This window comes from Goodfellowiella coeruleoviolacea (genome assembly GCF_024171785.1).
In the GTDB taxonomy this organism is placed as follows: domain Bacteria; phylum Actinomycetota; class Actinomycetes; order Mycobacteriales; family Pseudonocardiaceae; genus Goodfellowiella; species Goodfellowiella coeruleoviolacea.
On the sequence record NZ_JAMTCK010000018.1, the window covers coordinates 115343 to 215578 of the forward strand.

The 100236-nt window shown below is 72.9% G+C and carries 91 protein-coding genes (1 of these 91 running past the window's edge); 37 read left to right on the top strand and 54 right to left on the bottom strand.

Features of this window, described 5'->3' with window-relative positions; genetic code table 11:
• The 5 genes from LX83_RS31900 to LX83_RS31910 form a co-directional block, all read left to right on the top strand.
• Nucleotides 1–406 carry the 3' portion of a LamB/YcsF family protein gene (locus tag LX83_RS31900; protein ID WP_253778163.1) on the top strand. 374 nt of this gene lie to the left of the window's left edge, so only the last 406 of its 780 coding nucleotides appear in the window; its start codon lies off the left edge, out of view; it ends in the stop codon at nt 404–406.
• A gap of 336 nt (nt 407–742) precedes the next feature.
• Nucleotides 743–1069, top strand: a complete 327-nt coding sequence (locus tag LX83_RS38565; protein WP_407649707.1) for an FAD-dependent oxidoreductase — start codon at nt 743–745, stop codon at nt 1067–1069.
• Between the two features lie 9 nt (nt 1070–1078).
• Nucleotides 1079–1612, top strand: a complete 534-nt coding sequence (locus LX83_RS38570) for an NAD(P)/FAD-dependent oxidoreductase (RefSeq protein WP_308204090.1) — start codon at nt 1079–1081, stop codon at nt 1610–1612.
• Nucleotides 1613–1615: 3 nt separating this feature from the next.
• Nucleotides 1616–1840, top strand: a complete 225-nt coding sequence (locus LX83_RS38575) for an FAD-dependent oxidoreductase (protein WP_308204091.1) — start codon at nt 1616–1618, stop codon at nt 1838–1840.
• Between the two features lie 282 nt (nt 1841–2122).
• Entirely contained in the window at nt 2123–2890 is a 768-nt protein-coding gene (locus LX83_RS31910; RefSeq protein ID WP_253778165.1) for a dienelactone hydrolase family protein, read from the top strand.
• Here LX83_RS31910 and efeB read toward each other — a convergent pair whose 3' ends face one another.
• The 3 genes from efeB to efeU all read right to left on the bottom strand — a co-directional run bounded on the left by efeB (nt 2891) and on the right by efeU (nt 6240).
• Nucleotides 2891–4195, bottom strand: a complete 1305-nt coding sequence (gene efeB / locus LX83_RS31915; RefSeq protein WP_253778166.1) for an iron uptake transporter deferrochelatase/peroxidase subunit — start codon at nt 4193–4195, stop codon at nt 2891–2893. It lies immediately after the preceding gene.
• Nucleotides 4192–5292, bottom strand: coding sequence for an iron uptake system protein EfeO (efeO, locus tag LX83_RS31920; protein ID WP_253778329.1), 1101 nt, complete (start codon nt 5290–5292; stop codon nt 4192–4194). Before efeO ends, efeB begins: the two co-directional genes overlap by 4 nt.
• Nucleotides 5293–5403: 111 nt before the next feature.
• A complete protein-coding gene (gene efeU / locus LX83_RS31925) occupies nt 5404–6240 on the bottom strand; it encodes an iron uptake transporter permease EfeU (RefSeq protein ID WP_253778168.1) in 837 nt (278 codons plus the stop codon).
• Nucleotides 6241–6468: 228 nt separating this feature from the next.
• Here efeU and LX83_RS31930 point away from each other — a divergent pair, with 228 nt between their 5' ends.
• The 3 genes from LX83_RS31930 (at nt 6469) to LX83_RS31940 (ending at nt 9145) form a co-directional block, all read left to right on the top strand.
• A complete protein-coding gene (locus tag LX83_RS31930; RefSeq protein ID WP_253778170.1) occupies nt 6469–7215 on the top strand; it encodes an ABC transporter permease in 747 nt (248 codons plus the stop codon).
• A 182-nt stretch (nt 7216–7397) separates the two neighbouring features.
• Nucleotides 7398–7820 carry a YciI family protein gene (locus LX83_RS31935; RefSeq protein ID WP_253778172.1) on the top strand — a complete coding sequence of 141 codons (423 nt, stop codon included), beginning with the start codon at nt 7398–7400 and terminating at the stop codon, nt 7818–7820.
• Between the two features lie 56 nt (nt 7821–7876).
• Nucleotides 7877–9145, top strand: coding sequence for an RNA polymerase sigma factor (locus LX83_RS31940; RefSeq protein ID WP_253778174.1), 1269 nt, complete (start codon nt 7877–7879; stop codon nt 9143–9145).
• Nucleotides 9146–9291: 146 nt separating this feature from the next.
• Here the strand turns inward: LX83_RS31940 and LX83_RS31945 are convergent, their stop codons facing one another.
• Complete coding sequence (locus tag LX83_RS31945) at nt 9292–9555, bottom strand: hypothetical protein (protein WP_253778176.1); 264 nt, start codon at nt 9553–9555, stop codon at nt 9292–9294.
• 145 nt (nt 9556–9700) lie between these two features.
• Here LX83_RS31945 and LX83_RS31950 point away from each other — a divergent pair, with 145 nt between their 5' ends.
• Nucleotides 9701–11371: an NAD-dependent malic enzyme gene (locus tag LX83_RS31950; protein ID WP_253778178.1), complete on the top strand. Its 1671-nt coding sequence runs from the start codon at nt 9701–9703 to the stop codon at nt 11369–11371.
• Nucleotides 11372–11592: 221 nt separating this feature from the next.
• Here LX83_RS31950 and LX83_RS31955 read toward each other — a convergent pair whose 3' ends face one another.
• Nucleotides 11593–12924 (bottom strand): SGNH/GDSL hydrolase family protein, encoded by a 1332-nt coding sequence (locus LX83_RS31955; protein WP_253778180.1) that lies wholly within the window; start codon nt 12922–12924, stop codon nt 11593–11595.
• Nucleotides 12925–13225: 301 nt separating this feature from the next.
• Here LX83_RS31955 and LX83_RS31960 point away from each other — a divergent pair, with 301 nt between their 5' ends.
• On the top strand, nt 13226–13936 hold the full coding sequence (locus LX83_RS31960) for a DUF2238 domain-containing protein (RefSeq protein WP_253778181.1): 711 nt from the start codon (nt 13226–13228) through the stop codon (nt 13934–13936).
• Here the strand turns inward: LX83_RS31960 and LX83_RS31965 are convergent.
• The 4 genes from LX83_RS31965 to LX83_RS31980 are packed head-to-tail and all read right to left on the bottom strand — an operon-like array spanning nt 13908 to nt 19484.
• Nucleotides 13908–16391 (bottom strand): glycoside hydrolase family 2 protein, encoded by a 2484-nt coding sequence (locus LX83_RS31965; RefSeq protein WP_253778182.1) that lies wholly within the window; start codon nt 16389–16391, stop codon nt 13908–13910. The genes LX83_RS31960 and LX83_RS31965 overlap by 29 nt on opposite strands.
• 33 nt (nt 16392–16424) lie before the next feature.
• A complete protein-coding gene (locus LX83_RS31970) occupies nt 16425–17267 on the bottom strand; it encodes a carbohydrate ABC transporter permease (protein WP_253778183.1) in 843 nt (280 codons plus the stop codon).
• Nucleotides 17260–18204: a carbohydrate ABC transporter permease gene (locus LX83_RS31975; RefSeq protein ID WP_253778184.1), complete on the bottom strand. Its 945-nt coding sequence runs from the start codon at nt 18202–18204 to the stop codon at nt 17260–17262. The genes LX83_RS31970 and LX83_RS31975 overlap by 8 nt, the downstream gene beginning before the upstream one ends.
• The gene (locus tag LX83_RS31980) at nt 18201–19484 is read right to left on the bottom strand and encodes an ABC transporter substrate-binding protein (RefSeq protein ID WP_253778185.1); all 1284 of its coding nucleotides are present in this window, start codon (nt 19482–19484) and stop codon (nt 18201–18203) included. The genes LX83_RS31975 and LX83_RS31980 overlap by 4 nt, the downstream gene beginning before the upstream one ends.
• Before the next feature lie 231 nt (nt 19485–19715).
• Here LX83_RS31980 and LX83_RS31985 point away from each other — a divergent pair, with 231 nt between their 5' ends.
• From LX83_RS31985 to LX83_RS32005, 5 genes are all read left to right on the top strand, one after another.
• Nucleotides 19716–20408, top strand: a complete 693-nt coding sequence (locus LX83_RS31985) for a VOC family protein (protein ID WP_253778186.1) — start codon at nt 19716–19718, stop codon at nt 20406–20408.
• A 204-nt stretch (nt 20409–20612) separates the two neighbouring features.
• Entirely contained in the window at nt 20613–21407 is a 795-nt protein-coding gene (locus tag LX83_RS31990; protein WP_253778187.1) for a hypothetical protein, read from the top strand.
• The gene (locus tag LX83_RS31995) at nt 21391–22566 is read left to right on the top strand and encodes an ImmA/IrrE family metallo-endopeptidase (RefSeq protein WP_253778188.1); all 1176 of its coding nucleotides are present in this window, start codon (nt 21391–21393) and stop codon (nt 22564–22566) included. The genes LX83_RS31990 and LX83_RS31995 overlap by 17 nt, the downstream gene beginning before the upstream one ends.
• 654 nt (nt 22567–23220) lie before the next feature.
• Nucleotides 23221–23448, top strand: coding sequence for a DUF397 domain-containing protein (locus LX83_RS32000; protein ID WP_253778189.1), 228 nt, complete (start codon nt 23221–23223; stop codon nt 23446–23448).
• A gap of 243 nt (nt 23449–23691) precedes the next feature.
• A complete protein-coding gene (locus LX83_RS32005; protein WP_253778190.1) occupies nt 23692–24471 on the top strand; it encodes a S1 family peptidase in 780 nt (259 codons plus the stop codon).
• A gap of 119 nt (nt 24472–24590) precedes the next feature.
• Here LX83_RS32005 and LX83_RS32010 read toward each other — a convergent pair whose 3' ends face one another.
• Nucleotides 24591–25358, bottom strand: coding sequence for an EI24 domain-containing protein (locus LX83_RS32010; RefSeq protein ID WP_253778191.1), 768 nt, complete (start codon nt 25356–25358; stop codon nt 24591–24593).
• Between the two features lie 299 nt (nt 25359–25657).
• Between LX83_RS32010 and LX83_RS32015 the strand changes: the two genes are divergently transcribed.
• Entirely contained in the window at nt 25658–26818 is a 1161-nt protein-coding gene (locus tag LX83_RS32015) for a M20 family metallopeptidase (RefSeq protein WP_253778192.1), read from the top strand.
• A gap of 107 nt (nt 26819–26925) precedes the next feature.
• Here the strand turns inward: LX83_RS32015 and LX83_RS38580 are convergent, their stop codons facing one another.
• Both LX83_RS38580 and LX83_RS32025 read right to left on the bottom strand, forming a co-directional pair.
• Complete coding sequence (locus tag LX83_RS38580; RefSeq protein WP_253778193.1) at nt 26926–27753, bottom strand: HD domain-containing protein; 828 nt, start codon at nt 27751–27753, stop codon at nt 26926–26928.
• A gap of 203 nt (nt 27754–27956) precedes the next feature.
• Nucleotides 27957–28961 (bottom strand): NADP-dependent oxidoreductase, encoded by a 1005-nt coding sequence (locus tag LX83_RS32025; protein ID WP_253778195.1) that lies wholly within the window; start codon nt 28959–28961, stop codon nt 27957–27959.
• 110 nt (nt 28962–29071) lie between these two features.
• Between LX83_RS32025 and LX83_RS32030 the strand changes: the two genes are divergently transcribed.
• A complete protein-coding gene (locus LX83_RS32030) occupies nt 29072–32239 on the top strand; it encodes a BTAD domain-containing putative transcriptional regulator (protein WP_253778197.1) in 3168 nt (1055 codons plus the stop codon).
• Between the two features lie 536 nt (nt 32240–32775).
• On the opposite strand, the gene LX83_RS32035 is transcribed toward LX83_RS32030, so the two are convergent.
• The 8 genes from LX83_RS32035 to LX83_RS32070 form a co-directional block, all read right to left on the bottom strand.
• Complete coding sequence (locus tag LX83_RS32035) at nt 32776–33777, bottom strand: alpha/beta fold hydrolase (protein WP_253778198.1); 1002 nt, start codon at nt 33775–33777, stop codon at nt 32776–32778.
• Between the two features lie 181 nt (nt 33778–33958).
• On the bottom strand, nt 33959–35332 hold the full coding sequence (locus LX83_RS32040; protein WP_253778200.1) for a phenylacetate--CoA ligase family protein: 1374 nt from the start codon (nt 35330–35332) through the stop codon (nt 33959–33961).
• A gap of 128 nt (nt 35333–35460) precedes the next feature.
• Nucleotides 35461–36096 (bottom strand): TetR family transcriptional regulator, encoded by a 636-nt coding sequence (locus LX83_RS32045; protein WP_253778202.1) that lies wholly within the window; start codon nt 36094–36096, stop codon nt 35461–35463.
• Nucleotides 36097–36170: 74 nt separating this feature from the next.
• Nucleotides 36171–36377, bottom strand: coding sequence for a hypothetical protein (locus LX83_RS32050; RefSeq protein ID WP_253778204.1), 207 nt, complete (start codon nt 36375–36377; stop codon nt 36171–36173).
• A 13-nt stretch (nt 36378–36390) separates the two neighbouring features.
• On the bottom strand, nt 36391–36825 hold the full coding sequence (locus LX83_RS32055; protein WP_253778206.1) for a helix-turn-helix domain-containing protein: 435 nt from the start codon (nt 36823–36825) through the stop codon (nt 36391–36393).
• A gap of 198 nt (nt 36826–37023) precedes the next feature.
• Nucleotides 37024–38562 carry an alkaline phosphatase D family protein gene (locus tag LX83_RS32060; RefSeq protein WP_253778208.1) on the bottom strand — a complete coding sequence of 513 codons (1539 nt, stop codon included), beginning with the start codon at nt 38560–38562 and terminating at the stop codon, nt 37024–37026.
• A 65-nt stretch (nt 38563–38627) separates the two neighbouring features.
• On the bottom strand, nt 38628–39290 hold the full coding sequence (locus LX83_RS32065) for a hypothetical protein (RefSeq protein WP_253778210.1): 663 nt from the start codon (nt 39288–39290) through the stop codon (nt 38628–38630).
• Nucleotides 39291–39397: 107 nt separating this feature from the next.
• A complete protein-coding gene (locus tag LX83_RS32070; protein ID WP_253778212.1) occupies nt 39398–39817 on the bottom strand; it encodes a hypothetical protein in 420 nt (139 codons plus the stop codon).
• A 217-nt stretch (nt 39818–40034) separates the two neighbouring features.
• On the opposite strand from LX83_RS32070, the gene LX83_RS32075 reads away from it, so the two are divergent.
• Nucleotides 40035–43007, top strand: coding sequence for an AfsR/SARP family transcriptional regulator (locus tag LX83_RS32075; RefSeq protein ID WP_253778214.1), 2973 nt, complete (start codon nt 40035–40037; stop codon nt 43005–43007).
• 32 nt (nt 43008–43039) lie between these two features.
• On the opposite strand, the gene LX83_RS32080 is transcribed toward LX83_RS32075, so the two are convergent.
• The 5 genes from LX83_RS32080 to LX83_RS32100 form a co-directional block, all read right to left on the bottom strand.
• A complete protein-coding gene (locus LX83_RS32080; protein ID WP_253778216.1) occupies nt 43040–43549 on the bottom strand; it encodes a DinB family protein in 510 nt (169 codons plus the stop codon).
• Nucleotides 43550–43606: 57 nt separating this feature from the next.
• Nucleotides 43607–44233 carry a TetR/AcrR family transcriptional regulator gene (locus LX83_RS32085; protein ID WP_253778218.1) on the bottom strand — a complete coding sequence of 209 codons (627 nt, stop codon included), beginning with the start codon at nt 44231–44233 and terminating at the stop codon, nt 43607–43609.
• A gap of 3 nt (nt 44234–44236) precedes the next feature.
• Nucleotides 44237–45262, bottom strand: coding sequence for an LLM class F420-dependent oxidoreductase (locus tag LX83_RS32090; RefSeq protein ID WP_253778219.1), 1026 nt, complete (start codon nt 45260–45262; stop codon nt 44237–44239).
• 226 nt (nt 45263–45488) lie between these two features.
• Nucleotides 45489–46373: a M23 family metallopeptidase gene (locus LX83_RS38815; RefSeq protein WP_407649713.1), complete on the bottom strand. Its 885-nt coding sequence runs from the start codon at nt 46371–46373 to the stop codon at nt 45489–45491.
• 736 nt (nt 46374–47109) lie between these two features.
• Nucleotides 47110–49266, bottom strand: a complete 2157-nt coding sequence (locus LX83_RS32100; RefSeq protein WP_253778221.1) for a transglycosylase domain-containing protein — start codon at nt 49264–49266, stop codon at nt 47110–47112.
• A 469-nt stretch (nt 49267–49735) separates the two neighbouring features.
• On the opposite strand from LX83_RS32100, the gene LX83_RS32105 reads away from it, so the two are divergent.
• From LX83_RS32105 to LX83_RS32115, 3 genes are all read left to right on the top strand, one after another.
• Nucleotides 49736–50239, top strand: coding sequence for a MarR family winged helix-turn-helix transcriptional regulator (locus tag LX83_RS32105; protein WP_253778224.1), 504 nt, complete (start codon nt 49736–49738; stop codon nt 50237–50239).
• Between the two features lie 227 nt (nt 50240–50466).
• Nucleotides 50467–51402 carry an NADP-dependent oxidoreductase gene (locus LX83_RS32110; RefSeq protein WP_253778226.1) on the top strand — a complete coding sequence of 312 codons (936 nt, stop codon included), beginning with the start codon at nt 50467–50469 and terminating at the stop codon, nt 51400–51402.
• Nucleotides 51403–51506: 104 nt separating this feature from the next.
• Nucleotides 51507–52097 (top strand): SMI1/KNR4 family protein, encoded by a 591-nt coding sequence (locus LX83_RS32115; protein ID WP_253778228.1) that lies wholly within the window; start codon nt 51507–51509, stop codon nt 52095–52097.
• A 275-nt stretch (nt 52098–52372) separates the two neighbouring features.
• Here the strand turns inward: LX83_RS32115 and LX83_RS32120 are convergent, their stop codons facing one another.
• Entirely contained in the window at nt 52373–53416 is a 1044-nt protein-coding gene (locus LX83_RS32120; protein WP_253778331.1) for a PfkB family carbohydrate kinase, read from the bottom strand.
• A 169-nt stretch (nt 53417–53585) separates the two neighbouring features.
• Between LX83_RS32120 and LX83_RS32125 the strand changes: the two genes are divergently transcribed.
• From LX83_RS32125 to LX83_RS32145, 5 genes are all read left to right on the top strand, one after another.
• Nucleotides 53586–54437, top strand: a complete 852-nt coding sequence (locus LX83_RS32125; protein ID WP_253778230.1) for an alpha/beta fold hydrolase — start codon at nt 53586–53588, stop codon at nt 54435–54437.
• A 94-nt stretch (nt 54438–54531) separates the two neighbouring features.
• Nucleotides 54532–55344, top strand: a complete 813-nt coding sequence (locus tag LX83_RS32130; protein WP_407649709.1) for an MgtC/SapB family protein — start codon at nt 54532–54534, stop codon at nt 55342–55344.
• A gap of 273 nt (nt 55345–55617) precedes the next feature.
• Nucleotides 55618–56805 (top strand): glycoside hydrolase family 88/105 protein, encoded by a 1188-nt coding sequence (locus LX83_RS32135; RefSeq protein ID WP_253778232.1) that lies wholly within the window; start codon nt 55618–55620, stop codon nt 56803–56805.
• 144 nt (nt 56806–56949) lie between these two features.
• Nucleotides 56950–57510, top strand: a complete 561-nt coding sequence (locus LX83_RS32140) for a nucleotidyltransferase family protein (RefSeq protein ID WP_407649714.1) — start codon at nt 56950–56952, stop codon at nt 57508–57510.
• Between the two features lie 67 nt (nt 57511–57577).
• The gene (locus LX83_RS32145; RefSeq protein WP_301329231.1) at nt 57578–57790 is read left to right on the top strand and encodes an SDR family oxidoreductase; all 213 of its coding nucleotides are present in this window, start codon (nt 57578–57580) and stop codon (nt 57788–57790) included.
• Between the two features lie 59 nt (nt 57791–57849).
• Here LX83_RS32145 and LX83_RS32150 read toward each other — a convergent pair whose 3' ends face one another.
• Entirely contained in the window at nt 57850–58581 is a 732-nt protein-coding gene (locus tag LX83_RS32150) for a DeoR/GlpR family DNA-binding transcription regulator (RefSeq protein ID WP_253778234.1), read from the bottom strand.
• Nucleotides 58582–58737: 156 nt separating this feature from the next.
• Here LX83_RS32150 and LX83_RS32155 point away from each other — a divergent pair, with 156 nt between their 5' ends.
• Nucleotides 58738–59478: a sugar isomerase domain-containing protein gene (locus LX83_RS32155; RefSeq protein WP_253778236.1), complete on the top strand. Its 741-nt coding sequence runs from the start codon at nt 58738–58740 to the stop codon at nt 59476–59478.
• 42 nt (nt 59479–59520) lie between these two features.
• Here LX83_RS32155 and LX83_RS32160 read toward each other — a convergent pair whose 3' ends face one another.
• Nucleotides 59521–61521 carry an ABC transporter ATP-binding protein gene (locus LX83_RS32160; RefSeq protein ID WP_253778238.1) on the bottom strand — a complete coding sequence of 667 codons (2001 nt, stop codon included), beginning with the start codon at nt 61519–61521 and terminating at the stop codon, nt 59521–59523.
• Between the two features lie 296 nt (nt 61522–61817).
• Here LX83_RS32160 and LX83_RS32165 point away from each other — a divergent pair, with 296 nt between their 5' ends.
• Entirely contained in the window at nt 61818–62594 is a 777-nt protein-coding gene (locus LX83_RS32165; protein ID WP_253778240.1) for an SDR family NAD(P)-dependent oxidoreductase, read from the top strand.
• A gap of 26 nt (nt 62595–62620) precedes the next feature.
• Here LX83_RS32165 and LX83_RS32170 read toward each other — a convergent pair whose 3' ends face one another.
• Genes LX83_RS32170 through LX83_RS32185 form a run of 4 tightly spaced genes read right to left on the bottom strand, consistent with a single transcriptional unit; the run spans nt 62621 to nt 70313 of the window.
• A complete protein-coding gene (locus LX83_RS32170; protein ID WP_253778242.1) occupies nt 62621–65197 on the bottom strand; it encodes a hypothetical protein in 2577 nt (858 codons plus the stop codon).
• The gene (locus tag LX83_RS32175; protein ID WP_253778243.1) at nt 65194–67092 is read right to left on the bottom strand and encodes a MoxR family ATPase; all 1899 of its coding nucleotides are present in this window, start codon (nt 67090–67092) and stop codon (nt 65194–65196) included. Before LX83_RS32175 ends, LX83_RS32170 begins: the two co-directional genes overlap by 4 nt.
• Nucleotides 67093–67152: 60 nt before the next feature.
• Nucleotides 67153–68673 carry a DUF2201 family putative metallopeptidase gene (locus LX83_RS32180; RefSeq protein ID WP_253778245.1) on the bottom strand — a complete coding sequence of 507 codons (1521 nt, stop codon included), beginning with the start codon at nt 68671–68673 and terminating at the stop codon, nt 67153–67155.
• Nucleotides 68670–70313: a hypothetical protein gene (locus LX83_RS32185; protein WP_253778247.1), complete on the bottom strand. Its 1644-nt coding sequence runs from the start codon at nt 70311–70313 to the stop codon at nt 68670–68672. Before LX83_RS32185 ends, LX83_RS32180 begins: the two co-directional genes overlap by 4 nt.
• Nucleotides 70314–70449: 136 nt before the next feature.
• On the opposite strand from LX83_RS32185, the gene LX83_RS32190 reads away from it, so the two are divergent.
• Nucleotides 70450–70839 (top strand): MerR family transcriptional regulator, encoded by a 390-nt coding sequence (locus LX83_RS32190; protein ID WP_253778249.1) that lies wholly within the window; start codon nt 70450–70452, stop codon nt 70837–70839.
• Nucleotides 70836–72068: a leucine-rich repeat domain-containing protein gene (locus tag LX83_RS32195; protein ID WP_253778251.1), complete on the top strand. Its 1233-nt coding sequence runs from the start codon at nt 70836–70838 to the stop codon at nt 72066–72068. Before LX83_RS32190 ends, LX83_RS32195 begins: the two co-directional genes overlap by 4 nt.
• 314 nt (nt 72069–72382) lie before the next feature.
• Here the strand turns inward: LX83_RS32195 and LX83_RS32200 are convergent, their stop codons facing one another.
• From LX83_RS32200 to LX83_RS32210, 3 genes are all read right to left on the bottom strand, one after another.
• The gene (locus LX83_RS32200; RefSeq protein WP_253778253.1) at nt 72383–73204 is read right to left on the bottom strand and encodes an enoyl-CoA hydratase/isomerase family protein; all 822 of its coding nucleotides are present in this window, start codon (nt 73202–73204) and stop codon (nt 72383–72385) included.
• Nucleotides 73205–73263: 59 nt separating this feature from the next.
• On the bottom strand, nt 73264–73473 hold the full coding sequence (locus LX83_RS32205; RefSeq protein ID WP_253778255.1) for a helix-turn-helix domain-containing protein: 210 nt from the start codon (nt 73471–73473) through the stop codon (nt 73264–73266).
• A gap of 175 nt (nt 73474–73648) precedes the next feature.
• Nucleotides 73649–75277 (bottom strand): ABC-F family ATP-binding cassette domain-containing protein, encoded by a 1629-nt coding sequence (locus LX83_RS32210; protein ID WP_253778257.1) that lies wholly within the window; start codon nt 75275–75277, stop codon nt 73649–73651.
• Between the two features lie 205 nt (nt 75278–75482).
• Between LX83_RS32210 and LX83_RS32215 the strand changes: the two genes are divergently transcribed.
• The gene (locus LX83_RS32215) at nt 75483–76304 is read left to right on the top strand and encodes an SDR family oxidoreductase (RefSeq protein WP_253778260.1); all 822 of its coding nucleotides are present in this window, start codon (nt 75483–75485) and stop codon (nt 76302–76304) included.
• Between the two features lie 72 nt (nt 76305–76376).
• Here LX83_RS32215 and LX83_RS32220 read toward each other — a convergent pair whose 3' ends face one another.
• The 5 genes from LX83_RS32220 to LX83_RS32240 all read right to left on the bottom strand — a co-directional run bounded on the left by LX83_RS32220 (nt 76377) and on the right by LX83_RS32240 (nt 79598).
• Nucleotides 76377–76895 carry a hypothetical protein gene (locus LX83_RS32220; RefSeq protein ID WP_253778262.1) on the bottom strand — a complete coding sequence of 173 codons (519 nt, stop codon included), beginning with the start codon at nt 76893–76895 and terminating at the stop codon, nt 76377–76379.
• Between the two features lie 5 nt (nt 76896–76900).
• Nucleotides 76901–77458, bottom strand: a complete 558-nt coding sequence (locus LX83_RS32225; protein WP_253778264.1) for a SigE family RNA polymerase sigma factor — start codon at nt 77456–77458, stop codon at nt 76901–76903.
• Between the two features lie 50 nt (nt 77459–77508).
• Complete coding sequence (locus tag LX83_RS32230) at nt 77509–77919, bottom strand: hypothetical protein (protein ID WP_253778342.1); 411 nt, start codon at nt 77917–77919, stop codon at nt 77509–77511.
• A gap of 138 nt (nt 77920–78057) precedes the next feature.
• Nucleotides 78058–78765 carry an acVLRF1 family peptidyl-tRNA hydrolase gene (locus tag LX83_RS32235; protein ID WP_253778266.1) on the bottom strand — a complete coding sequence of 236 codons (708 nt, stop codon included), beginning with the start codon at nt 78763–78765 and terminating at the stop codon, nt 78058–78060.
• A 92-nt stretch (nt 78766–78857) separates the two neighbouring features.
• The gene (locus tag LX83_RS32240; protein ID WP_253778268.1) at nt 78858–79598 is read right to left on the bottom strand and encodes a hypothetical protein; all 741 of its coding nucleotides are present in this window, start codon (nt 79596–79598) and stop codon (nt 78858–78860) included.
• Between the two features lie 221 nt (nt 79599–79819).
• Here LX83_RS32240 and LX83_RS32245 point away from each other — a divergent pair, with 221 nt between their 5' ends.
• Nucleotides 79820–80812: a helix-turn-helix domain-containing protein gene (locus tag LX83_RS32245; protein ID WP_253778270.1), complete on the top strand. Its 993-nt coding sequence runs from the start codon at nt 79820–79822 to the stop codon at nt 80810–80812.
• Between the two features lie 88 nt (nt 80813–80900).
• Here LX83_RS32245 and LX83_RS32250 read toward each other — a convergent pair whose 3' ends face one another.
• Nucleotides 80901–82472, bottom strand: coding sequence for a deoxyguanosinetriphosphate triphosphohydrolase family protein (locus tag LX83_RS32250; protein ID WP_253778271.1), 1572 nt, complete (start codon nt 82470–82472; stop codon nt 80901–80903).
• A gap of 48 nt (nt 82473–82520) precedes the next feature.
• On the opposite strand from LX83_RS32250, the gene LX83_RS32255 reads away from it, so the two are divergent.
• Together LX83_RS32255 and LX83_RS32260 are read left to right on the top strand one after the other, a co-directional pair.
• Nucleotides 82521–83678 carry a lycopene cyclase family protein gene (locus LX83_RS32255; RefSeq protein ID WP_253778273.1) on the top strand — a complete coding sequence of 386 codons (1158 nt, stop codon included), beginning with the start codon at nt 82521–82523 and terminating at the stop codon, nt 83676–83678.
• A gap of 420 nt (nt 83679–84098) precedes the next feature.
• Nucleotides 84099–85265 (top strand): carboxylate-amine ligase, encoded by a 1167-nt coding sequence (locus tag LX83_RS32260; RefSeq protein ID WP_253778275.1) that lies wholly within the window; start codon nt 84099–84101, stop codon nt 85263–85265.
• A 31-nt stretch (nt 85266–85296) separates the two neighbouring features.
• Here LX83_RS32260 and LX83_RS32265 read toward each other — a convergent pair whose 3' ends face one another.
• The 5 genes from LX83_RS32265 to LX83_RS32285 are packed head-to-tail and all read right to left on the bottom strand — an operon-like array spanning nt 85297 to nt 89087.
• Complete coding sequence (locus LX83_RS32265) at nt 85297–86034, bottom strand: ABC transporter permease (RefSeq protein WP_253778277.1); 738 nt, start codon at nt 86032–86034, stop codon at nt 85297–85299.
• A gap of 11 nt (nt 86035–86045) precedes the next feature.
• Complete coding sequence (locus LX83_RS32270; protein ID WP_253778336.1) at nt 86046–87011, bottom strand: ABC transporter ATP-binding protein; 966 nt, start codon at nt 87009–87011, stop codon at nt 86046–86048.
• 38 nt (nt 87012–87049) lie between these two features.
• The gene (locus LX83_RS32275; RefSeq protein WP_253778279.1) at nt 87050–87847 is read right to left on the bottom strand and encodes a hypothetical protein; all 798 of its coding nucleotides are present in this window, start codon (nt 87845–87847) and stop codon (nt 87050–87052) included.
• A complete protein-coding gene (locus tag LX83_RS32280; RefSeq protein ID WP_253778281.1) occupies nt 87844–88725 on the bottom strand; it encodes an ABC transporter ATP-binding protein in 882 nt (293 codons plus the stop codon). The genes LX83_RS32275 and LX83_RS32280 overlap by 4 nt, the downstream gene beginning before the upstream one ends.
• Complete coding sequence (locus LX83_RS32285) at nt 88722–89087, bottom strand: GntR family transcriptional regulator (protein ID WP_253778282.1); 366 nt, start codon at nt 89085–89087, stop codon at nt 88722–88724. The genes LX83_RS32280 and LX83_RS32285 overlap by 4 nt, the downstream gene beginning before the upstream one ends.
• 194 nt (nt 89088–89281) lie before the next feature.
• Here LX83_RS32285 and LX83_RS32290 point away from each other — a divergent pair, with 194 nt between their 5' ends.
• Together LX83_RS32290 and LX83_RS32295 are read left to right on the top strand one after the other, a co-directional pair.
• Complete coding sequence (locus tag LX83_RS32290; protein WP_253778284.1) at nt 89282–89605, top strand: YciI family protein; 324 nt, start codon at nt 89282–89284, stop codon at nt 89603–89605.
• Nucleotides 89602–90861, top strand: a complete 1260-nt coding sequence (locus LX83_RS32295) for an RNA polymerase sigma factor (protein ID WP_253778286.1) — start codon at nt 89602–89604, stop codon at nt 90859–90861. The genes LX83_RS32290 and LX83_RS32295 overlap by 4 nt, the downstream gene beginning before the upstream one ends.
• A gap of 98 nt (nt 90862–90959) precedes the next feature.
• Here LX83_RS32295 and LX83_RS32300 read toward each other — a convergent pair whose 3' ends face one another.
• Genes LX83_RS32300 through LX83_RS32335 form a run of 8 tightly spaced genes read right to left on the bottom strand, consistent with a single transcriptional unit; the run spans nt 90960 to nt 97892 of the window.
• Nucleotides 90960–91376: a metal-sulfur cluster assembly factor gene (locus LX83_RS32300; protein WP_253778289.1), complete on the bottom strand. Its 417-nt coding sequence runs from the start codon at nt 91374–91376 to the stop codon at nt 90960–90962.
• Nucleotides 91373–91873: a Fe-S cluster assembly sulfur transfer protein SufU gene (gene sufU, locus LX83_RS32305; protein WP_253778291.1), complete on the bottom strand. Its 501-nt coding sequence runs from the start codon at nt 91871–91873 to the stop codon at nt 91373–91375. The genes LX83_RS32300 and sufU overlap by 4 nt, the downstream gene beginning before the upstream one ends.
• 5 nt (nt 91874–91878) lie before the next feature.
• Nucleotides 91879–93177 carry a cysteine desulfurase gene (locus LX83_RS32310; protein ID WP_253778293.1) on the bottom strand — a complete coding sequence of 433 codons (1299 nt, stop codon included), beginning with the start codon at nt 93175–93177 and terminating at the stop codon, nt 91879–91881.
• On the bottom strand, nt 93174–93947 hold the full coding sequence (sufC, locus tag LX83_RS32315; protein ID WP_253778295.1) for a Fe-S cluster assembly ATPase SufC: 774 nt from the start codon (nt 93945–93947) through the stop codon (nt 93174–93176). The genes LX83_RS32310 and sufC overlap by 4 nt, the downstream gene beginning before the upstream one ends.
• A gap of 31 nt (nt 93948–93978) precedes the next feature.
• Entirely contained in the window at nt 93979–94338 is a 360-nt protein-coding gene (locus LX83_RS32320) for a non-heme iron oxygenase ferredoxin subunit (RefSeq protein ID WP_253778298.1), read from the bottom strand.
• Complete coding sequence (gene sufD, locus LX83_RS32325) at nt 94335–95492, bottom strand: Fe-S cluster assembly protein SufD (RefSeq protein ID WP_253778338.1); 1158 nt, start codon at nt 95490–95492, stop codon at nt 94335–94337. Before sufD ends, LX83_RS32320 begins: the two co-directional genes overlap by 4 nt.
• Nucleotides 95493–95514: 22 nt before the next feature.
• Entirely contained in the window at nt 95515–96981 is a 1467-nt protein-coding gene (gene sufB / locus LX83_RS32330; RefSeq protein ID WP_253778300.1) for a Fe-S cluster assembly protein SufB, read from the bottom strand.
• Nucleotides 96978–97892, bottom strand: a complete 915-nt coding sequence (locus LX83_RS32335) for a helix-turn-helix transcriptional regulator (RefSeq protein ID WP_407649711.1) — start codon at nt 97890–97892, stop codon at nt 96978–96980. Before LX83_RS32335 ends, sufB begins: the two co-directional genes overlap by 4 nt.
• 244 nt (nt 97893–98136) lie before the next feature.
• Here LX83_RS32335 and mptB point away from each other — a divergent pair, with 244 nt between their 5' ends.
• The gene (mptB, locus tag LX83_RS32340) at nt 98137–99876 is read left to right on the top strand and encodes a polyprenol phosphomannose-dependent alpha 1,6 mannosyltransferase MptB (RefSeq protein WP_253778302.1); all 1740 of its coding nucleotides are present in this window, start codon (nt 98137–98139) and stop codon (nt 99874–99876) included.
• The last annotated feature ends 360 nt before the right edge of the window (nt 99877–100236 follow it).

The following is a 100236-nucleotide window of genomic DNA, read 5'->3' on the forward strand; positions in this document are numbered from 1 at the left end:
GATTGTCACCCACGCTGAGCAGGCGGCCGCCGTGGTGGAGGCAGTCCGGCGTTACGACCCCGACCTGCCTGTTCTCGGGCTGCCCAACTCGGAATGGCTGCGGCAGGCCGAAGCCGCCGGGCTGCGGCCGGTGACCGAGGCCTTTGCCGACCGTGCCTACACGGCGGAAGGCACGCTGGTCTCCCGTCGCCTACCCGGTGCTGTCGTGCACGATTCCGCCGAGGTGGTGCGACGCAGTGTGCGCATGGCCACCGAGGGCACCGTGCAAGCGGTCGACGGCAGCACGATCTCGGTTCACCCACGGTCACTGTGCGTGCATGGTGACACACCGGGCGCGGTTGAGATCGCCCGTCAGGTGCGGGCCGGCCTCCTGGCGGCAGGGGTCTCTGTCCGCGCGTTCGCCTAGGTTCCACCTCCGCTCGGCCCGTTTTCGTCCCGGGTTCTGCCGGGTGTGGCACTCTCCTGGGAGAGTGTGTCGGGGGTGTGGGCCGTGGTGGCGTAGCGGCGCCGGGGCAGGATGCCGTGGCAGCGGGGCGGCGGGGTCGACAACAGTGGTTGGGTGAGGTGTTCCGCGTTCGGGGATCGCGCGGGTGTGTCAGCGGTGGCACACGGGCTGCTGGTGACCCTGTCACGCGTCTGCGGTCGGCGCGGGCCGGTGCGTCGTGATTCGCCGGCCTGGATCGGGTGGGCGAGCGCGGGCATCGACCAACAAACTCGATAGGGTGAATATCAGGGAGCGCACATGACTGTCCGCGACTATCGCTTCCCGAACAGTGTGACTGTGGTGGGAGCGGGCGTCGTCGGACTGTCCGTGGCGTGGTTTCTCCAGTCACGGGGCGTTGATGTCACCGTGCTGGAGCGGCGGCGCGTGGCTGCCGGTGCCTCGTGGGGCAACGCCGGCTGGTTGGCGCCGACCCTCGCCGTCCCGTTGCCCGAACCCGCGACCCTGCGGGCTGGGCTGGCGGGCTTCCTGACGCCGACCGCACCGCTGTACGTGCCGTTGCGCGTCGACCCGGTGCTGGTGCGCTTCCTGTGGTCGCTGGCCCGGAACAGGACGGCGCGGCGCTGACGGACGGGCATGGCCGCGCTGGCCCCGATGAACGTCCGGGCACTGGCCGCCCACGACGCGCTCATCGCCGGAGGGGTGAACGCGGTCACCCTGTCGGCGGATCCGTTGCTGATCGCCATGCGAACCGAGGGTGAGCGCCGCGCGGTGGTCGACGAGTTGGAGCGGGTGCGCGCCGCCGGGCAGGACGTCGACTACGACCTGCTCGGCGGGGACCAGGTGGCGGTGGCCGAGCCGGCGCTCACCCCCGCGATCGGTGCCGGGCTGCGGCTGCGGGGCCAGCGTTGCGTGTCTCCTGGTGGTTATGTCAGCGCGCTCGCCGCTGCCGTGCGCGGCCGGGGCGGCCGGGTCGAGGAGGGGGGTGACGGTCACGGGCTGCACGACCGCGGCGATGGGGTCGCGGTGCGCGTGCGGGACGTCGCGGGCCGGGCCGACAGCGTGCGCACTGACGCCGTGGTGATCGCCAACGGCGCCTGGTTGAGTCGCCTGGCTCGCCGGTTCGGGGTTCGTCAACCGGTGCAGGCCGGCCGGGGCTACAGCTACTGAGGGGTGTTGACTGGACGTCCCGTACAGCCCGAATGGGTGGGCGCACGGCCCTGCACGGCGGACGGTCTTCCCCTGGTCGGCCCCACCCGGTCACCGCGGGTGTTCGTCGCGGGCGGGCACGGCATGTGGGGCATGATCAACGGCCCGCTGACCGGCCAACTCCTCGCCGAGGCGGTCGTCATCGGCCGACCGGTTGCGGAGCTGGCCGCCCTGCACCCGTTGCGGTGAGCCGGATCAGGGGTGCGGCGAACTGGCCGCTGCCCCGGATTCCGCGACGGCGGCACACGTATTCCGAAAGCGGCGCCGAGCGAAAACCACGGGATTCGGTCGACGCCGTGCGCGTGATCAACTGTTTATCTGTTCAGTCTCGCGAAATTTTTGTTTTTGTGCTATAATCCAAGTTTGTCGATATAGCATTCAGAACGAATTAACCCCGCCATTCCGCATTGAAAGGCTGTTTCGTTCGTGTGCTATGACGCTGATGCCGTGCCGCCGCGCTACGGGCCTCCGGTGACCAACCACACCAGCCACCCCCGCACGCTGGTCTCCGCCGACGGCACCCGATTCGCCGCGTTCGCCGCCGTGCCCGAACGGTCCACCGGCGCGGGCGTGCTGGTGCTGCCCGACAACCGCGGCCTGTCCGGCTTCTACGAGCAGTTCTGCTGCCGGCTGGCCGAACAGGGGCATCCCGCGGTGGCCGTCGACTACTACGGCCGCACCGCGGGGACCGACCACCGGGGGCGCGGGCCGGACTTCGGTGAGCTGGACCAGCTCATGTCCCACCTGCGGGCGCTGACCCGACCCGGGCTGGACGCCGACTTCACCGCGGCGATCGACTGGCTGCGCTCCCCCACCGGCGGGGCCTGTCAGCGGGTGCTGTCCGTGGGGTTCTGCCTGGGCGGGCGCTTCGCGTTCACCACGGCCGCACCCCGGTTCGGGCTGGCCGGCGTGATCGGCTTCTACGGCGCGGTCCAGCCGCTGTTCGGCGCGCCCGGCCCGACCCAGTTGGCCGCCGAGTTCCGCGCGCCGGTCCTGGGCCTGTTCGGCGGCGCCGACGAGGGCATCCCGGCCGGTGAGGTGGCGGCCTTCGCCGACGCGCTGACCGAGGCGGGCGTGTCGCACGAGATCGTCACCTACCCGGGTGCCCCGCACGGCTTCTTCGAACTCGGCCGCGCCGACCTGGCCGCGGCCTGTGCCGACGCCTGGCAGCGCGTGCTGGCCATGCTGGCCGAGCCGGAGGGGCTGGGCCGGCCGGACCGTGCGGGGCGGCCCGGTTGATCAGGACGCGAAGAGCGCCTGGCCCCAGAACTCGCCCTGCCGCACCCCGGGTGGGCAGGCGAACAGCCCGGAGCCGTTGTGCTGGATGTACTCCATCATGGCGTCCTGGCTGGACAGGGCCTGCTGCATGGGTATGAACTGGGTGCGCGGGTCGCGGTTGAAGCAGACGAAGAACAGCCCGGCGTCCAGGTGGCCCAGGCCGTCGGAGCCGTCGGTGAAGTTGTAGCCGCGGCGCAGGATGCGCACCCCGCCCAGGGATTCGGCGGCGGCCAGCCGGACGTGTGCGTTCGCGGCGATCAGCGGTGCGCCACCGGCGCCCCCGACGTGCAGGTCGACCGGATCGAACTCGTCGACCTGGCCGAGTGGAGCGCCGCTGCCCTTCTTGCGGCCCACGATGGCCTCCTGTTCGGACAGGGGTGCCCGGTCCCAGGTCTCGATGTGCATCCTGATCCGGCGCGCCACCAGGTAGGTGCCGCCCGTCATCCAGTCCGGTCCGTCACCCGGCCGCACCCACACGTGCTCGCGCAGCGCGTCGGTGTCCTCGGCCTTGATGTTGTTGGTGCCGTCCTTGAAACCGAACATGTTGCGGGGCGTCACCTGACTGGTCGAGGTGGAGGAGGTGCGCCCGAAGCCCAGTTGGGACCAGCGGACCGAGACAGTGCCGAAGCCGATGCGGGCGAGGTTGCGGATGGCGTGCACGGCCACCTGCGGGTCGTTGGCGCACGCCTGCACGCACAGGTCACCGCCGCACCGGGCCGGGTCCAGGTCGTCCTTGGGGAAGCTGGGCAGGTCGACCAGTGCGGCGGGGCGGGCGCCCGCCAGTCCGAACCTGTCGTCGAACAGGCTGGGGCCGAAGCCGACGGTGAGGGTGAGCGCGGCGGCCGACAGGTCCAGTGCCTCGCCGGTGTCACCGGGTGGCGCGGCGGCCGGGCCGTTGACCGCGCCGTCCTCGGTGGCGGGCAGGCCCCTGGTCATCCGCTCGGCCGCGGCGGTCCACCGGCGCAGCAGGTCCACCAGGTCCTCGCGGCGCTTGGTGGTGACGTCGAAGGCCACGAAGTGCAGCCGGTCCTGAGCCGGGGTGGTGATCCCGGCCTGGTGCTCGCCCCAGAACGGCACCGTGTCCGCCTGGCTCGCCGGCTGGGCCACCGCGCTGGTCAGCGCGTGGTCGGCGATGACCCCGGCGGCGGCACCCGCCCCGGCCAGGGCCGCGCCCGCGCCGGCCAGACCGAACAGCCGGCGCCGGGACATCCGGCCGTTGGCCGGGCTCGACTGGTCCTGGGGCTGGTCGGCGGCGGCCTCGCTCATCGGGCCACCACTGCCGCGACCTGGCTCAGCGGCTCGCTGAGCGCGTCGACCGCGGCGGCCAGGTCCTTGACCTGGTCCGGGGTCAACTCGGTGTAGAGCGCGAAGGTGTCGCCGGAGCGGTGGCTGTCCAGCAGTTCCTGCACCGCGGCGAACTTGCTGTCCAGGGTGGTCCCCAGGGTCGCGTCACGGGCGTCGATGGCCGGCCGCAGTGCCGCGATCGCGGCGCGCGAGCCGTCCACGTTGGCCTGGAAGTCGGACAAGTCGGTGTGCGAGTAGCTCTCCTCCTCGCCGGTGACCTTGCCGGTGGCGACCTCGTCGAGCAGGGACTTGGCGCCGTTGGCCAGGTCCAGCGCGGTCAACTCCAGCGCGGTGGCCTTGGTGTGCAGGTCCTTGACGTCGGTGAGCAGCTTGTCGGCGATGGCGCCGCTGTCGGCCTGCAGGCCCGTGCTCCACAGGTCCTTCTCCAACCGGTGGAAGCCGGTGAACTGCTCGCCGGGTGCCAGGTCGGGTTCGCGGGCGTCGATGGCCGGGTCGAGGTCGCCGAACTTCTCGGCGACCGGCTCGATGCGCTCGTAGTAGACGCGGGTGGTCGAGTACCGGGTCTTGGCCTCGTCCACCCGGCCGGCCTTGACAGCGTCGACGAACAGGGCGGTCTGCTGTTCCAGCGCCTCGGTCTGGTTGGCCACGTACTGCTGGTAGCCGCGGGTCGCTTCGGCCAGTTGGCTGTCGGCGTCCGCTGCCTTGCTGGCCCCGCCGGTCACGGTGAAGTCGCCGCGGATGCCGTTGCCGACCATGCCGGGCTTGCAGGCGGTCTGGAACGTGCCGGCCTCGGTCACCTCCACGATCAGCCGCCTGGTCAGGCCGGGGCCGATGTTCTCCACCTCGCCGAGGATGCGGTCGCCGGCGGCGTAGAGGTAGAACTCGGTGACCTTGGTGCCCTTGTTGGTGACCTCGAAGGTCAGGTTGCCGGCCGGCGCGGTGGTGCGCGAGACGCCGCAGGCGTCGTCACTGGCGGTCACCGCGATCGGGCCGCTGTCACCCGACTGGGGCTGGGTGGCACCGCCGCCACCGCAGGCGGCCAGCGCGGTCAGCGACATGACCCCCACGGCACCGAGCACGGCGGTGGCCCAGTTTCTGGACGGCAGCGGGTTCCAGGACACGGGTTCTCCTTTGAGAACGGGGTGCGGGGTGATCGGGTGGTGATCGGGTCAGGCGGTGGCCGCGGCGGGCTGGGCCTGTTGGCGGCGCGGGCGGCGCAGGAACAGCGGCAGCACCACGGCCACGTAGGCCACCCAGGCGACCGCCTGCAGCACGGTGGTCTGCTGTGAGTAGTTGAAGATGCCCTTGAGCAGGGTGCCCAGCCAGGAGGTCTCCGGGATGGGGCCGCTGAGGTCGAAGGCCAGGGTGTGCAGGCCGGGCAGGATGGCGGCTTCCTGCAGGTCGTGCAGTCCGTAGGCGAGCACGCCCGCGGCCACGAACACCAGCAGCGCGCCGGTGACGGTGAAGAAGCGGCCGAGGTCGACGCGCACGGCGCCCCGGTAGAGCAGGTAGGCCAGGCCGACGGCGACCGCGATGCCGGCCAGGAAACCGATCAGCGGCTGGGTGGTGCCGCCGCCGGCGGACTCCACGCTGGAGTAGAAGAACACCGCGGTCTCCAGGCCCTCGCGGCCCACCGAGAAGAACGACACCACCACCACGGCGGCCGGGCCGACGTTGAGGGCCTGGTCCAGTTTGCCGCGCAGTTCCGCGGACAGGGTGCGGGCGGTGCCGCGCATCCAGAAGATCATCGCGGTGACGAAGGCGACCGCGACGATGGACATGCCGCCGCCGAACATCTCCTGCTGTTCGAAGCTCATGCTGTTGGTGGTGTAGGTGATCAGCGCGCCGGCCGCCACGGACAGCGCCACGGCGATCCCCACCCCGAGCCAGACGAACGGCAGTGCCGCGCGGCGGTCGGTCTTGACCAGGAACGCCACCAGGATGCTCACCACCAGGGCGGCTTCCAGGCCTTCCCGCAGCCCGATGAGCCCGTTGCTGACGACCATCAGTTTCTCTCCGCTCACTGGCCGGCACGCCTACCGTCGGCTCAAATTAGGTGAGCCTGACCTACTTTGTCCAGCGGGTGTGAGCCAGAAGCACGCCGGCTGACCTGCGATGATCACAGGGCGAAAGCGGACGAACACGACATTGCGTACCGACGTCACGGACAAGCCGGCGAGAATCACCAGGCACCGCCGCCCCCGGGCGGCCACGCGAGCGAGGAGGCCAGCGCCGTGCGCACGATCACCCTCACCACCGGTCCGCTGCTGCTGGCGGTGCTGCTCGTCCTCGCCGGGGCCGCCGCCGCACTGGTCCGGTGGGGCGCGCTGGGCGGCGGGCGAGCGGTGCTCACCGCGGCGCTGCGGGCCGTGGTGCAGCTCACTGCGGTGTCGGCGCTGATCACCGTCGTGCTGCGGCACGTCGGCGCGACAGCGGCGTTCATCCTGGTCATGGTGGTGGTGGCCACGCTCACCGCAGGACGGCGGATCACCGGCGGCGGACACCGGGCGGGCTGGTGGGCCGCGGTGCCGATCGTCGCCGGGGTCGCCCCGGTGCTGGCGCTGATCCTGGGCAGCACCCTGGTGCCGGCCACGCCCGTGGCGGTGCTGCCCGTCGCCGGCATCCTCATCGGCGGCGCCATGACCGCCACGTCCCTGGCCGGCCGGCGCGCCCTGGACGAACTGCACACGCGGCGCGGCGAGCACGAGGCCGCCCTGTCCCTGGGGCTGCTGCCGCGCGAGGCCGCGCTGGAGATCTGCCGGCCGGCCTCGGCGCTGGCCCTGGTGCCCGCCCTGGACCAGACCCGCACGGTCGGCCTGGTCACCCTGCCCGGCGCGTTCGTCGGGGTGCTGCTCGGCGGGGCCGGTCCGGTGCAGGCCGGTGCCACCCAACTGCTGGTGCTGGTCGCCCTGCTCGCGGTCGAGGCGACCGCCGTGCTGGTCACCGTGGAACTCGTCGCGACGGCCCGCCTGCACCGGTGAGCCCTGATACGGCCCCGCCGGTGCGACGAACGTCGGAAGGCGAGCGCGGAAGGGATGCGCGGAAGGGATGCGGAAAAAAATCTTGGAAGAATTTCCGGCCGGCGTGTCGATTCCCGTCCGCCCCGTTCGACGCGTGGGTGACGGGCCGGGACGGACCCGGCCGGGACGGACAGGAGACAGACGTGCGGTTCATGATCCTGATGAAGGCCAGCGAGCAGTCCGAGGCCGGTGTGCTGCCCACCGAGGAGCAGCTGGCCGAGATGGGCCGGTACAACGAGGAGCTGGTCAAGGCGGGTGTGGTGCTCGCGGGTGAGGGGCTGCTGCCCAGCGCGCGGGGCGCGCGCGTGCGGTTCTCCGGTGGCCGGAGCACCGTGATCGACGGGCCGTTCACCGAGGCCAAGGAGTTGATCGCGGGCTTCTGGCTGATCCAGGTGCGGTCCAGGGAGGAGGCCGTCGAGTGGGTCAGGCGCTGCCCGGTCCAGGACGGTGAGGTCGAGATCCGGCAGGTGGCCGAGGCGGAGGACTTCGGCGAGGAGTTCACCCCGGAGCTGCGCGCGGCCGAGGAGCGGCTGCGCGAGCAGGTGCAGACCCGGCAGCAGCGGTAGTCGGAGCGGCGCCGGGTGGGCGGCGGTGTCGGTGGCGCGTGCTGTAATCGGCACTTGTGACGGCCACCGAGACCCACCGCGCGATCGACGCGGTGTGGCGGATCGAATCGGCGCGGGTGGTCGCCGGTGTCGCGCGGATCGTGCGCGACGTCGGCCTCGCCGAGGAACTCGCGCAGGACGCGTTGGTCGCCGCGTTGGAGCAGTGGCCGGAGTCGGGCGTGCCGGCCAACCCGGGCGCCTGGCTCATGGCCGCCGCCAAGCACCGGGCGATCGACCTGATCCGCCGGCACGAGCGCTACCAGCGCAAACTCGCCGAACTGGGCCGCGACCTGACCGCCGGGGACGCGGCCGAGAACCGCGAGTTCGACGCTGTTCTCGACCAGGGCGACGACATCGACGACGACCTGCTGCGCCTGGTGTTCACCGCCTGTCACCCGGTGCTGTCCTCGGACGCCCGGGTGGCCCTCACCCTGCGCCTGCTCGGCGGTCTGACCACTGCCGAGATCGCCAAGGCCTACCTGGTTCCGGAGGCCACCGTGGCGCAGCGCATCGTCCGCGCCAAGCGCACCCTGGCCAAGGCCAACGTGCCGTTCGCCGTGCCGGGGCGGGCAGAACTGGCCGACCGGCTCTCGTCCGTGCTGGAGGTTATCTACCTGGTGTTCAACGAGGGCTACACGGCCAGCGCCGGGTCCGACTGGACCCGGCCCGCCCTGTGCGAGGAGGCGCTGCGGCTGGGCCGGGTGCTGGCCGAACTGGTCCCGGCCGAACCGGAGGCGCACGGCCTGGTCGCCCTGCTGGAGATCCAGGCGTCGCGGCTGCGGGCCCGGCTCGGCCCGTCCGGTGAACCGGTGCTGCTGGCCGACCAGGACCGCGCCCGCTGGGACCAGGTGCTCATCCACCGGGGTCTGGCCGCGCTGGAGCGCGCCGCGAGCCTGGGCGGCCCGCCGGGTCCCTACGTGTTGCAGGCCGAGATCGCCGCCTGTCACGCGCGGGCCCGCACGGTGGACGACACGGACTGGATCCGCATCGCCGCGCTCTACCACGCGCTGGCGCTGCGCGCGCCGTCCCCGGTGGTGGAACTGAACCGGGCGGTGGCGGTGGGCATGGCGTTCGGCCCGGGCATGGGGCTGGCCCTGGTGGACGAGGTGGCCGAGGAGCCGTCCCTGCGTGACTACCACCTGTTGCCGAGTGTGCGCGGGGACCTGCTGGCTCGACTGGGTCGGCACGCCGAGGCGCGCGCGGAGTTCGAGCGCGCGGCGGCGCTGACCCACAACGACCGCGAGCGCGACCTGCTGCTGGCGCGCGCCGCCGCGTGCGTGGGCTGAGCCGGTCGGGCCGCCGCGCGGCGGGGGCCGCACCAGGTCGTGGTGGGCCGGGGCGGCCGCCGCGAGCGGTGGTGGGACGGGCCGGGTCGGCTGGGGCGCGCGGGCTGCTCCTTGCGGGCTGCCCCGAGCGGGCTGCTCTGAGCGGGCTACTCGCCGAGCGGTGGCCGCTCGGTGGGTGTGCTGAGCGCGTCCAGGGCGGCCAGTGCGCCGGCCGCGCCCTCCTCACCGGCTTCGGCGTGGTCGACCAGGGCGTCGCGGAAGTGCGCCGTGGCCTGGTCGAGGGTGTCCCAGTGCTCGCGGTCCAGGCTGCCGAACCCGGTCTCGACGACCGTGTCGTAACCGCCCTCGGCGCCGGGTTCGATGGCGTAGCGCACGCCCTCTCCCCAGTTCCACAACCAGATCGCGGTCACCACAGCAGCATGGCAGCAATCCGCGCGGTGCGCGATCGGCGTGCGCCCGGCGCCATCCCCTGCGGGTGATGCCGGCCGGCGGTAGCGTCGCGGCAAGGGGTACCGGGCGTCTCCCGGGAGACCGCGCCGATCGGGGAAGGCTCGGATGACTGGGCACAGTGGACAGCCGAGGGGTCGGGCGCTGCTGAGCGATCCGCTGCGCAACAAGGGGGTCGCGTTCACCCAGGCGGAACGGGAGCGCCACGGGCTGGTCGGCATGCTGCCGCCGGCCGTGCTGACCCTGGACCAGCAGGCCAGCCGCGCCTACGCGCAGGTGCGCGGGCAGCCCGACGACCTGGCCAGGAACACCTATCTGGAGCAGTTGCACGACCGCAACGAGGTGCTGTACTACCGGCTGCTCGCCGACCACCTGGCCGAACTGCTGCCGGTGGTCTACGACCCGACGGTCAGCCAGGCGATCAAGCGGTACAGCCACGAGTACCGCTGGCCGCGCGGTGTGTTCCTGTGCATCGACCGGCCGGCGGAGATCCGCCCGGCGTTCGAGGCGCTGAAGCTGGGCGCCGACGACGTGGACCTGGTGGTGGCCACCGACGCCGAGCAGATCCTGGGCATCGGCGACTGGGGTGTCGGCGGGGTGCGGATCTCCGTGGGCAAACTCGCGGTGTACACGGCCGCGGCAGGCATTCACCCGGCCAGGGGTATTCCGGTGGTGCTCGACGTCGGCACCGACAACCAGGAGTTGCTCAACGACCCGCTCTACGTCGGCCACCGGCACGCCCGGGTGCGCGGGGCCGCCTACGACGAGTTCGTCGCCGCCTACGTCGACGCGGTCAGCGAGTTGTTCCCGAGGGCCCTGCTGCACTGGGAGGACTTCGGCCCCGGCAACGCCCGGCGCATCCTGCGGACCTACGGCGACCGGGTGTGCACGTTCAACGACGACATGCAGGGCACCGGCGCGATCACCCTCGCGGCTGTCCTGAGTGGACTGCGAGTGACCGGGGCCGCCCTGCGGGAGCAGCGGGTGCTGGTGTTCGGCGCCGGCACCGCCGGGGTGGGCATCGCCGACCAGCTGCGGGACGCCATGGTGCGCGACGGTCTCGACCAGGACGCCGCCACCCGCCGGATCTGGTGCGTGGACCGACAGGGCCTGCTCGTGGACAGCATGTCGGACCTGCGTGACTACCAGGTGCCGTATGCCCGACCGGCGCGGGAGGTGTCCGAGTGGGACGGCGCGCTGACCGACCTGGCCGCCGTGGTGGACCGGGTGCGCCCCACCGTTCTGGTCGGGACCTCCACCAGCGCCGGCGCGTTCACCGAGCAGGTGGTGACGGGGATGGCCCGGCACGTGGAGCGGCCGATCGTGCTGCCGCTGTCCAACCCCACCGAGAAGATCGAGGCGATGCCGGCCGACGTGCTGTCCTGGACCGGGGGGCGGGCGCTGGTCGCGGCCGGCATCCCGGTGCCGCCGGTCACCCTCGACGGCACCACCCACGTCATCGGCCAGGCCAACAACGCGCTGGTGTACCCGGGGCTCGGGCTGGGCACGGTCGTGGCGCGGGCGAGTCGGGTGACCGACGGGATGCTGCAGGCCGCGGCCGAGGCGATCACCGGGCTGGCGGACGTGTCCGCGCCGGGCGCGCCGCTGCTGCCGGAGGTGGCCAACCTGCGGGTCTCCTCGGCGACGGTGGCGGTGGCCGTGGCCGAGCGGGCGGCCCGCGACGGGGTGGCCCGCGCCGACGTGGACAACCTGGTGCAGCGGGTGCACGACGCCATGTGGCAGCCGGTGTACCCGGACGAGTCGGACGGGACCGGCTGACCCTCGACTCGGACCGGCTGACCCTCGACTCCCCCTCGGGTCCGACCGGTCCGGCGACCCGAGCCTGGAAACTTTCGGTCACCACGCCGATACACAACCTGCCCGATCGTTCCGACGGCATCGCGGGGGTGGCGGGCGGTCGAGCGGGGTGCCGTGGTCCGCGCACCGGGCCAGGCGCGCGGCAGCTGGCCCGGTGCGCGGTGGTCGGCGGGTGCCGCTGGTCAGCGGGTGAACAGCCGGGTCGGGACGGCCTCGGCCAGCGCCCGGTAACCGGTGGGGTTGAGGTGCAGGTGGTCGCCGACGTCGTAGGCGGCCGCGAGGCGCCGGGGGTCGGCCGCGTCGCGCAGCGCCTGGTCGAAGTCGATCACCTCGTCGAACCGCCGACTGGTGCGGATCCAGTCGTTGACCGCCTGCCTGGCGGCTTCCCGGTGGCCGGCCGGGTCGTCGTAGTCGTGGCCGCCGAACGGCAGCAGGGTCGCGCCGTAGACCCGGATGCCCTGGGCGTGGGCGCGGACGACGATCTGTTCGTAGGCGGCGATGAGGTCGTCGGCGACCTGCTTCTGGGCGGCGTCGGTGGCCTCGGCGGTGCCGATGTCGTTGACGCCTTCGAAGACCACCAGCCAGGCCACCCCGCTCTGCGCGAGCACGTCGCGGTCCAGCCGGGCCAGCGCGCTCGGCCCGAGGCCGTCGTTGAGCACCCGGTTGCCGCCCGCGCCCTGGTTGAGCACGGCCACGTCCGCGGTGGCCGGGTGGGACCGCAGCCGGGTCAGCAGCTGGTCGGGCCAGCGGTCGTTGCCGTTGGTGGTGGAGCCCCGGCCGTCGGTCAGCGAGTCGCCCAGCACCACCGCGGCCGACGTGCGGGAGCTGGCCCGCACCTCCACGCCGCTGAGGAAGTACCAGTGGTCGACCGGGGTGGCGCCCGGCAGGTCCTGGGCGCTCACGTGGTTGCCGGCCAGCAGGTGGGAGGTGGTGCGGGAGCCGGGGTGGGAGGTGATGTCGGTGGAGGCCTGACCCTGGGCCAGGTAGGTGGTGACGGTGAGGTTGCTCTGGGCGGCCACGGTGAAGTCGATCGGGTCGGACACCACCTGGGCGCCCACCGGCACGACCGTGGCGGGCCTGCCGTGGAAGGTGACCGGCCGGATGGTGCCCGGCTGGACCCCGCTGACCCCGGCCCGTCCGTCCCGGGGCAGCGCCACCGACACCGCGGTGATCGGCAGCGGCGCGCCGCCGAACGCGTTGGAGAACCGCAGCCGCAACTGCTGGCCACCGACCGAGACGTGCACGGTCTGGCGCAGCGTGGTGTCCGCCAGCACCCGGCCGACCTGGGTGAACGGCGGGGGCGGCATGTTGCCCGGCTCGGTGAGCTGCGGCATGGACACCCAGGTGTGCACCCAGCGTCCGCCCGGCCCGGACCCGGCGCCGTCCGCGGCGTTGGCCTCGGGGGTTTCGGGGGTGTTGGGGGTGTTGGTGGCGCGCCCCGGGTCGATCGCCGGCACGGCCAGCACGGCGGCCGCGGCCAGGGCCAGGACGGTGAACGACGACGTCTTGCTCATGGGACGCACACCCTCGGTGGTTCTGCGGGATCTGGAACTAGCACGAACATCCGGGTTGGGTGGACAGGCCCGCCGGCACGATCACCACGCGTGATCGCCATCGGCGGTGGGGCTCATCCCGTTGACCCGGTGGTGTCGAAACATTCGAGGCAGTCTCCGTAAATTTCGAGTGAAAGTAGCGAACCGCCGCTGGACACGTCAAGGACATCTGCCGAGTGGTTGTGCTACGCAGGGTAGTGAACAGGTGGCGGTGAATCGCCGATCGGGTGTGATCGGTGCCGCCGCTGGGTATCAGCCCGGCATGGCCGCCACCGCGAACCCCACCGCAGCCACCCGCCGACGCGAACCCGCCGCGCTGCTGGTTCTGGTGCTACTGGCGGTGGCCGTCTCCGCGATCCGACCGCACGACTACGCCACCTGGGTGTTGGAGGTGGCGCCGATCCTGGTGGCGATCCCCCTGCTGGTGGTGACCTTCGCGCGGCACCGGTTGACCCCGATCGCCTACCGGGTGATGGCCGGCGCCGCACTGCTGATGAGCGTCGGCGCCCACTACACCTACGCCGAGGTGCCGTTCGGGGACTGGATGCGCGACTGGTTCGGCTTCGCCCGCAACCACTACGACCGGATCGGCCACGTGGCCCAGGGGCTGGTGGCCGCGGTCATCACCCGGGAGCTGCTGGTGCGGCGCACGCCGCTGCGCCCCGGCGGGTGGCTGGCCGTGGTGGTGACCGCGATGTGCCTGGGCATCAGCGCGACCTTCGAACTGGTCGAAGTGGTGGCCGGGCTGATCGGCGGCGGCGTGGGCGACGCCTACCTGGGCACCCAGGGTGACCCGGTGGACGCCCAGTGGGACATGGCCATGGCGCTGCTGGGTGCGCTGCTCGCCCAACTGCTGCTGGGCCGGGCGCACAACCGCCAGCTGGGGTGGACCGGCGCGGCTGCCCCCGCCCACCCCGCGCCCGCGACGCCGGCCCCGCCGCCGCTCAGCCGCGCGCGGCGGCCGGCCGCGTGACCAGCTGGTTGGCGTTGCGCAGCACCTCCGGGGCGGTGAACTCGGCCGGGTCGACCCGGGCGGTGGTGCGCACCGCGAAGGTCACCGACTCCCCCGGCAGCAACGTGACCAGCATGTCGTCCACGGTCGCGTTGGCGCTGACCCGGTCGGCCAGCAGCGCCAGGTCCCGGACCAGCGCGCCGGCCGTGACGTGCACCCGGTAGCCGTCGGGTGCGGCGACCGCGCTGACCGCGAGGTCCGGGACGGGCAGCGCCAGGTCGGTGTCGGGCGCGAAGAACCACAGCGCCCGGTCTACCCCCTCGGCGGTGCCGTCGGCCACCAGCAGTTCGGTGCTGGCCGTGCCGGGCGTGGCCAGGTGGGGCGGGACCGGCGCGGTGTGGCTGGCACGCGCCGGCACGGACACGGCCACCTCGGCCGCGGCGAGCACCGCGCCGGTGAACGAGCGCCGGGTGAGCTGGAGCGTGTCGGTGAGCGGCTGGTCGGTGTCGTTGACCACGACCACGGCCAGCCCGGCGGCGCGCGGCTGGATGGTGACCAGCCGGTCGGCGTAGCCGCGGCGCAGCGCGTACCAGGCGGGCTTGCGCCGGGCGTCCCCGTCGACCACGGCCCAGGAGACCACCGGCCAGCAGTCGTTGAGCTGCCACCAGATGGTGCCAGCGCACCGGGGCTGCCAGGACCGGAAGTGGGTGATGCCGAGGCTGACCGCGCGGGCCTGGTTGAGCTGGGTGGCCCAGAACCAGTCGTCGGTGCCGGCCGGCTCGGGGAAGTGCCCGGCCAGGCCGCGGGCCAGCTTGCCCATGCCGTCGGCGGCCTTCTGGTGCACCAGCAGCCCCGGGCTGTCCGGGGTGAGCGGCTTGTCGGACACGGCCCTGGTCAGCGTGGACCAGGTGGGCGGGCCCTGGAAGCCGAACTCGGCCACGAACCGGGGCACGTAGTCGCGGTAGGCGGTGTAGTCGCGCTCGTTCCACACGTCCCACACGTGCACGCAGCCGTGGTCGGGGTCGTTGGGGTGGATGTCGGCGGACAGCGACCAGGGGCTGCTGGGCAGGTAGGGCCGGGTCGGGTCGAGTTCGGCGACGAGGCCGGGCAGCACGTCCAGGTAGTAGCCCAGCCCCCAACTGGCCTCGCCGAGCCGCTCCGGCCAGCCCCAGTCGTGCCAGCCCCAGATGTTCTCGTTGCTGCCGTTCCACAGCACCAGGCTGGGGTGCGGGGCCAGCCGGGTGACGGCCTCCCGGGCCTCGGCGACCACCTCCCCGCGCAGCGGCTCCTCCTCGGGGTAGGCGGCGCAGGCGAACAGGAAGTCCTGCCAGGTCAACAGGCCCAGCTGGTCGCAGAGCCGGTAGAAGTCCTCGCTCTCGTAGATGCCGCCGCCCCACACCCGCAGCAGGTTCGCGCCGGCGTCCTTGGCCTGGGCCAGTCGACTGGCGTAGCGGTCGTGGTCGACGCGGTGCGGGAAGCAGTCGTCGGGGATCCAGTTGACGCCGCGCACGAACACCGGCCTGCCGTTGATGACGAACCGGAACGGGGTGCCGTGCTCGTCGGGGGTGGTGTCCAGGACCACCGTGCGGAACCCGGTCTGACCGTCCCAGCTGTCCACTGTGGACCCTTCGGCGGTGAGGTCGACGCGCACCGGGTACAGCGGCTGGTCGCCGTACCCGGTGGGCCACCACAGCGCGGGGTCGGGCACGCTCACCTCGACCACGGCCGTGTCCGCGCCCGGCGCCAGTTCCGCGCTCGCGGTGTGCTCCCCCACGGTCGCGCGCACCAGCAGCGGTCGGTCCGCGCCGGCGGCGGTCCGCTCGACCGTGACGTGCACGGCCACCCGTCCCCGTCCGTCGGACACGGTGGCCAGCGGCCGGACCTCGGCCAGCCGGGCGGTGGACCAGGCGTGCAGCCAGATCGGCCGCCAGATGCCGGCGGTGACCAGTTCCGGCCCCCAGTCCCAGCCGAAGTTGCAGGCCATCTTGCGGACGAAGTTGAACGGGAACCGGTTGGTGTGCGGCCGGGCGCCGAGCTGGTCGCGCAGCTGTTCGGCGTGGGTGAGCGCGGAGGTGAAGCGCACGGCGAGGTCGTTGCCGCCGGCGCGCAGCACGTCGGTGACGTCGAACCGGTACGACCGGTGCATGTTGCGGGTCCGGCCGAGTTCCACGCCGTTGAGGTCGACGCGGGCGACGGTGTCCAGTCCGGCGCAGACCAGGTCCACCCGCTCGTGCCCGCCCGGTCGCCAGTCCACTGTGGTCTGGTAGTGCCAGTCGGTGCGGCCGATCCAGGCCAGTGCGGCCTCGTTGTCGTCCAGGTAGGGGTCGGGGATGAGGCCGGCGGCCAGCAGGTCGGTGTGCACGCAGCCGGGCACGCTCGCCGGCACCACGGCGTCGGCGACCGGTGCGGGGATCTCCACGGCGGTGGACGTGTCGGCCACGCGCAGGGTCCAGCCCTGGTGCAGATGTGTCTTCACGGTGCTCCTTGGACGTGGGTGGGCGCTGGCGGGTCAGGACTTGACCGCGCCGGCGGTCAGCCCCTGGACCAGGGCCCGTTGCAGCAGCAGGAAACCGAGCAGCACGGGCACGCTGACCACCAGGGAGGCGGCCATCACCTGGTTCCAGTACACATTGGACTGGGTGGCGTAGGCGCGCAGGCCGACCGCGAGGGTGCGGGTCTCGCTGGTGGTCAGCACGGACGCGAACAGCACCTCGGTCCAGGCGGTCATGAAGCTGTACACGGCGACCGCGGCCACTCCGGGCAGCGCGGCCGGCAGCAGCACCCGGAACAGCGCGCCAAGCGGTCCGGTGCCGTCCACCAGCGCGGCCTCGTCCAGCTCGCGCGGGATGGCGTCGAAGTAGCCGGCCAGCAGCCAGATCGAGAACGGCAGGGCGAAGGTGAGGTAGGTGATGACCATGCCGACGCGGCTGCCGAACAGCTCCAGCCCGAAGCCGCGGTCCAGGTTGACGAAGATCAGGAACAGCGGCAGCAGGAACAGGATTCCGGGGAACATCTGGGTGGCCAGCGCCGAGGTGAGGAACGTGCCCCGGCCGCGGAAGCGGAACCGGCTGACCGCGTAGGCGGCCAGGATCGCGATGACCATGGAGCACACCATGGCGCCCAGCGCGATCACCGCGCTGTTGACGAAGTAGCGGGCCAGCGGCACGGTCCGCCACATGTCCACGAACGGCTGCAGGGTGATGGTGGAGGGGACGGCGGTGAACGGCCCCTGCACGTCCCGCAGCGGCTTGACCGAGGAGCTGACCATCACGTACAGCGGCACCAGGGTGAACACGGCCAGGGCGGTGATCACCGCCCGCCTGATCCAGCGGGCCCAGCCCGACTCAGCCATTGTCGCGCCTCCGGTTCACCACGGCCAGGTAGCCGACCGTCACCACCAGCAGGAACAGCAGCATCAGCACGGACATGGCCGAGCCGAGGCCGAAGTTCCAGGTGACGAACGAGGACTGGTAGATGTGCAGTGAGATCAGGCCGGCCTCGGCCGGGGCGGCCTGGCCGAACAGCAGGTAGGGCGTGTTGAAGTCGTTGAAGCTCCACAGGAACAGCACCAGCAGCAGCACGGTGTTGACCGGCCGCAGCATCGGCAGGGTGATCGAGAACAGCCGCCGCCACGGACCGGCACCGTCCACATTGGCCGCTTCGTACAGTTCGGTGGGGATGCTCTGCAGGCCGGCGGTGATGGTCAGGAACGCGAACGGCCAGGTGCGCCAGACCGCGACCACCACCAGGCTGACGAAGCTGTTCTGGCCGACCAGCCAGAACGGGCGTTCGTCGGTGAGGCCGAGCCAGTCGACCAGCACGGTGTTCACCAGGCCGGTGTCCCGCTGCAGCATGAACATCCAGGTGATCACCGAGGAGAACATCGGCAGCGCGAAGGGCACCAGGAACAGCGTGCGCAGCACGGCCCGGCCGCGGAAGGGCCGGTGCAGCGCCACGGCCGCGGCCAGGCCGAGCAGGAACTCGCCGAGCACGGCCAGCACGCTGAACAGCACGGTGACGCCGAACGAGCGCAGCAGGCCGGCGGCCACGCTGGAGTCCAGGGTGGCCACCGAGACGTAGTTGTCCAGCCCGACGAACGGGGCGTTGACCCAGTCGCGGATGGAGAACTGGTTGAGCCGCAGCGTGCTCATGAACACCCCGACCAGCATCGGGACGATGTGCACGGCCAGTTCGGCGACCAGGGCCGGCGCCAGGATCAGGTACGGCAGTGCCCGCGCCGACCAGCGCCGCCGGGCAGGCCGGGGCCCCACGTCCGCGGCCGTGCTCATCCGGCGCTCTTCATCTGCTCGTTGGCGGTGGCGAGCTTGTCGTGGATGGTGGCGTCGTCCACCGGCTGCCCGCTGGCCGCCCGGGCGAGCAGGTCCTTGAGGGCCGCGCCGATCAGCGTCTCGAACTGGGCTTCCTGCGGGATCATCGGCAGGGGTTCGGCGGTGTCGGCCAGCACCGAGCGGAACGTCTCGATGGTGGGCGTCTGGAACGCCGGGTCGGTGTAGGCGTCGGGCACCACGGGCAGCGTGCCGAACGCGTGGTTGAGGATCTTCTGCTCCTCGGGGCTGGTCAGGAACTCCACGAACGTCATTGCGCCCCCGGGGTTGTCGCTGTTGGCGAACACCCCGAGGTTGACGCCGGCGACGTGGCTGTTCACCCGCTTGCCGCCGGCGGGAAGCGGGTCGGTCATGGGGATGGGCACCACGCCGTAGTCGGCCTCGGGCATGCCGATGGTGCGCAGGTTGGCCACGGCGTTGTTCTGGATCATCACCATGGCGGTCTTGCCGGCGGCGAAGTCGGAGAGGATCTGCACGTCGTTGAGGTATTCGGCGTTGCTGGGGTTGACCACCTCGTGGGTGGCCAGCAGGTCCACGTACTGGCGCACCGCCGCGACCATCTGCGGTGAGTCGAACCGGGGCGTGTCGCCGTCGAACAGTTCGGCGCCGTGCTGGCGGCCCAGCAGGTAGGCGAAGTGCGCGTTCTCGGTGTAGCTGGAGCCGAGGATGCCCAGGCCCCACCGCTGCTGGTCCGGTTTGGTCAGTGCGGTGGCCACGGTCACCAGCTCGTCCCATGTGGACGGTGGCGCGGTGATGCCGGCCTCGGCGAAGAGCTTCTTGTTGTAGAACAGGCCGTAGGACAGCCCGTAGACCGGCACCGAGGCGGGTGGCTGGCCGACCGCGCCGGTGGAGGCGAGGCTGCTGGCCAGGAAGCGGTCCCGGCCGCCGACCTTGGCCAGGGTGGCGTCGTCGAAGGCGGTGAACGCGCCGGTGGCCTGCAGCGAGGCCGACCAGGTGTTGCCGATGTTGACCACGTCCGGCCCCTCGCCGCTGGAGGTGGCCGCCAGGATCCGGTTGAGCAGGTCGGACCAGGGGATGACCTCCACCTCGACCGTGATCCCGGTCCGCTGCCGGAACTTGTCCAGTTCGGGCTGGAGGATCTGCTTGTCCTGCTCCTGGCTGGCCGCCTGGTTGCTGGCCCAGTAGGTCAGGGTGGTGGTCTGGTCCGCGCCGCCACCCGACCCGCAACCGGCCAGCCCCAGGGACAGGCCCAGTCCAGCCACGAGCGCCGCTACACCCTTCCTCGATCGCACAGTCGCTCCTTTGAGACTTGGGTGGGCTCAGAGGAGACGCAGGGACGCAATTCGGGTCACCCCTGAGAAGTACGTCACAGCGATAGAAGCAATTAACCGGTTAAGTGTCAAGGAAGCGCGGACCGGGCCCCGGCCGCCACGGGACGCGCGAGGCCGCCGTGGCAGGCTGCGCACCAACCTGATCCGACACGGGAACGCGGGGTGGACAGCGTGCAGCGGTGGAGTCGACAGCAGATCTCGGCCGCGGTCAGCGACCTGGGGTGGCGGTACGTCCTGGGTGCGCTGTGCACGTCGGTCCGGACCGCCTCCCTGGCCCAGGCCGCCGAGCTGGCCGGTCACCTGACCCGGGCCCTCGGCCAGGACGCCGAGGGCCGCCTGCGGCTGGACCTGCGCCCGGACCGGGTGCTGCTCACGGTGCCGCCACCGACCGCCGAGGGCCCGACACCCGACGAGGTGGATCTCGCCAGGCGGATCGCCGCGCTCGCGGCCGACCGGGGAACACGGCTCGACCCCGGGGTCGGCACCGACACCCGGGCCGTCCAACTCGTCGAGATCGCGGTGGACGCCCTGGACATCGCCCGCATCCGGCCGTTCTGGAAAGCGGTGCTCGGTTACGTCGACGAGGCCGGCGCGTCCGGGCCGGAGGACCCGCTCATCGATCCGCTCGGTCAGCACCCGGCGGTCTGGTTCCAGCAGATGACCGAGCCGCGCCCGCAGCGCAACCGGATTCACCTGGACGTGTCCGTCCCGCACGACGAGGCCGAGCAGCGCGTCGCGGCGGCACTGGCCGCCGGTGGGACGCTGCGCTCCGCCGACCGCGCGCCCGCCTTCTGGGTGCTCGCCGACGCCGAGGGCAACGAGGTCTGCGTGACCACCTGGCAGGGCCGCGACTGAGCGCGGCCCGCGGATGCCCTCGGCAGCGGCTCCAGGAGCGGGGCCCGCGACCGGCAGGTCGCCCCGAACGTGACCCTGCCGCCGGCAGGTCGCGGAACGGGTTTCGGCTGCGATCAACTAAAGTGTCGCCGTGCTTTCCGGCAAAGCCGATGAAGTGATCCACTCGGACCACCGGCGCTCGCCGGAAGCGGAGGGGAGCGGGTCATGGCTCTGGCGATACCGGCTTCGACCTGGGCGCGACGCACGTTCGGCGCGGCCGCGGACGACCTCGGGCAGGCGGTTCCCGCCGCCCTCGACCGCGCGCACCAGCTCGCCCGTGCCGCCCACGACATCGCGGCGATGACGAACCTGCGCACCTACGGCACCACGCTGTGGGCCAAGCAGTACGACGAACTGTTCGCGGCGATCAGCGCGCTGGGTGAGGCGCGCATGGCCCAGTTGCAGGGCTACGCGCTGGTGGTGTTCGGCCGCCACGCCTTCTTCCCGCTGCGCTACACCGACCGGGTCGACGTCCCGGTGACCCGGGCCCGGCTGCCGCAGCCGGTGTCCCCGCAGCGCGCCCAGCTCTACGGGGCGCACGCGCCGTCGGTCGCCGACCCGCAGCCGCCGCTGCCCGGCTGGGACGACCCGGTCCCCGCGGACCGGCCGCGCCCGCTGCCCGAACTCGGCGCGGACATCCAGCTCATCACCATCGCCTACGCGTGCAACCCGGAGGCCGGGCTGCTGCGGGTGGAGTGGGGCGAGGCCGACCACGTCGGTGACGGCGCGCTGCGCTGGGGCCACCACGAACCGCTGCCGCTGCCCAGCGCCGAGCCGGAGCTGGCGCGCCGGCTGCGCGTGGTGGGTGCGGCCGAGCGGACCGCCCGGTTCGGCCACGGCCACCAGCCGGACATCGGCCTCGACGTGCGCGCCGCACACCTGCGCGAACTGGGTGTTCCCCCGGACACCGAGCACACCCCCGACCAACCGACCACACAGGACAATGGACGACAGCACTGACCAACCCCGCCTGCGCCTGCTGCGGGCGGCGGCGCCCGCCCCGGCCGGCGTGGCGAGCGCGTTCGACCCGGCCCGGCTGACCCAGGCCCGCCACCTGGCCGGGATGACCAAGAAGGACATCGCCGAGGGGCTGGGGGTGACGCCGGCCGCGGTGGGCCAGTACGAGGCCGGGGTCACCCGGCCGCGGCCGGAGGTGCTGCCGCGCCTGGCCGAACTGCTCGACGTGCCACTGGCCTTCTTCGCGGCCGGCCGCCCGCACGCCAAGCTGGACGTGTCCGTCACCCACTTCCGCAGCCTGCGCTCGACCCGCGCCTACCAGCGGGACCGGGCGGTCGCCTTCGCCTCGCAGGTCTGGGAACTCACCCACGCACTGGAGAAGCGGGTCCAGATGCCCCCGGTGGACCTGCCCGGGTTCGCCGGCGGCGAGGTGCTGCCCACCGACGAGGTGCCGGCCGACCCGGCGGGTGCGGCGCGCGCGGTGCGCCGGCGCTGGGGTCTGGCCGACGGGCCCGTGGCGCACCTGGTGCGGCTGTTGGAGTCCCGCGGCATCGTGGTGACCATGCTGCCGCTGGACAGCGCCGAGGCCGCGCGCATCGACGCGTTCTCCACCTCCCGGCTGCCCCGGCCGCTGATCGTGCTCACCCCGGACCGCGCCGACGACGTCCACCGGCACCGGTTCACCGCCGCGCACGAACTGGGCCACCTGGTGCTGCACGGCGACACCGCGCCCGGGGACGTGCAGCACGAGCGGGAGGCGGACACCTTCGCCGCGGAGTTCCTCACGCCCAGGGCCAGCATCGCCCCGCACCTGCCGGCCAGGGCCGACTTCACCGCGCTGGCCCGGTTGCGCGACACCTGGGGCGTGTCGATCAAGTCGCTGCTCTACCGGTGCCGTGAGCTGGGCCTGCTGTCCGGGTCCTCGGCCAGCCGCGCCTACCAGCGGCTCAACGTGCTGCGCGGCCAGGGCGTGTTCGCCGACGAGCCGGTCACCGGTTTCCCCGGCGAGCAGCCCGTGCTGCTCACCCGGGCGTTCGAGCTGGCCGCCCAGCACGGGCTGACCGTGGACAACCTGGCCGCGGAGCTGTGCTGGCACCCCCGGCGGGTGCGCGAGCTGCTCAACCTCCCGGACACCCGGCCACCGCTGCGCCTGGTCCCCTGACCCGCGCGGCGCGCGGGGTGGGGCTCCCGGCAGCCGCGATCAGCGGCCGGTGGCCGGTGAGGGTGCCGCCGAACAGGACCAGGCGGCCGCCGACGTGGTCGAGGTCCTGGCGGCGCGGCGGCTCGTCGGAGCGCAGCCGCTCGCGGAAGGCGGCGAGCACGCGTGGCCACCCGGTCGGCGCGGGCGCGGATCCACTGTCGGTGATCACCGCGCCGCCCGGGGGTTCGACAGGCTCCGGCAGTCGGGTGATGGCCGCGGCCTGCACACAGGGCAGACCCGCACGGCCGGTGGTTTCCCGGATCCCCTTGGTCGACGGCGATGACGAGCCGGCAGTCCCCGATCGCCTGGTGGGTGCCGCCCGGGGGCGTTGCGCTGGTCGTGGGGGAAGGCGCGGCACAGGCCGTCGTCCCTCGGGTCGGTCCACCACGCCACGTTCATCGGCACGGCTACCGTCCCGCGCGGGGGATCTCGACCTGGCTGAGGTGGACGTGGTTCCTGGCCCCGTCGTGGCGAACCACCGGCGAGATCCACCTGGACGAACCGGCCCATGTGGACCACCAGGTCCTGGTCTGCCGGCAGGTCAGTGCGTCCGCGTTGGGCGATGCGCGGTCCGGTGGGGTGTCCGCCGGTATCGCGAGGAACCGGGGGCGAGTCATGGGTGAACACCAGTCGGCCTGGCGGAAGTCCAGCTACCGCAACGGCAGTGCCGGTAGCTGCGTTGAGTTGGCGCATCGACCAGGCGTGGTTCCCCTGCGGGACAGCAAGAATCCGGGCGGGACGGCACTGGCCTTCCCCGGCGCGAGCTGGCCGGCTTTCTCACCGCGGCCAAGGGCGGGCGGTGTTGACGCGGGTCGCGCCGGCATGGCCGGGCGATCTGGTTGACCGGGGCGGGCCAGCCGGCGGCGACTGGGGGACTGTCACCCGTTTGGGCCTGCGTGAAGTGTCAACTCGGGGGGTTTGCAAAGCCAACTCGCGGGTGGGGGTGTTACCTCCGGTGAACGCGGGGGTCGGCTCTTTGTTACGTCGGCGTCCGCTACGCCGAACGGCCGCTTGTGCGCTGTGTCATCGTTCTGTTGCTCTTTGTTTGCCCCGCAACCGGGGCACTGAGTGAAAAGAGGAACAACGATGGCGGAAACCCTGCACCGCCTGCGGCGGATGGTCGGCGCGCTCGTCGTCGCCGTCCTGCTGCCCCTGATGGGCGCGAGCGTGGCCATGGCCGACGGGCAGATCGTCGGCGGCACCCGGGCCAGCATCAGCACCTACCCCTGGACGGTCTACCTGGCGACCACCAGCGGCTTCCAGTACTGCGGCGGCACCCTGGTCGCCCCCAACAAGGTCGTCACCGCGGCCCACTGCACCGAGGGCGACAGCCCGTCCGCGGTGCGCGTGGTGGCCGGCCGCGAGGACAAGCAGAGCAGCGCCGGCGTGGTCGCGAACGTGACCAAGATCTGGATCCACCCGAACTACGTGGACGCCACGATCGGCTCGGACGTGTCCGTGCTGACCCTGGACCGCAACCTGTCCTACGCCACCCTGCCGATCGCCACCTCGGCCGACAGCGCCCTGTACGCGGCCGGCACCTCGGCCAGGATCCTGGGCTGGGGCACCACGTCCTCGGGCGGCTCGGCCTCGCGGTACCTGCTCACCGCGACCGTCCCGCTCACCAGCAACGCCACCTGCTCGTCCGCCTACGACGAGTACAGCAGCACCGCCATGGTGTGCGCCGGCTACACCCAGGGCGGCACCGACACCTGCCAGGGCGACTCCGGTGGCCCGCTGGTGGCCGGCGGCAAGCTGATCGGCATCACCTCCTGGGGCAACGGCTGCGCGCTGGCCGGCTACCCGGGCGTCTACACCCGGGTGTCCACCTACAGCTCGCTGATCACCCAGCAGATCAACTCCTGATCGCGCGGCTGACCCGGTAGCACGACCAGCACGACCCGGCCGCGGTGGCTCCCCCACCGCGGCCGGTGGCTTGTCCGGACCAGCGGGTCAGCCCCGCGGCACCGCCCGGGGTGCCGCGCTCACGCCCGCGCCGGCTCGGGCGCGGTGAGCACGCGGTGCGCCAGCAGGGTGCCGCCGGCCATGGCGCCGGGCATCACCACCAGCGCGGCGAACGGCACCAGGCACAGCAGGTAGGCCGGCAGGGCGAAGCCCAGGGTCAGCGCGCGCCGCCGGCGCAGCGCCCGCCGCCGGTCGGCCAGGGCCAGGCCGCGCCGGGCGAACGGGATGGCGGTCAGCTCCAGCCCGAGCAGCCAGGCGTTGACGCACACCCCGAGCACCGGCACCACGGTCTGTCCGGCGACCGGGATGAACCCGGCGGCGAACAGCACGATCCCCACCAGCGCGGCCACCACGACCAGGGTGATGCCGTCGCGCAGCCCGATCCACCAGCCGCGCCACCAGGACAGCGACTCGGCCTCGGCCACCCCGCCCAGCTCGTCCTCCACCCGCTCGGCGATGGCCTCGTAGAACGGCCCGCCCACGGCCAGCGCCAGTGCCGCGAACGCCAGCACCGCCAGCGCGGTGGCGCCCAGCACCAGCGACACCCCGGCGGCCAGCCGGACGGTGGCGCGGGTGACCTCGTTCCAGTCGTCGGCGAACGGCGTCGCCCAGGTCACCAGGTCGTCGGCCCACACCGCCAGCGCCACCAGCCCGCCGAGCAGCAGTACGGCGGTGAGCAGGGCGGGCAGTGCGCCGAGCAGCACCAGTCGGGGCGACCGGAACACCAGTCCCAGACCGCGGAAGAACGTGCCCACACCCTGGGCGAAATCGCGCGCTGCAGTGATCACAGGGCCGAAGGATAGAGAAACCCGGGTCAACGCCGGGTCAACCCGGCTTTACCGATGACAAGCCCCGGCACGGGGGCACCAGCGAGTTCCCCCGCGGCCAGGCGGGTGGTCCCTGGTCCGACGGGGCTGCCCGCGCCACCACCACCGGCTGGTCGTCGAGGCCGCCACCACACCCGGGCCGGAACCGCCGCTGCGCGTGAGATGCTCGCGGTACCGGCCACAGTGGAGTCCGGGCAGGTCGCCATGTCCGAGGACCACCCGGCCGGTCTGGAACACGAGCTGCCCCGGGAGGCCAACTGATGAGTCCCACCGTCGACGTCCCCGCCCTGCTGGACTGGGTGGGCCAGCACCGCGAGGACATGCTCGCCGACCTGGCCAAGTACGTGGAGATCGAGACGCCCAGCGACGACAGGGCGTGCCTGGTGGCCGGATTGTCCTATCTGGACGGATGGGTGCGCGAGCGGCTCGGTGACCCCGCGGCGGTGCGGGAGTACGACGGCGGCCAGCACGGCGACATCCGGGTGTACGACTTCCCGGGCGAGGGCGACCAGCCGTTGCTGCTGCTGTGCCACTACGACACGGTGTGGCCCAGGGGAACCCTGGCCGAGTGGCCGTTCACTGTGGACGGTGACACGGTGACCGGGCCCGGGGTGTTCGACATGAAGTCCGGTCTGGTGCAGGCGGTGTGGGCGCTGCGCGCACTGGCCGAGGCCGGCCTGCCCCGGCCGCCGATCCGCCTGGTGCTCAACGGCGACGAGGAGATCGGCAGCCCGGCCTCCCGCCCGGTCATCGAGGCCGAGGCCGCCGGCACCCGCGCCGCCCTGGTGTTCGAGGCCAGCGCGGACGGCGCGATCAAGACCGCGCGCAAGGGCGTGGGCCTGTTCCAGATCACCGTCGAGGGCGTGGCCGCGCACGCCGGGCTGGATCCCACCAAGGGTGTGAGCGCCATCGACGAGTTGGCCCGCGCGGTCCTTGCCCTGCACGCGCTGACCGACCTGGACGCCGGCACCAGCGTCAACGTCGGCGTCGTCACCGGCGGCACCCGCTCCAACGTCACCGCCGCCACCGCACACGGCAACATCGACATCCGCGTCCGCAGCGCCAGCGAACTCGCCCGCGTCAACGCCGCACTGGCCGCCCTGCGCCCCCACAACCCCCGCGCCACCCTCACCATCACCGGCGACTGGAACCGCCCGGTCATGGAACGCTCCCCCGGCACCGTCGACCTCTACCACCAGGCCAGGAGGCTGGCCACCCAGATCAACCTCGACCTGCGCGACTGCGCCGTCGGCGGCGCCAGCGACGGCAACTTCGTCGCCGCGCTCGGCCTACCCGTGCTCGACGGCTTCGGCGCCGTCGGCGACGGCGCCGAAGCCCGCCACGAACACATCAGCATCCGCGGCATGCTCGAACGCACCGCGCTGGCCGCCGCCCTCATCACCACCCAGACCATCCGCTGACCGTCCACAACCGACACCGCGGTGGGCCGGTGCGCCGGCCCACCGCCGCACCCGGTCCCGCCCGGCCCCCTGCTCGGGATCCGGGCGGGCGGGGCGCTGCCGGGTCGTCACTCGTCGAACGGTGCCGCGAGCAGCATGTCCTCCACGGTGGGCACCGGGAAGCCGGCGATGTGCCTGCGGCCGACCTCGGCGAAGGGGTGCATGAGTTCCCCCATCGGCTTGGTGCGGCACAGCGCGAGCATCCTGTCCATCGCCTCCCGCTTGAAGCCCTTGCGGGGGAAGACGGTGAGCACCTCGTCGAGCGCGTCGGCCGGGAGCTGCTTGAGTTCGTTACCGGTGAAGTCCATTCCGGAGCCGACCGAGATCAGGGCGATCTCCGGCCGCTTCCTGGTCGCGATGCCGACGCTGGTGTGCAGCGCGATCGCGTCCCAGATCAGCTCCACGCGGTCCGCTGGCACGCGCTGTTCCCGCAGGAACCGCCGGGCGGCGTCAGCGCCGTCGACCTCGAACCGCTCGGTCGGGGTTTGGAACGCGTCGAGCAGTCCGAGGTCGTGCAGCAGTGCCGCGACGAACACGACTTCCCGGTCGTAGCGAACGCCCTGGTGGTCGAACACCAGCGAACCGAAGAGATAGGTCCGCATGAGGTGGTTGAACAGCGTCTCCGAGCTGACGCCGCGCGCGAACGCCGCGGTGCGACGTGCCAGGGCGCTGTCCGGGATGCGGACTCCAGCCACGCTCGACGGCAGGGCGGGGGCACCCGGGTTCGCCGTGGTGTCACCGGATTCCGACGACGTCGTGGGGTCGGCGGCGGCGGTGGGAGTGGACACCACCGCGGCGAACGCGGCGGACACCGCGCCGGCCGCGGCCAGGCCGGCGGTGCGGTGCAGGGCGGTGCGCCGGCTGACGGTCTTCGCTTCGTCGTGCTTGTCGGTCACGTGGGCATCTCTCTCGTGCGTGGTTGGTGACGAGAGAGTAGGAACCGGATCACCGGGTCGGACAGGGGTGAAGAAGCCAGGATCCGCCCGGTTCTCGCCAGGCGGTCCGACCGCGTGGTGGTGAGCCGGTGCCGGTCCACCACCACGATCGTCCACAGTAGACAGCCTGCCCCGCGGTCACGGCTGGCCGGGCGGGCACGGGTTCAGGCGCCCAGGCGGACGAGCATCTTGCCGGTGTTGGCGCCGCGGAGCACGCCGAGGAACGCCTCCGGCGCCCGCTCCAGGCCGTCGACCACGGTCTCCTCGGTGCGCAGCGAGCCGTCGGCCAGCCACGCCGCCGCCCGCGCGATGTAGTCGGGGAACCGGTCGAGGTGGTCGGTCACCAGCACGCCGCGCAGGGTCAGCCGCTTGGTGACCGCCGAGTAGATGTTGCTGGGGCCGGGCAGGCGACCGGTGGCGTTGTAGCGGCTGATCATGCCCACCAGCGCGGCCTTGCCGTGCACCTTCAGCGCGTCGATCGCGGCTTCCAGGTGGTCGCCGCCGACGTTGTCGAGGTAGACGTCGATGCCGTCGGGCGCGGCGGCGGCCAGCTGCTCGGCGACCGACCCGGCCCGGTAGTCGAGGGCGGCGTCGAAGCCGAAGGTCTCGACCAGCCGGCGGCACTTGTCCGGCCCGCCGGCCGAGCCGATCACCCGGGCCGCGCCGAGCTTGCGGGCGAGCTGCCCGGCGACACTGCCCACCGCGCCCGCCGCGGCCGACACGAAGACCACGTCGCCCGGCGTGACCGGGGCGGTCTCGGTGAGGGCGAGGTAGGCGGTCAGCCCGGTCGCGCCGAGCGCGCCGAGGTAGTCCTGCGGCCGCGCGATCGCGGTGTCCACCACCCTCACCTCGTCGGCGTTGAGCAGCGCGTGCTCCCGCCAGCCGCGAAAGTGCGACACGGTCGCGCCGACCGGCACGTCCGCCGCGTTCGAGGCGATCACCTCGCCGATGGCGTCGCCCTCCAGCGGGCCGCCCAGCTCGAACTTGGCGATGTAGGACTCGGCGTCGTTCATCCGGCCGCGCATGTAGGGGTCCACCGACATCCAGGTGTTGCGCACCAGGACCTGGCCGGGGCCCGGCTCGGGCAGTTCGGTCTCGACCAGTGCGAAGTTCTCCGGCCCTGGCTCGCCGACGGGACGGGAGGCCAGCCGGAACTCACGGTTGATCATGGGTTTCTCGCTCGTTTCGGGTCGCTCGCGGTTGTCGCCACCACCCTGCGCGCCGCGCCTTCTGGTTCGCTTGAGGTTGGCTGCGGGTGCGCCTCAAGTAGCCTGCGACCATGCGTTTCGGGGTGCTCGGCCCGCTGGCCGTGTGGACGGCCGAGGGCCAGCCGGTCCGGGTCCCCGACCTGAAGGTCCGCGCGCTGCTGGCCGACCTGCTGGTCCACGAGGGCCGCCCGGTGTCGGCGGAGCGCCTGATCGAGGACGTGTGGGGCGACCGGCTGCCCCGCAACCCCACCAACACCCTGCACACCCGGGTGTCCCAGCTGCGCCGGGCGCTGGCCGGGGCCGAGCCGGGCGGCCGGGACCTGGTGGTCTCCCAGCCGGCCGGCTACCTGCTGCGGGTGCCGGCGGAGGCGGTGGACGCGGGCCGGTTCCGGGCGCTGGTCGCCCGGGCGGGCACCACCCGCGACCCGAGGGCGCGCGCGGACCTGCTGGCCGACGCGCTGGCGCTGTGGCGCGGCCCGGCCTACGCCGACTTCGCCGACGCGGAGTTCGTCCGGCCGAGCGCGGCGCGGCTGGCGGAAGAGCGGCTGGCCGCACTGGAGCAGCACGTCGAGGCGCGGCTGGAACTCGGTGAGCACGCCGCGCTGGCCGGTGAACTCGCCGACCTGGTGGCCCGCCACCCGCTGCGGGAACGGCTGCGCGCCGCGCACCTGCTCGCCCTGTACCGGGCCGGCCGGCAGGGCGAGGCGCTGTCCGGTTACGCCGAGGTGCGCGCGCACCTCGCCGACGCCCTCGGCGTGGATCCGGGGCCGCGGCTGCGGGCCCTGCACGCGGCCATGCTCCGGCAGGACCCGGCACTCGACGCCCCGGCGGGCGCGGGGCGGCCGCGCGGCAACCTCCCGGCGGCCGTGACCGACCTGGTGGGCCGGGCGGACGCGGTCGAGCAGGTGCGCGGGCTGGTCGGGTCGGCGCGGCTGGTGACGTTGACCGGGCCGGGTGGGGTGGGCAAGACGCAGCTCGCGCTGGACGTGGCCAGGGCGGTGGCCGGGGGCTTCCCGGACGGCGCCTGGCTGGTGGAGCTGGCCGGTCTGGACCGGGCCTCCGGTGCCGCCACCTCGGCCGTGGCCGACGTGGTGGCCGCGGTGCTCGACATCCGCGACGACGTCGGCCCGACGCCCGGTTGTGATCCGCTGAGCCGGCTGGCCGGTGCGCTGCGCGCCAAGCACCTGCTGCTGGTGCTGGACAACTGCGAGCACGTCATCGAGCCGGTCGCCGCGCTGGTCGAGGCGCTGCTGCGGGCCGCGCCGGGCCTGCGCGTGCTGGCCACCGGCCAGGCGCCGCTGGCGATCCCGGGTGAGCGGGTGTGGCTGGTCCCACCGCTGGCGCTGCCCGATCCGGCGGCCGGGCCGGAGGACGTGTCGCGCGCCAGCGCGGTGGCCCTGTTCGTGGCCCGCGCCGCGGCGGCGGCCCCCGGGTTCGCGCTGGACCGGGACAACGCCGCCGCCGTGGCCGCGATCTGCCGGCGGCTGGACGGCATCCCGCTCGCGCTGGAGCTGGCCGCCACCCGGGTGCGCGGGCTGGGCGTGCGCGAGCTGGCCGCCCGCCTCGACGACCGGTTCCGGGTGCTCACCTCGGGCTGGCGCGGTGCCCCGGCCCGGCAGCGGACCCTGCGGGCGATGATCGACTACAGCTGGGAGCTGCTGTCTCAGCCCGAACGCGTGGTGCTGCGCCGCCTGGCGGTGCACGCGGACGGGTGCCCCCTGGCCGCGGCCGAACAGGTCGGCGCCCAGCCCGGGGTCGACGTGCTCGACCTGCTGGTCCGGCTGGTCGACCGGTCGCTCGTGCTCGTGGTGGACGGCCCGGACGGCCCCCGCTACCGGCTGTTGGAGTCGGTTCGGGACTACTGCCTGGAGCGGCTGCGGGAGGCCGGCGAGCACGACGAGGTGCACCGCCGCCACCTCCACTGCTACCTGGAGTTCGCCGAGCGCGCCCAACCGCACCTGCACGGCCACGAGCAGCGCCGGTGGCTGCGCCGCCTCGACGACGAGTGGGCCAACCTGCGCACCGCGCTGGAGACGGCCGTGCGGCTGGCCGACGGTGGCGCCGCCACCCGGCTGGTCAGCGCGCTGGGGTGGTACTGGGTGCTGCGCGGCCGGCTGGCCGAGGCCCGCCGCTGCCTGGACCTGGCGCTGGGGCTCGGCGCGGACGCGCTGGCCGCCAGCTGGCGGGCGGCGGTCGCGCTGCTGCTCAGCAACGGCGCCGAGCCCGACGGCGCGTCGGCCGCGGACCACTGCGACCGGATCACCGACCCCCGCGCCAGGGCGCGGGCCCGGTGGTTGGTGAGCTACGCCCAGCGCGGCTTCGCCGGGCTGGCCACCACCGCCAGCCTGCTCGACCAGGCCCTTGCCGCGTTCCGCGAGCTGGACGACCGGTGGGGGGTGGCCGCGGCGCTGAGCGTGCGCGCCACGATCAGCCGGGCCCGCGGTGAACTCGCCTCGGCCGAACGGGACGCGCTGGACAGCGCCGGGCTGTTCCACCAACTCGGTGACCAGTGGGGCCAGGTGAAGGCGACGAACACCCTCGCCGAGATCGCCGAGATCCGGGGTGACTACCCGAGGGCCTCGGCGCTGCACCGGGAGGGTCTGCGCATGGCCGAGGACCTGGGGCTGTGGAGCGACGCCTCGCTGCGGCTGTCCGGTCTGGGCCGGATCGCGCTGCTGGAAGGGGACTTCGCGGCCGCCGACCAGTTCCACCGGCGGGCCCTGGACCTCGCGGTGAGCCAGTTCAACCGGGTCGCCGAGCACTTCGCCGAGGCCGGGCTGGCGCTGAGCGCCCGCCGGCAGGGCAGGTACGCGGCAGCCCGCGACCACCTGGAGAAGTGGGTGGACTGGTTGCGCGGTGTCGAGGGCGAGCCCGGGCTGGCGCTGGCGCTGACCGAGTTGGGGTTCGCCGCCGAACAGCTCGGCGAGGCCGAGACCGCGCTGCGGCTGCACCGCGAGAGCCTGCGCGCGGCCCGCGCGGTCGGCGACCCGCGCGCGGTCGCCCTGTCGTTCGAGGGCCTGGCCGGGGCGCACCGGCTCGCCGGCCAGGCCGCCACGGCGGCGCGGCTGCTCGGCGCCGCGGCCGCGCTGCGCCAGGCGGTGGGCGCGCCGCTGCCGCCGGCCGAGCGCGCCGACGTGGACCGCCTCACCCGGGCGCTGCGGGACGACCTCGGGCCGGACGCTTTCGACGCGGAGTTCCAGCACGGCACGCGCATGCCGCCGGAGAGCGTCCCCGCGTAGCGCTCACCCGCCTGTTCGGCCGGGAGCTGTCCACTGTGTACAGACCACAGTGGACACGCCATTGTGGACAGTCGGTCAGCGCTACTGGGGTGGGTGGCAGTACTCGACGTGGATCTCCCTGGCGTTGCCCAGGGTGCCGTCCGTGGTGTGGAACTCGGTGCACTAGTGGCCTTCCCCTGGCCAGGTCACGGCGAAGCGGGGCCGTGGCGGGCCACGCCCAGGAGCGGCAGGCGGTGTCGCGGAAGACCTTGGCGCTGCCGGTCATGAACAGCGTCTCGGCGTGCAGGTGCTGGTGGAAGCGGTCCCGGTACCCCCGGTGGTGGCGGGTCTCGTCGATCCGCCACTGCTGTGCCAGGACCAGGTCCAGGTGTGCTCCGGGGCGGTCACCCGGCGCCCACCCCGGGGTCGGCCGGGTGTTCGCGTGCAGCGGCAGGTGGATCAGGGTCAGCGGCGCGGCCGGCCGGCCGGATCACCCGGTACTCGGTGCCGCGCAGGCGGGCGTGGGGCACGGTGACGCGCAGCTTCCCGGCCACCGGTCACCGGTCCCGGCCGACCGGCGCATCCGAGTCCGCCCGGGGCCGGCAGTGGCGCGCGGTGAAGGTGCGGATGTGCCGGGCGATCTCGTCCGGCCGTTCCAGGTGCATGGCGTGGGCGGCGTCGACGACCTCGACGGTGATGTGGGGATGGGTGGCCGCCAGCTCGGTCAGGTCCCGGTCGAGTCCCCGGGCGTAGGCGGCCCACAGCTCGTCGACCCAGGGCAGGCCGGGTGTCGACGGGTTCGCGCGGCCGGCACGGCAGACCAGCACGGGTGTGCGGGTGCTGCGGTAGAGCGGGAACACGTCGAGTTCGTGCACGACCGCCTGCATCTGCGCCGCGGGCTCCGGCTCCGGCCGCAGGCACAGGTGCCCGTCCGGGCGCTGGGCCAGCGCGCGCCGCAGCCCCGCCGCCAGCAGCTCCCCGGGGATGCCCAGGGCCTGTCCGGTGGCGGTCTGCTGGGCGAGCAGCGCGTCCACGTCCGCCGGCCGCAGCAGTCGTCCGGCCGCCCGCTCCGCCATGGCCCTGATCTCGGCGAGCCGGCCCGTCACGTAGTCGGCGTCCAGCCCCGCGTACTGCTCGGGGCGGCCCATGCCGTGGCCGTCGAGGTTGACCACGGCGGGCGTGCCCGGGTGGTCCGCGGCGTACTGGACGGCGACCATCCCGCCCAGCGAGTGCCCGACGAGCACCGCGTGCGTGGCGCCGAGGGCGGCCAGCACCGCCTCGACGTCGCCGACGACCGCGGGCAGCGTCCAGGGCCCGGAGCCGGAACGGCCGTGGGCGCGCAGATCCATGGCGAGGACCCGGTGCTGCGGGGTCAGCAGTGGCGCCACCGCGGCCCAGTCGGCCAGGGTGCGCCCGGCACCGTGCAGCAGGAGCACGGGTGGGCCGTCACCGCCGTGGTCTCGCACGGCCAGTTCGACGCCGTCGTGGTCGACGAGGTGTTCGGTGGGGACGCGGGCAGGCACGTGCTGGCTCTCCTTCTGCTGGTGGGGTGTGTCCACGGGAGGGAGTGCGCCTCCGGCCGGACATCATCTCAGCCAGCGGGCACGGCTGTCCCGGAAGCGGGAGCGCGGCACCGCGGTGCCGCTGCGCCAGGACAGCCGTGCGCCAGGACAGCCGTGGGCCGGGGAAGGGCCGGGAGACCGGCGAACCCGCCAGCCCGGACCGCGGCGGCTCGGGTGGTCAGGACGTGCTCAGCGGGATGATCCTGCGGAACTTGCCGCCGGGTGACTGCTGCGGGGCTTCCTCGGCGCGCTCCAGGGTGACGTGGTCGACCCGGTGCTCGGCGAGCAGGTGGGTGATCTCGGCGCGCACCGTCTGCCACACCTGGTCGGCATCGGCGCCGGACACCGGGCGCAGCCGCACCCGCAGCGTGCTGGGCGCGGTCTGGACGAGCTGGTACTGCGTGAGGCCCGGGGCGCGGTCCAGCAGCGTGCCGAACAGCATCGGGGAGATGCTGACCGGCTCGCCGCCGGCGGCGGGGAAGGTGAGCACGTCGGCCACCCGGCCGCGCACCCGGATCGCCGGCAGCGGGCTGCCGCACTCGCACGGGTCGGGCCGCAGCAGCACGCTGTCGCCGAGGTCGTAGCGCAGGATCGGCTGGACCTGGTTGGCGAGGTTGCTGATCAGCACGGTGTGCGACCACTGCCCCGGCGGCACGGGCCGGTGCTCGGCGTCGACCGGCTCGACCACCGCCCAGTCGCTGTTGACGTGGTACCAGCCCTGGTCGCAGCTGAAGCTGAGGAAGCCGCACTCGGTGGCGGCGTAGGCGGTGCGCACCCGGGTGTGGAACGCGGTGGCCAGCCGCCGCACGACCTCGGGCGTGGCGGTCTCGCCGCCGGCGATGACCAGTGCCGGGCGGATGCGCAGGCGGCCGGCCTCCTGCTCGCCGGCCAGCAGCACGAGCATGCTCAGGAAGCCGCTGAGGATGGCGGGGTTGTGGCGGGTGAGCTGGGCGGCCAGCTCCGGCAGCGGCTGGTCCACCGGGAAGATCCGGGTCAGCCGGCCGAACCTCGGGTGGTCCAGCGCGAACCGGACCGTGGAGGTGACGGTGAAGAAGTGGCCGTGCGGCGCGGACACGACCGCGGTGCGGCCGCCGCGGACGGCGAGGCGGACCACGTCGGCGACGCCCATCCCGCCGCTGCTGCGTGCGCCGAGCGAGGTGTGCACGGCCAGGGCGTGCTCGTCGATCACGAACAGGCCGCGCACGCCGCTGGTGCCGGAGGTGGTGGCCACCAGGTACCGCCCCTGGAAGCGCTGGCCCACCCGGCCGGGGTCGGCCACGAACTCCTGGACCCGCTCCAGGGTGACCGCCCGGTCGGTCGCCCAGTCGTCGAAGCGCGCCATCAGCAGCTTCTTGTCGGTGACCGGCAGCAGCGCCGGATCGTCCACCCCGTCCGGCAGGTCCTGGTACAGCTCCCGGTAGTAGGGCGAGTGGGCGCGGGCGTGGGCGACGATCTCGGCCAGGCGGGCGCGCTGCACCCGGGCGATCGCCTCGGGGCCTTCCCGCACGACACGGCGGGCGTCGCGGGCGAGTTGGCGCTGGTTCTCCCCCATGCTGGACTGGTCCTCTCTGCTGGGGCCACGGGTACGGGCACGCGTCAACGGCCTGGTCGGACCGCGCCCGGGGCGGGCGAGGCGCGCGGCGGTCCCGGGCGGTGGTGGGGCGCCGGTGGCGCACCCGGTCACGGGTTGTCGTCGGTGGCCTCGGTGGGCCGCACCGACCGCAGGCCGTGCAGGGCGATGTCAACGGCGTGCCGGGCGGCCTGCCACAGCTCCTCCTGCGACCGGCCGAGCTGGACGCTGGTCAGGCCGGCCTGCTGGATGGCGCCGAGCAGGGCTCCGGTCATGGCCGCCGCGGTGATCGGGTCCAGCTCGGGGAACTCCTCCAGCAACTCGGCGGCGATCCGCTGCTGCAGGTTCAGCAGCAGGTACAGGCCCTTGGCCTGCAGCGCCGGTGTGGACAGCACCATCCGGTACAGCTCGGACAGCTCGGCCAGTTCCTTGGCCGGGACCCGGGGCCGGCGGTGGTCCTGGTACTGGCGGATCATCCGGACCAGCACCTCGCCGGGGCCCTCGTCCGGCTTGCGGTGCCCGATCGCCTCGAACAGCACGGCGAGGTCCTGCTCCACGTCGGCGAACAGCACCTCGTCCTTGCTGGGGAAGTAGTTGAAGAACGTCTTCGGGTCCACGTCCGCGGCCGCGGCGATCTGCGCCACGGTGGTCTGCTCGTAGCCCTGTTCCCCGAACAGCCGGACGGCCGCCGCGACGATCCGCTGCCTGGTCTCGCGCTTCTTGCGCTCGCGCCGCGACTCCTGCACGGCCACCAAGCTACCCCCGGTAGATTTTTCCTGCAACTGGAAAAATCCAGCGTCTGGCATCACACCGGCTCGGCTCAGTCGACCTGGTCCACCACGGCGGTGGTCAGCGGGGAGCCGAGCACGGCGGCGCCGGCCACCAGGGCGCGGTGTCGGGTCCACTTCGGACCTGGTCGGGACGTGCCCGGGGACGGTGTCTTGGGTGTTCGGCGGAACAGCACGGATGCGGTCTGTCGTCGGAACCTCCCGACGTCTACCTGCCCGGCCGCCGACGACGTGTTCACGCGGGCCAGGCGATCACAGCTCGGCCGACAGCGCGTGGATCATCCGCAGGAACTCCGCGGTGGTGTCGGGCGGGCCGAGGACGATGATCTTCAGGCTGGCCCGCTCCTCGTCGTAGACGATCTGCGTCCGCAGTGGCTGGTCCTCCGGTGAGCGCGCCGTGCCGATGCTCATCACCATGGCGCTCAACCGCTGCATGCTCTCCCGGCTGATCGCGTCGATCTGCACGATGCTGGACACCTCGACGTGGCGGGTGCGCCGGGCGTCCTCCCCGCTGGTCGTGCCCACCGGCCGGCCGGTGAACGCCTCCAGGTCCGCGCGCGCGATCCGGTACTGCTTGCCGATGCGGACCGCCGCCAGCCGGCCGTCCCGCACGTAGGTGCGCACCGTGCGCACGTGCAGCCCCAGCAGCTCCGCCACCTGCTCCACCGAGTACAACTGCCCGGACATGGCCTTCCTCTCCGGGATCGCGAACCTGGGCTGGCCTACCCAACCACCCAACAGCTGATTACCTGAACACTCCCCAAACTACCCTGCTGTTTCGGTAGATCGTGAGAGTTGGGTGCCTTTGCGGAATCCACCGTGGACTGTCGGGCACGCCGTGGGCCGCCCGGGGCGCCGGCCGCGCGTCCCCGGGCGGCCCGCCGGTCACGCCAGCTGCAGACCCCGGGAGCCGGCCTCCAGCACGTAGGTGCGGTCGGTGGCGATGGTGACCTTGGCCGGGTCGCGCTCCACCACGTCGGAGACGGTCACGAAGTCGGCGGTCAGCAGCTGCGGGGTCAGCGTGGTGCGCACGTAGCCGCGCTTCACCGAGCAGTACTTGATGTGCGGGTTGTTGGCGAACCAGGTGCTGCTCGGCACGGACGCCCGACCGTTGTTGCTGGTGATCCCGGTGGTGATCAGCTCGGAGCCGATGATCGGTCCACTGTGGTCGTAGTAGTTCCTGCGCAGGTCGGCGGCGTAGTGCTGGTGCACGTCACCGGTGAGCACCACCGGGTTGGGCACGCCCCGGTCGATCCAGCCCTGGGCGATGCGGTCCCGGGCCGCGGTGTAGCCGTCCCAGGCGTCCATGCTGGTGTCGTCGCAGGTGCTGGACTTGCCGTCGGTGTCGCGCTGGGCGAAGAACACCTGCTGGCCCAACAGGTCCCAGGTGGCCGGGTGCGTCTCGAGCGCCTTGAGCAGCCACTGCTCCTGCGCGGAACCGGTGAGCGTGCGGCTGGAGGTGGTCCGCTGGGCGCAGTCGGTCGTGCTCAGCTGCGCGGTGCGGTACTGCCGGGTGTCGAGCATGTGGAACCGCGCCAGCGTGCCCCAGTTGATCCGCCGGTACAGCGACATGCTGGCCCCACTGGGCTTCTGCGCCGCGCGCAGCGGGGTGTTCTCCCAGAACGCCTGGAACGCCGCTGCCTTGCGGGTGGTCGCGGGCTCGGTGCTGTTCCAGTTGTTGTCGACCTCGTGGTCGTCGAGCACCGACACCCAGGGCGCGACCGCGTGCGCCGCCTGCAGGTCCGGGTCGGTGCGGTACTGGGCGTAGCGGTGCCGGTACAGCGCCAGCGTGGTCAGCTCGTCGGTGACGACGACCCGGCGCGGCCGGTACTCGTCGGGTTCCCCGGACGGCTTCTCGTAGATGTAGTCGCCCAGGAACAGCACCAGGTCCGGCGCGTCCGCCGCGATCCCCCGGTGCGCGTGGTACCAGCCGTCCTCCCACTGCTGGCAGGAAGCCATGCAGAAGGTCAGCCGGCTGGGCGTGGACCCGGCGGCCGGCGCCGTGCGGGTCCGGCCGACCGGCGAGATGTGACCGTCCACTTTGAACCGGTAGAAGTACTCCGCGCCCGGCTGCAACCCCACCGGCTCCACGTGCACGCTGTAGCCCAACGACCGGTTCGTCGCCACCTGGCCACTCTGCACCACACTGGAGAACTTCTCGTCCGACGCCAACTCCCAGGACACCGTGAACGTCGCGTCCGGCATCCCACCGAACCCGTCGACGTTCAACGGGGACGGCGCCAACCGCGTCCACAACACCACGCTGTCCGGCAACGGATCACCCGAGGCCACCCCCAACTCGAACGGATAGCGGATCGCCGCCACCCCCGCACCAGCCGTCGCCGCCGCCCACGACGGAACAGCGACGGCACCCACCGCCGCCATCCCCCCGAGCAACACCAACCGACGGTTCACCTTGCCCATGAGAAGACCTCCGGAAGAACGGGTGAGAGACAGGAAACAGGTGGCCGGCACGGCCAGCGGGTGGCCTACCGGTAGTCGGTGAGCCCGGCGCTGCAACTGCGGGTGTCCACGGTCCTGGTGCCGTGCTCGCCGACGCAGACCCGGTAGAAGACCCAGTCACCCGCGGCCACGCCGATCTTCTGGGTGACGCTGGTGCCGGTGCCGTTGGGGTTCCACACGGTCAGCGGCCCCACCCCGCCGCGCAGCCAGTACTGCACCACCGCGGAGTGGCCGTCGCCCAGCTTGTCGTAGACCACCATCGACCCGTCACCGGGAACGAACCGCGCCTCGGCCGCGCAGTCACCCGGGTTGCACTGGGCGCTGCCGGTGCCCACCCCGCAGTCGGGCGCGATCCGGCCGTTGGAGCCGGTGTAGATGTAGGCGTCGGAGACGTAGCCGCCCAGGGACGGGACGTAGTCCCAGGTGTAGGTGTCCTCGTAGGTGCCGCCGGTGACCAGGGACCCGGTCTGCTGGCAGTCGATGCTGATCTGCGTGCCGTTGGCGACGCTGCCCACGACCGTGGCCTTGAGGCTGGGCGCCCGGCGCACCGACAGCGCCGTGCCCGATGTCTTCACGGTGCCGCTGGCCGCCGCACTGGCCGGGATGGCCGTGCCCACCAGGACGGTGGCCACCACCGCCACCAGGGAGACCGTCCAGCGGGCGGTTCGCCCGAAGAGTGTGCTCAGCATGGGCTGGGAGTCTGCGACCCCGCCGTACACGGCGGATACATTTCCCGTTGCGGGGACAACGCCGGCGGGACGGGCCGTTCCGCCCCACCGACCAGGCATCCCGGCGGTCAGGGACAGTTCGAGTAGTTCACCGCGACCGCGACCGCGCGGCCCGAACCGCCCCACGACACACAGCCACTCGCGGCCTTGGCCCGGACCGGCCCGGCGTAGTAGCTGAAGCTGCCCGAGTCGGTGACCCTGGTGCCGCCCTTGGGTTCCACGAACGCCGACACGGCGCTCGCCGTGCCCACCAAGGCGCTCTTCATGGTCACCACGCAGGAGGTGCTGACCGCGCTGTGGTAGAGCAGGTAGGTTGTGCCGTCGGTGCCCACCGGGGCCGAGGCGACCACCGCGTAGCCGCTGCCGCAGGCCTGCTCGGGGGTGTAGGGGTTGGCCGAGGCGCTGGCCGCGGTGGTGTTCACGCCCACCGCCGCCACCCCGAGGAGCAGGGCCGCTCCGGCGGTGCGCAGGTTCCTGGCTCTCGTCACTGCTGTTCCTCTCGTGCCACTGGGCTGGCCGGCGCAACACCCCCGCCGGCGTCGGGCCGCGTGACCGTTGGGCCGTTTCGGGTCATCTGGACGGCGCATAGCCTCCGGACGGCCGCTACAAAACTCGTCCAAATCAGCTACAAAGAGGCAACCGCTCAACTGAGGGACACCGAGCGGCACAGGCGTGGCGAGGTTTGTCTAGGGACCGGAGCACACCATGACCAGTGCACAACTCCAGTTCTCCCTGCTCGGTCCGCTCGACGTTCGAGTCGCTGGACGCCCTCTCGCCATCGGCGGCACCAAGCCGCGCATGCTGCTGGCCACCCTGCTGCTGCACGCCAACCGGGTGGTCACCACCGACCTGCTCATCGAGGTGCTGTGGCCGCAGCAGCCGCCCCGCTCGGCAGCGGCCAACCTGCGCACCTACGTCAGCTCGCTGCGCACCGGGCCCGGCCAGGTGGGCGCGCGCATCCGCGCGCAGCGCTCCGGCTACGCCATCGACGTCGAACCCGGCGAGCTGGACATGCTCGCCTTCGAGGACCTGGTGCTGCGGGCCAGGCAGGACCGGGCCGACGGCAGACCGCACGAGGCGCTCGACCAGATGCAGCAGGCGCTCGCGCTGTGGCGCGGCAGCCCGCTGGAGGACCTGCCGGGCAGCCGGGTGTGGGACGGCCGGCTGGAAACCCTCGCCGAGACCCGGCTCACCGTGGCCGAGGAACTGCTGGCCCTGCGGGTGCGCCTGGGCCAGCACAGCACCGCCATCACCGAACTGCGCGGCCTGCTGGTGGAACACCCCTTCCAGGAGGGCCTGTGGCGCCAGCTCATGCTCGCCCTGCACCGCAGCGGCCGGCAGGCCGAGGCGCTGGACGCCTACACCGAGGTCAGGCGGCGCCTGGTCAGCGAACTGGGCATCGAGCCGAGCGTGGAGCTGCGCCGCATCCACGCGGCCATCCTCGCCGGCGAGTCCCCGGACGTGCAGGACTGGGAGACCACCACCGCCCCACCCAGAGTCGGCCCGCCACAACAGCTGCCCGCGGACACCCCGGACTTCACCGGCCGCGCCGAGGACGTGCGCGCGCTCGTCGCGGTGCTGTCGGTCGCCGACCGCCCGCTCACCGACCCGCCGGCGATCGCCGTGGTGGTGGGCCCGCCGGGGGTCGGCAAGTCGACCCTGGCCGTGCACACCGCGCACGCGCTGCGCGGTGACTTCCCGGACGGGCAGCTCTACCTGGACCTGGCCGGCACCTCGGAGAACCCGCAGGACCCGGCCGACCTGCTGGCCGAGGTGCTGCGCACGCTCGGCGTCTCGGGCGCGGCCCTGCCGGACAGCGTGCACGAGCGCGCCGCGCTGTTCCGGTCCCTGCTGGCCGAGCGCCGCATGCTGGTGCTGCTCGACGACGCCGCCAGCCTCGCCCAGGTGCGGCCGCTGCTGCCGGCCAGCTGCTGCGCGGTGCTGATCACCAGCCGAAGACGCATCACCGAACTGCCCGGCGCGCACCAGGTGGAACTGGACGTGCTGCCCGCCGAGGACGCGCTGCGGCTGCTCGGCCGGATCGCCACGCCGGAGCGGGTGAACCAGGAGCCGGAGTCGGCCATGGCGATCCTGCGCTCCTGCGGCCACCTGCCGCTGGCCATCCGCATCGCCGGCGCCCGGCTGGCCGGCCGACGCGGCTGGTCCCTGCGGGTGCTGGAGGAACGGCTCAGCGACGAGTCCCAGCGGCTGACCGAGCTGCGCGTGGGCGACCTGGAGGTGCGGGCCAGCTTCGACCTGAGCGTGCGGCTGCTGCCCGAGGCCCCGGCCCGCGCGTTCCGGCTGCTCGGGCTGCTCGGCCCGCAGTCCGTCCCGGCCTGGGTGGTGGACACCCTGCTCGGCCGGGAGGGCTCCGCCGCCGCACTGGACACCCTGGTCGACGCGAACCTGGTCCGGCTCGTCGGCACCGACCCGATCGGCCAGCCCCGCTACCGGCTGCACGACCTGGTGCGCTGCTACGCCCAGGAAGCCGCCGACGCCGATCCCGAGGCCGAGCGCCAGGCCGCGCTGGCCCGGCTGCTCGGCGCGTGGCTGGCCACGGCCGAGGCCGTGGGTGCCCGGCTGCCGGCGAACATCTTCAGCCTCATCCCGACCAGGGCCACCCGGCACCCGCTGCCACCGGCCACCCTGGCCCGGCTGGTGGCCGCGCCGGTCGCCTGGTTCGACGCCGAGTGCGACACCCTGCTGGCCGCGGTGCGGCTGGCCGCCGAGACCGGCATGGACGAGCTGGCCTGGGGCCTGGCCGTCGCCCTCGTCCCCTACTTCGACCTGGGCAGCCACTACGACGCCTGGACCCGCAGCCACCTGATCGCCCTGGAGGCGGTGCGCGCCGCCGGCAACCTGCGCGGCGAGGCCGCGCTGCTGCGCGGACTGGCCCAGGTGCACCTGTACCGGGACGCCTACGACGAGTCCGAGCGCTGCTTCGCCCGCTCCTACGCGCTGTTCCAGGAGGTGGGCGACGCCCGGGGCGAGGCGATCGCCATCTGCGGGCTGGGCGCGGTGCAGAAGTTCCGGGACCGCCACGCCGCCGCGCTCGTGCACTTCCAGCAGGCGCTGGCCATGTTCCTGGCCGCGGGTGACCTGGCCGGGCAGGCCTACGCCTGGCAGGCCATCGGCCGGGGCCACCTGGACGCCGGCAACCTGACCGAGGCCAGGAAGTCGCTCACCGAGGCCCTGCGCCTGTCCCAACTCGTCGGCGACCAGCACCGGGAGGGCTACGTGCTCACCCAGCTGGGCCGGCTGCACCGGATCACCGGCGACCCGGAACGCGCCATGTCCTGCCTGCGGCACGCGCTGGCCGTGTTCGACGGCTTCGGCGACAGCCACTGCGCCGCCTACGCCCTGCACACCCTGGGCGGACTGCACGCCGCCCTGGGCGACCGGGAGGGCGGCGCCATCGAGCTGGAGCGGTCACTGGCGATCTTCCGGCGCCTGGGCGACCGGCACGGCGAGGCCAGCGCCGCCCAGGCCCTGGGCGAACTGCACCGCGACGAGGGCCGCATCGCCCTGGCCGAGGGCCACCTGCACCACGCGCTGGCGCTGTGGCACGGGCTGCGGGCCACCGACCGCGCCGCGGCCACCCTGGCCCACCTGGCCCGGCTCGGCGGCGACACCGCCGACACCGTCACCGACCGGGTTCGACCGTCCACTTCGGTCTGAATGACCGCCGGCGACCGCGCGGGGGCGGGCGGTCAGGCGCCCACGGTGCCGTCGATCGCCTCGCGGATGAGGTCGGCGTGCCCGTTGTGCCTGGCGTACTCGTGGATCAGGTGCAGCATGACGAAGCGCAGCGACACGTCCTGGTTCCACCGGGGCTGGTGGACCACCAGGTCCAACGACGGGGCGGCCCGCTCGATGCGGCGGGCGTGCGCCACCTCGGCCTGCCAGGCGGCGACCGCCTCCTCCCGGGTGCAGCCGGACGGGTCGTAGGCGGTCTGGTAGTCGTCCGCGTGTGACCAGACGTTGGGCAGGTCGCGCTCGCCGTTCACGGTCTTGCGGAACCAGGTGCGCTCCACCTCGGCCAGGTGGCGGACCAACCCGAGCAGGGACAGCGTCGACGGTGCCGACGCCCGCGCGCGCAACTCGTCGTCGGCCAGGCCGTCGCACTTCCAGGCGAGGGTGGCGCGGTGGAAGTCGAGGTGGGCGCGCAGCATCTCGCGCTCGTCGGCGATCAGCGGCACGTCGGGGCGTTCGGTGGTCACCGCCACCAGCGTAGTGCCGGCCGGTGGCCACCACCCCCACACCCGGCCGCGGTCGGGTCAACTGGTCGGCCGCAGCGCGGCGAGCACGAAGTCGGCGATCTCGTTGCCCAGCCGCTCCGGGGTTTTCGGCCCGTCCGGCCGGTACCAGGTGGGCAGCTGGTTCACCACGCCCATGGCGATCAGCACCACCGTGTCGGCCGGGACGCGCGCGCTGAACCGGCCGCTGTCCTGCGCCCGCTCCACCAGGGCGCGGACCGCCTCGTGGTAGCGGCGGCGCTCGGCGCGGTACTGGGCCATCTGGTCCGCGCCCAGCCGGGACATCTCGCGCACGAACACCGCGGTCTCGTCCACCCGTTCGGCCGTGGTGCGCACCAGGCCCACCAGCACCGCGCGCAGCATGTCGGCCGGGTCGCCGCCGGCGTCGAGGATGCGGGCCAGCTGGGCGGTCTGCTCGGCCAGCAGCGACCGGTAGATCTGGTAGAGCAGTTCCTCCTTGGCCGTGAAGTAGTGGTACAGCGCGCCCTTGGTGACCCCGGCCTCGGCCACCACCTCGGCCACGGAGGTGGCGTCAAAACCCTTGGCGGCGAACAGCTTCACGGCCGCGGCCAGGATCCGCTCCTGGGTGGCCGAGGGCGTCCGCTGCCCACCGGGCACCCCGGGTCCTGGCCCGACGTCCTGGGGCACGCCTCACACTCCCGCGTCCGGCCAGTCCGCCGTGGACCCCGGGGCCAGTGCCCGGACCGCGGCCAGCGGGTCGACACCGGTGGGCAGCAGCCCGATGACCGGCGTGTCCACCCCGTTGGCCGCGTACTCGGCCACCCGGCGCCGGCACGCCTCGGCACTGCCGTGCACGACCAGCTCGTCCACCACCTCGTCCGGGATGGCGGCGTTGGCGGCCTTGCGGTCACCGGCCGCCCACGCCTCGTGCATGGGCCGCAGCAGCTCACCCCGGCCCAGCCAGTCGTGGAAGGCGGCGTAGGCGGGCACGGTCAGGTAGCTGCTGATCATCAGCCGGCCCAGGGAACGCGCGGCGGCGGCGTCCTCGGTGGGGCAGACGAAGACGCGGGCGACCAGTTCGCTTCCCTCGCCCAGGGCCGCCCTGACCTTGGGCACGTCCCCCGGGGCCAGCCAGTTGGTGATGGCCCCGTCGGCCTCGCGCGCGGCCAGCCGCAGCATGCCCGGCCGCAGCGCGGCCACCATGATCGGCGGCGGCTGCTCGGGTGGCCGCTCCAGCCGGAACCCGCGCACCTGGAAGGTCTCGTAGCGCTCGTCCACCCGTTCCCCGGCCAGTGCCTCCCGCAGGAACCGCACGGTGTCCCGGGTGCGGGCGAGCGGGTCGGTGAAGCGCGCGGCGTTCCAGCGCTCCACGATCACCGGGGAGGATGTGCCCACGCCCAGCACGCACCGGCCCGGCGCCACCTCGGCCAGGCTGGCCGCGCTCATCGCCAGCAGGGCGGGGCCCCGGGTGTAGACGGGCGCGATGGCCGTGCCCACCCGGACCCGCGGCGCCCAGTCCGCGGCCAGGGCCAGCGGGGTGAACGCGTCGGTCCCGTTGGTCTCCGCCGACCAGACGTCGGTGTAGCCGAGTTCGGTCAGCTCCGCCACCAGGTCGCGGTGCGCCGGCAGCGGCACGCCGGCCAGCGGCAGGGTGATGCCCCAGCGCGCGTTGGCCGGGGCGCCGCGGCGAGCGGGTTCAGTTCCGGTGGGTTCCACCACGACCTCCCGTGCGGGTTGTCCAGCCGGTGCGGTGCGCACGATCACGTACCGACCAGTCGGTACGCACCTTCGGCCGATGGTACCCAGCGGCGCCCGCCACCACCACGCCTCACCCGCCGCCGGAAAACAGCGGCGGCCCGATCCCAGCGCACGGGGATCGGGCCGCGGTCGCACTGCTGATGCGGTCGCGCTGCCGGTGCGGTCGCACCGCGGACCGGGCGCGTCAGCCGACCTGGATGCCCCTGGCGGCCAGCCACGGCAGCGGGTCGATCTTCTGCGAACCGTTCAGCCACACCTCGAAGTGCAGGTGCGGGCCGGTGGAGTTGCCTCGGTTGCCCATGGTGGCGATCTCCTCGCCGGCGGCGACCCGCTGGCCCTGCTGCACCAGGATCTCGTTGACGTGCCCGTACACCGTGATGGTGCCGTCGTCGTGCTGCACCCGCACCCACAGGCCGAAGCCGCTGGCCGGACCGGCCTCGACCACCGTGCCGTCGGCCACCGACAGCACCGGTGTGCCGATGACGTTGGCCAGGTCGATCCCGTAGTGCGTGGTGCCCCAGCGGCCACCGAAGCCGGAGGTGAACACGCCCTGGGTGGGCAGGACGAACCGGGCGCCCGCGCTGACCGAGGCCGTGGTGGCCGAGGTCGCCGCCGGGGCCTGCTCGGTGCTGGCGGCCGACTCGTCGGCCTCGTCGGCCTCGTCGGACTCGCTCGACTCGGCCGCGCCGCTGTCGGCCTGCTGCGCCTCGGCCGCCCGCGCGGCCTCCGCCTCGGCCTGCTGCTGCTTGGCCTGCTGGTCGAGGCCGACCGCGTGCAGCGCCAGGGTGTCGGCGTGCAGCTGGGCCTTGACCCGCTCGCCGTTGAGCAGCCGGCTGGCGTGGGTGACCACGCCAGCCTGGTCGCGGTCGGCGACCGCCGGGGTGGCGCTGGTCGTGGTGGCGCCGGACGCGGCGGCGCTGGTGGTCGTGGTCTGGGCCGCGCCGTCGAGGTCGGTGCCCAGTGCGGCGGCGGCGAGGCCGACGTTGGCGGCCAGCGGGGCGCTCGCCGAGGCGAACACGCCGAAGCCGTTGGTCGCGAGCGCGGCGGCGGCCAGCGCACCCGCCGCCATGGCGGTCACCAGCCGCTTACCACTGCCGGAGGTCGGCTCCTGCTCGCTGCGGTGCGCGCCGTGGCCGGGGTCCGCCTTCGGGGTGGGCGGGACGCCGTGGCCGCGGCGATTCGTGTGCCGGGTCAAGGTGTGCCTTTCTGGTCGGGGAGTTCGATCGGACGCCCGGCCGGGGAACCGGGTGAGTTGTCCAGACGGAGATCAACTCTGTGTCCTTTCGGTGACCGAACCGTGATTTCGCAGCCGGGACCGTAACCATGAGTAGCGATTTTTGGCAACCCTCAGTGATCATCGCCGGCCGACACGTGACGAAGGCCACTGATCGTCACTCTGCGTATCGATCCCGGACCCCCTCCCACACCCCCGGCACCCCACCGGACGCAGCGCGCCAGCCGCGCACCGGCCAGCCGCCCCCGCCCCGCTTCCCACCACCTGGGACAGAAAGCCCTGGTGGCACCCGAACCCACTGCCGCGCGCGGCGCCCCGCGGCGACCGCGTCCAACCCGCCCACACCACCGGGAGATCCAGCAAAACCCCAGGTCAAGAGCACTTGACAACACAGCGCGTAGTCACTACCAGGAGTAAACGGAGACAGCCTCCGAAGGGAAAGATTTGGTTATCACTGAAGCCCTCATGAGTCTGGGCTTCATCGAAAAACCCGGTGAAAAAACGGGGTGGGACAGCCCGAAGGCCATCCCACCCCGTCCACCACGGCTGGACCCGACCGGCCCGGGCCCGCCTACTGGTAGCGCGGGTCCGGCGCGGGCAACTGCTTGATCTCCTTGCCCTCGTGGATCACCTTCATGGCCTTGAACCACGTCGGCGCGGCCACGTCACCGCCGTACACCCCCGGGCTGCCGTTCTTGCCGCACAGCCGGGGCGGGTTGCCCCGGCAGATCACCTGCGGCGACACCCCGTCGGAGAAGGTCAGCACCGCGCCCGCGTACTGCGGGGTGGCACCGATGAAGCCCACCGACATGTGGTCGTTGGTGGTGCCGGTCTTGCCCATGATCGGCCGGTTGGGGTCCCAACCGGTCTCCTGGGCCGCCCGCGCCGAGGTGCCGCCCGGCTTGTCGTCCTGGCTCATGCCCACGACCAGCGTGTTCGCCAGCGCCGGGTCCACCACCTGCTCGCACGGCTGCTCGTTGAGCTGCACCGGCTTGCCGTTGCGGTCCAGCACCTGCTCCACCGGTGACGGCGGGCACCAGGTGCCGCCGCTCATCAGCGTCGCCGAGACGTTGGCCAGCTCCAGCACGCTGGTCGGGCCGACGCCCAGGGTGAACGAGCCGGCGTTCTCCTGCTTGAACTGGTCGCCCTGGGACGGACCGTTGGAGCCGTCCGCCTTCAGGGTCTGACCCTGCCGGTTGACCCCCTGCATGCTCTCCCGCATGCCCAGCCGGACGGCCATGTCCACCACCGGAGCCACCCCGCCGAGCCACTCCTCCAGGATGACGAACCCGGTGTTGGGCGAGGTCGCCAGCGCGTTGGTCAGGGTGCGTTCCTCCGGCCCGCCCTCCGAGGCGTTCTTCAGGCAGTAGAAGCGCTCACCCCGACCGGCCGACTGGCAGTTCGGGCCGCCACCCTTGAACATCTGCGAGGTGTAGAACGACGGCGTCGGAATCATCTGGTTGATCCCGGTGACGTGCTTCTCCAGCGCCGCCGCCGCGGTGAACACCTTGTAGATCGAGCCGGCACCGAAGTTGGTGACCTCGCTGGGCAGGTCGTAGGAGGTCTGCCCGGCGTCGGCGTCCGGGCCGTAGTCCCGGTTGGCCACCAGCGCCCGCACCCGGTGCTTGTCCGTGCCCGGCTCCACAATGGACATCACGTTGGCGATTCCCTTGGTGGTCTTGGGAACCTCCTCCTCGGCCGCCCGCTTGGCCGCGTCGGTGGCCTTGCGGTCCAGCGTGGTCCTGACCGTGTAGCCGCCGCGCTTCAACTCGTCCTTGGACAGACCGGCCTTGGCCAGGTACTCCTGCAGGTAGGAGCAGAAGAACCCGTCCACCTCGCCGTCGCCCGCGCCCACGCAGTCGCTGGCGGGCACGTTCAGCGGCGAGACCACGCCCAGCGGGGCCGCCTTGTACTCCTCGGCGGCCTTCTTGGCCTGATCGGAGTTGCTGTCGCCGAACATGTTGTTGCGCAGCATCCGGTCGATCACGGTGTTGCGCCGCTCCAGCGCGTCCTCCGGCGACTTGCTCAGCGCGCTCGGCCGGTTGACCAGACCCGCGAGCAGGGCCGCCTGCGGCACGGTCAACTTGTCCGGGGTGGTGTTGAAGTACGTGCGGGCAGCGGCACCGACCCCGTAGGTCCGGCTGCCGTAGGGCACGATGTTCAGGTAGGCGGTGAGGATCTCGTCCTTGCTCATCTTCTGTTCGAGCTGCAGGGCGATGCGGGCCTCTTTCAGCTTGCGACCCAGGCTCACCTCGGTCGCCTTGGCGTAGCCCTCCTCGGTGCCGTCCCCGATCACGTACGCCAGGTAGTTCTTGACGTACTGCTGGGTGAGCGACGAGCCACCACCGCTCACCTCCCCCTCCACGCCGGCCTGGGCCGCGGCCCGCGCCACGCCCTGCCAGTCCACCCCGTGGTGGGAGTAGAACCTCTCGTCCTCGACCGCGACGATGGCGTTCTTCATCGCGGCCGAGATCTGGTCGGACTTCACGGGAATCCGGTACTGCTTGTAGAGATAGGCGATCGGGTTGCCGTCCTTGTCCTCGATCGTGGTCATCAGCGGCAGCTGGCCCTCGGCCAACTCCCCCGATGTCTGATCAACGGTGTCGGCGGCCCGGTTGGACGCCAACCCGAGCCCTCCCGCGATCGGGAAGAGAACGGCGGCGACCAGCACACCCGCCGTACCGCACAACCCGACGAGTTTGATCAGTCCCGACGCGCGCGTCGCCACGAATGAGCAACCCCTTCCAGCTTCCAGTCACTCCAGAACACATCGCCGAACACCCGCTGACCGACGTGGGCTGTACCGCCCAGCTGTCGATCAACCCTCATCTACAAGGTCGTTGCATACCCGGCTGAGGTTGCTCGCGAACCAGAAAAATGTGAGCGGTTGTTCGGCGGCACGGAGAAATTACCCCGCCGTGGTTGTGGCGACGGTGAGGGATGCCACCGCCGCGGGCGTGAGGCGGGCCACAGGCTTGCCGGGCGGGGCTGTCGCGACCCGCCCGCGGCGCGGACGTCCGCACGCCCGCCCGGCCTGCCGGAGTGGACGGCGACGGTGAGTCCACACGGGATGGTGGGCGGCCGAGGCACCGGGCTTCGTGGGTTGCGCGTCCTCGGTGTGAAGAGCGGTGACGTGAAGGGCGGTGAGCCGCCAGGAAACCACGGCCCTTTGAATTCGAAGCAGTAGACTCTCCGTCATGGCTGACTCGCCCCGGTCGCTCGACCCCGTCCAGCTCGGCGCCTACTTCGACCTCATCGAGGTGAGCAGCCTGCTTCGGTACGCGGTCGAGCAGCAGTTGCGCGAGGCCGGTGATCTCAGCTACGTGCAGTTCCAGCTGCTGGCCCGCCTCGGGGACTCGCCAACGGGCAGCCAGCGGATGACCGACCTGGCCGACGGCGTCGTCTACAGCCGCAGCGGCCTGACCTACCAGGCGGGCCTGCTCGAAAAGGCGGGCCTGGTGGTGCGGGCCCCCTCTCCGGAGGATGAACGGGTCACCACGGTCACCATCACCGACGCGGGACGCGCGCTGCTCGCGAAGGTGCTCCCCGGGCACGTCGAGGTCGTCAGGGGCATGCTCTTCGAGCCACTCTCGCGCGAGGACGTCATGACGCTCGCGGGCCTGCTGGCGCCGGTGCGGGACCACATGCGCTCGACGCCGCCCCGCTCGGCAGCGCCCCGTCGCCGCCAGCGCGAAGCCTGAGAACTCCGCCCGCTCCCCTGCCGCACCGTCGCGCCACCACCCCGCCGGCGGTGACACTCAGCCCGCGGAACAGCCGCGCGGTGCGTCAGAGGCGGCCGCAGCCACCCCGCCGTGCCGGCGGACGCTCCCGGTGACCGACGTCACTTTGCTTCAAATTCGAAGCAACACTAGTCTGATCCCAAAATGCTTCGGATTCGAAGCAATACCACGGTGACAGCGAGGCCCCCATGAAGGCAGTGCGTTTCCACGACCACGGCGACTCCGACGTCCTGCGCTACGAGGACGTGCAGCGACCCGTCCCCGGCGCCGGGCAGGTCCGGATCCGCGTGGTCGCGACGTCGTTCAATCCCGTCGATGCCAGCATCCGCGCCGGCTCCATGCAGGGCCCGATCCCGGTGGCGCTGCCGCACACCCCCGGCCTCGACGTCGCCGGCACGGTCGACGCGCTGGGCGAGGGGGTGGCCGGCGTCCAGGTCGGTGACGAGGTCATCGGCTTCCTCCCGATGGGAGCAGACGGCGCGGCAGCCGAGTACGTCCTCGCTCCGGCCGAGATCCTCACACCGGCGCCCACGAGCATCCCGCTGGCCGACACCGCCGCGGTGCCGCTGGTGGGCCTCACCGCGTGGCAGGCGCTGTTCGACCACGGTGGACTGGTGGCCGGGCAACGCGTGCTGATCAACGGCGCGGGCGGAGCGGTCGGCGGCTACGCCGTGCAACTGGCCAAGCACGCCGGTGCCCACGTCATCGCCACGGCCAGCCCGCGCAGCAGCGAGCGCGTCACGGCCGCGGGCGCGGACGAGGTCATCGACCACACCGCCACCGAGGTGGTGACCGCGCCGGTCGACATCGTGCTCAACCTCGCCCCGGTCGACCCGGCGCGGCTGACCGCGCTGGCCGCCCTGGTCCGCCCGGGCGGTGTCGTCGTGAACACCACGGTGTGGATGCCCGCGCCCACCGACGAGGAACGCGGCGTGCGCGGCGTCGACCTCTTCGTCCGCAGCGACGCCGAACAACTGGCGCGGCTGGTGGCCCTCGTCGACCGCGGCGAGCTGCGGGTGGACGTCGCGCAGCGGGTGCCGCTGGCCGAGTTGCCGGCGGTCCACGCCAGCGCCGCCACGGGCGCGCTGTCCGGCAAGGTCCTCGTCCTCCCGGCCCACGACTGACGTCTCCTGTGACGGCGGTGAGGGGCCGCGAAACCCGGCGGAGCCGGCCACAGCCGAACGCCTCCGTGTCCCGGCCGTCCACGCGATCACGGCAGAATGCCCGGATGCTCCCCAGCGTTGCCGACTCCTGGGCCCAGATCACCGCCTGGCTGCGTGACCGCACGCCCGTCTCCGCCGCGCACCTCGGCCCACCGGCCACCGAGCACGACATCGCGGACGTGGTGGCACTGCTGGGCCGGCCACTGCCCGCGGACCTGGTCGAGTGGTGGCGCCGGTGCTGTGGCGTGACCGAGTTCGTCACCGGGAGGTTGATAGCGCCCAGGTACGCGCCATACACCCTCGACGAGGTCGTGGACAACCGCGAGACGATGCTCGCGGTCGCCTCCTGCGCCGACGCCGCGGACACCGCGGCCCTCGCCGCCGAGCCCGCCGGCTCCCCGTGCGTCGACTGGTTGCCGGTGTGGTTGCCCATCGCGCACGACGGCGGCGGCTGCCTGCTGTTCGCCGACCTGCGCCCCGGCTCGCTGCACGGGTGCGTCATGGAGTGGGACGAGTACGAAGGCGCCACCGGCGAGCCGCGGTGGCCCAGCATCGCCGCGATGCTCGCCGAGATCGCCCACGCGCTGCACCACGGCACGGACATCGACGGTCTCCGCGTCGAAGCATGCGACGACGGAACCCTCGACTGGGTCTGAGGCACTCCGCCAGTGGCATGGCCGCACACCGGCGCGGCAGCCGTCCGGCCGGCGACACGCATGCCTATCGCGGCAGCCGAGAGCTTCGTTGGTGTCCATCGAGTCGAAGAAGCCCATGTGCCCGAAGCGCATCGCGACAGCGGTGGCGGAGTGGTTCAGGCCGGTGAGTAGCCGAGTGCCTCCCGCCGGGTGGCGAGAGCGTCCCGCCGTGGCGCCATAGCCACTCTCCCGGATCGCATGATCACCCACGGTATCGGACCGAGCGTCCCGTCGGGTCAGGACATGCCGCTGCCGCGCAGGCCGATGGTGGCGCTGGCGCGGCGCACGATGACGCCGGAGTGGTCGGGCAGCAGGTCGTCGAGGAAGCGGTAGCCGTCCAGGCCGCTGTCGTCGCGCCGGCTGACCGTGCGCCACCACGCGGCGATGTCGCCCCAGCCGGGCGCGGACAGCGAGCCGCCGAAGTGCTGGACGGACAGGGCCGCGCACAGGTTGGCGAACCGGACCCGGTTCTCCAGCGGCCAGCCGGCGAGCGTGCCGAGCACGAAGCCCGCGCCGAACACGTCGCCGGCGCCGGTCGGGTCCAGCGGTGCCACGTTCAGGCCGCCGATGTCGACCTTCTCGCCGGTGGACGAGTCGACCGCGACCGCGCCGGCGTCACCCCGGGTCACCACGACCACCGGCACGTGCTCGGCCAGGGCGGCCGCGGCCGCCTCCGGCGTGTCGCAGCGGGTGTAGCGCATGGCCTCCACCGCGTTGGGCAGGAACACGTCGTAGCCGGCCAGCCGCTCCAGCACGTCCGGCGCCCACGCCTCGGTGCGGTCCCAGCCGATGTCGGCGAACAGCAGCGCGCCCTGGTCCTTGGCCTGCCGGACCCAGCGCTCCTCGTCGGCCCCGAGGTGCACGAAGCACGCCCTGGCCGGGGGCGGCGGCGCGAACATCTCGTCGGCGGTCACCGGCGGCTGGTGGCCGTGGGTGACCATGCTGCGGTCCTTGTTGATCGCCATGGACACGGTCACCGGCGAGTGCCAGCCGTAGAACCGGCGGCAGTAGGACAGGTCCACACCCTCCTGTTCGGACAGCACGTCCCAGCAGAAGTCGCCGTAGACGTCCTCACCGAACGCGGCCGCCAGCCCGGTGCGCAGTTGCAGGCGGCTCAACGCCACCGCGAGGTTGGCGATGCCGCCGGGGCAGGAGCCCAAGCCCTCGGCCCACACCTCGGTGCCGGCCGCGGGCGGCCGGGGCAGCCCGGTGAAGATGATGTCCAGGAACACCGTCCCGGACAGCAACACGTCGAAGATCCGCTCGTCGCCGCGTGCGATGCCGGTGCACGCGATCTCTGGTTCCGTGCTCGCCACTCCCTAACCATGCCACCGCTCGGGGCGGGAGCCGAGTGCCTGATCGGCTGACCCGTGACCGGGATCCCGGGCACGGGGTTGGCCGTCGGCGGCGAACGAGCCGGCGGGCGTTGCCCGGCCTAGAGTTGGGCGGGTGACTGACCACTCGCTCGAACACACCCGCATCCCGTGTCCGGTTGGCACCTTCGACGCCATCGCCGCCGGCCCCGAGGACGGCCGGCAAGTGCTGCTGCTGCACGGGTTTCCGCAGGCATCCATGCAGTGGACGCATCAGGTGGCCGCGTTGGGGGCGGCCGGCTACCGGGCGGTCGCCCCGGACCAGCGCGGCTACTCCCCGCAGGTGCGCCCGGAGCGGGTCGAGGACTACCGGATGAGCGAGCTGGTCGCGGACGTGCTGGCCATGGCCGACAGCCTGGGCTGGCGCCGGTTCGACCTGGTCGGTCACGACTGGGGCAGCGCGGTCGCGTGGACCGTGGCGGCCGAGCACCCGGAGCGGGTGCGCACGCTCACCGCGGTGTCCGTGCCCCACCCCACCGGTTTCGCCCAGGCCCGCAAGGAAGATCCCGACCAGGAGCTGCGGTCCCGGTACATCACCGTGTTCCAGCGGGCCGGCGAGGCCGAGCGGCGGCTGTTGGCGGACAACGCCACCGCGCTGCGGCGGGTCTTCGAGTGGAAGGTGCCACCGTCGCATGTGGACGAGTACGTGGCCAGGATGAGCGAGCCGGGCGCGCTGACCGCGGCGCTGAACTGGTACCGGGCCATGAAGTACGGCGAGCGGGTCGGGCCGGTGGCGGTGCCCACCCTGTACGTGTGGAGCACCGAGGACTCGGCCGTGGGCTCCACGGCGGCGCTGGGCAACGAGAAGTGGGTGACCGGCTCCTACCGCTTCGAGATGCTGGAGGACGTCTCCCACTGGATTCCCGAGGAAGCGGCCGATGCACTGACCGGATTGATTCTGGAACACCTGGCCGCCCACTCTGGTTGACCCGCTGTTCGTCCGAGCGGGCTGACGCGGCGTGCCAGCTCCTCCGGCCACGGGCCCGCATGTGCTGGCACGGCGAGCAACGGAAGGATTCGCGGTGAACGGCAGTCTCTCGATCTTCGGTCAGACGACCGGTCAGGGGTGGACGCAGCTGGCGCTGCTGACGCTGGCCCTGGTGCTGTCCTCGCTGATCGGTCTGGAACGCGAACTGCGGCAGAAGAACGCCGGGTTACGAACACACACACTGGTCGGGCTGGGCTCGGCGCTGTTCCTGATGGTCAGCAAGTACGGGTTCGGCGACGTGCTGCAGGCCGGCCTGGTCAACCTCGACCCGTCCCGGATGGCCGCGCAGATCGTCAGCGGGATCGGCTTCATCGGCGGCGGCCTGATCTTCGTGCGCCGGGACGTGGTGCGCGGCCTGACCACCGCGGCCGTGGTCTGGGTGACCGCGGCGGTTGGCTGCGCCTGCGGGGCCGGGTTGCCCCTGCTGGCGCTCTTCGTGACGCTCGCGCACTTCGCGGTGGTGTACGGCTATCCGCCGCTGATCCGCCTGCTCACCCGGTCCCAGTCGACCTCGGTGCTGTTGCGGCTGCACTACGTGGACGGCCAGGGCGTGCTCAGACAGGTGCTGTCCACCGTGACCAGCCAGGGGTTCTCCGTGGCCGAGTCGAGCACCGAGCGCAGATCGCCGCTGGACGACGGCCAGGCCTTCGCCGGGCAGCAGGACTTCCCCGGACAGGGCTTCACCGGTCAGTCCGGGGCGGTGTCGACCCTGCGGCACGCGGTCGACCTGCGGTTGCGCGTGGTGGGGGTGACCCGGGTGGGCGTGGACAACCTGCTGGTGGCGCTGTCCGAACTGCCCGGCGTGCTGTCCGTGGTGACCGGCGACATGGACGACTCCGGCGAGTAGCGCCAACGCGCGTGGACCGCCCCGGCCAACCGCGTGCTCGACCAGACGCCGGGCGCGGTTGAGCCGCCAGACATCCGATCTCCTTGCCCCTGCCGGGCGCCTCCGAACGGGTATTTCCTGACCAACTGCGGTCATAGCTCCGATCTTGCCTTGACCGGACGCGCCCGGCTGGGTTGAGTCCTTTCCTGGCTGGCAGCCCGGCGCGGTGTTGCCGACCGGGCGGCCGGGCCCGCTCGGACGCCCGGCACGGGCGTGGCGGAAGGAGAGATTCGGATGGCGGGGTTCTCGTCACGACGCGACTTCGTCCGGTCCACCGGCGCGGTCGTCGGCGGTGCCGTGCTCGGCCTCGGCATCGGCGTCGTCCCCCCGGCGGTGGCCGCGCCCGACCCGCACTGGCGGGGCGCGTCCCGGGACTGGGCGGTGGCGCTGGCCGAGTCGACCATGGCGCGGTTCCCCAACGCCAGCGACCTGGGCGACTGGGAGTACGCGCACGGGCTGTACATGGACGGCCAGTACCGGGTCTACCGCCGCACCGGCGACCGGCGCTACCTGCGCTACATCAGGGCGTGGGTGGACGGCATCGTCGCCGACGACGGCACGATCGACTACCCGCTGGACAGCCTGGACGCCGTCCGCTCGGGCACGGTGCTGCTGGTCCTGCACGCCGAGACCGGGCTGGACAAGTACCGGCTGGCCGCGGACAACATCCGGCGGGCGCTGGACGGCTACCCGCGGACCGGTGACGGTGCCTTCACCCACGACTCCGCCGACCGCCGCCACCAGCTGTGGGCGGACGGGGCGTTCATGGTGCTGCCGTTCCTGATCGGCTACGGCCACCGGTTCGGCCAGGCCGGCGCCGTCGACGACGAGGTGAGCCGGCAGCTGCTGACCTACCACCGGCACCTGGCCAGCGACACCGGGCTGCTGCACCACGCCTACGACGAGACCGGCCGGGCGAGCTGGGCCGACCCGGTCACCCACCGCTCCGCGGAGTTCTGGGGCCGCGCCGTCGGCTGGTACGCGATGACCTGCGTGGACGTGCTGGACCTGCTGCCGGCCAGCCATCCCGACCACCCCCGCGTGGTCGGGGTGCTGCGCGACCTGGTGGCCGCGCTGGCCCGCTACCAGGACCCGGCCACCGGCCGCTGGTTCCAGGTGGTGGACAAGGGCCACCTGGCCGACAACTGGACCGAGACCTCGGCCTCGACCATGTACACCTACGCGATCGCCAAGGCGGTGCGCCGGGGTTATGTGTCCGGCCGCTACCAGCAGGTGGCGCGGCGCGGCTACCGGGGCGTGCTGGACAGGGTCTCGGTCGGCCCGGACGGGCTGACCAACCTGGCGGACATCTGCGTCGGCACCGGTGTCGGCGACCTGGCGCACTACCTGGCCCGGCCGCGCAGGACCAACGACATCCACGGCCTGGGCGCCTTCCTGCTGATGTGCGAGGAGCTGGCCTGAGCCCACCGGCCCGGCCGCGGCGGCGGCCGTAGGCTCGCGAACGTGACCTCGTTCGAGAGCGGCGACCCCCTGGTGCCCCATCCCCCGGTGCCCAAGCCTCCGGTGCCCAAGCCTCCGGCGGCCAGTCCCTCGGTGGCCGGGCTGGTGCTGGCCGCCGGTGCCGGCCGCCGGTTCGGCCGGCCCAAGGCGCTGGTGTCCCACGGCGGCCGGCTGTTCGTGGAGTCGGCCGCGGCCGTGCTCGCCTCGGCCGGCTGCGCCCCGCTGCTGGTGGTGGTCGGCGCGGCCGGCGCCGAGGTGCGCGCGCGGGCCAGCCTGCCCGGCGCGCGCGTGCTGGACAACCCGGACTGGGCCAGCGGCATGGGCTCGTCCCTGCGCGTCGGCCTGGCCGCGCTCGCCGACAGCGCGGCCGAGGCGGTGGTGGTGCTGCCGGTGGACATGCCGGGCATCACGGTCGAGGCGGTGCGCCGGGTCACCGCGCTGGCCGGCCCGGACGTGCTGGCCAGGGCCAGCTTCGACGGTGTGCCCGGGCACCCGGTGCTGCTGGGCCGGCGGCACTGGGCCGGCGCGACCGAACTGGCCGTGGGTGACGCGGGCGCCCGCGACTACCTGCGGTGCCACCCGGTGCTGGAGGTACCGTGCGGGGACGTGGCCGCCGGCGCCGACGTGGACCGCCCCGAGGACCTGCCGGCCGCACCGGAGGCGTAGTCCGGCGCCGACCCGGGGGCACACCGGGCTGGCGCTGCGATCCTGTTCTGGCCGAAGTGGACGGTGCATGGCCGCGCGCGGCTGGGGGCGGATCATCCACCTCGCCTCGCAGCAGTCGATCAGGGCGTTCGGCAACAGCGGCGCCTACGGGGTGGCCAAGGCGGGGCTGGCCGCGCTGACCCGTTCCCAGGCCGAGGCCTGGTCCCGGCACGGGGTGCGGGTGAACGCGATCGCGCCGGGCTTCGTCAGCACCCCGCTGACCCGCGCGGTGTTCGCGTGACCGGGCAGACGCTGTTCGTGGACGGCGGCTTCTCGGTCAGCTGAAGGCGCGGCCCGGTGTCACACGCAGTGCACCTCGACGCCGGCCTGGCGCAGCTGGTCGACCTGGTCGGCCGGGGCGTCCCGGTCGGTCACCACCACGTCGACCTCGGCCACCGCGCACACCCGGGCGAAGGCGGTGCGCACCAGCTTGGCGTGGTCGAGCACGGCGATCACCCGGGCCGACGCGGCCACCGCGGCCTTCTTCACCTGGGCCTCGACCAGGTCGTGCGCGGTGACGCCGTCCCGCACGGTCAGCCCGCAGCAGCCGAGCACCACGGTGTCGAAGCGCATGGTGTTCAGGGCGTACTCGGTCAGCGGCCCGACGAAGGTCAGCTCGCCGGCGCGCAGGTCGCCGCCGGGCAGCACCAGGCGCACCCGTTCGGCCGGGCGCAGCGCGTCGGCGCCGTGCAGGGACAGCGGCAGCACGGTGAGCCGGCGGTCGGCCAGCGACCGGGCCACCTCCAGGGTGGTGGTGCCGCTGTCGAGCACCACGGTCTCGCCGTCGTCGAGCATCCCGGCCACGGCCGCGCCGAGCCGGCGCTTGGCCTCGACCTGCTGCCTGGCCCGCAGCGGGAACGGCGTCTCCTCGCCGGTGAGCATGTTGACCGCGGCGCCGCGGACCCGGCGCAGGCAGCCGTCCCGCTCCAGCACGTCCAGATCGCGGCGAATGGTCATCTCCGAGCAGCCGGTCAACTCGGCCAGCACGGTCACCGGTACCCGGTCCCGCTCGCGCAGGGCCCGGAGGATCACTTCATGCCGTTCCGCACTCTCCACCCGTTGATACGAACACAAAACGTGTTCGATGGGCAAGATTCCCTCGGCCACACCGCCACCGACTTGACGCGACGGGCACAGTGGTATGGACCATTCCCGCGCCCGGCGGGAACAGCGAGGAGGTACTCCAGCATGACGGCCGAAGCCGGTACCGCGTCCGACTACGGGGATCTCGTCCGGACCCACCTGGACCGGGTGCAACGGCACAACGCGACCGCGCTGGCGGACGTGACCGAACTGCTGCTGGCCTGCGTGCGGGCGGACGGCACGGTGTTCACCGCCGGGGCCGGGCACTCGCTGGCCGCCGTGGCCGAGACCTTCTACCGGGCCGGCGGCCTGGCCTGCGTGCAGCCGCTGTACCACCCGGAGCTGCTGCCCATGCACGGCGCCATGACCAGCACGGCGGCCGAGCGGCGCGCCGGCCTGGCCGCCGAGGTGCTGGCCGACACCAAACCGGGCTCGCACGACGTGCTCGTGGTGTTCTCCACCTCCGGCGTCAACCCGTACCCGGTCGAGCTGGCCGGCCTGGCGGTCCAGGCCGGCTGCCCGGTCGTGGCCGTCACCTCGGTGGCCGCCAGCGCCGCCGCGCCGCGCCGGGCCGGCAGCACCCTGGCCGAGAACGCCACGCACGTGCTGGACAACCTGGTGGCACCGGGCGACTCCGCCTATCCGGTGGACAACCCGGTCACCGCGGCGCTGTCCTCGCTGGCCAACGCGTTCCTGTGGAACCTGCTGCTGGTGCGGCTGGTGGACCGGGCCGCGGAGCTGGAGCTGGCGCTGCCGCTGTGGCGCAGCTCCAACGTGCCCGGCGGGGACGCGGCCAACGCCGAGCTGATGCGGCGCTACCAGCCCCGCATCCCCCAACTCGGCTGAGCCGACGTCCCCGGCGCCGCGACCGGTCGGCCCGAGGGCCGGTCAGCCGGTCGCGGCCGGGGTGACCGGGCCGGCCTGGGCCCGGCCGCCGACCGCTCCGGCCTCGGCCTCGACCACGTCGGCCGCCACCAGCTCGCCCGGGGTGATCTCGCTCGCCTCGGCGGCACCGGTGTCCACCGGAGCCGAGCCGTCGGCCTGGTCGGCGAACTGCGTCCGGTACAGCTCGGCGTAGCGCCCGTCCGCGGCCAGCAGCTCGGCGTGGCTGCCGCGCTCCACGATCTGGCCGGCCTCCACCACCAGGATCTGGTCGGCCGCCCGGATCGTGGACAGCCGGTGCGCGATCACCAGCGCGGTGCGCCCGCGCAGCGCCTCGGCCAGCGCGGCCTGCACCGCCACCTCCGACTCCGAGTCCAGGTGCGCGGTGGCCTCGTCCAGGATCACCACGCGCGGCCTGGCCAGCAGCAGCCGGGCGATGGTCAGCCGCTGCCGTTCCCCGCCGGAGAGCCGGTAGCCGCGCTCGCCCACCACGGTGTCCAGGCCGTCCGGCAGCGACGCCACCAGTTCGGCGAGCCTGGCCCGCTCCAGCGCGTGCCACAGCTCGGCGTCGTCGGCCTCGGGGCGGGCGTAGCGCAGGTTCTCCCGGATGCTGTCGTGGAACAGGTGCCCGTCCTGGGTGACCACGCCCACCGCGTCGCGGATCGCGTCGAAGCTCAGCTCGCGCACGTCGATCCCGGACAGCCGGACCGCGCCGGCGTCCACGTCGTAGAGCCGGGGCACCAGCGAGGCGATGGTGGACTTGCCCGCGCCCGAGGACCCCACCAGGGCGACGAGCTGGCCGGGCGCCGCGGTGAAGTCGACCCCGTGCAGCACCTCCTGGCCGCCCCGGGTGTCCAGGGTGGCGACCTCCTCCAGGGAGGCCAGCGAGATCTTGTCCGCGGCCGGGTAGCCGAACCGGACGCCGGCGAACTCCACCGAGACCGGGCCGGCGGGCAGCGCGCGGGCGTTGGGCCGCTCGCTGATCATCGGGGGCAGGTCGAGCACCTCGAACACCCGCTCGAAGGAGACCAGCGCGGTCATCACGTCCACCCGGGCGTTGGCCAGCGCGGTCAGCGGGGCGTACAGCCTGGTCAGCAGCAGCGCCAGGGACACCACCGTGCCGGGGGCGAGCTGGCCGGTCAGCGCCAGCCAGCCGCCGAGCCCGTAGACCAGCGCCTGGGCCAGCGCGGACACCAGGGTCAGCCCGGTGAGGAACCAGCGGGTGGCCATGGCCGAGCGCACCCCGATGTCGCGGACCCGGCCGGCCCGCTCGCCGAACTCGGCCGCCTCGGCCCTGGGCCGGCCGAACAGCTTGACCAGGGTCGCGCCCGGTGCGGAGAACCGCTCGGTCATCTGCGTGGTCATGGCGGCGTTCAGGCCGGCCGACTCCCGCTGCAGGTCGGCCATGCGGTTGCCCATCCGGCGCGCGGGCAGCACGAAGACCGGCAGCAGCACCAGGGCCAGCGCGGTCACCTGCCAGGACAGCGTGAACATCACGCCCAGCGAGAGCGCGAGCTGGATGACGTTGGTGACCATGCCGGACAGCGTGGAGGTGAACGCCCGCTGCGCGCCGATCACGTCGTTGTTGAGCCGGCTGACCAGCGCGCCCGTGCGGGTGCGGGTGAAGAACGCCACCGGCATGCGCTGCACGTGCTCGAACACGGCACGCCGCAGGTCGTAGATCAGGCCCTCGCCGATCCGCGCGGACAGCCACCGCTCCACCAGCCCGAGGCCGGCGTCCAGCACGGCGATCAGCGCGATGACGACCGCCAGCCAGATCACGGTGGCGGCGGCGCCGCCCCCGACGATGGCGTCCACCACCCGGCCGGCCAGCACCGGGGTGGACACGGCCAGGACCGCGGAGACCACGGTCAGCAGCAGGAAGACCGCGAGCAGCCGCCAGTACGGCCGGGCGAAGGACAGCACGCGGCGCACCGTGCCCGGCCGAACCCCCTTGGGTGCGTCCGCCCGGTGCATGGCGCTGCGCATCAACATCCAGCCATCCATCAGCCCGCTCCTCCCCCAACTGTCCTGGCCCACCCGTCCGAGCGGGCCAACACTCCTGCAACGCGCGGCGGTGTCCACCGCTTCCCAACGCGCCGATCATGCTGCAACCTCCAGTTAACTGGAGGTCAATCCGACCGCGCCACCGGTGCGCACGCCACTCGCCCCGCACTGGTTTCCCCCGGGCGCCCCGGCCACACCGTCGACTTGACCCGGACCCCGGCGTCCGGGTTTAGCGTGCCGGTAGTCGATCGGTGTTGCCGTGATCAGACCTGGTCAGCGGCACTATCTCCAAGAAAGTGAGCGATGTGGTGAGCAACGACTCCGAGCCGGCGCCGGCCGGGCGCGCGGTGATCGTCACCGGGGCGGGCACCGGGATCGGCCGGGCGACCGCGCAGCGGTTCGCCGACGAGGGCGCCAGCGTCCTCGCGGTCGGCCGCACCGGAACAACCCTGGCCCAGACCGCGCGGGACCGGCCGGCCATCCACCCGCTGGTGGCCGACGTGACCGACCCGGACGGCCCAGCGCGCGTCGTCGACGCCGCGCTGGCGGTGTTCGGCCGGATCGACGTGCTGGTCAACAACGCCGCCATCACCCGGCCCGCCCCGCTCGGACAGATCGACCGGGCGGACACGGCCGCGCAGCTGGCCACCAACCTGGTCGGCCCGGTGTTCCTCGCCCAGCAGGCCCTGCCCCACCTGGTGGCCAGCTCCGGGCTGATCGTCAACGTCACCTCGGTGCAGCCGTTCCGGGGCTGGCCGAACAACTCGGTGTACGGGGCCACCAAGGTCGCCCTGGACTTCATCACCCGCACCTGGGCGGTGGAGCTGGCCGAGCGCGGCGTGCGCGTGGTGTCGGTGGCGCCGGGCGTGACGCACACGCCGGTGCTGGCGCACGCCGGGCTCAGCCCGGAGCAGATCGCCGAGGCCGGCGAACAGCTGCGCCGCCGCATCCCGCTCGGCCGGCTCGCCCAGCCCGAGGAGATCGCCTGGTGGATCGTGCGGACCGCGCGGCCGGAGGCGGGCTACCTGACCGGCGCGGTGATCCAGGTCGACGGCGGCATCAACGTGGCCTGACCGCCCGCTGCCCCGGCCGGCCCGCCTCAGCCTGCCGGCCGGGTGGCCAGTACCGCGCTCTCCAGCAGGTCCGGGATGGTGCCGGCGAAGTCCGGGAGCAGCCGCATGACCAGCGTCCACGCGTCCTGGTTGCCGGCCAGGTGCGCGCGCACCAGCTCGCCCAGTTCCGCGTGCACCGGATGGTCGGCCGGCACGATGGCCAGCACCGCCGCGGCCGGCTGTCCGAAGTGGACCAGGTCGGCCATGGTCATGCCGCCCCGCTCGACCGCGACCAGCGGCCAGCTCATCCCGGGCGCCAGGCGCATCTCGGCCAGCACCTCGGCCGGGGGTGTGCCCGCCGCCAGCCGCGCCAGCGCCCGCCGCTGGTCCTCCGGGAAGAACGACTGCCTGGCGGCCGAGCGCAGTTCCTCCGGGCAGTCCTCGACCTCGGCGAGCAGCCGGAGCACCGAGCCGGGGAACGGTTTGCGGGCGTGGTCGGCGCACAGGTGGTCCCAGTCCCAGTCGAAGCCCTCGGCCCGCAGGCGGTGCAGCGAACTCAGGCCGCTGGCGCGCAGCCGGCGGGCGAGCCGCTCGGGCGACTCGGCGTCGGCCACGGCGGCGCGCAGCCGCTGGAGCGCGTCAGCGCGGTCGGGCTCGGCCAGCAGTGCGCTCACCTGGCGCCGCACCGTGGCGTTGTACTTCGCCGAGAACTTCCCTGCCTGGGCCGCCAGCTCCGCCTCGGCCGCGTCCGGACCGCCGCGTTCCCACAGGCCGAGCAGCATGCGCAGCTGGATGGTGCCGCTCACCCGCACCGAGGCGAAGACGTGCTTGATCAGCTCCGGGTCGCCGCAGCCGACCATCGGCCCCAGCCAACGCCACGCCCGGGTGGCCAGCAGCGCGGCGCGCAGCTCCGGGTCGACGGGCAGGCGACGGTCCCCCTCGGGGTCGGCGAACGGGCGGCCGGTGATCAGCCGGTCGCGCTGCTGCCTGGTCGCGTTGGCCTGGTAGATCAGGCCCGCGTTGACCGCCGGGTCGTCCAGCCGGGCCAGCGCGGTGACCGCGTCGGCCGGCAGGTTCGGGTGCCTGGCCAGCAGCTGGCGATCCCGGTGGCGGCCCGGCTCGGCCAACACCCAGGGCAGCCACTCCGCCCGCCAGGTGCCGCACACCAGCAGGTCGTACGCGGTGCCGTCGTCCACCTCGGCGAGCAGCGCCAACTGGGTGTCGGTGGCGGCCAGGTCGAGCAGGGTCAGGAAGGCGGCCCGGTCCTCCGACAGGGTCATCATCCGACCCCGCTTGGGTGCGCCACCCGCGCTGGGCCACGGCTCGGCTGCCGCCGCTGCCCCGGCCTGGTCGCCGCGCGTGCTCGCGGCCCGGGCGGCGACGCTGTCCAGCAGTTCGGCCACGCTGCCGGTGAACGTGGGCAGGTCGGCCCGGAGCAGCCGCCAGGCGGCCACGTCCGCCCCCAATCGCTCGGCCACCAGCCGGCCGAGTTCGGCCCGGAACTCCGCCCACCCGTCCCGTTCGGCCGGCCGTGCCTTCCGGTCCGCGCGCCGCTGCTGAGCCGTGGCGAGCACGGTCACGGCCGGGCGGGCGCGCCGCAGCAGGTCCACCCCGGAGAGCGTCTCCCCCAGGGCCCGCTCGACCACCACGGTCAGCACGTCCGACGACATGCGCTCCACCGGCATGGTGGTGAGCAGGGACGACAGCACGGACGGCCGGACCAAGGCGAACAGCTCCCGGATCGGGGGATTCGGGTGGGCCGCGCACAGCGCCGCCGCCACCTCGTCCGGGCAGTCGTCCCGCACGGCCAGTTTCTCGATCACCCGGTGGTCGAACGGACGCTCCTGGTGGGCGGCCCCGACCGCGGACCAGTCCAGTCGGTCCAGCTGGGCGAGGACCGCGTCCGTTCGAATCGGCTTGGCACGCAGTTTCGCGACCGCGCCGGGCGTCCCCTCCGCGTCGGCCACTGCCGCCCGCAACGCGGCCACGCCATCCGGGCCGGCCACCGCACCCGCCCCGATCTCGGCGATGTCGGTCTCCAGCGCGCCGTGGATCGCCTCGTCGGCCAGTGCGTCGGCCAGTTCGGCCGCGCCGCCGTGCTCGTGCAGGGACAGCAGCGCCCGCAACCACTCATCCCGGTCCAGCTTCGCGCCCACCGTGACGAGCACGTGGCGCACCAGGTCGGGGAACGGAGCGACCACCGCGGCCCGCAACTCGACGAGGTTCTCCGAGCCCAGCAACCGCCGCACCAGACCGGTCTCCGCCCGCCAGCGCGGATCAGCGGGGTCGGCCTCGGCCAGCAGCGCCCGGTGCGCGCGCAGGCTCCAGGTCCGATTCCGGAACTCGCTGTGCCCGTACAGCACGGCGGCCACCCTCGGGTTTCCGGCCGCGGCCAGCCGAGGGAAGAATTCGGGCAGCGGGCCCCTGTCCAGGCAGCGTTTCGCCAGCACTTCGGGCCACTGGCCGCCGACGGCCAGTGCGGTGTCGACCACCACGGGCGGGATGCTCGACGCGCTGGCCAACAGCGACCGCATCGCCTGCGGGTCCCGGTCGAACAGGGCCCGCACGTCGTCCGGCTGACCGAATCCGAGCACCCGGAGGGCAACCGTGGGCAGCGCGCTCATCGGCCGGCCATCCGCTTCAGCGCGTCCACCCAGAACTTCTGCTTCTCGGGTGTCTGGCCGACCAGGTAGGTGGCGCGCAGTTTCGGCGGCAGGTGGCGCAGCAGCCGGACCACCACGTCGGCGTGCCGCTCCAGCTGGGACACCTCGGCGTTGGCGAACACCTGGTGCACGGCGTCGGTGTCGTCGGTGCCCTCGGTGGACACCTCCGAGGCGGTGGCCAGTCGCGCCTCCCACGAGTCGACCTCGCGCGCGATCTCGGCCAGGCCGATGACCCGGTGGTCGGCCAGCCGCGCCTCCAGTTTGGACAGTGGCACCGGCGCGTACTCACCGTCGCCGAGGTAGATCAGCCCCAGGTGCAGTGGCTGGTCGGCCAGGTGCAGCTTGATCAGCCGCTCCAGGGTGCGCTTGGTGATCCACTCCCGCGCCTCGTCGTCGATGTCGTTCTTCCACCACTCCAGCGCGGTCTCGGCGACCTCGCCGTAGCTGGCGATCAGCCACTCGTTGGCCGGGATGTCCTCCGGCCGCACCTCGTAGCTGACGGTGAACCGGCTGGCCTGGGCGATGTTGTTGCTGGACACCAGCAGCTTGCGGCCCAGGTGGTAGGGCGGGTTCTGCAGCGCGACCTGGGCGCGCAGGTTGAAGATGGGCCGCCCGGCCAGCGACCACTCCTGGGTGACCTCCATCAGCTTGGCGAAGGTGGCCTTGTCCTTGGGGCGGTTGTACTCGTCCCAGACCAGCACCTTGGGCTCGTCACCGAGCAGCGACCGGGTGAGCAGGGTGTCCAGCGTGCCGTCCGGGGTGGGCACCGGCACGCACAGGTCCTCGACGTTGGTGACCGGCAGCGAGAAGTACACCGGGTCGCGGCCGATCTCCTCGCGCACCACCTGCTTGGTGATCTCGGTCTTGCCGCAGCCGGGCGGCCCCTGCAGCAGCACGGCCCAGCGGTTTCGGATGGCCGCCCGCAGCACGCGGCGCACCGGATCGGCCACGGTGTCCGGGTTGGCGACGCCGAGGGCGGCGGCGATCCGGTCGAGGATCTCCTGGGTGCGGTCCCGGCCCGGCCTGCGGTCCGTGCCGGACTCGGTCAGGGCCAGCCGGACCCCGTTGACCAGCGGCAGCCCCCACGCCAGCGGGAAACCCTCCCGGGCGCAGTCCAGCACGTGCTCCAGGGTGCGCGGCGAGAGCCGGCCACGCAGTTCGGGTGAGAGCGAGGCCCACAGCCGGAACACCTCGCGCAGGTTCCACTCCGGATACCGCTGCGCCAGCGTGTGCCGCCAGGCCGTGTCGTTGGCGTTGACCCGCAACGTCACCATCCGGTCGAGCACGGCGAGGTCGGTGCGGCGGGCACTGGTCTCGGCCAGCGACTCGTTGTCCGCGAGGAACACCCCCACGCAGCCCAGCTCGCGCAGGTCGTGCTCGCCCAGCGTCCAGTCGCAGGCGATCTGCATCAGCTGGGCCTGGATGGTGTCGCCGGCCTGCAGCGAGTCGTCGATCAGCAGCACGAACGGCCGCCCGGGTGAGAGCTGGCGCATGATCAGCTGGGCGAGCGCCAGCTCACCGCTGGAGTCCTCCCGCACCGGCGCGTTGACCAGCAGGTCGTCCGGGGTCAGGTTGGCCGCCGGCACCAGGACGACCTCGGTGCCGGGAAACCGCTCCGGGATGAAGGACAGGAACGTGGAGGTCTTGCCGATGCCGTGCTCGCCGAAGACCTGACCGGTCTGCCCCATGGTGATCATGGCCTCGATGAACCGCTCCAGCCGGCTGGCGCCGCCAGCCCCGGCCGGCCGGGTGGCGTAGGTGGCGTTGGGCTGCCAGGCGCGTGCCCGCCCGGGGCCGGCCGGCGCGTCGGCAGCGCCCTGGCTGGCCGGGTCGTCGATCGTCGCTGTCGTCGTCATGCCGCTCACGCTGTGCCGCTTCTCCTCGTCGTCCTGCTCCGCCGCCAACTCGTGCTGGGGCTACCGCTCGCCGGTGTGCACCCGGTGACAGGCCATGGGCGGGTGGTGCCGGTCGGGCCAGTCGTCGCCGCCGTCGGTGATCAGCCAGATCCACCGGTCCGGGTCGGCCGGGGTGACCTCGGCGGCGTAGCCGTCGGTCACCATGATCACGGCGTCCGGGCGCTCCTCGAAGCGCCGCCCGTTGACCGGCAGCCGGCCCTCGGCGTAGTCCACCACGTTCTGGAAGTTCGTGCCGCCGCCACCGTGCACCCGCTCGCCCGGCACGAACGGCATCACCACGCCGTCGAAGCTCACCCAGTGGCTCTCCACGCCGTCGGTCTGGCCGACCAGGCTGGTCAGCCACTCCACCACGGCATCGGGCATGGACCCGGAGGTGTCCAGCGCGATGAGCACGACCTTGGTCCGCTCCTGGCCGCGCCGGGACAGCATCGGGTCGTGGCCCAGCGCCAGCAGCACCGCGCCCTGCTTCTTCGGGTAGACCAGGCGGGTGCCGTCGCGCAGCTTGCTGGCCAGGGTGTCGGCCAGCCAGCGCTTCCACCACTCCACCCGCCGGGTCTTCGGTGTCTCGCCGCGCAGCGCGCCCACCCCGAGGGAACCCCACAGCCGGCTGATCCGCTCACCGCCGCCCTCGGACCGGTCGAGCAGGTCGAGCATCTCCCCGCGCGCCACGCCGTTGCCCCGGTGGGCGGCACGCACGGCCTCGGCCATGGTGGCCTCGACGACCAGCGCCACGGTCTCCGGGTCCGCCGGCACCCCGCCCCCGCGCTCGGCCCCGTCCGCGGCCACCAGGTGGACGCAGGCGTCGGCCGGCGCCACCAGCGGTGTGCTCATCCGCTTGAGTTCGTGGTAGACACCGAGATCGGTGGCGACGAAGTCCGCATAGGACAGTGGGGTCAGCTGCTGCTGGGCCAGGTCGGCCCGGTACCGGCGGTACACCGCGCGGGGATCCACGCCCACCGGCTCGGGCTTGCCGCCCGGACCGGCCACCCTGGTCGGCAGGTCCTTGCGCCCCAGCCGGGTCAGCACGACGTGGTTGATGCTCACCTCGGCGGCCAGGTCGAAGACCGGGTCGGCGCGCAACTCCTCGTCGATGTAGAGGTGCCGGTGCACCAGGTGCCGCACCTCGTGGAACAGCACGAACTTCACGCCGGCGAGTCCGATCTGGACGAAGAACTCCGGGTTGTAGAGCAGCAGGCAGCTCCCGTCACCGGCGGCGACCACGGCCGCGGTGGCCACCGCGGTGGTCGGGATCTGGTGGTGGCACTTGGCGTACAGCCAGGACACCACCACGCTGTCGCGCACCCCGAAGTCCAGTAGGGCCGCGTCCTTCAACTGGCGGGCCTGCTCGACCACGGCGGGATCGTCGGGCTGGCAGGCCAGCAGCGCCTGCCGGTCGGTGAGATCGACGGCCGGCCGCGCCGCCACGTGCCGGCCGCCACCCGCCACCCTGGCCGAGGCCCGCCGCCGGGGCCGCCGCCCGGGGCTGTCGCCCGCTGGTTCCTTCCGCTGCCGAGTGGTCATGACATGGCCACCGACGCGGTTTCCAGCAGCTCCGGCACGGTGCCGGCGAAGTCGGGGCCCATCCGCGTCAGCAGCAGCCATGCCTCCGGGTTGCCGGTCAGGTGCTTGCGCACCAGCTCGTCCAGCTCCGCCCGGGCACCCGGGTGGTCCAGTGCGGCCTGCAGCACGTACCTGGCCGGGTGGCCCAGGCGCACCAGTTCGGCCGCGCCCTCAGCGGCGAGTGCCCGCAGCCGCTCGCGGATGGTGAACGGAAACGAGTAGTGCAGTGCGCCCTCCAGCGCGGCGCGCAACCGCTCGTCCTCGGCCTGCGCGCGGATCTGGTCCGGGCAGCCGTCGAGTCCGGCCAACTCGATCAGGTCGGCTCCGGTGAACGGGGTGCGGCGGTGCGCCGTGAGCAGCACGTCCCAGTCGAGGTCGAACCCCTCGGCCAGGGTCCGCTCGATGTCCCGGCTGCTGACCCGGTAGCGCCGCACGAACCGCCGCGCCGACTCGGCCTCGTCCACCACCGCGCGGAACTTCGCCAGCGCGGCATCGGCGTCCGGCTCGGCCAGCAGCCCGGTGACCAGCTCGCGCACCTTGTCCTGGAACCAGTCGGGCACCCACTGGTCCAGCCGCTCGACCAGCGCGTCGCGACCGTTGCGCTCCCACACCCCGAGCACCAGCCGCAGCTGGAGGTTGCGGGGGTTGAGCCGCACCGAGCGGAAGAAAAGCTCCACCAGCTCCGGGTCGCCGCAGCCGACCACCGGCAGCAGCCACCGCCAGTTCACTGGCGTCAACAGCGCGGCGCGCAGTTCGTCGTCGAGGGGCAGCCGCCCGGTGGCCGCCCCGCCGAAGGGCACGCCGACCAGCAGCTTGTTGCGCTGGTCGCGGGAGAGGCCGCGCTGGTAGAGCAGGCCGGCGTTGACCGAGGGATCGTCCAGTTCGGCCAGGGCGGCGATGGCGGGTGCGGGCAGCTCCCAGTTGCGGGCCAACAGCACCCGGTCCCGGCGCTGTCCGGTCAACGCCCAGTCCAGCCACTCGGGCCGGTAGTGCCCCTCGGCCAACAGGTCGTGCGCGCTCTGATCGTCCACATGCGACAGTAGTGCGCGCTGCACCTCGGCCGGCGCGGCGTCGAGCAGGGTCAGCAACGCGGCCCGGGAGCCCTTCAGCCCCGTCCGCGCGGTGACCGCCGGCAACCCGGCCGCCTCGGGCCACTCCGGACCGCCGCCCTCGCCCTTGCCGGCGCGCCGCACGGCCTCGTCGACGAGTTCGGCCACGCTGCCCCGGAACCGGGGCATCCGCTGGCGCAGCACCCGCCACACCGCCATGTCCGCGCCGACCTTCTCGGCCAGCAGCTCGCCCAGCCGGGCGCGGAACACCTGCCACTCCGCCCGTTCCCGCCCACTGGCCGCCCGGCGCTGGTGCGCCAGTTCCAGCACCGCCCTGGCCGTGCCGACCCGGTGCAGCAGGTCGTCCGCGACGACCGTCCGCCCCAGCCCCCAGCACAGTGTGGACAGTCCTTTCCGGTCACCGACGAGCAGCCGCCGGCCGTCCCGCCGGATGTCGACCCGGATCGGGTCGAGCAGGCTGGGCGCACGCTCCAGCAACGCCTCGACATCGGCCCGCTCGGCGAACTCCAGCAGCATCCGCAGCCATGGCATGCCCCCGCCATCCTCTCCTCGTCGCTCGCCGGGATCGGCTTTCCTGATCGCGTCGCAGGATGTCACGGGGCACCGACAATCGAGCGGCCCTGGGTTAGCCTCGGCGCGACGTCGGTGGCCGAGGTGGAGGTCGAGGATGCGGAGCGGGGAGTTGGCGCGGGCCGCGGGTACCACGGTTCGCGCACTGCGCTACTACGAGCAACAGGGCCTGCTGCACGCGCGCCGGTCGGCCAACGGCTACCGGGACTACGACGAGCGGGCCGTGACGCTGGTGCGCAACATCCGCCGGCTGCTCGCGGTCGGTTTCACCGCGCAGAGCGTCCGGGCGTTCACGCCCTGCCTGACCGAGGACGTCACCGCTGAGGGGCTCTGCCCCGACGCGTCCCGTGCCATCGCCGGCCGGCTCGCCGCGCTGGACCAGCAGATCGCCGACCTCACCGACACCCGGGAGCGGCTGGCCGCCGAGTGGCGTCAGCTGGCCGGCGGCTCCACCCAGGACAAGGCGGCCGAGGCGGCTGGCCGGTGAGCGGACCGCACCAGGCGAGTCCAGCTTCACCGAACCCGCTGCCACCGAACCCGCTGCCACCGAACTCCGTGGTGGTCGAGGGCGGGCGGCCGGTGGCGCTGGTGGCCCGCTCCGCCGGCCTGACCGCGCTGCCCGCCTGGCCGGCGAGCGCGGGCGAGCCGCGCCAGCTGCGCCGCGTCGACCTGGCCTGGAACGAGTTGACCAGCCTGCCGCCGTGGCTGGCCGGGCTGCCCGAACTGGCCGAGCTGTGGCTGGACGGCAACCGGCTGCGCGCGCTGCCGGAGTGGATCGGCACCCTGCGGGCGCTGCGCGCCCTGCACGTCGACGGCAACGCGCTGACCCGGCTGCCCGACGGGCTCGGCGAGCTGACCGGGCTGCGCACCCTGTTCTGCTACGGCAACCAGCTCACCGCGGTGCCGGACTGGGTGGGTCGGCTGCGCGCGCTGGAACACCTGGCCCTGGGCGGCAACCAGCTGACGTCGGTGCCGGCGGCCCTGTGGGAGCTGACCGGGCTGCGCTCGCTGAACCTGGCCGAGAACGGCCTGCGGGAGCTGCCCGAGGCCGTGGGCCGGCTCACCGGGTTGCGCATGCTGGACGTGGGCCACAACGCGCTCACCGAGGTGCCCTCGGCCCTGGGTGAGCTGACCGGCCTCACCGACTACCTGTACCTGAGCGACAACCGGCTCACCTCGGTGCCGGCCGTGCTGGGCCGGTTGACCCGGCTGGCCTACCTCAACGTCACCGACAACCGCCTGACCGAGCTGCCCGAGAGCCTGGGCGGGATGGCCGCGCTGCGGGAACTCCGCGTCTACGACAACCGGCTGACCCGGCTGCCGGACAGCCTGGCGCGCCTGGGTGAGCTGCGGGAGCTGCACGCGATGAACAACGCCCTCACCGGCCTGCCCCCGGCCGTGGGCGAGCTGCGCCAGCTCACCGAGCTGCACCTGCGCGGCAACCGGATCACCCGGCTGCCGGACAGCGTCGGCGGCCTGTCCCGGTTGGCCGTGCTGGACCTGCGGGACAACGCCCTGGAGTGCCTGCCCGACTCGATCGGGGGACTGACCGAGCTGCGGCACCTGGACCTGCGGGCCAACCGGCTGCGCGCGCTGCCGGACGCCCTGGCCGAGCTGCCCCGGCTGGCCAAACTCGATCTGCGGTGGAACAAGTTCGACGGTTTGCCGGCGGCGGTCACCCGACTGCGAAGCCGCGGTTGCGTGGTGTTGCTCTAGTGCCGGGAGTCGCGGGATCGGGCAACTCGCCTAACCGCGGCCACTTCACCCGTAACCGACTGGATCGATCGTGACCGCCCGGGTCGGTGATTCAACTCAACAACCGCCGCAAAACAGCGAAGAATTGATCTTGGTTTCCGCCCGCTGGGCAGCGCATTGCTTTCCCGGGGCCGCCCGCCCCGCGGTCAAGATCATTTTCTGGGCTGGCATCCGATCACCGCCGCGACCGATCACCACGGGCTCCGATCACCGCGGCGTCCGATCACCACAGCGTCCCATCACCGCGGCGTCCCATCACGCCGGGCAGGCCGGCGTCAGCGCGACGCGGTCGGCGCGGTCGGCGCGATCAGCTCGGCGAGGCGCCGCAACTGGGCCGCGCGCTCGGCGGCCAGCTGCTCGGCGGCACTGGTCGCCTGTGCGGCACCGGCCAGCAGGCCCAGGGTCTCCCGCACCGCTCCGGCCGGCGGCCGCAGCAGTCGCTCGACCAGCGCGTCCACCGCGGCGTCGAGTTCCGCCACCGCGACCACCTGGTTGGCCAGGCCGATGCGCAGTGCCTCGTCCGCCGGAACCCGGCGCGAGGTCAGGCAGATCTCCACGGCACGCGCGTAGCCCACGCAGTGCACCAGCGGCTGGGTGCCGCCCAGGTCGGGCACCAGGCCCAGGCTGGGCTCAGCCATGCACAGCTGGGCGTCCTCGGCCAGCACCCGCAGGTCACAGGCCAGCGCGAGCTGGAAGCCCGCGCCGACGGCGTGCCCCTGCACGGCCGCCACCGTCACCCGGCCCGGGTCGCGCAGCCAGGCGAACGCCTGCTGGTACTCGGCGATCCGGGCGTCGGCGCGCTCGGCCGGCTCACCGGCCAGGGCGAGCAGGCTCGGTTCGCCGTCCACGCCGTCCGCGCTGAACAACCGGCGGTCCAGGCCGGCCGAGAACGACCGACCGGTTCCCCGGACGACCACCACGCGGACGTCCGGGGGCAACCCGTGTCCGATCGCGCTCAACGCGCGCCAGGTGCTGGGCGTCTGCGCGTTGAGCACGTCCGGACGGTGCAGCGTGATCGTGGCCCGGGCGCCGTCCACGGCGAGCCGGACCCCACCACGTTCCAACAGGCCAGCGTCAACGATCTCTGAAGCTGGCACCGCGACCTCCGGATGTGCTGCCGCCCCGGCGGGGCGAGCCACTGTTACCGGAGAGTAGCTTACTTCTTCTTCGTACGTGTGGCACCGCCACGCCCGCGCAACTGCACGCCCGACTCCGACAGCACGCGGTGGACGAAGCCATAGGAGCGACCCGTCGCTTCGGCGAGTGCTCGAATGCTGGCGCCCTTCTCATACTTCTTCTTAAGATCAGCGGCCAGCTTGTCCCGTGTGGCGCCGGTGATTCGAGCGCCCTTCTTCAGGTCAGCCACCTTGTCCCGCCTTCCGTCCAAGCAGGTCGAGCCGTGTGCGGCCCCTGTCGTCGCAATGATCGAACACGAAAGCCGGGAACGCCAGGTGATCAAGCAAAATGATCGGCACGTTGTCGTATTGTCACCCTCGGTTCCGGGGTTCCAATAGCAGAAATTCTCGTTCGGCGGAGCCGAATCAGGCCAACTGAACCAGTTCCAGGTAGTCCGCTGACCAGTGGTCCTCGGTACCGTCCGGGAGCAGGATCACCCGCTCGGGTTCCAGCGCCTCGACCGCGCCCGGGTCGTGCGTGACCAACACCACGGCGCCCTGGTAGCGGCGCAGCGCGTCCAGCACCTGCTCCCGGCTGGCCGGGTCGAGGTTGTTGGTGGGCTCGTCCAGCAGCAGCACGTTGGCCGCGCTGGAGACCAGACCGGCCAGGGCGAGCCGGGTCTTCTCGCCGCCGGACAGCGTGCCGGCCGGCTGGTCCAGCTGCTCGCCGGTGAACAGGAACGTGCCGAGCAGCGACCGCAGCTGCTGCTCGGGGGTGTCCGGCGCGGCGTGCCGGATGTTGTCCCAGACGCTGGCCTGGTGGTCGAGTGTCTCGTGCTCCTGGGCGTAGTAGCCGATCCGGAGCCCGTGGCCGGCCTGGACCTGGCCCGAGTCGGCCTTCTCCATGCCGCCGAGCAGGCGCAGCAGCGTGGTCTTGCCGGCACCGTTGAGCCCGAGCACCACCACCCGCGAGCCCCGGTCGATGGCCAGGTCCACGCCGCTGAAGATCTCCAGCGAGCCGTAGCTCTTGGACAGCCCCTCGGCGGTCAGCGGGGTGCGCCCGCACGGGGCCGGGTCGGGGAAGCGGATCTTGGCCACCTTGTCCGCCTGCCGCGTCTCGTCCAGGCCGGACAGCAGCTTCTCCGCGCGCCGGGCCATGTTCTGCGCGGCCACCGCCTTGGTGGCCTTGGCCCGCATCTTGTCGGCCTGGGCCATCAGCGCGGACGCCTTCTTCTCGGCGTTGGCCCGCTCCCGGCGGCGGCGCTTCTCGTCGGCGGCCCGCGCGTCCAGGTAGCGCTGCCAGCCCATGTTGTAGATGTCGACCTCGCCCCGGGTGGCGTCCAGGAACCACACCTTGTTCACCACGTCCGCGAGCAGCTCCACGTCGTGGCTGATCACCACGAGCCCGCCGTCGTGGGTCTTGAGGAACCCGCGCAGCCAGCCGATCGAGTCGGCGTCCAGGTGGTTGGTGGGCTCGTCCAGCAGCAGCGTGGTGCTGGACTTGCCACCGGCGCCGGCCTCGGAGGCGGCGAACAGGATCCGGGCCAGCTCCACCCGCCGGCGCTGGCCACCGGACAGGGTGCGCAGCGGCTGGGCGAGCACCCGGTCGGCCAGGCCCAGGTTGGCGCAGATCCGGGCGGCCTCGCTCTCGGCCGCGTAGCCGCCCAGCGCGGCGAAGCGCTCCTCCAGCCGGCCGTACTTGCGCACCGCGTTGTCCCGCTGGCGGTCGTCGACCAGCTCGGCCATGGCCGACTGGGCCTTCTCCATCTCCCGCAGCAGCTCGTCCAACCCCCGGGCGGAGAGCACGCGGTCCTTGGCGGCCACCGACAGGTCGCCCTCGCGCGGGTCCTGGGGCAGGTAGCCCAGTTCGCTGGCGCGCCGGACCTCGCCGGAGTACGGGTGGCCCTCGCCGGCCAGCACCCGCAGGGTGGTGGTCTTGCCGGCGCCGTTGCGGCCCACCAGGCCGATCCGGTCACCGGGCTGCACGCGCAGGGTGGCTTCGGACAACAGGATGCGGGAGCCGGCACGCAGCTCCAGGTCAGTCGCAGTGATCACCAGGAAACTCCAGGGAAGACGTGGTCCGTGCAGGGGTCGTCCGCCCGTTGACCGGTGCCAACGAGCCCGAGCGCGACCTAGTCCGAGATGATGACCACCGGGCCAGTCTACGTGATCGTGTCCAGCGCTTTTCCCGTCCGCCGCCGAGGACCCGTTTCCTACCCGCCAGTAACCGCTGCTCGGTGACGCGCCTTACAGTGCGGTCATGACCTCACCGAACCCCGAAGCGGGACAGTCCCCGCCCAGCGGGCCCGCCGGAACCGACCTCACCGGCCGCGCCGCCCTGGTCACCGGAGCCAGCCGTGGCATCGGCCACGCCATCGCCGCGGAACTGCTGGCCCGGGGCGCGCGGGTGGCCATCACCTCCCGCAAGCCCGAGGCCGTCACCCAGGCCGCCGAGCAGCTGGTGGCCGCCGCCGGTGTGGGCGCGGACCGCGTGCTCGCGGTGCCCGCCAACAGCGGCAGCGACGAGGACCGGGCCGTGGCCGTGCAGCGCGTCGTGGACACCTTCGGCCGACTGGACATCCTGGTCAACAACACCGGCATCAACCCGGTGTTCGGCTTCCTGCCCGACGCCGACCTGGCCGCGGTGCGCAAGATCTTCGACGTCAACGTGGTGGGCGCGCTGGGCTTCGTCCAGCTGGCCTGGAAGGCGTGGATGGCCGAGCACGGCGGCTCGGTGGTCAACATCGCCTCGGTCGCCGGCCTGCGCTCGACCGGGGCGATCGCCGCCTACGGCGCCAGCAAGGCCGCCCTGATCCGGCTCACCGAGGAGCTGGCCTGGCAGCTCGGCCCCGCGGTGCGGGTCAACGCGGTGGCCCCGGCCGTGGTCAAGACCAGGTTCGCCGAGGCCCTCTACACCGGGCGGGAGGACGAGTCCGCCCAGGTGTACCCGATGAAGCGGCTCGGCCGCCCGGAGGACGTCGCCGCGCTGGTGGCGTTCCTGGTGTCGGACGCGGCCGGGTGGATCACCGGCGAGACCGTCCGGGTGGACGGCGGCCTGCTGGCCACCGGCGGACTGGGCTGACCAGCGCCGGCGGGGGTGGGACGGGCCGATCCGCCTACCGGCGTCCCACCGCCCCGGCTGCCGGTGCCGGGGTCAGCGCCCGGCCGAACCGGACGCCGGGCTGCTCATGGGCTCGCTGTCGGTGTTCGTGCTCCCCTGCCGATGGGGTGGCGCGGAGCTGGACCCCTGCGTCTGCCCCCCGGTGCTCGCCCACGATCCCGCCTCCACCGGGGGCACCGATGCCGACCCCGGCTCGCTGGCCGGTCTGCTGCCGCCCGTGGTCGAACTGGCCGAGCTGGTCGAACTGGCCGAGCTGGTCGCACTGGTCGAGCTGGGCCCCGGCCCGGTCGTCGACTGGCTGGTCGACGGCGGATCGGCGGGAACCAGCGGCCCCGGGTCGGGGTCGGCGGCGCGCTGGGCCGACAGCGCGACGGTCATCGCGGTCGCCAGCACCACCGTGGCCAGGCCACTGCCGGCGACGGCAAGCCGCCGACGGCGCCGCCGCACTTTCTGTCCCCTGTGGACGATCGTGGCGGCGTCGAACGCCAGAGGTGGCGTTGGCTGGGCGCTGAGGTGGGCGAAGGTCGCCCGCAGGTCGTCCTCTTCACGCATGTCGGTCACCTCCCGTGCAGATCGAGGCCGAGCTGTTCGGCGAACTGCGGACCGAGCCGCTGCCGCAGCGCGGCCAGCCCCCGGGCGCACTGCGTCTTGACCGTGCCGGGTGAGCAGCCGAGCGCCGCCGCGGTCTCGGCGACGTCGAGATCGTTCCAGTAGCGCAGCACCAGCACGGCCCGCTGTCTGGCGGACACCGCGGCCAGCGCCTGCCAGAGCAGCATCCGGTCCTCGGTGCCGGAGTGCTCGACGGTGACCGCGTCGGGCGGTCGCTCCACCGCCCGTTCCCGGCGCCACGGCCGGCGGCGCTCGGCGAGGAAGGTGCGCACCACAACCCGCCGCGTGTAGGCGTCCAGCTCGTCCCGCCTGACCAGTTTCGGCCAGGCCAGGTAGAGCTTGAGGAACGCGGCCTGGGTGATGTCCTCGGCGTGGTGCCAGTCGCCGCACAGCAGGTAGGCGGTGAACCGCACGGACTCGGCCCGCTGCGTGAAGTACTGGCTGAACTCCCCGTCCCACCGCTGGCGCTGGCCAGCGGTGGGCGCGGGAGACCGCGAACTCGTCACGGAGTTGCTGCCTCCGGTTGTGGTGGGCGTTGGTGGGTACGACGGGCTGGTCAGCGGTTGGCCGGCCGGAAGCTGGTCGACGGCTCCTGCGCCGGGTGACTGGGCTCCGCCGGCTGACTGGTCGACGGCTCCTGCGCCGGCCGGCTCGTCTCGGCCGGCCGGAAGCTGGTCGACGGCTCGTACGCCGGCCGGCTGGGCTCCGCCGGCTGGCTGGTCGGCTCCTGCGCCGGCCGGCTCGTCTCCGCCGGAGCACTGGTCGACGGCTCCTGCGCCGGCCGGCTCGTCTCCGCCGGGGCGCTCGTCGACGGCTCACCGGCGGGGTGCGACGGCACCTGCACCGCGGTGCTGGCCGGGCCGGTGGCCGGCGCGGAGCCGGACCCGCTGGCGGCCAGCGCGGGCACGGCAACGCCAAGAGCGCCGAGCACGATGGCACCGGCGGACAGGATCAGACGCTTACGCATGGGGCTCCTCGGGTTTCGGACAGGTGGCGAGCCCGCCGGCGTCTCCTGCCCGGCGTGCTCACCCCTATCCATGCGGCCACCGGCTCGGCCGGTTGACAGCACTTGTCCCGATCGGCGGTGATCCCGATCACAGCCGGCTCACGGCTGTGCCTCGCCCCGGTCCGCGGCCTCCTCGGGCGGCTCGGACACGACGATCTCCACGTGCCAGGCCCTGGCCGCCGCCTCGTCCAGCACGCTGCGCCTCGGCTCGGCGATGTCGAGCACCCGGGGCTCGGCCTTGGCCACCAGCGCGGCCAGCCGCCGGTCGGCGCACACCTCGTCCAGCGCGCGCCGGTCCCCGCCCAGCACCACCGCGTCCAGGTCGGCCACGTGCGGCAGCAGCACCCGGGCGACGTCGTCGGCGGCGGCCTGGAGCGCCTGGCGGGCCTGGCCCTCCCGACGGCGGGCGAACCGCTGCTGCGACCAGCCGCCGGCCTTGTTGCGTCCGTGCACCTGGCGCCGGTCGGTGGTGGAGGCCACCACCCGGCCGTTCTCGGCGACGCCGACGCTGTGGCCGCCCAACCGGACCAGCACCAGCCCGACGCGTCTGGGCGCGGCCAGGTGCGCGAGCAGCGCGCCCAGCTCAAGGCCGGGCCACCGCCCCAGTCCCCCGGTCAACCGTCCGAACGGGACACCCACCGCGGCGTGCGCGCCGTCCGAGGCGGTGACCCGCACGCGGTCCGCCTCGACCACGGTGCCGCTGACCCCGCCGTGCCGCTGGGCGAACCGGTCGAACCACCCGGGCACCCGCTCGGGCGCCACCTCGACGGCGCGGCCGCCGCCGGCCACGCTCCTGACCCGGGTCACCACGTCGCATCTCCTGGCACGCCCCCAGTGCAACACACCGCCCACCCCGCTGTCGGGCCGGCTTCAGCCGGGCAGCCCCGGCCGGCGCGGCCTCACCTGGGCGCCACCGCCACCCACACCGGCAGCGGGTGCCCGGACTCGGCCGGGGTGAGCCGGTGCACCGCCACGAACCCGGCCTCGTCGAGCAGGTCGGCCACCTGGTCCGCGGACAGCACCCGGTGCTCGGTGGACACCGTCCTGGCCAGCTCCCAGGTGCCGTGCTCGCGCACGAGCTGCAGCACCTCCAGCCCGTAACTCTCGCCGTCCTCGGCCCAGTCCCACAGCTGCACGGTGACCTGGCGGTCCTCCCCGTGCCCGGTCACCCTGGGCGGCGGCGCGACCGGGCGTAACCGCCGCAGCCGCTCCAGTTCGGGCACGGCCGCCACCAGCAGCCCGCCCGGCCGCAACACCTCCCTGGCCGAGGACAGGGCGTCGGCCAGGACGTTCTCGTGCGCCAGCCGGGGCAGCAGGTCGTCGCCGGCGCGCACCACGTCCACCGGGGCGGCCACCATCCCCTCCACCACGTCGAGCAGGTCAACGACGCGGTGGCTGGCCGGGCCCAGCACGGCGGCGGCCACCTGGGCCAGCGCCTCCTCCGGTGGATCGATCGCCGGTGGATCGATCGCCGGTGGATCGATCGCCGCGTCGGTCGGCGGGTCGCCCAACGCCTCCTCCGACGCGTCGGCCAGCGGTTCCCCCTCGGGGTCGGCCAGCACGTCCGGTGGCCGCACCGCCGGGGCCCGGTCAGGTGCCTCGTCCAGCGTTGTTGTCTCGTCCTCCTGGCCACCGGTCACCGGGAACACAGTAGGGCCATTCGGGTGACGGTGTGCGGTGGTGGCCAGGTGTGGAGTGCACCACTGCTGCGTGCGTCTCCATATCCGAACGCCAGGACAGCGCCATATCCGGGAAAACTCACCCGGCCAGCCCTGCTATTGACTCCATTCGGCCCAATCAAGCACCGGCAGGGGCACAGTAGTGTCACTGAAGCGTGATCTAGTGACAGCGGGGAGTCACCATGACGAACGCTGCCGGCCAAGCGAACACGTCCGTGGAGGACATCGACACACCGGGCCGTGGCGACCTGACCCAACTGTTGACCACTGGGCCGTTCCCAGAGGCACTGCGCGCGGCGATCAAGGCGAGCAGACTCAGCCTCGACCGGGTCCAGCACCGGCTGGCGCTGCGCGGAGTGAGCATCAGCGTCGCCACGCTGAGCTACTGGCAGTCCGGGCGCAGACGCCCGGAGCGGCCGGAGTCGCTGGAGGCGCTGCGGCAGCTGGAAGCGGTGCTCGGGGTGCCCCAGTCGGGACTGTCCGCGCTGCTCGGGCCGCCCAGACCGCGCGGGCGGCGGTGCCGGCCGTCCAGCCTGATGCCGATCGACGCGCTGTGGGACTGCCCGGAGCGGGTGGCCAGCCTGCTCGCCCAGGTGGACACCAGCTCGGACAGCCGGCTCGGTCGGATCAGCCAGCACGACCGGTGCGAGGTGGCCTCGGACGGCGGGATGAAGTCCACCCGGGTCACCCAGATCCTGCGCGCCGAGCAGGACGGGCCAGACCGCTACGTGGCGGTCTTCGAGACCGAGGGCGCCACCGAGGTCTCCCGGCTCACCGCGCTGCGCAACTGCCACGTCGGCCGCACGGCCATCGACCCCACGACCAACATGCTGGTCGCCGAGTTGATGTTCGAGCGCCCGCTGGCCAGGGGCGAGACCCTGATCATGGAGTACCAGCTGGACAACCCCGGCCCGCCCTACCCGGCGGGCAACCAGTGCTGGGCGCGCAAGTTCCGGGTGCCGGTGCGCGAGTACGTGCTGGAGGTGAGGTTCGCGCCGGCCGCGCTGCCGGTGCGCTGCCAGCAGTACAGCATGCTGGCCGGCGAGGAGGTGCCCGCCCGGCAGCGCAACCTCACCCTGGACCGGTCCGGCGGGGTGCACGCGGTCGCGCTCGGGTTCGGCCCCGGCGTGTTCGGCATCCGCTGGGACCTGCCCGCCCGGCTGCGCCGCGACTGAGCTGGCAAGCGCGGCGGCAGCGGCTGACCTGCCGAACGCCCGGGCCGCGGCCGACCCGCCAGTGGCCGACCTACCAGCGCAGCGGCGGTCAGAGCACGAAGGTGTCCGTCCACAGTTGGCTGGTCCGCCCGGACAGCGCGTCCAGCATGGCGGCGGCCTGGGTGTCGGTCAGCGAGGCGACGAAGTCGACCACGGCCCGGCCCCTGGCCAGGTTGCGGACCGCGTCCGGCCCCAGCGGCGTCTCGCCGGTGGCGCCCACCAGGGCGGCCGGGTCGTCCCGCGCCAACGCCTGGTACTCGGCGGTGGCCAGCTCGACCAGGTCGTGCAGGCGGCGCGGCAGCCGGTCGGCCTCGGCGCGGTCGGACAGCCACTGCTCCAGCGCGTCAACCAGCTTGGACAGCAGCCGGGCCTGGCCGCGCTGGTGCAGCGCCAGGTCGGGGCGCAGCAGCACGAACCTGCGGTGCACGAACTTCAGCACCTGCACCTCGTGCCACTGCTGGGTGGCCAGGACCACGTGCCCGGAGCGGGGCGAGGGATCGTCGACGACCCGGACCGCGTCCACCAGCCGGACGGTCCAGCGGGCCGAGAACCCGGCCACGGCCTGCTCGGTTTCCACCGACCCGTCGAAGGGCACCGCGAGCAGGCCGTCGACCAGTTCGGCCCGGACCGCGCGCACCGCGGCGGCGAACGCGTCGTCGTCGACCGCCCACGAGTCCTTGGCGTGCAGCCGGCGGCGCAGCATCTCCAGCGACCGGCCGGGCCGCCGGGCCTGCGCGGCCAGGTCCGCGTCGCTGAGCGCGGCCAACTCGGTCGCGGTGCGCTCCCACGAGGTGAGTTCGGCCGACACGGGCGCGTGCTGCAACACCCCGACCCGGTGGAAGTCCTCCAGGTCGTGGATGGCGTAGGCGATGTCGTCGGCGGTGTCCATCACCGACGCCTCCACCGTCTGCTGCCAGCTGTCCACCCGGCCCTCGAACGGGGCCCGCGCCTGGATCAGGTCGGTCAACTCGCTGACGTAGGCGGAGAACTTCGCCGACCCGGTCCCCGCCGCGTCCTCGGGCTCGCCGGCGCCCCTGGGCGGCACCGGCATGGCGCGGGGGTGCGGCCGCGGGTAGGACAGCCTGGTCCACGGGTACTTGAGCATGGCCGCCCGCACCGCCACGGTCAGGTCCAGGCCGGCCGCGTCGGGACCGCGCACATCCGTGGTGGTCACGATGCGGAAGGACTGGGCGTTGCCCTCGAAGCCGTCGGGCAGTCCGAACCGGTGCCGGGCCAACCGGTCGAGCACCTGCTCGCCGAGGTGGCCGAACGGCGGGTGGCCGAGGTCGTGGGCGAGCGAGGCCGCCTCGACCACGTCCGGGTCGCACCCGCCGAGCTTGTCCAGCACGCCGGCCAGCTCCGCGGCGCCGGCCAGCCGCTCGGCGATCGCCCTGGCCGCCTGGGCCACCTTGAGGCTGTGGGTGAGCCGGTTGTGCAGCAGTCCCGAGCCCGGGGAACTCACCACCTGGGTGACCCCGGCCAGCCTGGCGAAGAACGGGGAGCTGGCCACCCGGTCGCGGTCGGCCCGGAACGGGTTGGCGACCAGGGCGCTGGGCACGGGGGTGCCGTCCGGCCCGCCCGAGCGGCGGGCCGCGCGGGGATCGAGGTGCTGCTGACTCATGACTCGACCCTACGCAGCGGCCGGCCGGCGGCGTGATGGGATCGGCGGGTGTTCGACGTCCTCGTGGTCGGCGCCGGCCCGGCCGGCTGGGCGCTGGCCGGCGCGTGCGCCCGGCGCGGCCTGGACACCGCCCTGGTCGACCCGGCGCCGTGGCGGCCGTGGCCGGCCACCTACGGTGCCTGGGCCGACGAGCTGCCCGCCGACCTGCCGGCCACCGCGGTGGCCGCCCGGCCCGGCCGCACCCGGGTGGTCGCCACCAGCGCGCACTGGCTGACCAGGGGGTACACCGTGCTGGACAACACCGGCCTGCGCGCGGCGCTGCAGCACCCCGGGATCACCGTGCGGGCTGGCCGCGCGGTCGGCGTCAGCCACGGCCCCCGGGGCGCCACGCTGCGGTTGGCCGACGGCGCTCGGCTGGCCGCCGCCGTGGTGGCCGACACCAGTGGGGCGGGCGCGGTGTCGGGCCGGCCGCCCCGGTCCGGGCGCGCCGAGCAGACCGCGGTCGGCGTGCGGCTGCCGCTGGCCGAGGTGGCCGGGCTGGTCGGGCCGGACGAGGCCGTGGTGATGGACTGGCGGCCGGCCGGCGGCCCCGGCCAGACCCCCACGTTCCTGTACGCCCTGCCGCTGGGTGGTGGGCAGGTGCTGCTGGAGGAGACCGCGCTGGCCCGGCGACCCGGCCTGCCCCTGGCCGTGCTGCGGGCCCGGCTGGCCGCGCGGCTGGCCGCCCACGGGGTCAGGTCGGCCACGCCGGTGCCGGTGGCCGAGCGCGTGCGCATCCCGCTGGACCTGCCGCTGCCCCGGCCGGGGCGGGTGGTGGCGTTCGGCGCCGCCGCGGCCATGGTGCACCCGGCCACCGGCTACAGCGTGGCCGCCGCGCTGCGCACCGCGCCGGCCGTGGCCGCCGCCATCGCCGAGGGCCTGCCCGCCGGACCGGACGCGGCCTGCCGGGCCGGCCGGCACGCGGTCTGGTCACCGGCCGCCCGCACCGTGCACGGGTTGCGCCGGGCGGGCCTGGCCGTGCTGCTGGGGCTGCCCCCGGCCGCGCTGCCCCGGTTCTTCGAGCTGTTCTTCGCCCTGCCCGAGCCGCTGCAGCGGGCCTACCTGTGCGGTCGCGAGGACGTGGCGGGCACGGCCCGGGCCATGCTCGGGGTGTTCCGGGCAGCGCCGTGGCGGCTGCGCGCCCGGCTGATACCACCCGGATGGTGAACTGGGGTCCCCCTGCCGGCTGGGGCGCGGCCGCATCCAGCCGCGCGCACAGCCGTCATCAGGGGTTTTCCCGCGCTGGCCGCTCGTTCGGGGCAGCGCGCGAACGCCGCGCGCAGCCGGGTGCGGACCGGCTGGGACGCGCGATCCGGGCGAGTTACCTCCAACGCAGGAAGCGCCACGGCAGCCGTTACTCATAGCATTCCGATCATTACCGATCGCAGCAGCACCAGCCGGGTCATCCCTGCGGACGCGGGAGTTGCCGTGAGTGAGCTCGCCAGTGAACCACCCATACCCCTCGGCCCGGCCGCGTCCTCGGGAGCAGCCGCTCAGCAACGCAGACCCGGGAAACCAGGGCGCAGTTCCGGGAACCCCCCTGCCGGGGGAGACACGACCGAGCGAAAAGGCTCACCATCAACAGGTGTGGGCAACGCGCATCTGGTGGGCATCGGTGAGTCCCTTCCTCGACCCAGGGAGGTGTCCCCTCCCGTCGGGGCGATGACCGTCGGGGTGGAGGAGGAGTTCCTGCTGGTCGACACGCGGAGCCGGGAGCTGGCCGCGGTCGCCGCGCAGGTGCTGGCCGACGCCGCCGGCATCCTGCCGGAGCTGCGCGAGGAGATCGTCCAGTTCCAGGTGGAGACCGCCAGCCCGGTCTGCCACACCCTGGCCGACCTGCGCGAGCACCTGCTGCGCTCGCGCACCGCGCTGGCCGAGATCGCCCAGCGGCACGGGGTGCGCCCGGTCGCCACCGGCACCCCCGTGCTGGGCAGGGCCCATCCGGCGCCGCTGACCAACACCACCCGCTACCACCGCATCGCCGAGAGCTTCGGGGCACTGGCCGAGACGCAGACCATCTGCGGCTGCCACGTGCACGTGGGCGTGCCCGACCCGGAGTCGGGCGTGCAGGTCAGCAACCACCTGCGTTCCTGGCTGCCGCTGCTGCTGGCGATGAGTGCGAACTCGCCGTTCTGGAGTGAACGCGACACCCGCTACGCGAGTTGGCGCTACCTGGTGTGGAACCGCTGGCCCTCGGCCGGCCCGCCGCCGTGGCTGCGGTCGGCCAGCCACTACGAGACCACCCTGCGCACCCTGCTGCACAGCGGCGCGGCCATCGACCAGGGGATGCTGTACTGGGATGTGCGGCTGTCGGCGAAGTACCCGACCGTGGAGCTGCGGGTGTTCGACATCGCCGCCACCGTGGACGAGGCCGTGCTGCTGGCCGGTGTCGCGCGGGCGATCGCGGCCACCGCCCTGGTCGGCGGCGTGCCCGCGGTGCCGGTGCCGCAGCAGGTGCTGCGCGCGGCCATGTGGCGGGCGGCCCGCTACGGCATGGAGGGCACGGTGCTCGACCCGCTGTCCGAGCGGCTGGTCCCGGCCAGCACCCTGGTCAACCACCTGTTGGTGTGGGCGCGCCCCGGCCTGGAGGCCAACGGTGACCTGGAGTGGGTCACCGACTCGGCCGAGCGTCTGATCGCCGGGGGATCGGGTGCGGCCCGCCAGCGCGGCGCCCTGCAGCGGCGGGGCCGGCTGACCGACGTGGTCGACCTGCTGGTGGAGCAGACCGCTCCGGGCCTGGCCCGGCCCAGCTGAGCCGACCCAGCTGTTCCCTCCGGCCCTGGGCTCACTCCCACCGGAACAGCCGCGCGGCCAGCACGCCCAGGCCGACCGCGTACGCGGCCATGACCAGCAGGGGCAGCGGTGCCGGCCAGGCACCGGCCCAGGTGCTGTGCAGTGCGTCCACGCCGGCGCCCAGCGGGGTGAACTCGCCGATGCGGGCCACGACGTCCGGGGTGGAGCCGGGCGTCCACAGGCCGGCGACGAACAGCATCGGGAAGTAGCACAGCATGCCGATGCCGTTGGCCGCGCGACCGGTGGGCGCGACCGCCGCGATCACCAGGCCGACCCCGAACATCGAGCCGACCAGCAGGACCAGGGTGAGCGCGAACCCGATCACCTGCCGGGGCGGGAGGACCCCGAAGGCGATCGCGGCGACGCCCACCAGCAGCGCCACGACCAGCAGCGTGGCCACCAGGTTGACCACCAGCTGGGCGCCGAGCAGGCTACCCGGACCGACCGGCGTGGTGGCCAGCCGGCGCAGCACCCCCTTGTCCCGGTAGGTGGCCAGGCCGGTGGGCAGCACGGTGAGCGACAGGCTGGCCACGGCTAGGCCGACCAGGATCGGGGCGTAGACGTCGATGATCCGGCTGCCGCCCAGCTCCGGCAGTGCCTGGCGCATGGCCGGCACGCTGCCGAAGACCACCAGCAGCACGATCGGCAGCGCGAGCCCCACGACCAGGGTGGTGCCCTCGCGCAGGAACAGCTTGGCCTCGACGGCGGCGAGTTTGGGCAGACCGCGCATGACAGGACTCCTCACTGCCGGGCCCGCTGGGCCGCGGCGGACGTCGGGTCGGCCCGGTCGGGCCGGTGGGACCGGTCGGGGTGGCGGCCGGTGAGCGCCACGAACGCGTCCTCCAGGCTGGCCTGTTCCACCCGCAGGTCCACGGCCGTGATCCGCTGGGCGGCCAGCGCCGAGGTGAGCGCGTGCAGCAGGTTTCCGGTGCCGGTCACCAGCACCTGGTTTCCGGTCCTGGTCACGCCGGTGACCTCGGGCAGGCCGGTGAGCAGCCGGTCGTCCAGCGGCGCGCTCGGCCGGAACCGCACCCGCTGTTCGGCGTCGACCTCGGCGACCAGGCCGGCCGGGGTGCCCACCGCGACCACGCGGCCGGCGTCGATGAGGGCGAGCCGGTCGCACAGCCGCTCGGCCTCCTCCATGAAGTGGGTGACCAGCAGGACGGTCACGCCGCGCGCCCGGATGTCCTCGACCAGCTGCCAGGTGTCCCGGCGGGCCTGCGGGTCCATGCCGGTGGTCAGCTCGTCCAGGATCGCGATCTCCGGGTTGCCGACCAGGGCCAGTGCCACGGACAGCCGCTGCTTCTGGCCGCCGGACAGCTTCTTGAACGGGGTGTCGGCCTTGTCGGCCAGGCCCAGCTCGGCCAGCAGGGTCCGCCAGTCCGCCGGGTCCGGGTAGAACGAGCTGTACAGGTCGAGTGCCTCGGCCACCCGCATCCGGTCCGGCAGCTGGGTCTCCTGCAACTGGACCCCCACCTTGCGCCGGACGGCGAGCCGGTCGGTGGCCGGGTCGCTGCCCAGCACGCGCACCGTGCCCCCGTCGCGGGTGCGCAGGCCCTGCGCGCACTCGACCGTGGTGGTCTTGCCCGCGCCGTTGGGGCCGAGGATGCCGAAGATCTCGCCGCGCTCCACGGTGAAGGACACGTCGTGCACGGCCACGTGTCGGCCGTAGCGCTTGTGCAGGTTCTCGATCTCGATGACGGGCATGTCGCCGCCCTTTCCGCCCGCCTGGGCCGCTGCGGTGCTCACGGGAAGATCCACTGGGTCTGGCCGGTGGTGGGACCGCGGCGGATGGCCACGCTCCTGGTCAGTGGCTGGTTGGCGGCCACCGCCGCCGCGATCAGCAGCACGCTCAGCGCGATCCCCGCGGGCATGGCCAGCTGACCGAGGCCGACCGCGGTCCCGACCGCGCGGAACCACCCGGTCCCCAGCAGCACGTCCGTGCCCAGTGCCGGCACCAGCGCGGGAACGAGGAACAGCGTGCCGAGCCAGCCGCCGAACCGGTAGTAGCCGGAGCCGATCAGCCACCCGCTGGCGATGTGCGCGGTGAAGGTCAGCACCGCCTCCACCAGCACCAGGTGCACCTGGCCGCCGGAGGTGAACAGGTGCGGGCCGGTGAACCCCTCGGGCAGGCCGGCGGCCGTGTAGGCGAGGTGCTCGACGGCGAAGCCGAGGGTGAACGCCACCGCGAAGACCAGGCCGAGCAGCCCGGCGAACAGGGCGGCGCCGGTGAAGAACTCGCGCCGGGTGACGCCGTGGGCCACGTACACCGACAGGTTGAGCGGGGTGATCATGATGGCGAGGGCGAACGGGAAGTACTTGGCCGCCCCGAGCCCGGCGATCTCCCACAGGCTGCGGTCGAGCTGGCCGAAGGCGGCCTGGCCGACGCCGAGGGCGACGAAGATGACGACGACGATCGCCCAGAAGATCAGCAGCAGCCGCAGGTGGCCGGCCCACAGCAGGGCGGCGACCGTGCGGCCCCGGCCGTCGCTGGCCGGGCCGTCGCTAACTGGGCTGTCCTGGGTGGTGTGGTGGCTGGTCACCGCTGGGCCTCCGGCTGACGGGTGAGGTGGACGAACAGGTCCTGCACGGGCACCGCCCCCAACTCCAGGCCGGCGGCCCTGGCCGCGCGGCGCCGGGCGTCGTCGAACCGCTCGTACACGGTGACCGCCTTGGTGTTGCCCAGCCGCTGCTCGCCGAGCACGGTCAGGCCGGCGGTGAAGCGGTCCACGACCTCGGCCGGACCGGTGACCGACACCCCGCGGGCACGCAGCGTGTCGACCTCCTCGTGCAGCACCAGGCGTCCGTTGTCGAGGATGACGATCTCCTCGAACAGCGAGTTCACCTCCTCGATCAAGTGGGTGGACAGGATGATGGTGCGCGGGTTTTCCGCGTAGTCGCTCAGCAGTTCGTCGTAGAACGCGTAGCGGGACGGCGCGTCCATTCCCAGGTAGGATTCGTCGAAAATCGTCAGCGGTGCCCGGCAGGCCAGTCCGAGGGTGATTCCCAGCGCGGACTTCATGCCCCGGGACAGCGCGGAGACCTTCTTCTTCACCGGCAGCTTGAACGTGTCGACGAGGTGGTGCGCGTAGTCCTCGTCCCAGTGCGGCCGCAGCCGCGCGGCGAACCGCAGCGCCTGCCGGACGCTGGTCTGCTCGTAGGCGTCGACCTCGTCGCGGATGAAGCAGGTCCGGCGCATGATCCGGGTGTTCTCGAACGGGTCCTCGCCGTCGACGAGCACGGTGCCCGCGCTGGCCCGGCGCCGCGCCGCCAGCACCGACAACAGGCTGGTCTTGCCGGACCCGTTGCGACCGAGCAGGCCGTAGACCTTGCCGCCGGCCAACTCCAGGCTCAGGCCGTCGAGCGCGGTGGTCTCGCCGTAGCGCAGGGACAGGTCGCGGAGGTGGACCGACAGGCTCACGACCGCCCCCCGTCGGCGTCCTGGATGCGCCGGATGACGTCGGCGAGCGGGATGCCGATCATGCGCGCCTCGGCCACCATGGCGTCCACGACTTCCTCGAAGAAACGCTCGCGGCGCTGCTGGCGCAGCGTTTCCCTGGCGTTCTGACTGACAAACATTCCGATTCCCCGTTTTTTGTAGAGGATGCCTTCTTCCAGCAACTGCTGGAAACCCTTGGCCGCGGTGGCGGGATTGATCCGGTAGAACGACGAGTACTGGTTCGTCGACATGACTTTCTCGTCTTCCTGAAGAACGCCCGCCAGGATGTCCTCTTTGATCTTCTCGGCGATCTGCTGGTAGATCGGGCTCCGGTCGTCGAACACGAGAGCACCCCTGGTCTGTTGGTTCGTTACTCGACTAGTGAACCACAGGACCAGCGGAGTGTCGAGGAGCGGTGGACACCGGGTGGTGGTGGCGCCCTGGCCGAAGATGGGGCCCACCACTCGCCCGGCGGCTGTCCATCCGGCGCGGTCCCGTTCGTCGTACTGGTGACCGGCAACGACTGAGGAGGAACCTGATGAAGTACGTGCTGTTGATCTGTGGTGACGAGACGGCCGCGGCGCACGCGCAGGACGGGTGCGGCGGCTGGTCCGAGGAGATGGAGCAGCGCGGCGTGGTCCGGGGCGGCGCCGGGCTGCGGCCCCCGACCGAGGCCACCACCGTGCGGGTGCGCGGCGACGAGGTGCTGCTCACCGACGGCCCGTTCGCCGAGACCAGGGAGCAGATCGGCGGGTTCGTCCTGATCGACTGCGCCGACCTGGACGAGGCGATCGAGATCGCCGCCAAGCACCCGGCCGCGGGTTACGGCACGATCGAGATCCGGCCGCTGCTGACGCCGTGACCAGTGCCGTCGACGCCGCGCTGACCAGGGCGTTCCACGAGCAGTGGGGCCGGGTGGTGGCCAGCGTCATCCGGCTCACCGGCGACTGGGACCTGGCCGAGGACTGCGCCCAGGACGCCTTCGCCCTGGCCCTGCGCACCTGGCCCCGGGACGGCGTGCCCCGCCGGCCCGGGGCCTGGCTGACCACGACCGCCCGCAACCGCGCCGTGGACCGACTGCGCCGGGACGCGCTCGGTGCCGCCAAACTCCAGGAGGCCGCCGCCCTGTCCCCTGCCCCCGAACCGCCCACCGACGACGACGACGCTGTGCCGGACGACCGGCTGCGGTTGATGTTCACCTGCTGCCACCCGGCGCTGGCGGTGCCGGCCCAGGTCGCGCTCACCCTGCGCACCCTGGCCGGGCTGAGCACCGCCGAGATCGCCAGGGCGTTCCTGGTCAGCGAGCAGACCATGGCCAAGCGCCTGGTCCGGGCCAAGCAGAAGATCCGCCACGCCGGCATCCCCTTCCGGGTGCCACCACCGCACCTGCTGCCCGAGCGCACCTCGGCCGTGCTCGCCGTGCTGTACCTGCTGTTCACCGAGGGATACGCGGCCACGGCCGGCGCGGATTTGCTGCGCCCCGACCTGGCCGCCGAGGCGATCCGGCTGGCCGGGGTGCTGGTCCGGCTGATGCCCGACGAGCCCGAGGCGGTGGGGCTGCTCGCGCTGATGCGGCTGCAGCACGCGCGCCGGGCCGCCCGAGTGGACGCGGCCGGCGGCCTGGTGCCGCTGGAACTGCAGGACCGCAGCCGCTGGGACACCGCCGAGATCGCCGAGGGGGTGGCGCTGCTGGACGGCGTGCTGCGGCGCCGCCGACCCGGCCCCTACCAGGTGCAGGCCGCGATCGCCGCCTGCCACGCCACCGCGCGGCGGGCGGCGGACACCGACTGGCCGCAGATCGCCGCGCTGTACGGGCAACTGGCCCGGCTGACGCCGTCCCCGGTGGTCGAGCTGAACCGGGCGGTCGCCGTGGGCATGGCCGCCGGCCCGGCCGAGGGACTGGCACTGGTGGACGCGCTGGCCGCCACCGGCGCGCTGGCCGGCTACCACCTGCTGCCGGCGACCAGGGCCGACCTGCTCCGCCGCCTCGGCCGCCACGCCGAGGCGGCCGCCGCCTACCGGCAGGCACGCGACCTGGCCCCGACCGACGCCGAGCGGCACTACCTCGACCGCCGGCTCGCCGAACTGCCCACCGGTGACGACCCGGTGCCCCCGTAGACCCGTGGGCCCCGGCCGTCGGGGGCGGGTGCGGAAAAGCCTCGGGGCCGACCCCAAACGGTGGTCGGCCCCGAGGCAGTGGTGCGGGTGGGTGGTGCTCAGACGGTGAAACCGAGGGCGCGCAGCTGCTCGCGGCCGTCCTCGGTGATCCGCTCCGGGCCCCACGGCGGCATCCACACCCAGTTGATCCGGAAGTCGCGGACGAGGCCCCCACCCGGTCCACCGGTCAGCGCGGCCCTGGTCTGGTCCTCGATGACGTCGGTGAGCGGGCAGGCCGCCGAGGTCAGCGTCATGTCCAGCAGCGCGGTGTTGTCCGCGTCCACCCGGATGTCGTAGACCAGCCCGAGGTCCACCACGTTGATGCCGAGTTCCGGGTCGACGACATCGCGCAGCGCCTCCTCGACGTCGTCCACCGCGGCCACCTCCGCGCTCGGCGGCGGTGGCTCGGGCAGTCCCTCGACACCCCGCTGGACCTGCTCGTCCTGGGCCGCGGGGGTACCAGTGGTCTCACTCATCGGCTGCTCACCTCGCTGCTGTGCCCGCCGGCCGCGGCGGGCGTCTCGGCGCTGTCGGCCACGCGCGCCACGGCGTCCTTGAACGCCATCCAACCAAGCAGCGCGCACTTGACGCGGGCCGGGTACTGGGCGACCCCGGCGAACGCGATCCCGTCCTCCAGCACGTCCTCGTCCGGCTCGACGTGGCCGCGGCCCTGCATCAGCTCGACGAAGGCGTCCATGGTCTGGAACGCCTCGGCCACGGTGCGGCCCACCACCAGGTCGGTCAGCACCGAGGTGGCCGCCTGGCTGATCGAGCAGCCCTGTCCCTCGTAGGAGACGTCGGACACGGTCGCCGCACCGCCGTCGCCGGCCAGGTGCACCCGCAGCGTCACCTCGTCGCCGCAGGTGGGGTTCACGTGGTGGACCTCGGCCTGGTAGGGCTCACGCAGGCCACGCCGGTGCGGATTCTTGTAGTGGTCCAGGATGATCTCCTGGTACATCTGCTGCAGCTGCATGCCGGCTAACCCCCGGTCACCCCGAAGAAGCGCTGTGCCTCCCGCACCCCGGCGAGCAGCGCCGTCACGTCATCACGGTCGTTGTACAGGTAGAAGCTGGCCCGCACACTGGCCGGGATGCCCAGCCGGCGGTGCAGCGGCCACGCGCAGTGGTGCCCGACCCGCACCGCCACCCCCACGCTGTCCAGCACCTGGCCGGCGTCGTGCGGGTGGATGCCGTCCAGCACGAACGACACCGCGCCGCCCCGGTCGACCACCTCGCCGTGCTCGTCCAGGCCCGGCCCGACCAGGCTGACCCCGGGGATCTCGGCGAGACCGGCCAGGGCCGCCCTGGTCAGCTCGTGCTCGTGCGCGGCGATCCGGTCCATGCCCACCACGCTGAGATAGTCCACCGCCGCGCCGAGTCCCACCACCTGGGAGGTCATCGGCACGCCGGCCTCGAACCGCTGCGGCGGCGGGGCGAACGTGGAGCCCTCCATCCGCACCAGCTCGATCATGGACCCGCCGGTGATGAACGGCGGCATGGCGGCCAGCAGCTCCGCCCGGCCGTAGAGCACGCCCACCCCGGACGGGCCGAGCATCTTGTGCCCGCTGAACACCGCGAAGTCCACACCCAGCGCGCCGAAGTCGACCGGCTGGTGCGGCACGGACTGGCAGGCGTCCAGCACGGTGAGCGCGCCCACCTGCCGGGCCCTGGCCACGATCGGCTCGACCGGGTTGACCGTGCCGAGCACGTTGGACTGGTGGGTGAACGCCACCAGCTTGGTGCGCCCGGTGACCAGTTCGTCCAGCGTGGACAGATCCAGCCGGCCGTCGTCGGTGATGCCGAACCAGCGCAGCGTGGCGCCGGTCCGGCGGCACAGCTCCTGCCAGGGCACCAGGTTGGCGTGGTGCTCCATCTCGGTGACCACGATCTCGTCACCGGGCCCGACCGCGAACCGGGCGGCCTGCTCGCCGCTGGTCGCGGCGTTGCTCATGGCGTAGGCCACCAGGTTCACGCTCTCGGTGGCGTTCTTGGTGAACACCACCTCACCGGCGCCGACCCCGATGAACTCGGCGATGCGGGCGCGGGCCGCCTCGTAGGCGTCGGTGGCCTCCTCCGCTAACTGGTGCGCACCGCGGTGCACCGCCGCGTTGGAGGTCTCCAGAAAGCTGCGCTCGGCGTCCAACACCTGCCGCGGCCGCTGCGAGGTGGCCCCGGAGTCGAGGTAGACCAGCCGGTGTCCGTCGCGCACCGTCCGGGTCAGGATGGGAAAGTCCTTGCGGATGGCTTCGACGTCGAGCGGCGCGGCAGTGGTTGTCACTGGGCGAGCGCCCCCTCCCGCTTGCCGACGTAGCGCACGTAGCCCTCTTCCTCCAGCCGGTCGGCCAGCTCCGAACCGCCGGACTCGACGATCCGGCCGCCGGCGAACACGTGCACGAAGTCCGGGGTGATGTACTTCAGGATCCGGGTGTAGTGGGTGATCAGCATGACGCCGGACTCGCTGTTGGCCCGGAAGCGGTTCACGCCCTCGGACACCACGCGCAGCGCGTCCACGTCCAGACCGGAGTCGGTCTCGTCGAGGATGGCGAACTTCGGCTGGAGCAGCGCCAGCTGCAGGATCTCGTGGCGCTTCTTCTCACCGCCCGAGAAGCCCTCGTTCACGCTGCGCTCGGCGAAGGTCGGGTCGATGTCCAGCTCGGCCATGGCCTGCTTGACCTCCTTGACCCAGTGCCGCAGCTGCGGGGCCTCGCCCCGGACCGCGGTGGCGGCGGTGCGCAGGAAGTTGGACATCGAGACGCCGGGCACCTCGACCGGGTACTGCATGGCGAGGAACAGGCCGGCGCGGGCCCGCTCGTCCACGGACATGTCCAGCACGTCCTCGCCGTCCAGCAGCACCGAGCCGGAGGTCACCTCGTACTTGGGGTGGCCGGCGATGGCGTAGGACAGGGTCGACTTGCCCGAGCCGTTCGGGCCCATGATGGCGTGGGTCTCGCCGGACTTGATGGTCAGGTCGACGCCCTTGAGGATCTCCTTGGGCTCCTCGTCGGTGACGACCGAAACGTGCAGGTCCTTGATTTCGAGGGTGGACATCGTCCTTGTTTCTCCTGGTGTCGGGCTGGTTCTAGCCCTGGTTCTTCGGGCTGCTGAGGTCGACGTAGACGTCGTCACCGGCGACGTGCACCGGGTAGACGTTCACCGGTTCGGTGGCTGGCAGCGACGAGGGCGCTCCGGTGCGCAGGTCGAAGCACGAGCCGTGCAGCCAGCACTCGATGCCGCCCCGGCTCACCTCGCCCTCGCTGAGCGCCACCTCCGCGTGCGTGCACACGTCGTGCAACGCGTGCACCTGCTCGCCGTCGCGGACCAGCACCACGGGCGTGTCGTCGATCTCGAACCCGGCTGGCTTGCCCTGGTCGAGTTCGGTCAACGAGCACACCCGCTGCCACTGCCCCGGCTCGGTCAGCAGGTCACGCGCCTGGCTCATCCGCCGACCGCCTCAAGCTCCGCCTCGATGGCCTCCTCCAGGCGCTTGCGGACCTCGGGCACCGAGATCTTCATCAGCACCTCGTGGAAGAAGCCCCGGACCACCAGCCGCCGGGCCTGCTCCTCGGGAATGCCCCTGGCCTGCAGGTAGAACAGCTGCTCGTCGTCGAACCGGCCGGTGGCGCTGGCGTGGCCGGCGCCGGCGATCTCGCCGGTCTCGATCTCCAGGTTGGGCACGGAGTCGGCCCGCGCCCCGTCGGTGAGCACCAGGTTGCGGTTCAGCTCGAAGGTCTCGGTGCCCTCGGCCGCCGCCCGGATCAGCACGTCGCCGATCCACACGGTGCGCGCGCCCTCGCCCTGCAGCGCGCCCTTGTAGACGACGTTGCTGCGGCAGTTGGGCACGGCGTGGTCGACGAAGGTGCGGTGCTCCAGGTGCTGGCCGGCGTCGGCGAAGTACAGGCCGAGCAGTTCGGCGTCGCCGCCCTTGTCGGCGTAGTTCACCGTCGGGCTGATCCGCACCGTGCCACCGCCGAGGGTGACCACGGTGTGCCGCAGCACGGCGTCCTTGCCCAGCCGGGCGTGGTGCGCGGACACGTGCACCGCGTCGTCGGCCCAGTCGTGCACGGCCACCACGGTCAGCTTGGCACCGTCGGCCACCACGAACTCGATGTTGTCGGCGTAGCTGCCCGAGCCGCGGTGGTCGATCACCACGACCGCCTCGGCGAACCGCTCCAGGCGCACCTGCAGGTGCCCGTAGGCGACGTTGCCCGCACCGGGGCCGGTCACCGTGATGGTGGTGGGCGCGGCCACCACCTCCTTGGGCACGGTCACCACGGTGGCCTTGGCAAAGGACTCCCAGGCCAGCCGGGACACGTACTCGGTGGGCCGACCGGCCTCACCCAGCCGCTCGTCGTCCCGGTTGGCGGTGTCGACCAGCACGGTCACCGGCGCGTCCACGGTCACGACCGCCTCGCCGGTGGCCGCCTGCCCGGGGATCAGCCCGGTCAGCCGCTTGAGCGGGGTGAACCGCCAGTTCTCCTCGCGCCCGGTGGGCACGCTGGTGGCGTCCTCGCGGTCGGCCCTGGTCGACAGCGGCACACCAGCGCCGTGCGAGTGGGGGGTGAGGCCGAACTGCTCGTTGTCGGTGGTGGTCATCTTCTCGGCAGAAACCGTCATCTCAGCCGACGGCCCCTTCCATCTGTAGCTCGATCAGGCGGTTGAGTTCCAGGGCGTACTCCATGGGCAGCTCGCGCGCGATGGGCTCGACGAACCCGCGCACGACCATGGCCATGGCCTCGTCCTCGGTCAGGCCGCGGGACATCAGGTAGAACAGCTGGTCCTCGCTGACCTTGGACACGGTGGCCTCGTGGCCCATGGCCACGTCGTCCTCACGGATGTCCACGTAGGGGTAGGTGTCCGAGCGGCTGATGGTGTCCACCAGCAGCGCGTCGCACTTGACCGTCGACTTGGCGTGGTGCGCCCGCTTGTGCACCCGGACCAGGCCGCGGTAGGAGGTGCGGCCACCGCCGCGGGCCACCGACTTGGACACGATCGTCGAGGACGTGTGCGGGGCCAGGTGCTCCATCTTGGCGCCGGCGTCCTGGTGCTGGCCCTCACCGGCGAAGGCGATGGACAGCACCTCGCCCTTGGCGTGCTCGCCCATGAGGAACACCGACGGGTACTTCATCGTGACCTTGGAGCCGATGTTGCCGTCGATCCACTCCATGGTCGCGCCCTCTTCGGCCTTGGCGCGCTTGGTGACCAGGTTGTAGACGTTGTTCGACCAGTTCTGGATGGTCGTGTACCGGCAGCGGGCGCCCTTCTTGACGATGATCTCCACGACGGCCGAGTGCAGCGAGTCCGACTTGTAGATCGGCGCGGTGCAGCCCTCGACGTAGTGCACGTAGGCGCCCTCGTCGACGATGATCAGCGTGCGCTCGAACTGGCCCATGTTCTCGGTGTTGATCCGGAAGTAGGCCTGCAGCGGGATGTCCACGTGGACGCCCTTGGGCACGTAGATGAACGACCCACCGGACCACACCGCGGTGTTCAGCGCGGAGAACTTGTTGTCACCGGCCGGGATGACCGAGCCGAAGTACTCCTGGAACAGCTCGGGGTGCTCCTTGAGGCCGGTGTCGGTGTCCAGGAAGATGACGCCCTGGGCCTCCAGCTCCTCCTGGATCTTGTGGTACACGACCTCGGACTCGTACTGGGCCGCGACACCCGCGACCAGCCGCTGCTTCTCCGCGTCCGGGATGCCCAGCTTGTCGTAGGTGTTCTTGATGTCCTCGGGCAGGTCCTCCCAGCTGGTCGCCTGCTTCTCGGTGGACCGGACGAAGTACTTGATCGTGTCGAAGTCGATGCCCGACAGATCAGCACCCCAGTTCGGCATGGGCTTGCGGTCGAACAGCTTCAGCGCCTTCAGGCGCGCCTGGAGCATCCACTCCGGCTCGCCCTTCTTCGCCGAGATGTCCCGGACGACCTCCTCGTTCAGGCCTCGCCGCGCGCTCGCGCCGGCGACGTCCGCGTCGGCCCAGCCGTACTCGTAACGGCCGAGCGAGGCCAGGGCCTCCTCCTGGCTGAGTGGTTCCTGCCCAAGAGAGTTCGGCGGTGTGGTGGTGCGCTGCTCGGCAGCGGCAGTCATGCGGGCTCCCCTCCGTCCGGGATCCGTGTTGTCACGTCCTCGACCGACCGGGCGGGCTGCGCCTCGGCCGGATGTGGACGCGCTGTCTGGCCCGACGCGCCGCCTGGTCGCTGCGGCGGGGTCGCCGGGTTGCTGGTGGGTGGTGCCGGCGGTGTTCCGCCGGGTTGTTCGGTCGGCCCCGCCACGGGCTCGTCGACCCTGGTCACCGCGGGCACGTGCGTGGTGCACGCCGCGTCACCCCTGGCGATCGTGGCCAACCGCTGCACGTGGGTGCCGAGCACCTTGGCGAAGGCCGCCGTCTCGGTCTCGCAGAACTGCGGGAACTCGGCCGCCACGTGCGCGACCGGGCAGTGGTGCTGGCACAGCTGCTCCCCCGCCCCGACGTGGCGCGTCGAGGCAGCGTAGCCCTCGCGGCTCAGCACCTCGGCCAGCGCCTTGGCGCGCTCGGCCGGGCTGTTCGCGGCCATGATCGCGGCCCGGTGCCGGTCAACCAGGGAGATCACCCGGCGCTGGGCGAAGGCGCGCACCGCGTCCTCCCCACCGTGCTCGGCGAGGAAGCGCAGGGCGGCCACGGCCAGGTCGTCGTAGGCGTGCCCGAACCGGGACCGGCCGGCCTCGGTCAGCAGGAACAGCTTGGCTGGTCGCCCCCGACCGCGCCGCCCCCGCTTGGGCGCGTCCCTGGTGCTGGCCTGGCCGTCGGCCACGAGCGCGTCGAGGTGGCGACGCACCGCGGGCGGGCTCAGTCCGAGCACCTCGGCGACCTCGGCCGCCGCGACCGGACCGCGCTCCAGCAACAGCCGGGCCACGGCGTGCCGGGTACGCCCGTCGTTGGACTGCGGCACCGCCCCGGGGCCGAACGGGCCCTGGGTGGCGTCCGCGGTCTGCGGAGCGGAAGTGCCGGCGTTTTTCACAACACAAGTGTTACCTATTTAGTCGAGGCACCGCAAAAGTCGCCCGGGCGTGGGTGAGCCGGCTCACTGTCGCCTTGCCCGAACGGCCAACCCCGCTGACCCGGCCGGCCTCATTGTTCAACGATCGAGCCGACTGGCGATCACCCACTCCCGGTGTGTTGGGAGTCACCCCGTCGGTGTGGTCGTTCCGCTCCTCGCGTGGTTCGACAAACCCGGTCGGTTTCCGGTCGCTACCCTTCGTCACGTGGTGGCGGGCGGAGTCAAGGGTCAGGCCGCTGGCGGTGCGCGCCAGCACGACGGCAGCGGCAATCCCCAGGACGGACACGCCAGAGACGACTGGCCGGACCAGCCGGCCCCGCTCGACGCGGCCGAACGCCGGCTGCTGGACCTGATCCGCCGGTTCGGCACGGTGGGCGCGCTGTTGCTGGCCGCCGGCTCGCTGGGCACGGGCGCGGCGCCGGTGTTCAACCCGGTGCCCGGGGTGCCCGTGCTCGGCCTGTTCACCCGGATGCCCGCGGTCTCCCTGGCCATCGCCTGGACCGGCATCTTCATGGTCGTGCTGGCCTGGATCTGGCTGGGCCGGCTGGTGCGGCCGGGTCGGCCCAGGCTGCTCTCCCGCACCCAGCTGGACCGCACCCTGGTGATGTGGGCGGCGCCGCTGATCTTCGCCATGCCCATGTTCAGCCGGGACGTCTACAGCTACCTGGCGCAGAGCGAGATCGCGGCCAGGGGCATCGACCCCTACGTGGTCGGCCCCGCCCCGGCGCTGGGCGTGGACCACCCGCTGACCAGGGGCGTGCCCAACATCTGGCGGGAGACCCCGGCGCCCTACGGCCCGCTGTTCCTGGCGGTGGGCAGGGTGATCAGCTGGATCGTGGGCAACCACGTGATGACCGGCGTGCTGGTGCACCGACTGCTCGCGCTGGTCGGCGTGGCCATGATCGTGTGGGCGTTGCCCAGGCTGGCCCGCCGGTTCGGGGTGCAGCCGGTGAGCGCCCTGTGGCTGGGCGCGGCCAACCCGCTGGTGCTGTTCCACATGGTGGTCGGCGTGCACAACGAGGCCCTGGCCATCGGCCTGATGCTGGTCGGCGTGGAGGTCGCGCTGCGCGGCCTGCCCCGGTTGGTGCCTGGCGAACCGGTGCCGCCCCGCCAGCCCGGGGAGTTCGCCTGGGTAGCGCTCGGCGCGACCCTGATCACCCTCGGTGCCATGGTGAAGATCCCGGCCGCGCTGGCGCTGGGCTTTCTCGGTGTGCTGATCGCCCGCCGCTGGGGTGGCCGCCTGGTCGACCTGCTGCGGGTGGCCCTGCTGTTGGCCGTGGTGTTCGTCGGGGTCACCGCGCTGGTGTCGGCCGGCACCGGGCTGGGCATCGGCTGGATCGGCACGCTCGACGTCGCCAAGACGGTCAAGAGCTGGATGTCGCCGGTGACCGCGCTCGGCTTCCTCGGCGGCGGGCTGGGCATCCTGCTCGGCCTGGGCAACCACACCGAGTCCACCATCGCGTTGTTCCGACTGATCGGCCAGGGCGTGTCCGTGCTGATCTGCGCCACGCTGCTGTGGCAGAGCTTCCGGGGCCGGATCAAGGCGCTGAACGGACTGGGTGCCGGGCTGGCCGCGGTGCTGGTCCTCGGTCCGGTGCTGCAGCCCTGGTACGTGCTGTGGGCGGCGCTGCCGCTGGCCACCGCCATGGTCGGGCCCCGGTTCCGGGTGCTGACCGTGGCGGGCAGCGCGCTGATCGCGGTGGTCCTGCCGCCCACCGGGGCCACCTTCGACGGCCGCACCTACGTGCTGTCCCAGTCGGTGGTGGCTGGGCTGATCGTGGTGGGCCTGTGCCTGCTGGCACTGCACCGCCGCCTGCGGCCGATGTGGCGCCGCGACGGTGCCCGCCCCACTACCGCCGACCACCCCGCCGCATCAGGCGAGCCCATTGCATCGGACCAGCCCCCTGCGCCGGATCAGCCCGCCACCGCCAAGGCGGCCGACTGAGCGCGCGGCCGGCCCGCCGCCCGCCAGGGCGGCCGACTGGTCCAGACGAAACCGGACACCGGACGCGGCCACCGGACCCGGCCACCCGACCCGGCCACCGGACCCGGCCACCGGACCCGGCCACCGGATCCGAGCAGCGGACCCGAGCAGCGGGACAGCAACCGTGGACCCAATGGGCAGGCGCGTGAACCCCGGGTTTTGGGGGCAGTCGGCTTGCGGGAAATGACTGGAATTGTGGTCCGGTTGGCTGCTGTTCCGACCGCATCCCAGACTTGCCGGCCTTGGCCGCCGGTTCCGTAGTCGCGCACCCTTCTGCCGTCATTTCGCAGAGATTTACTTAGAAGGGTGGTGGGGAATCGT

Excerpts from the sequence above, each read along its gene's own strand:
- LX83_RS38565 (WP_407649707.1), top strand. The coding sequence starts at position 743 with ATGACTGTCCGCGACTATCGCTTCCCGAACAGTGTGACTGTGGTGGGA.
- LX83_RS38570 (WP_308204090.1), top strand. The coding sequence starts at position 1,079 with ATGGCCGCGCTGGCCCCGATGAACGTCCGGGCACTGGCCGCCCACGAC.
- efeB (WP_253778166.1), bottom strand. The coding sequence starts at position 4,195 with ATGAGCGAGGCCGCCGCCGACCAGCCCCAGGACCAGTCGAGCCCGGCC.
- efeO (WP_253778329.1), bottom strand. The coding sequence starts at position 5,292 with ATGTCGCTGACCGCGCTGGCCGCCTGCGGTGGCGGCGGTGCCACCCAG.
- efeU (WP_253778168.1), bottom strand. The coding sequence starts at position 6,240 with ATGGTCGTCAGCAACGGGCTCATCGGGCTGCGGGAAGGCCTGGAAGCC.
- LX83_RS31950 (WP_253778178.1), top strand. The coding sequence starts at position 9,701 with ATGACTGGGCACAGTGGACAGCCGAGGGGTCGGGCGCTGCTGAGCGAT.
- LX83_RS31955 (WP_253778180.1), bottom strand. The coding sequence starts at position 12,924 with ATGAGCAAGACGTCGTCGTTCACCGTCCTGGCCCTGGCCGCGGCCGCC.
- LX83_RS31960 (WP_253778181.1), top strand. The coding sequence starts at position 13,226 with ATGGCCGCCACCGCGAACCCCACCGCAGCCACCCGCCGACGCGAACCC.
- LX83_RS31970 (WP_253778183.1), bottom strand. The coding sequence starts at position 17,267 with ATGGCTGAGTCGGGCTGGGCCCGCTGGATCAGGCGGGCGGTGATCACC.
- LX83_RS31975 (WP_253778184.1), bottom strand. The coding sequence starts at position 18,204 with ATGAGCACGGCCGCGGACGTGGGGCCCCGGCCTGCCCGGCGGCGCTGG.
- LX83_RS31990 (WP_253778187.1), top strand. The coding sequence starts at position 20,613 with ATGGCTCTGGCGATACCGGCTTCGACCTGGGCGCGACGCACGTTCGGC.
- LX83_RS31995 (WP_253778188.1), top strand. The coding sequence starts at position 21,391 with ATGGACGACAGCACTGACCAACCCCGCCTGCGCCTGCTGCGGGCGGCG.
- LX83_RS32000 (WP_253778189.1), top strand. The coding sequence starts at position 23,221 with ATGGGTGAACACCAGTCGGCCTGGCGGAAGTCCAGCTACCGCAACGGC.
- LX83_RS32005 (WP_253778190.1), top strand. The coding sequence starts at position 23,692 with ATGGCGGAAACCCTGCACCGCCTGCGGCGGATGGTCGGCGCGCTCGTC.
- LX83_RS32015 (WP_253778192.1), top strand. The coding sequence starts at position 25,658 with ATGAGTCCCACCGTCGACGTCCCCGCCCTGCTGGACTGGGTGGGCCAG.
- LX83_RS32025 (WP_253778195.1), bottom strand. The coding sequence starts at position 28,961 with ATGATCAACCGTGAGTTCCGGCTGGCCTCCCGTCCCGTCGGCGAGCCA.
- LX83_RS32030 (WP_253778197.1), top strand. The coding sequence starts at position 29,072 with ATGCGTTTCGGGGTGCTCGGCCCGCTGGCCGTGTGGACGGCCGAGGGC.
- LX83_RS32040 (WP_253778200.1), bottom strand. The coding sequence starts at position 35,332 with ATGGGGGAGAACCAGCGCCAACTCGCCCGCGACGCCCGCCGTGTCGTG.
- LX83_RS32055 (WP_253778206.1), bottom strand. The coding sequence starts at position 36,825 with ATGTCCGGGCAGTTGTACTCGGTGGAGCAGGTGGCGGAGCTGCTGGGG.
- LX83_RS32060 (WP_253778208.1), bottom strand. The coding sequence starts at position 38,562 with ATGGGCAAGGTGAACCGTCGGTTGGTGTTGCTCGGGGGGATGGCGGCG.
- LX83_RS32065 (WP_253778210.1), bottom strand. The coding sequence starts at position 39,290 with ATGCTGAGCACACTCTTCGGGCGAACCGCCCGCTGGACGGTCTCCCTG.
- LX83_RS32075 (WP_253778214.1), top strand. The coding sequence starts at position 40,035 with ATGACCAGTGCACAACTCCAGTTCTCCCTGCTCGGTCCGCTCGACGTT.
- LX83_RS38815 (WP_407649713.1), bottom strand. The coding sequence starts at position 46,373 with ATGGCGGCGGGTGCGCTGGCCGCCGCCGCGCTCGCGACCAACGGCTTC.
- LX83_RS32105 (WP_253778224.1), top strand. The coding sequence starts at position 49,736 with ATGGCTGACTCGCCCCGGTCGCTCGACCCCGTCCAGCTCGGCGCCTAC.
- LX83_RS32110 (WP_253778226.1), top strand. The coding sequence starts at position 50,467 with ATGAAGGCAGTGCGTTTCCACGACCACGGCGACTCCGACGTCCTGCGC.
- LX83_RS32115 (WP_253778228.1), top strand. The coding sequence starts at position 51,507 with ATGCTCCCCAGCGTTGCCGACTCCTGGGCCCAGATCACCGCCTGGCTG.
- LX83_RS32135 (WP_253778232.1), top strand. The coding sequence starts at position 55,618 with ATGGCGGGGTTCTCGTCACGACGCGACTTCGTCCGGTCCACCGGCGCG.
- LX83_RS32145 (WP_301329231.1), top strand. The coding sequence starts at position 57,578 with ATGGCCGCGCGCGGCTGGGGGCGGATCATCCACCTCGCCTCGCAGCAG.
- LX83_RS32155 (WP_253778236.1), top strand. The coding sequence starts at position 58,738 with ATGACGGCCGAAGCCGGTACCGCGTCCGACTACGGGGATCTCGTCCGG.
- LX83_RS32160 (WP_253778238.1), bottom strand. The coding sequence starts at position 61,521 with ATGGATGGCTGGATGTTGATGCGCAGCGCCATGCACCGGGCGGACGCA.
- LX83_RS32170 (WP_253778242.1), bottom strand. The coding sequence starts at position 65,197 with ATGAGCGCGCTGCCCACGGTTGCCCTCCGGGTGCTCGGATTCGGTCAG.
- LX83_RS32175 (WP_253778243.1), bottom strand. The coding sequence starts at position 67,092 with ATGACGACGACAGCGACGATCGACGACCCGGCCAGCCAGGGCGCTGCC.
- LX83_RS32180 (WP_253778245.1), bottom strand. The coding sequence starts at position 68,673 with ATGACCACTCGGCAGCGGAAGGAACCAGCGGGCGACAGCCCCGGGCGG.
- LX83_RS32185 (WP_253778247.1), bottom strand. The coding sequence starts at position 70,313 with ATGCCATGGCTGCGGATGCTGCTGGAGTTCGCCGAGCGGGCCGATGTC.
- LX83_RS32190 (WP_253778249.1), top strand. The coding sequence starts at position 70,450 with ATGCGGAGCGGGGAGTTGGCGCGGGCCGCGGGTACCACGGTTCGCGCA.
- LX83_RS32215 (WP_253778260.1), top strand. The coding sequence starts at position 75,483 with ATGACCTCACCGAACCCCGAAGCGGGACAGTCCCCGCCCAGCGGGCCC.
- LX83_RS32220 (WP_253778262.1), bottom strand. The coding sequence starts at position 76,895 with ATGCGTGAAGAGGACGACCTGCGGGCGACCTTCGCCCACCTCAGCGCC.
- LX83_RS32230 (WP_253778342.1), bottom strand. The coding sequence starts at position 77,919 with ATGCGTAAGCGTCTGATCCTGTCCGCCGGTGCCATCGTGCTCGGCGCT.
- LX83_RS32245 (WP_253778270.1), top strand. The coding sequence starts at position 79,820 with ATGACGAACGCTGCCGGCCAAGCGAACACGTCCGTGGAGGACATCGAC.
- LX83_RS32250 (WP_253778271.1), bottom strand. The coding sequence starts at position 82,472 with ATGAGTCAGCAGCACCTCGATCCCCGCGCGGCCCGCCGCTCGGGCGGG.
- LX83_RS32265 (WP_253778277.1), bottom strand. The coding sequence starts at position 86,034 with ATGCGCGGTCTGCCCAAACTCGCCGCCGTCGAGGCCAAGCTGTTCCTG.
- LX83_RS32270 (WP_253778336.1), bottom strand. The coding sequence starts at position 87,011 with ATGCCCGTCATCGAGATCGAGAACCTGCACAAGCGCTACGGCCGACAC.
- LX83_RS32290 (WP_253778284.1), top strand. The coding sequence starts at position 89,282 with ATGAAGTACGTGCTGTTGATCTGTGGTGACGAGACGGCCGCGGCGCAC.
- LX83_RS32300 (WP_253778289.1), bottom strand. The coding sequence starts at position 91,376 with ATGAGTGAGACCACTGGTACCCCCGCGGCCCAGGACGAGCAGGTCCAG.
- sufU (WP_253778291.1), bottom strand. The coding sequence starts at position 91,873 with ATGCAGCTGCAGCAGATGTACCAGGAGATCATCCTGGACCACTACAAG.
- sufC (WP_253778295.1), bottom strand. The coding sequence starts at position 93,947 with ATGTCCACCCTCGAAATCAAGGACCTGCACGTTTCGGTCGTCACCGAC.
- LX83_RS32320 (WP_253778298.1), bottom strand. The coding sequence starts at position 94,338 with ATGAGCCAGGCGCGTGACCTGCTGACCGAGCCGGGGCAGTGGCAGCGG.
- sufD (WP_253778338.1), bottom strand. The coding sequence starts at position 95,492 with ATGACCACCACCGACAACGAGCAGTTCGGCCTCACCCCCCACTCGCAC.
- sufB (WP_253778300.1), bottom strand. The coding sequence starts at position 96,981 with ATGACTGCCGCTGCCGAGCAGCGCACCACCACACCGCCGAACTCTCTT.